88 protein-coding genes and 5 tRNA genes (1 of these 93 running past the window's edge) are annotated in these 104500 nt (G+C 65.9%); 53 read left to right on the top strand and 40 right to left on the bottom strand.

Going from position 1 to position 104500, the window contains the following annotated elements; genetic code table 11:
* The 28 genes from tuf (MLE27_RS03970) to MLE27_RS03835 all read right to left on the bottom strand — a co-directional run.
* Positions 1 to 1148, bottom strand: a 1148-nt coding sequence (gene tuf, locus MLE27_RS03970; protein WP_243310585.1) for an elongation factor Tu, incomplete at its 3' end; no start/stop codon positions are given.
* A gap of 9 nt (positions 1149 to 1157) precedes the next feature.
* A complete protein-coding gene (gene fusA / locus MLE27_RS03965) occupies positions 1158 to 3230 on the bottom strand; it encodes an elongation factor G (RefSeq protein ID WP_243310584.1) in 2073 nt (690 codons plus the stop codon).
* Positions 3231 to 3247: 17 nt separating this feature from the next.
* Complete coding sequence (gene rpsG, locus MLE27_RS03960; protein WP_243310583.1) at positions 3248 to 3718, bottom strand: 30S ribosomal protein S7; 471 nt, start codon at positions 3716 to 3718, stop codon at positions 3248 to 3250.
* A gap of 16 nt (positions 3719 to 3734) precedes the next feature.
* The gene (gene rpsL / locus MLE27_RS03955) at positions 3735 to 4106 is read right to left on the bottom strand and encodes a 30S ribosomal protein S12 (RefSeq protein ID WP_243310582.1); all 372 of its coding nucleotides are present in this window, start codon (positions 4104 to 4106) and stop codon (positions 3735 to 3737) included.
* A gap of 718 nt (positions 4107 to 4824) precedes the next feature.
* Complete coding sequence (rpoC, locus tag MLE27_RS03950; protein WP_243310581.1) at positions 4825 to 8973, bottom strand: DNA-directed RNA polymerase subunit beta'; 4149 nt, start codon at positions 8971 to 8973, stop codon at positions 4825 to 4827.
* Between the two features lie 50 nt (positions 8974 to 9023).
* Positions 9024 to 13124, bottom strand: a complete 4101-nt coding sequence (gene rpoB / locus MLE27_RS03945; RefSeq protein ID WP_243310580.1) for a DNA-directed RNA polymerase subunit beta — start codon at positions 13122 to 13124, stop codon at positions 9024 to 9026.
* A 221-nt stretch (positions 13125 to 13345) separates the two neighbouring features.
* Positions 13346 to 13735 carry a 50S ribosomal protein L7/L12 gene (rplL, locus tag MLE27_RS03940; protein WP_243310579.1) on the bottom strand — a complete coding sequence of 130 codons (390 nt, stop codon included), beginning with the start codon at positions 13733 to 13735 and terminating at the stop codon, positions 13346 to 13348.
* A gap of 27 nt (positions 13736 to 13762) precedes the next feature.
* Positions 13763 to 14287, bottom strand: coding sequence for a 50S ribosomal protein L10 (rplJ, locus tag MLE27_RS03935; RefSeq protein WP_243310578.1), 525 nt, complete (start codon positions 14285 to 14287; stop codon positions 13763 to 13765).
* A 117-nt stretch (positions 14288 to 14404) separates the two neighbouring features.
* Complete coding sequence (gene rplA / locus MLE27_RS03930) at positions 14405 to 15112, bottom strand: 50S ribosomal protein L1 (protein WP_243310577.1); 708 nt, start codon at positions 15110 to 15112, stop codon at positions 14405 to 14407.
* 14 nt (positions 15113 to 15126) lie between these two features.
* Entirely contained in the window at positions 15127 to 15552 is a 426-nt protein-coding gene (gene rplK, locus MLE27_RS03925; protein WP_243310576.1) for a 50S ribosomal protein L11, read from the bottom strand.
* 41 nt (positions 15553 to 15593) lie between these two features.
* Complete coding sequence (nusG, locus tag MLE27_RS03920) at positions 15594 to 16163, bottom strand: transcription termination/antitermination protein NusG (protein ID WP_243310575.1); 570 nt, start codon at positions 16161 to 16163, stop codon at positions 15594 to 15596.
* On the bottom strand, positions 16160 to 16417 hold the full coding sequence (secE, locus tag MLE27_RS03915; RefSeq protein WP_243310574.1) for a preprotein translocase subunit SecE: 258 nt from the start codon (positions 16415 to 16417) through the stop codon (positions 16160 to 16162). Before secE ends, nusG begins: the two co-directional genes overlap by 4 nt.
* An 18-nt stretch (positions 16418 to 16435) precedes the next feature.
* Positions 16436 to 16511: transfer RNA gene (locus MLE27_RS03910), tRNA-Trp, on the bottom strand.
* A gap of 9 nt (positions 16512 to 16520) precedes the next feature.
* On the bottom strand, positions 16521 to 16670 hold the full coding sequence (gene rpmG / locus MLE27_RS03905) for a 50S ribosomal protein L33 (RefSeq protein WP_173087255.1): 150 nt from the start codon (positions 16668 to 16670) through the stop codon (positions 16521 to 16523).
* A gap of 4 nt (positions 16671 to 16674) precedes the next feature.
* Positions 16675 to 17868 (bottom strand): elongation factor Tu, encoded by a 1194-nt coding sequence (tuf, locus tag MLE27_RS03900; RefSeq protein ID WP_243310573.1) that lies wholly within the window; start codon positions 17866 to 17868, stop codon positions 16675 to 16677.
* Between the two features lie 59 nt (positions 17869 to 17927).
* Positions 17928 to 18003, bottom strand: a tRNA-Thr gene (locus MLE27_RS03895).
* Positions 18004 to 18038: 35 nt separating this feature from the next.
* Positions 18039 to 18114, bottom strand: a tRNA-Gly gene (locus tag MLE27_RS03890).
* A 60-nt stretch (positions 18115 to 18174) separates the two neighbouring features.
* Positions 18175 to 18260, bottom strand: a tRNA-Tyr gene (locus tag MLE27_RS03885).
* 9 nt (positions 18261 to 18269) lie between these two features.
* Positions 18270 to 18345 (bottom strand) — tRNA-Thr (locus MLE27_RS03880).
* 252 nt (positions 18346 to 18597) lie between these two features.
* A complete protein-coding gene (locus MLE27_RS03875; RefSeq protein WP_243310572.1) occupies positions 18598 to 19233 on the bottom strand; it encodes a 4Fe-4S dicluster domain-containing protein in 636 nt (211 codons plus the stop codon).
* Positions 19230 to 21299, bottom strand: coding sequence for a molybdopterin-dependent oxidoreductase (locus tag MLE27_RS03870; RefSeq protein ID WP_243310571.1), 2070 nt, complete (start codon positions 21297 to 21299; stop codon positions 19230 to 19232). The genes MLE27_RS03875 and MLE27_RS03870 overlap by 4 nt, the downstream gene beginning before the upstream one ends.
* Positions 21300 to 21304: 5 nt before the next feature.
* The gene (locus MLE27_RS03865; RefSeq protein WP_243310570.1) at positions 21305 to 21937 is read right to left on the bottom strand and encodes a cytochrome c3 family protein; all 633 of its coding nucleotides are present in this window, start codon (positions 21935 to 21937) and stop codon (positions 21305 to 21307) included.
* Between the two features lie 5 nt (positions 21938 to 21942).
* Positions 21943 to 23385, bottom strand: coding sequence for a mannose-1-phosphate guanylyltransferase/mannose-6-phosphate isomerase (locus MLE27_RS03860; RefSeq protein WP_243310569.1), 1443 nt, complete (start codon positions 23383 to 23385; stop codon positions 21943 to 21945).
* Between the two features lie 27 nt (positions 23386 to 23412).
* The gene (gene rfbC / locus MLE27_RS03855; RefSeq protein ID WP_243310568.1) at positions 23413 to 23970 is read right to left on the bottom strand and encodes a dTDP-4-dehydrorhamnose 3,5-epimerase; all 558 of its coding nucleotides are present in this window, start codon (positions 23968 to 23970) and stop codon (positions 23413 to 23415) included.
* A 96-nt stretch (positions 23971 to 24066) separates the two neighbouring features.
* A complete protein-coding gene (gene lipA, locus MLE27_RS03850; RefSeq protein ID WP_243310567.1) occupies positions 24067 to 24969 on the bottom strand; it encodes a lipoyl synthase in 903 nt (300 codons plus the stop codon).
* Entirely contained in the window at positions 24929 to 25570 is a 642-nt protein-coding gene (gene lipB / locus MLE27_RS03845) for a lipoyl(octanoyl) transferase LipB (protein WP_243310566.1), read from the bottom strand. Before lipB ends, lipA begins: the two co-directional genes overlap by 41 nt.
* Positions 25570 to 27021, bottom strand: coding sequence for a small ribosomal subunit Rsm22 family protein (locus tag MLE27_RS03840; protein WP_243310565.1), 1452 nt, complete (start codon positions 27019 to 27021; stop codon positions 25570 to 25572). The genes lipB and MLE27_RS03840 overlap by 1 nt, the downstream gene beginning before the upstream one ends.
* Positions 27011 to 28558 carry an ASKHA domain-containing protein gene (locus tag MLE27_RS03835; protein WP_243310564.1) on the bottom strand — a complete coding sequence of 516 codons (1548 nt, stop codon included), beginning with the start codon at positions 28556 to 28558 and terminating at the stop codon, positions 27011 to 27013. The genes MLE27_RS03840 and MLE27_RS03835 overlap by 11 nt, the downstream gene beginning before the upstream one ends.
* 399 nt (positions 28559 to 28957) lie before the next feature.
* Between MLE27_RS03835 and MLE27_RS03830 the strand changes: the two genes are divergently transcribed.
* The 5 genes from MLE27_RS03830 to MLE27_RS03810 all read left to right on the top strand — a co-directional run bounded on the left by MLE27_RS03830 (position 28958) and on the right by MLE27_RS03810 (position 34760).
* Positions 28958 to 29599 (top strand): C40 family peptidase, encoded by a 642-nt coding sequence (locus MLE27_RS03830; RefSeq protein ID WP_243310563.1) that lies wholly within the window; start codon positions 28958 to 28960, stop codon positions 29597 to 29599.
* A 128-nt stretch (positions 29600 to 29727) separates the two neighbouring features.
* A complete protein-coding gene (locus MLE27_RS03825; RefSeq protein ID WP_243310562.1) occupies positions 29728 to 30846 on the top strand; it encodes a single stranded DNA-binding domain-containing protein in 1119 nt (372 codons plus the stop codon).
* Between the two features lie 15 nt (positions 30847 to 30861).
* On the top strand, positions 30862 to 32007 hold the full coding sequence (locus tag MLE27_RS03820) for a sensor histidine kinase (protein ID WP_243310561.1): 1146 nt from the start codon (positions 30862 to 30864) through the stop codon (positions 32005 to 32007).
* A gap of 66 nt (positions 32008 to 32073) precedes the next feature.
* Positions 32074 to 33636 (top strand): sialidase family protein, encoded by a 1563-nt coding sequence (locus tag MLE27_RS03815; protein WP_243310560.1) that lies wholly within the window; start codon positions 32074 to 32076, stop codon positions 33634 to 33636.
* Positions 33633 to 34760 (top strand): acyltransferase family protein, encoded by a 1128-nt coding sequence (locus MLE27_RS03810; RefSeq protein ID WP_243310559.1) that lies wholly within the window; start codon positions 33633 to 33635, stop codon positions 34758 to 34760. Before MLE27_RS03815 ends, MLE27_RS03810 begins: the two co-directional genes overlap by 4 nt.
* A gap of 87 nt (positions 34761 to 34847) precedes the next feature.
* Here MLE27_RS03810 and MLE27_RS03805 read toward each other — a convergent pair whose 3' ends face one another.
* A complete protein-coding gene (locus tag MLE27_RS03805) occupies positions 34848 to 35480 on the bottom strand; it encodes a YkgJ family cysteine cluster protein (RefSeq protein ID WP_243310558.1) in 633 nt (210 codons plus the stop codon).
* A gap of 613 nt (positions 35481 to 36093) precedes the next feature.
* On the opposite strand from MLE27_RS03805, the gene MLE27_RS03800 reads away from it, so the two are divergent.
* Complete coding sequence (locus MLE27_RS03800; RefSeq protein ID WP_243310557.1) at positions 36094 to 38274, top strand: glutamine synthetase III family protein; 2181 nt, start codon at positions 36094 to 36096, stop codon at positions 38272 to 38274.
* A gap of 656 nt (positions 38275 to 38930) precedes the next feature.
* On the opposite strand, the gene MLE27_RS03795 is transcribed toward MLE27_RS03800, so the two are convergent.
* Positions 38931 to 39374 (bottom strand): hypothetical protein, encoded by a 444-nt coding sequence (locus tag MLE27_RS03795; RefSeq protein WP_243310556.1) that lies wholly within the window; start codon positions 39372 to 39374, stop codon positions 38931 to 38933.
* A gap of 42 nt (positions 39375 to 39416) precedes the next feature.
* Complete coding sequence (locus tag MLE27_RS03790) at positions 39417 to 41483, bottom strand: thioredoxin domain-containing protein (protein ID WP_243310555.1); 2067 nt, start codon at positions 41481 to 41483, stop codon at positions 39417 to 39419.
* Positions 41484 to 41601: 118 nt separating this feature from the next.
* Between MLE27_RS03790 and MLE27_RS03785 the strand changes: the two genes are divergently transcribed.
* From MLE27_RS03785 to panB, 11 genes are all read left to right on the top strand, one after another.
* A complete protein-coding gene (locus tag MLE27_RS03785) occupies positions 41602 to 43626 on the top strand; it encodes a diguanylate cyclase domain-containing protein (RefSeq protein WP_243310554.1) in 2025 nt (674 codons plus the stop codon).
* A gap of 68 nt (positions 43627 to 43694) precedes the next feature.
* Positions 43695 to 44123 (top strand): LexA family protein, encoded by a 429-nt coding sequence (locus tag MLE27_RS03780; RefSeq protein WP_243310553.1) that lies wholly within the window; start codon positions 43695 to 43697, stop codon positions 44121 to 44123.
* Positions 44108 to 45367, top strand: a complete 1260-nt coding sequence (locus MLE27_RS03775; RefSeq protein ID WP_341482496.1) for a Y-family DNA polymerase — start codon at positions 44108 to 44110, stop codon at positions 45365 to 45367. Before MLE27_RS03780 ends, MLE27_RS03775 begins: the two co-directional genes overlap by 16 nt.
* A gap of 190 nt (positions 45368 to 45557) precedes the next feature.
* On the top strand, positions 45558 to 45998 hold the full coding sequence (locus tag MLE27_RS03770) for a nucleotidyltransferase substrate binding protein (protein WP_243310552.1): 441 nt from the start codon (positions 45558 to 45560) through the stop codon (positions 45996 to 45998).
* Entirely contained in the window at positions 45982 to 46287 is a 306-nt protein-coding gene (locus tag MLE27_RS03765; RefSeq protein WP_243310551.1) for a nucleotidyltransferase domain-containing protein, read from the top strand. The genes MLE27_RS03770 and MLE27_RS03765 overlap by 17 nt, the downstream gene beginning before the upstream one ends.
* A gap of 443 nt (positions 46288 to 46730) precedes the next feature.
* Positions 46731 to 48449 carry a biosynthetic-type acetolactate synthase large subunit gene (gene ilvB / locus MLE27_RS03760; protein WP_243310550.1) on the top strand — a complete coding sequence of 573 codons (1719 nt, stop codon included), beginning with the start codon at positions 46731 to 46733 and terminating at the stop codon, positions 48447 to 48449.
* 288 nt (positions 48450 to 48737) lie between these two features.
* Positions 48738 to 49664, top strand: coding sequence for a DUF362 domain-containing protein (locus MLE27_RS03755; protein ID WP_243310549.1), 927 nt, complete (start codon positions 48738 to 48740; stop codon positions 49662 to 49664).
* A 31-nt stretch (positions 49665 to 49695) separates the two neighbouring features.
* A complete protein-coding gene (gene hypF / locus MLE27_RS03750; protein WP_243310548.1) occupies positions 49696 to 52038 on the top strand; it encodes a carbamoyltransferase HypF in 2343 nt (780 codons plus the stop codon).
* Positions 52039 to 52515: 477 nt separating this feature from the next.
* Complete coding sequence (locus MLE27_RS03745; protein ID WP_243310547.1) at positions 52516 to 53193, top strand: LexA family transcriptional regulator; 678 nt, start codon at positions 52516 to 52518, stop codon at positions 53191 to 53193.
* Positions 53194 to 53403: 210 nt separating this feature from the next.
* Positions 53404 to 54045 carry a LexA family transcriptional regulator gene (locus MLE27_RS03740; RefSeq protein WP_243310546.1) on the top strand — a complete coding sequence of 214 codons (642 nt, stop codon included), beginning with the start codon at positions 53404 to 53406 and terminating at the stop codon, positions 54043 to 54045.
* A 266-nt stretch (positions 54046 to 54311) separates the two neighbouring features.
* Positions 54312 to 55163 carry a 3-methyl-2-oxobutanoate hydroxymethyltransferase gene (panB, locus tag MLE27_RS03735; protein ID WP_243310545.1) on the top strand — a complete coding sequence of 284 codons (852 nt, stop codon included), beginning with the start codon at positions 54312 to 54314 and terminating at the stop codon, positions 55161 to 55163.
* Here the strand turns inward: panB and MLE27_RS03730 are convergent.
* Positions 55143 to 55529, bottom strand: coding sequence for a TraR/DksA family transcriptional regulator (locus tag MLE27_RS03730; RefSeq protein WP_243310544.1), 387 nt, complete (start codon positions 55527 to 55529; stop codon positions 55143 to 55145). The genes panB and MLE27_RS03730 overlap by 21 nt on opposite strands.
* A 265-nt stretch (positions 55530 to 55794) precedes the next feature.
* Here MLE27_RS03730 and MLE27_RS03725 point away from each other — a divergent pair, with 265 nt between their 5' ends.
* Positions 55795 to 57123 (top strand): tetratricopeptide repeat protein, encoded by a 1329-nt coding sequence (locus tag MLE27_RS03725; protein WP_243310543.1) that lies wholly within the window; start codon positions 55795 to 55797, stop codon positions 57121 to 57123.
* 9 nt (positions 57124 to 57132) lie between these two features.
* Complete coding sequence (gene lgt / locus MLE27_RS03720; protein WP_243310542.1) at positions 57133 to 57933, top strand: prolipoprotein diacylglyceryl transferase; 801 nt, start codon at positions 57133 to 57135, stop codon at positions 57931 to 57933.
* Between the two features lie 83 nt (positions 57934 to 58016).
* On the opposite strand, the gene MLE27_RS03715 is transcribed toward lgt, so the two are convergent.
* From MLE27_RS03715 to MLE27_RS03705, 3 genes are read right to left on the bottom strand one after another with little or no spacing between them, the layout of a single operon-like run.
* Complete coding sequence (locus MLE27_RS03715; RefSeq protein WP_243310541.1) at positions 58017 to 58259, bottom strand: hypothetical protein; 243 nt, start codon at positions 58257 to 58259, stop codon at positions 58017 to 58019.
* Positions 58256 to 59047 carry a glutaminyl-peptide cyclotransferase gene (locus tag MLE27_RS03710; RefSeq protein ID WP_243310540.1) on the bottom strand — a complete coding sequence of 264 codons (792 nt, stop codon included), beginning with the start codon at positions 59045 to 59047 and terminating at the stop codon, positions 58256 to 58258. Before MLE27_RS03710 ends, MLE27_RS03715 begins: the two co-directional genes overlap by 4 nt.
* Positions 59044 to 59802: a hypothetical protein gene (locus MLE27_RS03705; RefSeq protein WP_243310539.1), complete on the bottom strand. Its 759-nt coding sequence runs from the start codon at positions 59800 to 59802 to the stop codon at positions 59044 to 59046. The genes MLE27_RS03710 and MLE27_RS03705 overlap by 4 nt, the downstream gene beginning before the upstream one ends.
* 257 nt (positions 59803 to 60059) lie before the next feature.
* Here MLE27_RS03705 and MLE27_RS03700 point away from each other — a divergent pair, with 257 nt between their 5' ends.
* The 3 genes from MLE27_RS03700 (at position 60060) to MLE27_RS03690 (ending at position 64098) form a co-directional block, all read left to right on the top strand.
* Entirely contained in the window at positions 60060 to 60623 is a 564-nt protein-coding gene (locus MLE27_RS03700) for a porin family protein (protein ID WP_243310538.1), read from the top strand.
* 163 nt (positions 60624 to 60786) lie between these two features.
* Complete coding sequence (locus tag MLE27_RS03695; protein ID WP_243310537.1) at positions 60787 to 62907, top strand: DEAD/DEAH box helicase; 2121 nt, start codon at positions 60787 to 60789, stop codon at positions 62905 to 62907.
* A 441-nt stretch (positions 62908 to 63348) separates the two neighbouring features.
* Positions 63349 to 64098 (top strand): L,D-transpeptidase family protein, encoded by a 750-nt coding sequence (locus MLE27_RS03690; protein ID WP_243310536.1) that lies wholly within the window; start codon positions 63349 to 63351, stop codon positions 64096 to 64098.
* A gap of 95 nt (positions 64099 to 64193) precedes the next feature.
* Here MLE27_RS03690 and MLE27_RS03685 read toward each other — a convergent pair whose 3' ends face one another.
* Positions 64194 to 66743, bottom strand: coding sequence for a hypothetical protein (locus tag MLE27_RS03685; RefSeq protein WP_243310535.1), 2550 nt, complete (start codon positions 66741 to 66743; stop codon positions 64194 to 64196).
* 4 nt (positions 66744 to 66747) lie between these two features.
* On the bottom strand, positions 66748 to 67818 hold the full coding sequence (locus MLE27_RS03680) for a hypothetical protein (protein ID WP_243310534.1): 1071 nt from the start codon (positions 67816 to 67818) through the stop codon (positions 66748 to 66750).
* 125 nt (positions 67819 to 67943) lie between these two features.
* On the opposite strand from MLE27_RS03680, the gene MLE27_RS03675 reads away from it, so the two are divergent.
* The 14 genes from MLE27_RS03675 to fliD all read left to right on the top strand — a co-directional run bounded on the left by MLE27_RS03675 (position 67944) and on the right by fliD (position 86430).
* Positions 67944 to 68741, top strand: a complete 798-nt coding sequence (locus MLE27_RS03675; RefSeq protein WP_243310533.1) for a type III pantothenate kinase — start codon at positions 67944 to 67946, stop codon at positions 68739 to 68741.
* A 37-nt stretch (positions 68742 to 68778) separates the two neighbouring features.
* On the top strand, positions 68779 to 70077 hold the full coding sequence (eno, locus tag MLE27_RS03670; RefSeq protein WP_243310532.1) for a phosphopyruvate hydratase: 1299 nt from the start codon (positions 68779 to 68781) through the stop codon (positions 70075 to 70077).
* Positions 70078 to 70242: 165 nt separating this feature from the next.
* Positions 70243 to 71340, top strand: a complete 1098-nt coding sequence (locus MLE27_RS03665; RefSeq protein ID WP_243310531.1) for an HD domain-containing phosphohydrolase — start codon at positions 70243 to 70245, stop codon at positions 71338 to 71340.
* Between the two features lie 175 nt (positions 71341 to 71515).
* Positions 71516 to 71764, top strand: coding sequence for a hypothetical protein (locus MLE27_RS03660; protein ID WP_243310530.1), 249 nt, complete (start codon positions 71516 to 71518; stop codon positions 71762 to 71764).
* 58 nt (positions 71765 to 71822) lie between these two features.
* The gene (locus tag MLE27_RS03655; RefSeq protein ID WP_243310529.1) at positions 71823 to 73088 is read left to right on the top strand and encodes an Nramp family divalent metal transporter; all 1266 of its coding nucleotides are present in this window, start codon (positions 71823 to 71825) and stop codon (positions 73086 to 73088) included.
* A 165-nt stretch (positions 73089 to 73253) separates the two neighbouring features.
* Entirely contained in the window at positions 73254 to 76007 is a 2754-nt protein-coding gene (gene uvrA / locus MLE27_RS03650) for an excinuclease ABC subunit UvrA (protein ID WP_243310528.1), read from the top strand.
* Positions 76008 to 76215: 208 nt separating this feature from the next.
* Positions 76216 to 76941 (top strand): tetratricopeptide repeat protein, encoded by a 726-nt coding sequence (locus tag MLE27_RS03645; protein WP_341482497.1) that lies wholly within the window; start codon positions 76216 to 76218, stop codon positions 76939 to 76941.
* 55 nt (positions 76942 to 76996) lie between these two features.
* Entirely contained in the window at positions 76997 to 77899 is a 903-nt protein-coding gene (locus MLE27_RS03640; protein WP_243310526.1) for a hypothetical protein, read from the top strand.
* 307 nt (positions 77900 to 78206) lie between these two features.
* A complete protein-coding gene (locus tag MLE27_RS03635) occupies positions 78207 to 78770 on the top strand; it encodes an RNA polymerase sigma factor (RefSeq protein ID WP_243310525.1) in 564 nt (187 codons plus the stop codon).
* A 45-nt stretch (positions 78771 to 78815) separates the two neighbouring features.
* Positions 78816 to 79490 carry a flagellar hook assembly protein FlgD gene (locus MLE27_RS03630; RefSeq protein ID WP_243310524.1) on the top strand — a complete coding sequence of 225 codons (675 nt, stop codon included), beginning with the start codon at positions 78816 to 78818 and terminating at the stop codon, positions 79488 to 79490.
* A 24-nt stretch (positions 79491 to 79514) separates the two neighbouring features.
* Entirely contained in the window at positions 79515 to 81086 is a 1572-nt protein-coding gene (locus tag MLE27_RS03625) for a flagellar hook protein FlgE (protein WP_243310523.1), read from the top strand.
* Between the two features lie 38 nt (positions 81087 to 81124).
* On the top strand, positions 81125 to 83203 hold the full coding sequence (gene flgK / locus MLE27_RS03620; RefSeq protein ID WP_243310522.1) for a flagellar hook-associated protein FlgK: 2079 nt from the start codon (positions 81125 to 81127) through the stop codon (positions 83201 to 83203).
* A gap of 11 nt (positions 83204 to 83214) precedes the next feature.
* Positions 83215 to 84708 (top strand): flagellar hook-associated protein FlgL, encoded by a 1494-nt coding sequence (gene flgL / locus MLE27_RS03615; RefSeq protein ID WP_243310521.1) that lies wholly within the window; start codon positions 83215 to 83217, stop codon positions 84706 to 84708.
* A 42-nt stretch (positions 84709 to 84750) separates the two neighbouring features.
* Entirely contained in the window at positions 84751 to 86430 is a 1680-nt protein-coding gene (gene fliD / locus MLE27_RS03610) for a flagellar filament capping protein FliD (RefSeq protein WP_243310520.1), read from the top strand.
* Positions 86431 to 86580: 150 nt separating this feature from the next.
* On the opposite strand, the gene MLE27_RS03605 is transcribed toward fliD, so the two are convergent.
* The 3 genes from MLE27_RS03605 to MLE27_RS03595 all read right to left on the bottom strand — a co-directional run bounded on the left by MLE27_RS03605 (position 86581) and on the right by MLE27_RS03595 (position 88180).
* Positions 86581 to 86877 (bottom strand): anti-sigma factor family protein, encoded by a 297-nt coding sequence (locus MLE27_RS03605; protein WP_243310519.1) that lies wholly within the window; start codon positions 86875 to 86877, stop codon positions 86581 to 86583.
* A 127-nt stretch (positions 86878 to 87004) separates the two neighbouring features.
* A complete protein-coding gene (locus tag MLE27_RS03600; protein ID WP_279355666.1) occupies positions 87005 to 87580 on the bottom strand; it encodes an RNA polymerase sigma factor in 576 nt (191 codons plus the stop codon).
* A gap of 339 nt (positions 87581 to 87919) precedes the next feature.
* Positions 87920 to 88180 (bottom strand): hypothetical protein, encoded by a 261-nt coding sequence (locus MLE27_RS03595; protein ID WP_243310517.1) that lies wholly within the window; start codon positions 88178 to 88180, stop codon positions 87920 to 87922.
* 184 nt (positions 88181 to 88364) lie between these two features.
* Here MLE27_RS03595 and MLE27_RS03590 point away from each other — a divergent pair, with 184 nt between their 5' ends.
* The 17 genes from MLE27_RS03590 to MLE27_RS03510 all read left to right on the top strand — a co-directional run.
* Positions 88365 to 88703, top strand: a complete 339-nt coding sequence (locus MLE27_RS03590) for a YbjQ family protein (protein ID WP_243310516.1) — start codon at positions 88365 to 88367, stop codon at positions 88701 to 88703.
* A 146-nt stretch (positions 88704 to 88849) separates the two neighbouring features.
* Entirely contained in the window at positions 88850 to 90136 is a 1287-nt protein-coding gene (locus MLE27_RS03585) for an EAL and HDOD domain-containing protein (protein ID WP_243310515.1), read from the top strand.
* Positions 90137 to 90529: 393 nt separating this feature from the next.
* Positions 90530 to 91435 (top strand): hypothetical protein, encoded by a 906-nt coding sequence (locus MLE27_RS03580; protein ID WP_243310514.1) that lies wholly within the window; start codon positions 90530 to 90532, stop codon positions 91433 to 91435.
* Positions 91422 to 92402, top strand: coding sequence for a DUF362 domain-containing protein (locus MLE27_RS03575; protein ID WP_243310513.1), 981 nt, complete (start codon positions 91422 to 91424; stop codon positions 92400 to 92402). The genes MLE27_RS03580 and MLE27_RS03575 overlap by 14 nt, the downstream gene beginning before the upstream one ends.
* A gap of 421 nt (positions 92403 to 92823) precedes the next feature.
* Positions 92824 to 92988 (top strand): Flp family type IVb pilin, encoded by a 165-nt coding sequence (locus MLE27_RS03570; RefSeq protein WP_243310512.1) that lies wholly within the window; start codon positions 92824 to 92826, stop codon positions 92986 to 92988.
* A gap of 203 nt (positions 92989 to 93191) precedes the next feature.
* Positions 93192 to 93689 carry an A24 family peptidase gene (locus tag MLE27_RS03565; protein ID WP_243310511.1) on the top strand — a complete coding sequence of 166 codons (498 nt, stop codon included), beginning with the start codon at positions 93192 to 93194 and terminating at the stop codon, positions 93687 to 93689.
* 54 nt (positions 93690 to 93743) lie between these two features.
* A complete protein-coding gene (gene cpaB / locus MLE27_RS03560) occupies positions 93744 to 94643 on the top strand; it encodes a Flp pilus assembly protein CpaB (RefSeq protein WP_243310510.1) in 900 nt (299 codons plus the stop codon).
* Positions 94644 to 94648: 5 nt separating this feature from the next.
* A complete protein-coding gene (locus MLE27_RS03555) occupies positions 94649 to 96190 on the top strand; it encodes a type II and III secretion system protein family protein (RefSeq protein WP_243310509.1) in 1542 nt (513 codons plus the stop codon).
* 4 nt (positions 96191 to 96194) lie between these two features.
* Positions 96195 to 96488, top strand: coding sequence for a hypothetical protein (locus tag MLE27_RS03550; RefSeq protein WP_243310508.1), 294 nt, complete (start codon positions 96195 to 96197; stop codon positions 96486 to 96488).
* 18 nt (positions 96489 to 96506) lie between these two features.
* Entirely contained in the window at positions 96507 to 96908 is a 402-nt protein-coding gene (locus MLE27_RS03545; RefSeq protein WP_243310507.1) for a TadE/TadG family type IV pilus assembly protein, read from the top strand.
* Positions 96905 to 97309 (top strand): TadE/TadG family type IV pilus assembly protein, encoded by a 405-nt coding sequence (locus tag MLE27_RS03540; RefSeq protein WP_243310506.1) that lies wholly within the window; start codon positions 96905 to 96907, stop codon positions 97307 to 97309. Before MLE27_RS03545 ends, MLE27_RS03540 begins: the two co-directional genes overlap by 4 nt.
* Positions 97310 to 97323: 14 nt before the next feature.
* Complete coding sequence (locus MLE27_RS03535) at positions 97324 to 98481, top strand: pilus assembly protein TadG-related protein (RefSeq protein WP_243310505.1); 1158 nt, start codon at positions 97324 to 97326, stop codon at positions 98479 to 98481.
* Between the two features lie 41 nt (positions 98482 to 98522).
* A complete protein-coding gene (locus MLE27_RS03530; RefSeq protein WP_423747963.1) occupies positions 98523 to 99881 on the top strand; it encodes a TadA family conjugal transfer-associated ATPase in 1359 nt (452 codons plus the stop codon).
* A 10-nt stretch (positions 99882 to 99891) separates the two neighbouring features.
* Positions 99892 to 100857: a type II secretion system F family protein gene (locus tag MLE27_RS03525; RefSeq protein WP_243310504.1), complete on the top strand. Its 966-nt coding sequence runs from the start codon at positions 99892 to 99894 to the stop codon at positions 100855 to 100857.
* Positions 100850 to 101806, top strand: coding sequence for a type II secretion system F family protein (locus MLE27_RS03520; RefSeq protein ID WP_243310503.1), 957 nt, complete (start codon positions 100850 to 100852; stop codon positions 101804 to 101806). The genes MLE27_RS03525 and MLE27_RS03520 overlap by 8 nt, the downstream gene beginning before the upstream one ends.
* A 10-nt stretch (positions 101807 to 101816) precedes the next feature.
* A complete protein-coding gene (locus tag MLE27_RS03515) occupies positions 101817 to 102962 on the top strand; it encodes a tetratricopeptide repeat protein (RefSeq protein WP_243310502.1) in 1146 nt (381 codons plus the stop codon).
* A gap of 122 nt (positions 102963 to 103084) precedes the next feature.
* On the top strand, positions 103085 to 104500 hold the 5' portion of the coding sequence (locus tag MLE27_RS03510; protein WP_243310501.1) for an ATP-binding protein. The gene runs 222 nt beyond the window's last position; 1416 of the gene's 1638 nt are visible here — the first part of the coding sequence; the start codon lies at positions 103085 to 103087; the stop codon falls past the right edge of the window.

Here is a 104500-nt window from a genome sequence, read left to right as displayed (position 1 = left end):
CCTTCGCGGATGGCGAAGCGCAGACCGGTCTCCATGGCGATGGGGGCGATGAGCTCGACGTTGAAAGTGGCGTTATCGCCAGGCATGACCATCTCCACGCCTTCGTTCAGGGTCACCACGCCGGTGACGTCCGTGGTGCGGAAGTAGAACTGCGGACGGTAGCCCGAGAAGAACGGGGTGTGGCGGCCGCCCTCTTCCTTGTTCAGGATGTAGACCTCGGCCTTGTACTTCTTGTGCGGGGTGATGGAGCCGGGCTTGGCCAGAACCTGGCCGCGCTCCACGTCCTCACGCTTGATGCCGCGCAGCAGCACGCCGACGTTGTCGCCGGCCTGGCCCTGGTCGAGCAGCTTGCGGAACATCTCGACGCCCGTGCAGGTGGTCTTCACGGTCTCCTTGATGCCGACGATGGCGACTTCCTCGCCGACCTTCACGGTGCCGCGCTCGACACGACCGGTCACGACGGTGCCGCGGCCGGAGATGGAGAACACGTCCTCGATGGGCATCAGGAAGGGCTTGTCGATGTCGCGCTGCGGCTCGGGGAAGTAGGAGTCGCAGGCGTCCAGAAGCTCGAAGATCGGGGCGGCGTCGGGGCTCTTGACGTCGTCGGTCTCCAGGGCCTTCAGGGCGGAGCCCTTGATCACCGGGATGTCGTCGCCGGGGAAGCCGTACTTGGTCAGCAGCTCGCGGACTTCCAGCTCCACCAGCTCCAGCAGTTCGGCGTCGTCCACCAGGTCGCACTTGTTCATGAACACCACCAGGTGGGGCACGCCGACCTGACGGGCGAGCAGGATGTGCTCACGGGTCTGGGGCATGGGGCCGTCGGTGGCGGCGACCACCAGGATCGCGCCGTCCATCTGGGCGGCGCCGGTGATCATGTTCTTGATGTAGTCGGCGTGGCCGGGGCAGTCCACGTGGGCGTAGTGACGGGTCGCGGTCTGATACTCAACGTGCGCCGTGGAGATCGTGATGCCGCGCTCCTTCTCTTCGGGAGCCTTGTCGATCTGGTCGAAGGCCACGTACTCGCCGAAGCCGCGCATGTGCGACAGCTTGGTGATGGCGGCGGTCAGCGTGGTCTTGCCGTGGTCGATATGACCGATGGTGCCGATGTTGACGTGCGGCTTATTGCGCTCGAATTTGGCCTTACCCATGGTGTCCCTCTATTTCTTCTTGATGATTTCTTCGGCCAGGCTGGCAGGAACCTGCTCGTAGTGGTCGAACTGCATGGTGAACGTGGCGCGGCCCTGGGTGCGCGAGCGCAGGTCCGTGGCGTAGCCGAACATGTTGGAGAGCGGCACGTGGGAGCGGATGACCTGCGACCCGGCACGCGCTTCGAGGTTCGACACGCGGCCGCGGCGGCCGTTGAGGTCGCCCATGACGTCGCCGAGGTGCTCCTCGGGGGTGACGACCTCCACGCTCATGATGGGCTCGAGCAGCACAGGCCCGGCGGCGCGGCAGGCTTCCTTGAAGGCCTGCGAACCGCAGATGTAGAACGCCTGTTCGGAGGAGTCCACTTCATGGTAGGAGCCGAAGGTCAGATTGATCTTGATGTCGACCACGGGGAAGCCAGCCAGCACGCCGGACTTCATGGCGTTCTGGATGCCCTTGTCCACCGCGGGGATGTATTCCTTGGGTATGACGCCGCCAACGATGGAGTTGACGAACTCGTATCCGCCGTCTTCCTTGGGACCAACCTCGAGGACAACATGCGCGTACTGGCCGCGGCCGCCGGTCTGCTTGACGTAGCGGTTTTCATGCTTGATCGACTTGGTGATGGTCTCGCGGTAGGCGACCTGGGGGGCGCCTACGTTGGCGTTCACGTTGAACTCGCGCATCAGGCGGTCGACGATGATCTCCAGGTGCAGCTCGCCCATGCCGGCGATGAGGGTCTGGTTGGTCTCCTCGTCGGTCTTCACGCGGAAGGAAGGATCTTCCTTGGCCAGCTTGACCAGGGCCTGGGACAGCGTGTCGCGGTCGGCCTTGGTCTTGGGCTCGATGGCCACCTCGATGACCGGCTCCGGGATGTTCAGCGACTCGAGCACGACGGGGTGCTTCTCTTCGCAGAGGGTCTCACCGGTGGAGGTCAGCTTCAGGCCGACGGCTGCGACGATATCGCCGGCGTACGCTTCCTTGATGTCCTCACGCTTGTTGGCGTGCATCTTCAGCAGGCGGCCGATGCGCTCCTTCTTGCCGGTGGCGGCGTTGAGCACGGTCATGCCGGACTCGATCTTGCCGGAGTAGATGCGCAGGAAGGTCAGGTGCCCGATGAAGGGGTCGCTCATCAGCTTGAAGGCCAGAGCGGCCAGCGGCTTGGTGATGTCGCAGGGGCACTCGATGCGCTCTTCCTCGTTGTCGGGGTTCATGCCGACAATGGCGGGGATGTCCGTCGGGCAGGGCAGGAAGTCCACCACGGCGTCGAGCAGGGGCTGCACGCCCTTGTTCTTGAAGGCGGAGCCGCACAGCACGGGCACGATGGAGAGGCCGATGGTGGCCTTGCGGATGCCGATGCGGATTTCCTCGGGGGTGAGCTCCTCGCCGCCGAGGTACTTCTCCATCAGGGTCTCGTCTTCCTCGGCGATGGCCTCGATCATCTCCAGGCGCAGGGCGTCGTACTCGTCCTTGAGTTCCGCGGGAACGTCAACGATGTTGTACTCCTTGCCCTTGGACAGGTCGTCGAAGATCAGGGCCTTGCCCAGGATCAGGTCGACGACGCCCTTGAACTCGTCTTCGCTGCCGATGGGAATCTGCAGCGGAACGGCCTTGGCGCCGAGGCGCTCGCGCACCATCTGCACGCAGCGGTCGAAGTTGGCCCCCACGCGGTCCATCTTGTTCACGAAGCACATGCGGGGAACGCGGTAGCGTTCGGCCTGCCGCCAGACCGTCTCGGTCTGGGGCTCCACGCCGGCGACAGCATCGAAAACCGCAACGGCGCCGTCGAGCACGCGAAGGGAACGCTCGACTTCGATGGTGAAGTCCACGTGGCCGGGGGTGTCGATGATGTTGATGCGGTGATCGCGCCAGAAGCAGGTGGTGGCGGCGGAAGTGATGGTGATTCCGCGCTCCTGCTCCTGAACCATCCAGTCCATGGTGGCCTGGCCGTCATGGACTTCGCCGATCTTGTGCGAGACGCCGGTGTAGAAAAGGATGCGCTCGGTAGTGGTCGTCTTGCCCGCGTCAATATGGGCCATGATGCCGATATTGCGCTGGCGCTCGGTGGGGACAATCTTGGACACGTCGGCAAACCTCTATTTTACCAGCGGTAATGGGCGAACGCCTTGTTGGCGTCGGCCATACGATGGGTGTCTTCGCGCTTCTTCACGGCGCCGCCGCGATTGTTGAAGGCGTCCATCAGCTCGCCGGACAGACGGGCGACCATGCCCTTCTCGCCGCGGGAGCGGGCGTTGTTGATCAGCCAGCGGATGGCCAGGGTGGTCTGGCGCTCGGGGCGCACTTCCATGGGAACCTGGTAGGTGGCGCCACCGACGCGGCGGGGCTTCACTTCCATGTGCGGCTTCACGTTGGCCAAGGCGCGCTCGAAGGCCTTCAGAGGCTCTTCCTGCGTCTTCTCGGCGAGCGTTTCGACAGCGGTGTAGAACACGGTTTCGGCCGTGGACTTCTTGCCGTCGAGCATCAGCCGGTTGATGAACTTCTTCATCAGGACGCTGCCGTAAATGGGATCCGGCAGGATGGAGCGCTTGGGAACGGGACCTTTGCGGGGCATTGTACGCTACCTCAACTTATTTGGGGCGCTTGGCGCCATACTTGGAGCGGCTCTGACGGCGGTCGGAAACACCGGCGGTGTCGAGGGTGCCGCGAACGATATGGTAACGAACGCCGGGAAGGTCCTTAACACGGCCGCCGCGGATCATCACCACAGAGTGTTCCTGAAGGTTGTGGCCTTCACCAGGAATGTAGCTGGTGACCTCGATGCCGTTGGTGAGGCGCACGCGTGCAACCTTGCGCAAGGCCGAGTTAGGCTTTTTGGGGGTGGTGGTGTACACGCGGGTGCACACACCGCGGCGCTGGGGGCAGGCCTGCAGCGCCGGGGTCTTCTTGCGCTTGGTCTGCTTCATCCGCTCTTTGCGGATAAGCTGGTTGATCGTGGGCATGACTGGCTCCGTTCAACGGTTAAATTGCGAAGGGCGCACGAGTAGACAAAAAACCCCGGTACTGTCAAGCAGTAATGCCGGGACACACGCTAGCTCGGGACCGCGCGAAGAGACCTGCTCCCCCGTTCAGCCGCTGGCAGCGAAAACCGTGCGATTCGCTAAGAACGTGACTTGATAGCAAGTCAGCACGTGGATGGCAAGCATTATAACCAACTTTTCGGGCTTGGCCAGACATAAATTCGGGCTGCGAACCCGTATTTTCGGCTATGGCCCGAATTCATTGGGCATCGAAATCCTAGAATGGCAGGCGTAGAATTTTCAGCCTCAAATATTCCGCAACGAAAACCATCTCGCGTCCTCCCCCTCCCCCGCTTCTGGCGGTCACCAATCCGCACGCTGAAACGTGGGCCTCAGTAGCCATGTCAGTTCCTGGCATCCCGGGCGTTCACCCAGGAAGAGGTGTTCATCCTTATAATATGATTCCGCACCTGCTTCTTGCCTGATCGCGAGCCATAGTGGGCCAACCTGCCATCCCACTGCTCTCTACGGTTCAGAATTCCCGTCGGGAAGGTCCCGGCGCACCCCATCCGAATCACAATCTACAAGCAGGGACTACGGACTGTCTGCATTGTCCCTGACCGCCCTGCCCTGCGGCAAAGCAAAAGGCCCCGTCCGGTTTCCCGGGCGGGGCCTTAATCAGCGTATCAGCGCGCCGAGGTTAGTCCACCAGGGTGTGGACTTCCTCGATCTCGTCCAGGAACTTGTCCGGGCGCTCGGGCTGGTCGGGCACGTCGATCTCGGTCTCCATGTAGCGGCGGTAGCCGGTACCGGCCGGGATGAGGCGACCGACGATGACGTTCTCCTTGAGGCCGCGCAGGTGGTCTTCCTTGCCCATGAGGGAGGCTTCGGTGAGCACCTTGGTGGTCTCCTGGAAGGAGGCCGCGGAGATGAAGGAGTCCGTGGTGAGGCTGGCCTGGGTGATGCCCAGAACCAGCGGCTCGGCCATGGCGGGCCGCATGCCCTCGCGGATCACGCGGTTGTTCTCCTCCATGAACTTGGCCTTGTCCACCTGCTCCCCGATGAGGAAGTTGGTCTCGCCCGAGTCGGTGATGGACACCTTCTTGAGCATCTGGCGGACGATTATCTCGATGTGCTTGTCGTTGATGTTAACGCCCTGGAACCGGTACACGTCCTGGATTTCTTCCACCAGGTAGCGGGCCAGGGTCTTCTCGCCCTTGATCTTGAGGATGTCGTGCAGCTCGGGATTGCCCTCGGTCAGGGCCTCGCCCGCCTCAACGAAGTCGCCTTCCTGGGCGGTGATGTGCTTGCCGCGCGGCACCAGGTATTCCTTGGCGTCGCCGGTCTCGGGGGTCACGATCACCTTGCGCTTGCCCTTGGTCTCGTTGCCGAAGGACACGATGCCGTCGATCTCGGAAACAACGGCCAGGTCCTTGGGTTTGCGCACCTCGAAGAGTTCGGCGACGCGGGGAAGACCGCCCACGATGTCCTTGGTCTTGGAGGATTCGCGGGGCTTGCGCGCCAGCACGTCGCCCGCCTTCACCTGCTCGCCGTCGCGGATCATGATGATCGCGCCCACGGGCAGCTGGAACACGGCCGCGCTGGTGGTGTTGGGCCGGATCTTGGGCAGCCCGTCCTCGCCAACGACAGTGATGGTGGGGCGGTAGGGGGTGGTGCGGTATTCGATGATGGTCTGGGTGGCCTTCTTGGTCGTGTCGTCCACCTTCTCCTGGTAGGTCTTGCCTTCCAGGATGTCGGTGAACTTGACGGTGCCTTCGACGTCGGTGACGAAAGGCTCGTTGAAGGGGTCCCACTCGGCCAGGATCTCGTCCTTCTTGACCATCTGCCCGTCGGTCACGGCCAGACGCGCGCCGGAAGGCAGCGAGTATTTCTCGCGCTCGCGGCCCTGGTCGTCCACGATGGACACCTGGCCGGACTTGCCCAGGACGATGGAGGCGCCGTCCTGGTTCTTGACCGACTTCAGGCGGTGCAGAACCACGCGGCCGTTGTTCTGGGCAGGGATGGAGGACTTTTCGATTTCACGCGCCGCGGTACCGCCGATGTGGAAGGTACGCATGGTCAGCTGGGTGCCGGGCTCGCCGATGGACTGCGCCGCGATGATGCCCACGGTCTCGCCCACGTTGACCAGGTGCCCGCGGGCCAGGTCGCGCCCGTAGCACATGGCGCACACGCCGTGGCCGGACTGGCAGGTCAGCGTGGAGCGGATGGTCAGGTTGGGCAGGCCCAGCTCCTCGATCTTCATGGCGACGGTCTCGTCCACGATGGTGTTGGCCGGAATGGCCACCTCATCGTTGGCGTCGAACACGTCGAACATGGTGGTGCGGCCCAGGGCGCGCTCCGCCAGGCGCTGCTTGATCTCGCCCGACTTCTCGTAGTGCTTGATCTCCAGGCCGTCCACGGTGCCGCAGTCCAGCTCGGTGATGATGACGTCCTGCACCACGTCGACGAGGCGGCGGGTCAGGTAGCCCGAGTTCGCGGTCTTGAGCGCGGTGTCGGCCAAGCCCTTACGAGCGCCGTGGGTGGAGATGAAGTACTGCGCCACCGAGAGGCCCTCGCGGAAGTTCGAGGTGATGGGCGTCTCGATGATTTCGCCGGAAGGCTTGGCCATCAGGCCGCGCATGCCCGCGAGCTGGCGCATCTGGTCGGGGTTACCGCGCGAACCGGAGTGCGTCATCATGAAGATGGCGTTGAAGGAGGTGTTGCGCTCCTGCTTGCCGGTCTTGGGGTCGGTCATCAGGTCCGTGGAGATGTCGCGCATCATTTCGGAGGCGACGTCGTTGGTGGCCTTGGTCCAGACGTCGACGACCTTGTTGTACTTCTCCGTGCGGGTGATGATGCCCTCGGCGTACTGGAGTTCGATCTCCTCCACTTCGCGGGTGGACTTGTCCAGGATCTCGGCCTTGCGCCGGGGGATGGTCAGGTCCTTCACGCCGATGGAGCAGCCGGCGCGGGTGGCGTACTCGTAGCCCAGGGCCTTGAGCTGGTCGCAGAGGATGACCGTCGCCTTGGTGCCGGCGATGCGGTAGACCTCGCCCACCAGGCGGGCGATGGTCTTCTTGTTCAGCACGCAGTTCACCAGCTCGAAGGGCACGCCCTCGGGCAGCAGCTCGCCGACCATGATGCGGCCGGGGCTGGTGAGCACCATCTCGCCGTCCATGCGCACCTTGACCCGGGCGTGCAGGTGCACGACGCCGGCGTGGTGCGCGGTGATGCACTCCATGGGGTTGGCGAAGAGCTTGCCCTCGCCCTCCTGGAAGGAGCGCTCCACGGTGAGGTAGTACAGGCCGAGCACGATGTCCTGCGAGGGCACGATGATCGGGTTGCCGTTGGCGGGCGAGAGGATGTTGTTGGTGCTCATCATCAGCACGCGGCACTCGATCTGCGCCTCCACCGAGAGGGGCACGTGCACGGCCATCTGGTCGCCGTCGAAGTCCGCGTTGTAGGCCGCGCAGACCAGGGGGTGCAGCTGGATGGCCTTGCCCTCGACCAGGGTCGGCTCGAAGGACTGGATGCCCAGGCGGTGCAGGGTCGGGGCGCGGTTGAGCATGATGGGGTACTCGCGCACCACATCCTCGAGGATGTCCCAGACCACCAGCTCTTCGCGCTCCACCATCTTCTTGGCGGTCTTGATGGTGGTGGCCAGGCCCCTCTCCTCCAGCTTGGCGTAGATGAAGGGCTTGAACAGCTCCAGCGCCATCTTCTTGGGCAGGCCGCACTGGTGCAGGCGCAGCTTGGGGCCCACCACGATGACGGAACGGCCGGAGTAGTCCACGCGCTTGCCCAGCAGGTTCTGGCGGAAGCGGCCCTGCTTGCCCTTGATCATGTCCGAGAGGGACTTGAGCGGGCGGCCGTTGGTGCCGGTGATGGCCCGGCCGCGGCGGCCGTTGTCGAACAGGGCGTCCACCGCTTCCTGAAGCATGCGCTTCTCGTTGCGGATGATGATGTCCGGCGCGCCCAGCTCCAACAGCCTCTTCAGGCGGTTGTTGCGGTTGATGACGCGGCGGTAGAGGTCGTTCAGGTCCGAGGTGGCGAAGCGGCCGCCGTCCAGGGGGACCAGGGGGCGCAGCTCGGGCGGGATGACCGGAATAACTTCCATGACCATCCACTCGGGCTTGTTGCCGCTCTCCAGGAAGGCCTCGACGATCTTGAGGCGCTTGATGATCTTCTTCTTCTTGGTCTGGGAGCGCGTGGTCAGGGACTCCTCGCGCAGCTCGGTCCGCAGCCTGGGCAGGTCGAGCTCCTCCAGGAAGGAGCGCACGACCTCGGCGCCCATGCCCACGGTCACGGCGTCCTCGCCATAATGGTCGATGATCTGGAGGTACTGGTCCTCCGAGATCACCTGCAGGCGGGTGAGGCTGGTCTCCTTGGGGTCGATGACCACGTAGGAGTCGAAGTAGAGCACCTTCTCAAGATCCACCATGGTCATGTCAAGCAGGGTGCCGATCTTGGAAGGCAGGGTCTTCAGGAACCATATATGGGCAACGGGCGCGGCCAGCTCAATGTGGCCCATGCGCTCGCGGCGTACCTTGGAGGCGATGACCTCCACGCCGCACTTCTCGCAGACGATGCCGCGATGCTTCATGCGCTTGTACTTGCCGCAGTTGCACTCGTAGTCCTTCACGGGGCCGAAGATCTTGGCGCAGAACAGGCCGTCGCGCTCCGGCTTGAAGGTCCTATAGTTGATGGTCTCGGGCTTCTTGACCTCGCCGAAGCTCCACTCGCGGATCTTCTCGGGCGAAGCTATGGAGATCTTGATGGCCTTCAGCGTCCGGCTGGAGAGCTGAGTGGCCGCCGTTCCCCGCATGCTGAACAGGTCGTCCAAGGACATGGTTACCCTCGTTTTGAGTTGTGGGTCGTCCCGTCTGTATCGTTACCGGACTAGCGCCGGGTGGCTTTAACCTTTTTCTCGTCCTGGATCAGGTCCACGTCAAGGCCGAGGCTCATCAGTTCCTTTACCAGAACGTTGAAGCTCTCGGGCAGGCCCGCTTCCAGGAAGTTGTCGCCCTTGACGATCTTCTCGTACATCTTCACGCGGCCGCCCACATCGTCGGACTTGACGGTGAGGAACTCCTGCAAGAGGTACGATGCGCCGTAGGCCTCCAGGGCCCAGACTTCCATTTCGCCGAGACGCTGGCCGCCGAACTGGGCCTTGCCGCCCAGGGGCTGCTGCGTCACCAGCGAGTATGGGCCGGTGGAGCGGGCGTGGATCTTCTCGTCGACCAGGTGGTGCAGCTTGAGCATGTACATGGCGCCCACGGTGACCGGACGGTGGAAGGCCTCGCCGGTGCGGCCGTCGTAGAGCACGGCCTTGCCGTCGTCGGGCAGTCCGGCCTTGCGCAGCCAGCCCCAGATCTCTTCCTCGGAGGCGCCGTCGAAGACCGGGGTCTTGCAGACGATGCCGTTCTTCAGCTTCTTGACAGCGGCGACGAATTCCTCGTCGTCCAGCTCGTCAACCAGCTTGATGGTGGCGGGCGTCTCGAACACGGCCTTGACCTGCTCGCGCAGATCCTTGGTGGCCATGCCCTGCTCCACCATGGAGGTGAGCTGGTGGCCCAGTTCCCTGGCGGCCCAGCCGAGGTGGGTCTCCATGATCTGGCCGATGTTCATACGAGAAGGCACGCCCAGGGGGTTCAGCACGATGTCCACCGGAGAGCCGTCCGCGAAGAAGGGCATGTCCTCGGCGGGCAGGATGCAGGAGACGACGCCCTTGTTGCCGTGGCGGCCGGCCATCTTGTCGCCCACCTGCAGCTTGCGCTTCACGGCGACGTAGACCTTGACCATCTTGATGACGCCCGGCGGCAGATCGTCGCCTTCGACGGCCTTCTCGCGCTTGGAGGCGTAGATGTCGCGCACGAACTGCACCTGGCGGTCGTAGGCCTCCAGGATGTCGGCGATGGACTCGTTGACCTCGCGAGAGGAGAAGAGACCGGCCATCTTCTTGACCGGCACGGTCTCGAAGATCTCCCACTTGATGGGGTGGTTGGCCTCGACCAGGACCTCGCCCTTCTTCTTGCCCATAAGCGTCTGGGCGATGGACTTGCCCTGGGACAGCTCCCAGATCTTCTTGCGGGTCTGCTCGCCGATGCCGGCGATGTGCAGCTGCTCCTTGATGTCGATCTTGGCGAGTTCAGCGTCCTCGATCTGCTTGGTGCGGTCGTCCTTGTCGCCGGAGCGGCGGTTGAACAGGCGCACGTCGATGACCGTGCCCTCGATGCCGGGCGGCACCTTGAGGGAGGTGTTCTTCACGTCGCGGGCCTTGTCGCCGAAGATGGCGCGCAGCAGCTTCTCTTCGGGGGTGAGCTGGGTTTCGCCCTTGGGGGTGATCTTGCCCACGAGGATGTCCTCGGGCTTCACCTTGGCGCCGATGCGGATGATGCCGCAGTCGTCGAGGTTCTTGAGCATCTCCTCGCCGACGTTGGGGATGTCCCGGGTGATCTCTTCGGGTCCGAGCTTGGTGTCTCGGGCGACGACCTCGAACTCCTCGATGTGCATGGAGGTGAAGACGTCTTCCTTCACCACGCGCTCGGAGATGAGGATGGAGTCCTCGAAGTTGTAGCCGCACCAGGGCATGAACGCGACCAGCAGGTTCTTGCCCAGGGCCAGTTCGCCGTCGCGGATGCCCGGGCCGTCGGCCAGCACGTCGCCCTTCTTCACCTTCTGGCCGACCAGCACGCGGGGCTGCTGGCCGAAGCAGGTGTTCTGGTTGGACTTGTGGAACTTGAGCAGCTCGTAGGCGCGCACGCCGCCGGTCTGAGGCGAGAAGCCGTTGTCGTAGCGCACGATCACGCGCTCGCCGTCGGCGTAGTGGATCAGTCCATCCTCCTCGGCCAGCAGGCACGAGCCGGAGTCCTGGGCCACGGCGCCCTCCATGCCGGTGCCGACCAGGGGCTGGTCGCAGCGGATGAGGGGCACGGCCTGGCGCTGCATGTTGGAGCCCATGAGCGCGCGGTTGGCGTCGTCGTGTTCCAGGAAGGGGATCAGCGCCGCCGAGACCGACACGATCTGGCTGGGCGAGATGTCCATCAGGGTGACCTGCTCGATGGGCACCGAGGTCAGGTCGCCGCGCACGCGGCCGGAGATGAACGGCGTCAGGAAGTCGTTGGTTTCGCTGAGCGGGGTGCTCGCGGCGGCTACGATCTCGTCGATCTCGCGGGTGGCGTCCATGTAGACCACCTCGTCGGTGACGTGGCCTTCCTTGACCACCCGGTAGGGGGTCTCGATGAAGCCGAAGTCGTTCACCTTGGAGTAGGTGGTCAGCGAGACGATCAGGCCGATGTTCGGGCCTTCAGGCGTCTCGATGGGGCAGATGCGGCCGTAGTGCGAGGTGTGCACGTCGCGCACCTCGAAGCCGGCGCGCTCGCGGGTCAGGCCGCCGGGGCCCAGGGCCGAGAGGCGGCGCTTGTGCGTCACTTCGGAGAGCGGGTTGGTCTGGTCCATGAACTGCGAGAGCTGGGAGGTTCCAAAGAACTCCTTGAGCACCGCGGCCACGGGCTTGGGGTTTATCAGGTCGTGCGGCATGAGCGTGGCGACTTCCTGCAGGCTCATGCGCTCCTTGATGGCCCTTTCCATGCGCACCAGGCCGATGCGGTACTGGTTCTCCACCAGCTCGCCCACAGGGCGGACCCGGCGGTTGCCCAGGTGGTCGATGTCGTCGGCGGGGCCGTGGGTGTCCTTCAGGAAGATCAGGTGCTTGATCGCCTTGAGGATGTCGTCGTTGGACAGGGTGCGGAAGTCCAGCGACTGGTCGATCTTCAGGCGCGAGTTCAGCTTGTAGCGGCCCACGGGCGACAGGTCGTAGTAGTCGGCGCTGCGGAACAGGTTCTCGAAGAAGTTCGCGGCGATCTCGGGGGTCGGGGGCGAGCTGGGGCGCAGGCGGCGGTAGATCTCGACCTGGGCGGCCTCGATGTCGGCGGTCTTGTCCTGCATGAGGGTGTCGCGCAGGGAGCTGGACACGTCGGCGCCGGCGGTGAACAGCGTGGGCACGGTGACCATGCCCTGCTCCGCGAAGCGCTCCAGCAGGGCGTCGTTGATCTCGTCGCCCGCCTCGGCGATGACCTCGCCGGTGTCCTTGCCGATGAAGTCCTGGGCCAGGAACAGGCCTTCCAGGGCGTTGGGCTGCACCTCGATGCGGTCGATGCCTGCCTCGAGCATGAGCCTCCAGGCGCGCTTGGTGATGGGCTTGTCCGCACCCACGATCACCTTGCCGTCGGGGCCCTTGACCTCGGCGAAGGATTTCTCCTTCCTGTAGAGCTCCTGGCGCACCTCGCGGAACACGCGGCTGCCTTCGATGAAATAGTTCTCGATGTCGTAGAAGTAGGACAGAATATCGGTCTTGGACATCCCCATGGCCTTCATGAGGATGGTCGCGGGCATCTTCCTGCGACGGTCGATGCGGACGTAGAGGATGTCCTTGTGGTCGAAGTCGAAGTCGAGCCAGGATCCGCGCATCGGGATGATGCGGCAGGAGTAGAGCACCTTGCGCGACGTGTGGGTCTTGCCGGAGTCGTGTTCGAATATGATGCCGGGGGAGCGCTGCAACTGGTTGACGATGACGCGCTCGGTCCCGTTGATGATGAAGGTGCCCTTCTCGGTCATCAGGGGGACGGTGCCGAAATAGATCACCTGCTCCTTGATGTCGCGGATGGTGCGGTTCTCGGTCTCCTCGTCCACGTCGTAGACGACCAGGCGGACCTTGATGCGCAGCGGCGCCTCCAGGGTCAGGCCCTTGGAGATGCACTCGGGCACGTCGTATTTGGGTTCGCCGATCTCGTAGTTGACGTACTCGAGGCTGGCGGTCTTGTTGAAGTCCTCAATTGGGAAGACGGAACGGAAAACGCCCTCGAGACCCGCGTCGGCGCGGGAAGCGGGGGGAATATCGCGCTGCAGGAACAGCTCGTAGGAATCAACCTGCAGGTTGAGAAGGTGAGGAATGGTGACGGAGTCGTCGACCTTGCCGAAACTCTTGATCAGCTGGGCCATTGTTCCCTCGAAGAGAAGTGGTGTTGATCCGCCGGATGTCGGCGGCCTTCACATTGGTTTCCCGGCGTGGGTGCCGGGCTGGCCTGGGCCTCGCCGCCCTATATGTCAACCCGCTGAAATCATTGATGATTTAGGGGAATACAAATGAAAGCGCAAAAGAGCGCACTCCCCCCTTTCGGGGGGTGCGCTCTTTTGGCGTCGATGCGATACCTTGCAACAAGTTATTTGACTTCGCAAGTAGCTCCAGCTTCTTCCAGCTGCTTCTTGGCGTCCTCGGCGTCAGCCTTGGACACGGCTTCCTTGATGGTGGAGGGCAGAGCGTCAACCTTGTCCTTGGCTTCCTTCAGGCCCAGGCCGGTCAGAGCGCGGACAACCTTGATGACGTTGATCTTGTTGGCGCCGGCGCCGGTCAGGATCACGTCGAACTCGGTCTTCTCCTCGACCTCGGCGGCGGCTTCACCACCACCCATGGCCATCATGGGCATAGCGGCCATGGGGGCAGCGGCGGAGACGCCGAACTTCTCTTCGAGCTCCTTGATGAACTCGGAAAGCTCAAGGACGGTCATATTGGCGATGAAGTCAACAACCTGCTCTTTGGTGATATCAGACATTTCGTCTCTCCTTAAATTCGCTTTGGCTTAAGCGGCTTCTTTTTTGTCTTTGAGGGCCGTGAGCACGTTGAGAATGCCACGCGGGACGTTGGCCAGCAGCGACACGAAGTTCGTGGGCACCGCGTTCATGGTTCCAAGCACCTGGGCAAGCAGCTGAGGCTTGCTGGGGAGCGTGGACAGCGCCTTGATGCCTTCCTCGTCGATCACCTTGCCTTGCAGGCAGGCGAAGCGGAGGCTGAACTTCTTGTTGGTCTTGGCATAGTCGACCAGGGCCTTGGCTGCCGCGACCGGGTCTTCATACCCGAAAGCGACGGCGCACTGCTCCTTGAATCGATCCTTGATGACGTCATGCGGGCTGCCAGTCAGCGCGATCCGGGCCAGGGTGTTCTTGACGACCTGGTAATCCACTCCCTGTTCGCGGAGCTTCATGCGCAGGATCGTCACCTCTTCCACCGTCAAGCCCTTGAAATCGGTGACCACGGCAATGCTCGCACGAGCGGCGCGATCCTTGAGTCTCTCAATGATCTCGGCTTTCTGCTCGCGGGTTTGCAAGGTCTGCCTCCTCCAGGGTTATAAGGTAGAAGTAAGCCAAAGCACATGTCTCGGCGGGATGATTAAGGGCACGGCCCACCCGCTTTCTTTGACTCACTTCAGAAAAAACGTTTCGGACTAGCCTTCCAGGAACTTCTTCACCGTGGTGGTGTCGATCTTGAAGCCGGGGCCCATGGTGGTGGCCACGGTCATGGCCTTCAGGTAGGTGCCCTTGGCTCCGCTGGGCTTCAGACGGATCACCGTGTCGATGAGCGTCTTGAAGTTCTCCACGATCTTCTCGGTGCCGAAGCTCTTCTTGCCCAGGGGGGCGTGGAGCACGCCGGCCTTGTCCACCTTGAAGTCGACGCGGCCAGCCTTGAGCTCGGTCACGGCTTCGGCCACGTTCATGGTGACGGTGCCCGTCTTGGCGTTGGGCATCAGGCCGCGGGGGCCGAGCAGACGGCCGATCTTGCCGACCAGGGCCATCATGTCCGGGGTGGCGACGGCCTTGTCGAAGTCGAGCATGCCGCCCTGGATCTGTTCGACCAGGTCTTCCGCGCCCACGATGTCGGCACCGGCGGCCTTGGCCTCGGCGGCCTTGTCGCCCTTGCAGAACACGGCCACGCGCACGGTCTTGCCCAGCCCGTGGGGCAGGGAGACGGCGCCGCGCACCATCTGGTCGGAATACTTGGGATCGACACCCAGGCACATAGCCACGTCGACGGTCTCGTCGAACTTGGCCGGGCCGGCCTCAAGGGCCATCTTCACGGCGTCGGCGATCTCGAAGCGCTGAGTGCGATCGATGCCTTCCACAGCTTTGCGGTACTTTTTTCCGTAATGGGGCATGGCGATATTCCTCTTTAGCTCACCACGTCCAGACCCATGCTGCGGGCCGTGCCCATGATGGTGTTCATGGCGGCGTCAAGGTCTTTGGCGGTCATGTCCTGCATTTTGAGCTTGGCGATCTCCTCGACCTGGGCCTTGCTCACCTTGCCGACCTTGTTCTTGTTGGGCTCACCGGACCCCTTCTCGATCTTGGCGGCCTTGAGCAGCAGAACCGAGGCCGGGGGGGTCTTGGTGATGAAGGTGAAGGAGCGGTCGGCATAGACGGTGATGACCACGGGGGTAATCATGCCCATCTGTTCCTGCGTCTTGGCGTTGAACGCCTTGCAGAACTCCATGATGTTCACGCCGTGCTGACCCAGGGCGGGGCCTACCGGGGGCGAGGGGTTGGCCTTGCCGGCAGGAATCTGCAACTTGATTTTGGCGACTTCCTTCTTAGCCATGGTAGTGTCGTCCTTTCATCAATCGGACCCGGAGGGTCCGCCTAGTTTTTGGTAACCTGTACGAAATCGAGCTCGACAGGGGTCTGACGGCCGAAAATCGAAACAGAGACCTTCAGCTTGCCCTTGTCGTAGTTCACGTCCTCGACCTGTGCGTTGAACCCGCCGAAGGGTCCGTCGATGACGCGAACCTCGTCCCCACGATCGAAGTTGAACTTCGGGCGGGGCTGCTCCTGCCTGCTTTCCATCAGGGAAAGCACGCGCTCGGCTTCGGAATCGCGCATGGGGGTCGGGCGGTTCTTGCCGCCGACGAACCCGGTCACCCTGGGAATTTCCTGCACGAGATGCCACGACTTGTCGTTCATGACCATCTTGACCATGACGTAGCCGGGGTAGAACTTCCGAGTGGAGGTCCTCTTTTCGCCCTTGACCAGCTCGATCACCTTCTCGGTCGGGACGACCACCTCTTCGATGAAGCCCTCGGCCTGGCCGGTGCGCATCATCTCGCGAATGGTCTGTTCCACACGGTGCTCGAAACCGGAGTAAGTGTGGACGATGAACCACCTGGCCTTGGCCTGGGCCTCCGGGAGAGGGGTGTCGATCGTATCCGTCATGACAGGACCGACTGCATCAGTTTGGAGAGCCCGAGGTCCACGACGCCCAGAAAGAGGGCCATCACGACCACAAGGATCAGCACGGCCACCGACGTGGTGACCGTCTCCCTGCGGGTGGGCCAAGTGACTTTCTTGATCTCCACCTTGGAGAGCTCGAAGAATTCCTTGAACTCCTCGAACTTGCCCTGGACCGACGAGGCGGCGGACTGCTCGGAGTCCGCCGCTTCCCCGGATTTAACCTTCTTCGTGGCCATTTGTGCCTACCAGAAATATGGCAGGGCAGGAGGGATTCGAACCCACAACCCACGGATTTGGAGTCCGTTGCTCTGCCGTTGGAGCTACTGCCCTGCGTTTCGACTATTTCGCTTCGCGGTGAACGGTGTGTTTCTTGTCCCAGGGACAGTACTTCTTCACCTCAAGGCGTCCAGTCGTGTTCTTCTTGTTCTTTTCAGTTGCGTAATTCTTGCGCTTGCACTCGGTGCACTGCAAGATGATGTTGAGCCGCATGGTGTTACTCCATGATCTCGGTCACGACGCCCGCGCCGACGGTGCGGCCGCCTTCGCGGATGGCGAAGCGCAGACCGGTCTCCATGGCGATGGGGGCGATGAGCTCGACGTTGAAAGTGGCGTTATCGCCAGGCATGACCATCTCCACGCCTTCGTTCAGGGTCACCACGCCGGTGACGTCCGTGGTGCGGAAGTAGAACTGCGGACGGTAGCCCGAGAAGAACGGGGTGTGGCGGCCGCCCTCTTCCTTGTTCAGGATGTAGACCTCGGCCTTGTACTTCTTGTGCGGGGTGATGGAGCCGGGCTTGGCCAGAACCTGGCCGCGCTCCACGTCCTCACGCTTGATGCCGCGCAGCAGCACGCCGACGTTGTCGCCGGCCTGGCCCTGGTCGAGCAGCTTGCGGAACATCTCGACGCCCGTGCAGGTGGTCTTCACGGTCTCCTTGATGCCGACGATGGCGACTTCCTCGCCGACCTTCACGGTGCCGCGCTCGACACGACCGGTCACGACGGTGCCGCGGCCGGAGATGGAGAACACGTCCTCGATGGGCATCAGGAAGGGCTTGTCGATGTCGCGCTGCGGCTCGGGGAAGTAGGAGTCGCAGGCGTCCAGAAGCTCGAAGATCGGGGCGGCGTCGGGGCTCTTGACGTCGTCGGTCTCCAGGGCCTTCAGGGCGGAGCCCTTGATCACCGGGATGTCGTCGCCGGGGAAGCCGTACTTGGTCAGCAGCTCGCGGACTTCCAGCTCCACCAGCTCCAGCAGTTCGGCGTCGTCCACCAGGTCGCACTTGTTCATGAACACCACCAGGTGGGGCACGCCGACCTGACGGGCGAGCAGGATGTGCTCACGGGTCTGGGGCATGGGGCCGTCGGTGGCGGCGACCACCAGGATCGCGCCGTCCATCTGGGCGGCGCCGGTGATCATGTTCTTGATGTAGTCGGCGTGGCCGGGGCAGTCCACGTGGGCGTAGTGACGGGTCGCGGTCTGATACTCAACGTGCGCCGTGGAGATCGTGATGCCGCGCTCCTTCTCTTCGGGAGCCTTGTCGATCTGGTCGAAGGCCACGTACTCGCCGAAGCCGCGCATGTGCGACAGCTTGGTGATGGCGGCGGTCAGCGTGGTCTTGCCGTGGTCGATATGACCGATGGTGCCGATGTTGACGTGCGGCTTATTGCGCTCGAATTTGGCCTTACCCATGGTAAATCCCCCTCAAGTGGTCGTTCTTAGTGTGGCTGCCGCCAGTTGATTTTGCTTTGTGGAGCCCACGACCGGATTCGAACCGGTGACCTCTTCCTTACCAAGGAAGTGCTCTGCCGACTGAGCTACGTGGGCCTATCTTTATGAAGCGAGGCCGGTGGGACGTGACGTGGAGCGGGAAACGGGACTCGAACCCGCAACCCTCAGCTTGGAAGGCTGATGCTCTAGCCATTGAGCTATTCCCGCGTCTAATCCGCAGTCCGATCGACGGTTTTGGCCGCCTCCTGCGCTCCTCAATAATATCTGTGGTGGTGGGGGGTGGATTTGAACCACCGAAGGCTGACGCCGACAGATTTACAGTCTGTTCCCTTTGGCCACTCGGGAACCCCACCATCTTCTTCTGGAGCTGGCGATGGGACTTGAACCCGCAACCTGCTGATTACAAATCAGCTGCTCTGCCAATTGAGCTACGCCAGCGCCAAGACGGCGAGGCTTAGCCCTTCTCCAGGCTTAACGCAAGGGCTTTTTGGCCCTCACGGGAAAATACCTTCCAATCTCAAAGAGCGGCGGCCTAACTGACAGAACCGGGAGAACTTGTCAAGCGGGCCGCATCATTTATTTTCTCGCCCGCTTAGGTAGCCCGTTCGGACCGCCAGCCGCAAGCGCGAGGAGGGATACTGCACTGCTTTCGCGGTTACGTCCAGAGAAAATACCAGCCCGATCGAAAATTCACTTCTCCCCGCGCAGCCAGCTCCGCCAGGAAACGTAGGCCACGCGAGGCTTCGCGCCCTTCTGCGGCAATATCACGAACATGTCCTCCCCCAGGCTGATGCCGGACACGTCCCCGAAGGTGATTGCTCCCGTGGGGCAGGCCTCGGCGCAGGCGGTGGTGTAGCCCTCCGGCCCGCGGGCGATCAGCCTGTGCACGCAGAAGGTGCATTTCTCCACCACGCCCTTGGGGCGCACGGCCGCAAAGGGCGTCACGGCCGCGTCCATGCCTTTGGGCCACACGGGCTCGCGCTCGTTGAAGCGCCGCACCCCGTAGGGGCAGGCCTTCACGCAGGAACGGCAACCGATGCACTGCGGCGTGGTCTGGCTGACGATGCCCCCCAGCGAGCTTACCCGAGTGGCCCCGGTGGGGCATACAGGCACGCAGGGCGGGTTCGCGCAGTGCATGCAGGGCCTGGGCAGGAAGGCCGCGTCGGAATCCGGAAAGGCCCGGCCGTTGGAGCGGCGCTCCAGGGTGATCCAGTCCATGCCCGAGCCGGGGGCGATGTTGTTCTCCACCCCGCAGGCGGCCATGCAGGCCCCGCAGCCGGTGCAGGCGTCGACGTCGATGACCATTCCCCAGACTGGCGCGCTCATGCCGGCTCCAGGGTCGCGCGGCAGGCGTCCCAACGCCGCGCCGCGCCGATTTCCGCAGGCCGCGAGTCCATGGCGGCGCGGATCGCGGGGAGCTGTTCCCGCGCGGGGGTCAGGACGGCGTGGCCGTCCATGACCGACTCGTCCAGCGCCACCCTCACCGCCGCGCTGCCGGAGTGCCCCTTGAGCGTGGCCCGAACGCCGTCGCGAAGGCGCAGGCTTTTGGCGGTGGCTGCGTTGAGCCGCACGGAGGGGATGGCACCACCCAGCCCGTCCTGGATTACTTGTTCAGGCGCGGGCCGGACCACCAGCGTCAGCGGACGCTCCAGGTCTGACGCCGCAGGCCCCGCGACCCCGGCCAACAACGCGGCTCCCAAGGTGTGCACGCCCTGCCGGATGCGCGGGCCGCACCACAGCCGCCCGGCCTGCAGTTCCCGCCAGAGGTCCGCTTCCGGGGCGGGCCTGCCCTCCCCGGCCAGCACCTTCCAGGGCTCCACGCCCCGGGCCACGAAGCCGCCCTCCCCTTCCAGCGCGAGGCTCAGGGCGCGCAGCCGGGCCTGGTGGGTGTGCCCCGCCGTTGGCAGGCCCAGGCGCGACGCCGCCTCCAGCAGCACGTCCGCCGGGTGGCGGCAGTCGCCCAAGGGCCGCAGCAGGGGCCGGGCCAGGCCCAGGCAGGCGAGGGCCAGGCCGTAGGGGGTGCGCACGTCCTCCTGCCGTTCCAGGGGCATGGCTGCTGGAAGCACCAGGTCGCACAGGGCGGCGGAGGCCGTGAGGCGGTCCGCGAAGCAGGCCTTGAATCCTATGCGGGACAGCGCTCTTGCGGTGAGTACGCCGTCCGGAAGCTCCGCCAGGGGATCGGCCTCCACCAGCAGCAGGGCCTTGGGCGCGGGCCGTTCCCCCTGGGCCACGGCGCGCAGGATGGACAGCAGGTCATCAACGGGGGCTGGCGTGCCGGGCGTCGCCGGGAGGCCCTCCACCAGGATGACGCCGCCGGGCCGGTTCAGCCGCCCGGCCAGGGCGTTGGCCGCGAGACCGGCCAGTATCGCGGCATCGTCCGCGCCGGAGCCGCTGGCCGACCCGGCGATGAGCACGCCGCCTTCCGCCAGGACACGGGCCGCGTTCTCCAGGGCCTCGGGCGGGAGCCCCGTGGCCGAACGCACCAGCTCGGGCGTGAAGCGCGTGCGTATCAATTGAAGGAATTCGGCAAGGTCGGAGGCCTCGCAGCGGGCCAGGCCCAGGGCGTCCAGGTGCCAGCACAGGCCCAGGGCCGCCGTGGCCTCACTCCCGGCGGCGAGGGGAATCCACGTGTCGCACAGCGCTGCCGAGGCCCCGCGCTCGGGGCCGAAATACATCGCCCTGCTCTTCGTCCCCCGCCCGCGCGCCGTGGCCCAGGCCCGGCGCAGGTGCGGCGAGGCGGGCATGGAGCCGAAGGCGTCCGCCCCCAGGAGCACCAGCCCGCGCGCGTTGTCCAGATCGTACCCCGGCGTTCCCGCCAGGCCCATGAGCGCGGCGGCCCGGGCGGCGGTGGCGGCCTCCGAAGGCATGGCCGCATGGACGGCCCCCAATTCGGCGCAAAGCGCGGCGGCCACGTCGCGCCCGCAGGACTTGCGGGCCGGCGTTACAATCAGGACTTCGCCCCGGGCCTCGCCGAAACGGGCGGCGAGCAGATCCAAAGCCTTGGACCAGGCCACGGGCTCCAGGCGACCCTCGGCGTTTCTGAGCAGGGGCACGCTCAACCGGCCCGGGCGGGCCAGGGCGCGCACCTGCTCCAGATCCTCCGGGGCCAGGCCGCAGCGGCCCAGGGGGTTTTCCGGATTGGCGCGCACCAGCATGGGCTTGCCGTTCGAGGTGAGCACGCGGATGCCCGTGCCGAAGGCTCCGGCCGCGCTGACGGTATCCACATGCTCCAGCGGCCCGGCGGGCGGATGCGGCAGGTCCGGCGGGGAGTGCTCCCGGCGCTCGAGCTGACGCAGGGCGTCCCAGGGGGCGGGGCTGGCGGCCGAGCCCACGGCGGCCCCGGCGGCCAGGGCGGCTGCGCACTTGAGGAATGTTCTGCGTTTCGACGCCATGGGGCCTACCGGTGGCAGAGCACGCAGTCCTGCCCGGCGCCGCTGGCCTGGTGGCAGGCGCGGCACCGCTGCATGGACATGGTCCAGTTGGTGTAGCCGGAGATCCTGTCGCGGCGCAGGGTCGGGTAGTCCTCGCGGGACATGTCCGGGTGGCAGATGGCGCAGGCCGCCTTCAAATGAGGCCCATGGGGGAAGCGCACATGGTCGGGCTGGGCGGCCAGCACGAGCCAGGGCACTTCCTTGCGTTTCTTCACATACTCGGTGACGAACTTGTCGGCTTCCTTGGCGTCGTCGGAGCGCCCGCCCGTGGGGTCCTGATGGCATCCAGCGCAGACCGCCACAGGGGGAAGGCCGCCGAAGGCCCCGCCAGGGGCGGTGAAGTGGCAGACGGCGCAGGGCACCTCCTGCCGGGCGTGGACCGAGTGGCTGAAGCGGATGGGCTGGGTGAACGTCTGGGTCGCGAGCCTGGGCCAGGCCAGCCAGCCGCCCCCCAGGCCCAGCGCGAGGCCCAGCGCGAGGCATCCGGCGACGAGCGCGCGGCCCGAAACGCGCGAGACGCCGTGGGCGGGCGTTCCCCTGCCCACGGCGTCCGAAGAATCCAGGCCCTCCCCCGCGGGAGCGCCCCCCTTGCGCTTCACTCCGATCAACTGGCCGGGCCGCTCTTGGCGTTGCGGCCGTAGACGTCCTCGAAGCGCACGATGTCGTCCTCTTCCAGGTAGGGGCCGGTCTGGATCTCGATGATCTCCACGGTGACCTTGCCGGGGTTGGAGAGCCTGTGCACGGTGGCCTTGGGGATGTCCACGGACTGGTTCTCGGTGAGCAGGGTCTCCTTCTCGCCCACCTGCACCAGGGCCGTGCCCGAGACCACCACCCAGTGTTCGGAGCGGTGGTGGTGCATCTGCAGGGAGAGCTTGCCCCCGGCGGGCACCTCGATGCGCTTGATCTTGTAGTGGGGGCCTTCCTCCAGCACGGTGTAACTGCCCCAGGGGCGGCGCACGGTGACGTGGGCGTTGATGAGCTCGCTGCCCTGCTTCTTGAGCGCGCCCACCACGTCCTTGACCTTCTGGGATTCGCTCTTGGGGCAGACCAGCGTGGCGTCGCGGGTCTGGACCACGATCATGTTTTCGAGGCCCACGCAGGCCAGCTTCCCCCCGCGCGAGATGAGCAGGCTGTCCTTGCAGTCCAGGGCCAGCACGTCGCCCTGCAGGGCGTTGCCGCATTGATCCTTGCCGCCCATGCGGTAGATGGCTTCCCAGTTGCCCAGGTCGTCCCAGCCGAAGGCGGCCTCGATCACGGCCTGGCTGTCCATCTTCTCCACCACCGCGTAGTCCACGGAGATGTCGGGGATGGAGTGGTAGCCGGAGCACAGCGGGGCCTCGGCGCGGCGCTCCCACCAGTCCCAGAATACGGGCTGGTGCGCGCGGACGGCCTCCAGGAAGGCCTCGGCCGAGAACACGAACATGCCGCTGTTCCAGTAGTATTCGCCGCTTTCCAGATAGAGCTTGGCGGTGGCCAGGTCGGGCTTCTCCACGAAGGAGCGCACGTCGAAGGCCCCGGAGGCCAGGGGCGCGCCCCGGCGGATGTAGCCGTAGCCGGTCTCGGGCTTGTCCGGCGCGATGCCGAAGGTCACCAGCCTGCCCTCGCGGGCCAGGGGCAGGGCCTTGCCCAGCGACTCCACCCAGCCGCCGTTGGAGTCCACCATGTGGTCCGAGGGGAACACGGCCACCAGGGCCTCGGGGTCGTCGGCCACGATGGCGTCCAGGGCCAGCAGGATGGCGGGCAGGGTGTTGCGCCCTACGGGCTCGGCCAGCACGCCCTTTTCCAGCGCGGGGTTGATCTCGCGCAGTTGGGAGCGCACCTCGAACACGTGCTCCTCATTGGTGACGACCCACACGCGGCGCGGGTCGAACACGTCCAGGGCGCGGTTCACCGTGCGCTTGAGCAGGCTTTCGCCGCCGTCCAGCGAGAGGAGTTGCTTGGGCAGCAGCGTGCGGGAGAGCGGCCAGAGGCGTGTGCCCGAGCCGCCCGCCAGGACCACGGCGTGGCAGTGCGCGAAAAGTTCGGAGGCTTCGGCGGGTTTTGTCATGGAGTGGGCTCTCGTGGGGTTGGAGGATCAGCCTTCGTAGACGAACGGGGACTCGAAGTCCTTGAAGAGGCCGAGCTTGGTGTCCTTGGGGGAGAGGATCGGGTCGGACACGCCCCAGTCGATGTTCAGGTCCGGGTCGCACCAGAGGATGCCGCTGTCGTTGGCCGGGGCATAGAGCTCGTCCACCTTGTAGAGGAACTCCACGTTCTCGGTGAGCGTCACGTAGCCGTGGGCGAAGCCCTTGGGCACGAAAAGCTGCAGGAAGTTGGACTCGGTAAGCTCGAAGGATTTCCATTGCCTGTAGGTGGGGGAGCCCTTGCGCAGGTCCACCACCACGTCCAGCACCTTGCCGCGCGTCACGCGCACCAGCTTGGTCTGGGCCTTGGGCGGGGTCTGGAAGTGCAGCCCGCGCAGCACGCCCCTGGAGCGCGAGAGGGCGTGGTTGTCCTGTATGAAGTCGCAGGCGATGCCCTGCGCGTCCAGATTGGCCTTGTTGTAGCTCTCCATGAAGAAGCCCCGCTCGTCCTGGAAGACTTTGGGGGCGTAGAGCCAGAGACCTGGAATGCCGGTGGCCTCGAAACCCACGGCGTTACCTCCTGATGATTCTGTGATCGAAACTGGGGCGGTATACCCCAATAGCCGCCCCCGGGCAACCGCGGGGCCGGGCGGAAAGCGCGGGAGTCAGCAGCCTTCCAGCAGGGCGCGCGCGTCGTGGCTGGAGCGCACCAGCGGGCCGCAGTACATGTGCGCGATGCCCAGGCTCCGGCCCAGCTCGGCCACTTCGGCGAACTCGTCGGGGTGCACGTAGCGCACCACGGGCAGGTTGCGCCGCGAGGGCCGCAGGTACTGCCCCACGGTGACCATGTCGCAGCCCACGCGGGCCAGGTCGGCCAGCACACGCTCGAGCTGCTCGCGGGTTTCGCCCAGGCCGAGCATGAGCCCGCTCTTGGTCTTCGCCCTTCCGGCGTGGGCCTTGGCCCTGGCAAGCAGCTCCAGGCTGCGGGAGTAGACCGCCCCGGCGCGCACCGTGGCGTAGAGCTCGGGCACGGTCTCCAAATTGTGGTTGAGCACTTCGGGGGCGGCCTCCAGCACGGCGTGCAGCGCGGCTTCGTCCCCCTGGAAGTCCGGGATGAGCACCTCGATGCTGGCTTCGGGCAATTCATTGCGTACGGCGCGGATGGTGGCGGCGAAGATCGCGGCCCCGCCGTCGGGCAGGTCGTCGCGGGTCACGGAGGTGACCACCACGTGCTTGAGCGAGAGCTTGGCTGCGGCCTGGGCCACGCGCCCGGGTTCATCCGGGTCAGCCGGGGCCGGGAGGCCCGGGGTGATGTTGCAGAAGGCGCAGCCGCGCGTGCAGACCCCGCCCAGAATCAGGAAGGTGGCCACGCCCTTGCCGAAGCACTCGAAGATGTTGGGGCAGCGGGCCTGCCTGCACACGGTATGCAGCTCCTGCCCGGCCACCACGGAGGCGGTCTGGGCGAAGGACCCGTCGCGCGGGAGGCTGACCTTGAGCCACTCGGGCAGGCGCGGCTGCCGCGCGGGGCTAGCCTCTGGCGAGGCGCAGGAAGGCTTGGACGAGCTCATGCTTGACGCTCCCGATGTCGGCCCGCTCGGCGGGCAGGCCCGCGCGTTCGAGCTCCAGGGCGGCGGAGGTCATCTCCACGCCGGGCAGGCCGCAGGCGGTTACTACATTGAAGAGGGAAATATCCGGCCCCACGTTCAGGGCCAGCCCGTGGTAGCTGACCCAGCGGCGCACGCCCACGCCCACGCTGGCGATCTTGCGCGGCCCGGTCCACACGCCGGGGCGGCCCTCGCTGCGCCCGGCGGAAATCCCCATGTCGGCCAGCACGTCGATGGCCGCCTGCTCCAGGTCCGCGAAGAAGCGTTTGAGCCCGCCAGGGCGGCCCGAGAGGCGCATGACGGGATAGATCACGGCCTGGCCCGGGAAGTGGCAGGTCACGCTGCCGCCCCGGCTGGCCTTGGCCACCTCCACGCCACGGGCGCGCAGCTGTTCGGGGGTCTCCAGCAGGAAGGCCTCGCCCCCGTGGCGGCCGAAGGTGACCACGGGCTTGTGCTCCAGCACGAAGATGCGCTCCTCGCCCCCGGCGAGCACCTCCTCCACGGCGGGCTCCTGCAGGGCCAGGGCCTCGCTGAAGCCTATGGTTCCCAGATCGACGACCCGCATCACTTGCCCCGGGGGCCTTTGGAGCCCTTGGGGCCACCAGGGCCAGCCCGTCTTGCACCAGCTTTGGCCGGACCGGATTTGGCCGGGCCACCTTTACCATAGCCCGCGTTGGCGGGGCCGGTCTTGGCGGGGCCGGATTTCCCCGGCGCGGGCCGCCCCGATCTGGGCGGGCGTCCGGGAACGCCTGCGCCGTGAGGCTTGCGATCACCCGTCTGGCCCTTGGGCTGCTGATCCGCTGCTTCGCGGGCAAGGCCGCCGGGCGCTTCAGGAGGCTGCTGCCCCTTGGCCTCACCGGGCGCGGCCGCGTCCAGCGGGCAGACCCAGGCCCCGGTCTTGGGGTCGCGCATGGGGGATTCGGGCAACTCGGCCTCCACCAGCGCGCCGGAGAGCAGACCGCGCGGGGGCTGGACGAAGGTCATCAGCCGGATGCCGTCCTCGGCGCAGGCGTAGATCCCCTGCCCGCCGGGCAGGGCGAAACGGTGGGACACCACCCGGGAGTTCGCATCCTTATACTCGGGCTGATCCCCGGACATGAGCAGGAAGGCCAGGCTGACCCTGTCCTTCTCCAGGTCGGCATAATCGGAGAGCCGCGCCAGCCAGGCCGGGATGCCCTCGGCCGGAAACGTGAAATGGCACCAGGAGCGCCAGCGCGGGGCCAGCATGGGGCAGGGCGCGTCGTGGGTGCAGGGTGCCTGGGGGTAGAGGCCCTCCTCCATGAGCGCCTCGCGCAGGCGGGCGAGCAGCCCGCCGCCCAGGCGGGTGCCCGGCTCCACCAGGAGCAGCCGCCCGTCCGCCGCCAGGCGTCCGGTCAGGGCCTCGGCCACGCGGTCCAGGGCGTCGCGGCCCTCCTCGCCCCGGCCACCGGCCAGCTCGTTCAGGGCGTTGAGCGCCGCGACCAGCTGGAAAGGCCCCTGGGGGGCCTTGTGCAGCGGCCCCTGCACCAGCTCGATGCTCCAGGCCTGCCCGGCCTCCCCGGCCAGCGCCTCGAACAGGGCCTTGCCGGCGCGCATGACGCTGCCGGTCTGGTCCAGGCAGACGAAGCGCAGCCTGCGCGTGCGCAGCTGCGGCCTGGCGATCCACAGGGCCTGCGCCAGGGTCAGCGGCCCGCAGCCCAGGTCCAGCACGGAGGAGCCCTCCGGCAGGTCCAGGGCCAGGCCGTGCAGCAGGCGCGACACCCGGTAGATGTTCCAGGGCAGGAAATAATAGAGGTAGGCCGAGAGGTTGGCCGGATTGGAAAGATAGTTGGCCTGCGGGCCGGGGCCGCGCTCCGCCGTGAGCGCCAGGGAGAGGCGCTTGACGTCCGCCGGGAGGCCCGCGCCGTGCTTGGTCTTGAGGGGGTGCGCCGTGTGCAGCACGCGGCGGTAGTCCTCCAGGGCGGCGGCCAGCTCGGGCGGGGCCTGGATGAAGAGGGGCCGCGCGCTGCGCAATCTGCCCTGTGTGTCAGCCTGCATGGGTGAACCTCATGGAACCGATGAAAGAATCCTGAAAACCGGGCCGGGCGGCCACGTCCACCAGCCGGGACCTGCGGGGCAGCTCCGCCAGCCAGGCCCGCACGTCCTCGCGGTCGGCGGCCAGGCAGGCCCCCTCCAGCGAGGTGTTGCCCACGGCCCTGACCTTGAGCGCGCCGCCAGGAGGCAGGAAGCCCAGGGCCTCCAGATCCCGCGGGGCGACATGCTCGCCGAGGGCTCCGGCCAGCAGCACGGACTTCAGGGCCGCGAAGCCGAGCCCGGCTTCCTTGAGAAGATAGCGCACCGCGACATTGAAAGCGGCCTTGACCTTGAGCAGCGCCTCCACGTCGGAGGCGTACAGGCTCGCTCCGCCCACATCCAGTTTCGGCTCGCCGCCCTCTTCCGCCAGACCGGCGAGAAAGCGCGCGGCCAGGGGCGAGGCGGTTTGGCGGTCGAAGCGGCCCTCCGGGGTCAGCGCGCCAGCGGCCAGCAGCCGGGCGGCCAGGCTCACGTAGCCCGTGCCGGAGACGCCGCGCGCCGCGCCGCCGCCCAGCACCTCGGGCGCGAGCCCGGCGGGCGTGGCCGAAAAGCGCACCGCCGCGTGCGGCCCGGCCAGCATTCCCTGGGCCATGCCCACGCCTTCCAGCGCGGGGCCCATAGGGACGCTGGCCAGCAGCACCTCGCCGCCGGGAAGCTCCAGGGCGAACTCGCCGTTGGTGCCCAGGTCGGCCAACAGATACGGGGGCTCCGGCCTGGCGTCCCCCAGAGCCGGGGAAAAGGCCAGCGCGGCCATCCCGGCGCTCACGTCGCCGCCCACGAAGGGCGCGAGGAGCGGCGGGATGTAGACCCGGGGCAGGCGCGCGTCAAGCTCGGCGTACTCCCCTCCCGGCCAATCCACCCTATAGGGCGCGGCCGCCAGGCCCGAGGCGTCCAGGCCCAGGGCCAGCATGGTCATGCAGGTGTTGCCCGCCAGGCAGATGCGCTTCGGCGTGCAGGGCAACCCGCGGACGATCTTTATTATGGATGCGGCGACCGCCTCGCGGAGGCGCTCTGCCCCGCCCGGCAGCGAGGCCAGCGAGAGCCTGGCCATCACTTCGGAACCGGCCCCGAGCTGCGGGTTGGGGAACTGCCCGCCCAAAACGCCGCCGGGGCCGTCGAAGCGCCAGTGCACCGAGGTGGTTCCCAGGTCCACGCCCAGCACGCCGTCGCAGGCGCTCGGCAGCTCGAAGCCATCCGCCGGGTTGGGCTCTTCCAGCGCAACCTCGACCACGCTGCCGGGCACGGGCGGGCGGAGACAGGCCAGCCGCCAACCCTCAAGGAGTCGCTCGCCGGGCAGGCGGCGGGTTTCCTCCGGCAGGGGCTCTGGCGCGCCCTCGGCGAAGCGCACCCGGCACAGCCCGCAGCGGCCAGCGCCGGAGCAAAGGGGCTTGCCCCTGTAAGCCCCGGCCGCGAAGAGCGCCTGGGCCAGGCTGAAACCGGGCTGGATGTCCCGGGTCACATGCTTCAGGCCTGTTCCGGGCAGGATGGCGAAGGTTTTCATGGGGCTCGAGAATGCTTGCGGCGGGGTCCGAGCGCAAGCGTTTTTCGGTTGGGTCAAATTCTGAGCTTATATCACCTTTTCGGCCGCTCGCAATGGGTGTTTGTATGTGATTAGCGGCACTTGTCCTAAATATGTTAAAAATCGACGAAAACCCTGGACATTTTTTTTGGCCGCGACTAAAAAACAAACCAAGGATTCGCTCAAAAGCGGGGTCATGGGCTCATCAGGTGTTGCGCAGCCCTACCCGCCAGGCGCCCCACCTCCCGAGCATGTGTTCCCCTGGGCGCCAAATTAAGCATCTAACGCATCAAAGCCGAAGCCATCAGAGCCACTCCGGGTTCCGCCCGGTTCTCGAACACTGTTAGCAACGGCCAGAAAAAAGAGGAGACGAGGAAAGAGATGCCCCGCACCACACCCCTTGCCCCCTGGATGAGCGTACGCACCTTGCTTGTGTTCGCCATCCTGCTCACCACCACCGCCTGCGGATCGAAACAGTACTCCACCAAACAAGTCCTCGCCGACGAAACGAACTCCACCGAATCCATCGCCGCCAGCTTCGAACCAGCCTCTCCCTTCCTGCGCATGGGCGGCAACCAGTTCTGCACCCTCCCGGTGCCCAGCGTCGTCGCGGGGACCAAGAACCCGTTCGATCTCGTGAGCATGAGCGGCTCCACCACCAACCAGCGCCTGCTGGCCCTGGCCTTCAGCCAGATCGGCACGCTCTACCGCCCCGGCGGCACCGAGCCCTCCACCGGGTTCGACTGCTCCGGCTTCACCACCTGGGTGTACAGCAAACTCGGGGTGAACCTGCCCCGCAGCTCCCGCGAGCAGTTCCAGGAAGGAAAAGTGATCGCCAAGAGCCAGCTGCGCAAAGGCGACCTGGTCTTCTTCGGCAACAAACACCGCATCACCCACGTCGGCATCTACCTCGAAGACAACAAGTTCATCCACAGCTCCAGCTCCGGAGACACCGTCAAGATTTCCAGCCTGGACGAACCCACCTGGGAGCGCAAATACACCGGCGCCCGACGGGTATTCTAGGCACTTGGGCGGCACTGCCGCCCGGCTGGCCGGCACTCGGGGGCGAAAGCGCAGGCTTTCGCCCCTTTTCATTTGGCCCGGATTCGTCTATACTTATTTGAAATCCAGTTGCCGTGAGGGTTCGGCGCATGGCCAGCCCCAAAAAAATAAAGCCGAAAAACACCATCAAGACAGCGCTCACCTTCCTGGCCGGGCTCGCCCTGCCTGTCTCCCTCGTGGTGGGCTGGCACGTTGCCTACGGCCAGCAGGACGCCACGGACAAGCCGCGCCAGACCTCCACCGGGAGCGCGCAGCGCGTGCCCCAGCCCTATCAGCCCGGCAGCCCCCTGCCGCCATTGCCGCACGCGTCATCGCAGCAGCAGGCCCGCCCCGCGCCCCAGGCCCCGGCGAAGCAACCGGTGAACACCGCATCCCTGGAGCAGGCCCCGGCCGTTCCCGCCGGCGACGAACTGGACGACATGCGTAAGATTTTCTCCAGCACCGTGCAGCAGCCCAACATGGAGCGCATGGACCGCTACATCAAGGGCTGGAAGAACGCCCCCAAGGTGCAGCAGGCCCTGGAGGACCGCCGCAACAGGCTGGCCCGCTTGGACAAGCGCTTCCTCGACTTCGTGCGGGAGGATGTGGCCGCCCAGATGAAGCAGCGCGACCTCGCATTCGAACGGTCGCAATATTTCGTATACGCCGACCGCAACCCCAAGACCCAGTTCGTCCTGGTTGGTTTCTACGACGCGGACGCCAGGCGCGTCGAATTTCTCGGGGCGGACCTCATGTCCTCCGGGAACCTGGAAAAGGGCGGGGACTACTACGTCACCCCCACGGGCGTGTTCGAGAACCTTGTGGACAACTTCGGCTACAGGGCGCTGGGCACCCCCAACCAGGAGGGCTGGCGCGGCCTGGGCGCCAAGGACAGCCGCGTCTGGGACTTCGGCGACCAGAAGAGCGTGAAGAAATACAAGGGCGGTAACACAGTGAGCCAAATGCGCCTGCTGATGCACTCCACCGACCCGGACAAGGGCGAGCCCAGGCTCGGCCGCACTGACTCCAAGGGCTGCGTGCGCATCTCCCACACGCTCAACCACTTCCTGGACACCTACGCCATCCTGGACCTCAACTACGAGCATTGGGCCAAGACCAAGCCCGAATCCTGGCTGCTCAAGAAGGACCGCCGCCCCGTCTCCTATCCAGGCAAATACCTGATCATCGGGGATTCGACCTCCTATTTCACGGCCCAGGCCAATCCCTAGGGAGCCCGGCCCGCCATGACAGATCCGATGCTGGCTCAGAAGCCCCCTCCCGGACGCGTGCTCTGCATCGACGACGACTCCTCCATCCGCGAGAGCATCGAAGCCTACCTCTCCGATGTGGGCTACCTCGTGGAGACCGCCACCGATGGCGCCAAAGGCCTCCAGGCCCTTGAACACGGCCCGTTCGACGCCGTCCTGCTCGACCTCTCCATGCCCGGAGTCAGCGGCCTCGAAGTGCTGGACCTGACCACGCGGTCCCACCCCTCCCTGCCCGTGGTCGTCATCTCGGGCACCGGCAACATCCACGACGTCATCGCCGCCCTGCGCCTGGGCGCGTGGGACTTCCTCACCAAGCCCATCGAGGATCTGGATCTGCTGCACTACGTGCTGCGCCGCTGCATGGAGCGCTCCCGCCTGCTCCAGGAGAACGAGCGCTACCGCCTGCGCCTGGAATCACTGGTGGAGGCGCGCACACTGGCCCTCTCCGAGGAGGTGCGCGAGCGCCGCCTGGCCGAGGAGGCCCTTCTCAAGTCGCTGCACGAGAAGGAGGTGCTCCTCAAGGAGGTGCACCACCGGGTCAAGAACAACCTCCAGGTGGTCTCCAGCCTGCTCTCCCTCCAGGCCCTGCGCCACGACGACCCCCGGCTCAACGAATGCCTTCTGGACAGCCAGACCAGGGTCCGGGCCATGGCCCTGGTCCACGAGAAGCTCTACAATTCCGACGACCTGAGCCGGGTGGACCTGGCCAGCTACCTGGAGCGCCTGGCCCTGTTCCTGTTGCAGACCTACAGCCGCACCGGCCTGACCATCACGCCGGACATCGCCTGCGACCCGGTATCCCTGCCTGTGGACACGGCCATCCCCTGCGGGCTCATCCTCAACGAGCTGATCTCCAACTGCCTCAAGCACGCCTTCAACGGCCGCGAGCAGGGCGTCATCACCCTGCGCCTGACCCGCGACGGGGAGACGATCCACCTGCGGGTCGAGGACGACGGCAATGGCCTGCCCCAGGGCTTCGAGCTCTCGCGGGTGGACACCCTGGGCCTGCAGCTCGTGTTCAACCTGACCCAGCAGCTCAAGGCCGACCTCCAGGTGGATGAACTCGGCCCGGGCACCTCCTTCCGGCTGAACTTCCGCCACCCCGAGCCCGCCGAGGCCTGAGCCCTCCTTCCAGAAAGCTTTGACATCCTCCTTGTTTGCGTGCACAGCCCAGAGCTGGGAGGCTCCATGCCCAGCATCGCAAACGACCCCGCCCGCCATGTGACCATCGACCGGCGGCCCGGACAGTACCTCTGTTTCCCCGACGTATGCCTCACGGACGCGGGCACCCTGGTCTGTGTCTACCGCCAGGGGGACCAGCACGTGGCCACCCGTTTCGACCTGCTCAACTGCACCAGCCACGACCTGGGCCGAACCTGGACCAAGCCCCGCTTCCTGGTGCCCGGGGTGGGCCACTGCCCGCGCATGACCAGGCTGCCGGGCGGCAAGCTGATGATAATCGACGACCAGTCCCAGAGCACTTTCGTGAGCATGGACGACGGGGCCATCTTTTTGCGCCAGTCCTGCGCGGGGAGCTACATCCCCATACCGGACCGAGTGCTGCCCCTGCGCCCGGACCTCTTCCTGACCACCGGACACACCCACCAGGGCGAGTCGGCCCCCCCGAAGATCCGCCAGGCCCCCTCCATGCAGATGGTCTACGCCTCGCGTAACCAGGGCGGGGCGTGGCAGCCGTACTCCGTCATGGTCTTCGACCCCAACCTCGTGCTCTGCGAGGCCTCCATGATCCGCCTGGAGGACGGCAGGCTCCTGGCCATCCTGCGCGAGAACTCCTTCGTGCACGAGCCCATGTACATCTGCCTGAGCGACGACGAGGGCGTCTCCTGGACGCCGCCCCGGCCCACGCCGCTCATCGGGCACCGGCCCTGCATCGGGCTCACGCCCTCCGGGCGGCTGCTGGTCACCTACCGCAACGTGGCCCCGGACGGCGGCACAGCGGCCTGGATGGGCACCCTGGACGAGTTGGACACGGATTACGCCGTGCACGGCCTGCACCCGGACCCGGCCAACCCGCGCCTGACCCCGCAGGGCCTGCTGGTGGAGAACGAGGCCGGGCGCGAGGCCTGCCTGCGCTACTGCCTGCGGCCCCTGACCGACCCGGAGCGCGCCCGGGCCACGCTCTCGGCGGAAGTTCTGGTGGAGTCGGCGCAGCAGAACGCCTGCGCCCTCTATTTCTGCGGCTGGTGGCGGCTCACGCCGGAAGCCCTGCTGCCCCCGGCCGAGGGCGCCGCGCCCATCGCCCTGGAGCGCGGCAAGCCCGTGCGCCTGACCCTGCGCCACACCCCGGGCGAGGTCCGGGCGGAGGTCAACGGCGAGCACGCCGGAACCTACCCCGTGGATTCGCGCCGCGCCGAGGCCAGGCCAATCCTTGCCGGCAACGCCAACACCCGCGAACACAACGGGGGGCGGCATTTCTGGCGCAGCCTGTCCCTGAGCGTCACGGAACCGCGTTACGAGCGGGATTACAGCTGGAGTTGGGAGCACACCCAGGGCCACCCCGACGCCTGGGCCCGGGCCAGGGTGCTGGAGATGGCCAACGACCGCGAGGCCAACTTCGGCGACTACGGCTATTCGGGCTGGGCCGCGCTGCCCGACGGGCGCTATTTCTGCGCCTACCACCACGCGGCCAGCGCCGAGCCCGGGTATGAGCCGGGCCGCAGCTGCCACATCCGCGGGACATGGCTGGAGGACTCCGATTTCACCCCCCAACCGCCGAGAGAGGGACCATGAGCAGTGAAGCACCCGCCAAACGCAAGACCCTGGGCCAGATCGAGGTCATGCGCGCCCTGGCCGTGACAGGCATCTTCCTTTACCACCTCTGGTCCGACGTGCCCAAGGCGGGCACCGAGAACCCCTTCGGCCCCTGGTTCGGGGCGCTGCTGAGCCAGGGCTGGATGGGCGTGATCCTGTTCAACATCGTCACGGGCTTCGTGCTCACCCTGCCCTTCGCGGGCCCGGCCGCGCGGCCCATGCCCTCCTACTTCCAGTTCATGCGCCACCGTCTGCTGCGCATCTGCCCCAACTACTACATCGGGCTGGTGTTCTGGACGCTGGTGGCCGTCATCGCGGGCAAGGGCGGCGCCGCCCTGCTGAGCTCCTTCGTGCAGCACGCCCTGTTCGTGCACACGCTGAACCCGGCGGTGTTCTTCGACATCGTGCCCGCCTACTGGTGGATGGGCCTGCTGGCGCAGTTCTACCTGGCCTACCCGCTTCTCTGGAAGCTCTTCACGAAATTCGGCCCCAGGAAGGCGGCCCTGCTGCTCTGCGGCGGCTGCTGGGGCCTGTGGGCCGTGCTGGAGGTGCTGGCCAAGCTGATGCCCGGCTCCACCTTCGCCATGTGCAACTACCTGTTCTACTTCAACCTGCCCTACCGCCTGGGCGAGTTCGCCCTGGGCATGTACCTCTGCGCCCTCTGGCGCGACCCCGTGGCCAACCCCGTGCTTTCGCAGGGCCTGAGCGTGGGCGAGGCCTTCAAGTGCAAGCGCCGCCTGGCCGTGGCCGGCTTTGCGCTGCTGGTGGGCTGGGGCTGCCTGGTGGGCATCCCCGGGCCGGTGCTGCTGGTGACGCACCTCTACTGGCTGGCGGTGGTGTTCTGCGGCGGGGCGGCGATCTTCTTCATGGACAGCATGGACAGGCTGGGCGTGTGGAAGCCGGTGAGCGTCTACGCGGGGCTCTCCTACAGCATCTACCTGATGCACCAGCCCATCCTGGCCTACGCCTCGGAGTGGGTGCGGCCGCAGATGGAGCCCTTCTCGGCGTTCATTTTCCTGACGGGCGTGTGCGGGCTGGCCTCCGTGCTGGTGGCCATGGTCACGGACAAGGCCGTGGCCCGCATCAACGAAAAGATCGGCTAAAACATCGCCCCTGGAGACCATGGTCTCCAGGGGCGAATTTCGTTCTGTCATGCGGGGATGCGTTGCCCCCGAATCAGCGGCTTCGCTCTATGCTGCTTGGGCGGCCTTGAGCGCCGCCTGCGAGGCCGCCGCGTCCATGGCGGCCAGGAACTCGCCGGCGTCGCGCACGCGCAGGGACGCCGCAGGGCGCGTGGCCTCGAACACCTGCGCCTCCAGGGCCAGGGGGTCCTGCAGGTCGGGCTCGATGCCCAGGTGCGGCAGCAGCAGGGCGTAGCCCTTGAGGGCGTGGCGGCGAAGGATGGTGAGCATGTCCCCCCGGCGGGTGCGGGACGGGTCCTCCCCGGGGGCGCAGGCCCTCCCGAAGACCACGAGCTGGCGGCAGGACAGGAAGCGCATGGGGTACACCGAGCAGATCCCCTCGTGCAGGAAGGGGCAGCCCTGCCCCCCGCCCTCGGCCAGCCTGGCCAGCACGGCCTTGCTGCCGGGCGGGTTGGCCCCTGTCAGGTGCCAGACGGCTCCGGCCAGCTCCAGGTCCGTGGCGCGGTGCACGGGGCTTTCGCAGCAGGCGCTGCAACGCTTCCTGCATGCGGGCTCGCAGCCGCGCAGCAGCGACTCCTGGCGCAGGCTCAGGCGCACCCCTGCCTCCAGCATGGCCTGGGCCTTGATGAGGCTGCCCATCCAGGAAAACGTCAAGGCCTTGGCGGTTGTTCCGCAACCCATTGTGATTCCTCCTGTTCCCGTTCAAGAAAACGGGCTCGCGACGGAGTTCAAGCAATCTTCGTTCCAGATTGAGGCGCGGAGGAGAGGCCAACCCGCCGAAAGCGCGACATTTTTGAAACACTCCGTCAATGAGGAAAACCCGCCTCAAAGGCTCCAGGTAGGGGCCTGAAACCGGAGGAACGAAATTTGGGCGCTTCAGGCCGTAGCGGCCCAACAGGCAGCCCGTAAGCCCTTCGGAGCCCTTCCGGAGCGGCATTTCACCCCCGCAGACCCCTCCCGAGACCCTCCGCACCCACTTTTTGTTACGATAAAAGCCACGATTCTCATTTTGTCACCTTTACATCGCCCATGGTTTATTTTACATTATTGAAAATGAAGCGGGAAGGCATGCCGCCGAAAACCGGAAAAGCCCAAGGAACAGGAAGGATTCCACTTCCCGCGGGCACCGAAGCAGACGCCCAGCCTGCCGCCGGAGTTTCAGGAAGCTTTGCGCCCGCAGGCCGCACACGGCTCACAGAGCCGCGCCGGCCGAGCGGGCAGACCGTCCCGGCCCATGCTGGCCTGCCCGGTCACCCAACCGTGTCAATCGCCTTTTAAAAATGGAGAGCACCCTATGAGTGGAATCCAGGCACGTTTGAACGCCATCTCGGCGATCATCAACTACAAACCGGCTCATGATCCTCTCAACTTCCATGAGACCAAGCCCACCGACATTTTCGGTTCCAACGTCTTCAACGACAAGGTGATGAAGGAGCGCCTGCCCAAGGCCGTCTACAAGTCCCTGAAGAAGACCATCACCTACGGCGAGAAGCTGGACGCCTCCGTGGCCGACATCGTGGCCAGCGCCATGAAGGATTGGGCCATCGAGAAGGGCGCCACCCACTTCACCCACGTTTTCTACCCGCTGACCGGCCTCACCGCCGAGAAGCACGACGCCTTCCTGGTGCCCGAGGGCGACGGCGGCGCCATGGCCGAGTTCTCCGGCAAGATGCTCATCCAGGGCGAGCCCGACGCCTCCAGCTTCCCCTCCGGCGGCCTGCGCGCCACCTTCGAAGCCCGCGGCTACACCGCCTGGGACGTGACCAGCCCCGCCTACATCCTGGAGAACCCCAACGGCACCTTCCTGTGCATCCCCACCGCGTTCGTCTCCTGGACCGGCGAGGCCCTGGACAAGAAGACCCCGCTGCTGCGCTCGCTGCAGGCCCTGGACAAGCAGGCCCGCCGCGTGCTGAAGCTCTTCGGCGTCAACAGCAAGCTGCCCGTCGGCTCCTACGCCGGCCCCGAGCAGGAATACTTCCTGATCGACCGCAACTTCGTGTTCTCCCGCCCCGACCTGCTCATCGCCGGCCGCTCCCTGTTCGGCGCTCCGTCCGCCAAGGGCCAGGAGTTCGAGGACCAGTACTTCGGCGTGATCCCCCGCCGCGTGCTCTCCTTCATGATGGAAGTCGAGCGCGAGCTCTTCAAGCTGGGCGTTCCGGTCAAGACCCGCCACAACGAAGTGGCCCCCAGCCAGTTCGAAATCGCCCCCATCTACGAATCCGGCAACCTGGCCACCGACCACAACCAGCTGGTCATGACCACCCTGCGCACCGTGGCCAAACGCTACGGCATGATCTGCCTGCTGCACGAGAAGCCCTTCGCGGGCATCAACGGCTCCGGCAAGCACCTCAACTACTCCCTGGGCAACGCCGAGCTGGGCAGCCTCTTCGATCCGGGCGACACCCCGCACTCCAACGCCCAGTTCCTGGTGTTCTGCGCCGCCGCCATCCGCGCCCTGCACAAGCACGGCGCCCTGCTGCGCGCCACCGTGGCTTCCGCCTCCAACGACCATCGCCTGGGCGCCAACGAGGCCCCGCCGGCCATCATGAGCGCCTACCTTGGCGAGCAGCTGACCGACGTGTTCGAGCAGATCAAGAAGGGCGAAGTGAAGGGCTCCAAGTCCAAGGGCGTCATGCACATCGGCGTGGACACCCTGCCCCCGCTGCCCATGGATCCGGGCGACCGCAACCGCACCAGCCCCTTCGCCTTCACCGGCAACCGCTTCGAGTTCCGCGCCGTGGGCTCCTCCCACTCCATCGCCGGCGCCCAGGTGGCCCTGAACACCATCATGGCCGAGTCCCTGGACTACATCGCCACTGAGCTCGAGAAGCTGGGCAAGGTCAACAAGACCCAGTTCAACGAGGGCGTCCAGAAGCTGCTGCAGAAGATCATGGTCGAGAACGACGCCGTCATCTTCAACGGCAACGGCTACTCCGACGAATGGCACAAGGAAGCGGCCAAGCGCGGCCTGCCCAACCTGAAGACCACCCCCGACGCCCTGCCGGTGCTCACCTCCAAGGAGACCATCGCCCTCTTCACCAAGTACGGCGTGCTCACCGAGGCGGAGCTGAAGTCCCGCCAGGAGATCTACCTCGAGCAGTACGTGAAGACCATCCTGACCGAAGCCAACCTGGTCATCCGCATGGCGCGCACCGTGATCCTCCCGGCCGCCATCCGCTACCAGGGGCAGCTGGCCGAAACCTGCGCCAGCCTCAAGGCCATCGGCCACGACTTCAAGATGGCCTCTCTGGACGACGTGACCGCCAAGCTGCGCGGCATGCAGGCCGAGATCGACAAGCTGGAGAAGCTGGTGGCCCACGAGGGCGGCGACACCCTGGCCCACGCCAAGTTCATGTGCGACAAGGTGATGCCCGCCATGCTGGCCGTGCGCGGCTACGCCGACTCCCTGGAAGCCGTGGTGGCCGACGACCTGTGGCCCCTGCCCTCCTACCAGGAGATGCTGTTCATCCGCTAAGGCCCGCGCCTGGCGGTCCGCAGCGACCGGACGAGACAAGGCCGCTCCCGCAAGGGGGCGGCCTTTTTGTTTTTTGGTACTAGCTTCTACGAAGAAGCAATCAGTGAAGATGAGGTTCCCGTCTAGCCACCAAAAATCCCAGGTAGGCCTTAGACAAGGGACTCATGAGGACATAGACCACTGGTGAAGGAAGCCACGAGGCAGACGCTACGACATTGCTTAGGGATTATCGATGCACCGGATAGATGCACTCGCATTCGCTCGTAGGCGCTCTCATCCTCTTGGAGAGGACAGGTGGTAGTAGTTGAGGAGGGACTGCCGCTATACTAGCGATTGAAGTTCGCTGATAGCATCGCGTATCTCTCTATCCGTTGGTTGCGAGATATCGCGTTTCAAGTAGATGAGCAGAGGGCAGACAAGAGATAGTCCGTCAAAATACATTATGATTCGCAAACCGCCCCGTTTTCCGATTTTATATGCCTTGAGACCGAGGCGATCCTTCCATAGCATCCTATGACGCTGGATTTGTTCACCCTTGGGAGCATCGGTTTCTAAACAAGAGAGATACTCTATTAACTCAGGCTTGAAAGCCGGATATTTGGAAAGAAGTTCCTTCGCCTGGCGTTCAAAGGAAGGTGCTAGTTTGACAGCAAAAGTCATTGAAACAGAGAAGACTGCCGCCAATCTTTGAGATGACCCGCTGCGGCCTTGGCCGCATTTTCCAGGTCGTCAAGCGCTTTGCGCTGAAGTGGGCTAGCGAGCATTTGAATGTCTTCGGCCAAATCTTCCCAAGCGTCAGCAGCTTTGAATGCCTTCGATTTGACGAACCCAAAATACCAGGGCAACGCCCCGTAAATACGCCTTAACTTGGCGGCGTTCTCAGCCGAAACACTTGCATTGCTTAACAGAAACCCAGGGTTCTCAGGTAAGTTGCATGAGGCCAAGCACTCTCTCAACTCTAAAGCAATTTCGAGACTATCATTGGCCAAGGCAACAATTTCCGCCCCGAAGGCGATAGATTTCCTCAGCCCCAATCTCTCCAGCCTTCTTCCAAGAGATCGTGGCTCATGGACTATTTCATCAAAAGTGATCGTGCTCATGGCTATCTCCAACATCTAAAATAGTAGCCTGAACAAGTTTCGTCAATACACTCCCCCCCGCAGCAGCCTGAGCATGGCTTCCGGGTCCGTGACGGCGGGCTGACAGACCCCGCTCACGCAAACGTAGGCCGTGGGTTTGCCGTCCTTGGGCGTCATCATGGCGGTGTACGGGGCCAACTCCCCGAGCCCGTGCTCCGGCCGCTCCAGCACGAGAGTGTCCGGCAGGTGAGCCGAGCGCAGGGCTTTCCGGAAGGGGTCCAAGCTCTCGGGCGTGGGGCCGGTGAGCACAACGTCGGCGCTGCGGCCCAGGGCCGAATCCAGGGCGCAGAGCAGCATGGTGTAGCCCGAGACGTAGACGCGCAGGGAAGGCCCGGCCGCCCGGACGGTGCGGGCGGCCTGTTCGGCCAGCTCGTGCCTGCCGCACAGGCGGGAGAGCCGCGTGAGCACCAGCATGGCCGCCGAGTTGCCCGAGGGCAGGGCCGCGTCCACGAAATCCTTGTGGCGCACCAGCAGCTCCTCGGCGTCGGAGGCGGTGAGGAAGAAGCCGCCGTTCTCCTTGTCCTCGAAATCGCGGACCATGATCCCGGCCAGTTCCAGAGCGGCCTCCAGCCAGACCGGGTCGCCCGTGGCCTGGTGCAGTTCGGTCAGCCCCCAGATCAGGAAGGCGTAGTCGTCCAGGGTGGCGGCGATGGCGGCGTCGCCGTCGCGGTAGCGGTGCAGCAGCCTGCCCTCGGGGGTGCGCAGCCGGGCCAGGATGAAGTCCGCCGCGCGGGAGGCGGCCTCCAGCGCCCCGCCGTCCCCCAGGATGCGCCCGGCCTGGGCCAGGGCGGCGATCATCAGGCCGTTCCAGTCCGTGAGCACCTTGTCGTCCTTGTGGGGGTGCACGCGCTGCTCCCGCTGGGCGAACAGGATCTCGCGGATGGCCTCCAGGCGGCGCTCCTCCTCGGGGCCGGGCCACTCGCTCAGGTGCGGGATGTTGTGCCCGGTGAGCTCGCCCGTGGCCTCCTCGGCGAAGTTGCCCTCGGGGCGCAGGTTCATCAGCCGGATGAACAGGGCCGCATCCTCCGGGGACAGCAGCTCCCGGATCTCGACCACGCTCCAGACGTAGAACTTGCCCTCCTCGCCTTCGCTGTCGGCGTCCTCGGCGCTGTAGAAGGCCCCTTCGGGGCTGGTCATGTCGCTCAACACGTAGCGGATAACCTCCCGGGCGGTGCGCTCCATGAGCGGCTCGCCCGAGGCCTGGTACGCCTCGGCGCAGGCCATGAGCATCATGGCCTGGTCGTAGAGCATCTTCTCGAAGTGGGGCAGCAGCCAGTGGGCGTCGGTGGAGTAGCGGTGGAAGCCCAGGCCCACCTGGTCGAACACGCCGCCCAGGCGCATGGCCTCCACGGTGCGCAGCACCATGCCCAGGGCGGCCCGGTCGGCCTTGCGGGCGTGGCGGCGCAGCAGCAGGAGCAGCTGATGGGGCGCTGGGAACTTGGGGGCATCGCCGAAGCCGCCGTTCTTCTGGTCGAAGCGCTGGGCCAGCTGGTCGAAGGCGGCGTCCAGCAGCGTGGAGTCCGGTTCCGCCAGCGCGCCCTGCCCCTCGGGCTTCTCCTCGCCCAGGCGCAGCAGGGCCTGGTGCACGTTGCCCGCTGCCCGCTCCACCTCCTCCGGCCGGTTGTTCCAGACGTTGGCCAGGGCGGGCAGAAGCTCCATCATGCCCATGCGCCCGAAGCGCGAGACCTTGGGGATGAACGTGGCCGCGAAGAAGGGCCGCCCCTGATGGTCCACGAACACGGAGAGCGGCCACCCCCCCGCGCCGGTCATCATCTGGCAGGCTTTCATGTACACGGCGTCCAGGTCGGGACGCTCCTCGCGGTCGATCTTGACTGGCACGGCCACGCTGTTGAGCAAGGCCGCCACGTCTTCGTCCTCGAAGCTCTCTCGCTCCATCACGTGGCACCAGTGGCAGGTGGAGTAGCCGATGGAGAGAAACAGCGGCTTGTTCTCCGCCCTGGCCCTGGCGAAGGCCGCCTGCCCCCAGGGCTGCCAGTCCACGGGGTTGTGGGCGTGCTGGAGCAGGTAGGGGCTTTTTTCGTTGATGAGCGCGTTGGCGGGGCGGGACATGGAGCCTCCTTGCGTGGTGGGCGGCTGGGGCTGGAACGCCGTGACGCCTAGAGAAAAATACGGGCTTCCCTCCGTGGAAATCCGGCCGGAAACCGCGTAGCATGCATCCCGAAACACCATGAAGCTGCATTCAAAGGCCACACTTCTTCTTTCGGGACTTGTTCTGGCGGTCATCGCCGGGACGAGCCTCTTTCTGCTAAATTACCAAAAGGCGGCCTTGAGGCAAGTGGTCTTCGACGGGCTGGTGGCGGAAGCCGACGGCGTGGCCAACGACATCCGCAAATACATGGAGAGCAGCATCCGCGACACGGAGGCCATCGCCGCCAACCTGCCCCTGGACGCCCTGGCGGCCTCCGACGTCGAAAGGCTCCGCGCCTACCTGCGGCTGCAGTTCCGGCTGTTCCCCCAGTTCGAGAACGGGCTGTTCCTGCTCAACCCGGCGGGCATCTTCCTCACGGACTACCCCGCGCACCCCGAGCTCGCAGGCGAGAGCTTCGCCTACCGCGAATACTACCAGGGCGCCATGAGCAGCGGCCGCGCGGTGCTGAGCCCGCCCTACCTCTCCGCGCGGACGGGCCTCCCCGTCATGACCGTGGCCGCCCCGATATTCGGCCCGGGCGGCAAGATGCTGGGCCTGGTCTGCGCTTCGCTGAACCTCTTCTCCCCCCACGCGCTGAGCGAGGGCGGGCGCAGGATGAGCAAGGGCGGCTACGTCTACGTGGTCAGCGCTTCCGGCCAGTTCCTGATGCATCCGGAGCGCGGCAGGATATTCACCTCCCTGAGCCACGGGCAGAACCTCTTCCTGGACAAGGCGCTCCAAGGCTTCGAGGGCGTGGGGGAGACGGTCAACAGCAAGGGCGTGGAGATGCTCATCGCCTCACGCAAGGTGCCGGAGCTGGGCTGGCACGTGCTGGCCCAGGTGGGCACCAAGGAGGCCTTCGCCAACCTCGACGAGGCCCTGCTCGCCGTGGGCGTCTTCTTCGTGGCCGTGCTGGCCCTGGTGATTCCTGCGGGGCTGCTGGCCATGCGCCGCATCGCCCGCCCCCTCGAAGCCCTGGAGGCCGCCGCCCAGATCATCAGCCAGGATCTGCAGAAACCCGGCGGCGCGCTCACCCGGCCCTTCGCCTCCAGCGCCCTGGACGCCCTGCGCAAGATGCGCTCCAACGACGAGATCGGCAAGCTGGCCCGGGCCTTCTTCCAGCTCTCGGTGCGCCTCAAGCAGACCCTGGCCTCCCTGCGCAGCGCCGCGGAGGACTGGGAGCGCACCTTCAACTCCGTGCAGGAGGCGCTCCTGGTGCTCGACGCCAACGGCCGCGTTCTGCGCGTCAACCGCGTCGCCGAGGACCTCTTCCGGCTCCCCCTGCGCGACATCGTCTCCAAGCCCTGGCAGGAGGTCCTCGCGGGCGGCGGCGCCGTCCCGGAGGGATGGCCCGGCATGGAGATCCTGCGTGACTCCGGGCGCATCCGCCTGACCACCGCCCTGCCCAGGCAGCAGGGCCTCTATGAGCTCAACTTCAGCCCCGTGGCCGGGCGGCGCGGCGGCAGGGGCTACCTGCTGGTCATCACCGACGTGACGGAAAAGACCCGCAGCGAGGAGCGCATCCGCGAGCTGGCCTTCCACGACGGGCTCACCGGCCTGCCCAACCGTCTGCTGCTGGCCGACCGCCTGGAGCAGGCCATCGCCACCTCGGAACGCAACCAGACCAAGGTGGGCGTGCTCTTCCTAGACCTGGACGAGTTCAAGCGCGTCAACGACACCCACGGCCACGTGGCCGGCGACGATCTGCTGCGCCGCATGGCCCGCCGCCTGGGCGGGTGCCTGCGCGCCAACGACACCCTGGCCCGCTACGCCGGCGACGAGTTCGTGGCCGTGCTCATCGACCTGGTCCGTCCGGACGAGGCCGCGGCCATCGCCACGCGCATGCTGGAGGCGGCCGCCGAACCCTTCGACATCGGCGGAACCACGGTCCGCGTGGGCGCGAGCATCGGCATCGCCATTTCCCCCCAGGACGGCGCCACCGCCAACCAGCTGCTCAACCACGCCGACACCGCCATGTACCGGGCCAAGGGCCGCGGCAAGAACAACTTCTGGTTCGCCGACGCCACCACCTCCACTTTCGCCGACGACCACCCCGAACAGTAGGCGGCCCGCCGCCGAGCAATGTGCGTTCAGACTTGCCATTTGTGTATCGCAAGACTATACACATCGTCATGCAAGGACATACGCCCCTTCCGCTGCCCCTGGCCACGGCCCCGGCCGGGTTCCCCTCGCCTGCCGAGGACTACCTGGACCAGCGCCTGGACCTGAACGAGCACCTGGTCCGCAACCCGGCCTCCACCTACTTCATCCGCGTCCAGGGGGACTCCATGCGCGGCGCGGGCATCGCCTCGGGCGACCTGCTGGTGGTGGACCGCTCCGTGGAGCCCAGGCCCGGCCATGTGGTGGTGGCCGCCGTGCACGGCGAACTCACGGTGAAGCGCCTCAAGCGCCTGGGCGGCCTGCTGGTGCTGGCCCCCGAAAACCCTGACTTCGCCCCCATCCCCCTGAACGAGGAGAACGCCGTGGAGATCTGGGGCGTGGCCACCCACGTCATCCACCGCCTTACGGGCGGAGGAGGCGCGCCGTGCTCTTCGCGCTGATGGACTGCAACAACTTCTACGCCTCCTGCGAGCGCGCCTTCAACCCGGCCCTGGCCCGGCGGCCCGTGGTGGTGCTCTCCAACAACGACGGCTGCGTCATCGCCCGCTCCCAGGAAGCCAAGGACCTGGGCATCCGCATGGGCGAGCCGGAGTTCAAGTGCCGGGAGCGCTGCGCCCGGGCCGGGGTGGCGGTGTTCTCCTCCAACTACACCCTCTACGGCGACATGTCCGCCCGGGTGATGGCCACCGCCGGGGCGCTCGCCCCGCGCATGGAGGTCTACTCCATCGACGAAGCCTTCCTGGAGTTGGACGGCCTGCCCGGCGGCCCCGAACCCCACGCCCGGATGATCCGCGAGCGCGTGCGGCGCGACACGGGCATCCCGGTCTCCATCGGGGTGGCCCCCACCAAGACCCTGGCCAAGGCCGCCAACCGCCTGGCCAAGAAGGATCCCTCCATGCGCGGAGTGCTCGTCCTGCCCGAGGGCGAGGCCCGGCGGGAGCTGCTGGCCCGCCTGGACGTGGAGGACGTCTGGGGGATAGGCCCGCGCCACGGCCGCCGCCTGCGCGAGCGCGGGGTGCGCACCGCCCTGGACTTCATGGCCCTGCCCCGCGAGTTCGTGCGCAAGGCCATGACCGTGGGCGGCCTGCACACCTGGCTGGAGCTGCACGGCACCCCCTGCCTGCCCCTGGAGCTGGCCCCCAAGCCCAAGCAGAGCATCATCTCCTCGCGCTCCTTCGGGCGGCCCGTCACCAGCCTGGAGCACCTGCGCGAGGCCCTGGGGCAGTACATCTCCCGCGCGGCCGAGAAGCTGCGCGCCCAGAAGAGCCGCGCCGCCTCCATCCTGGTCTTCGTGCAGACCAACACCTTCATCGAGGGAGAGCCCCAGTACAGCGCCTCCCAGAGCCAGGCCCTGGACCCGCCCACCGACGACACCCCGCGCCTGATCGCCCAGGGCGCGGCCGTGCTGGAGCGCATCTTCCGCCCTGGCTTCCGCTACAAGAAGGCCGGGGTCATGCTCTGCGGCATCGAGCCCGCGCAGGGCGCTCAGCTCTCCCTGCTGCACGCGCCGGACGAACGCGGCGGCAGGCTCATGGCCGCCCTGGATACGATCAACGCCCGCTGGGGCCGCGACACGCTGTTCCCGGCGGCCTGCGGCGTGGAGCGCACCTGGCGGATGCGCCAGGGGAGGCGCTCGCCCCGCTACACCACCGTCTGGGAGGAGCTGCCCGTGGCCAGGGCGTGAGGAGAATCTTGCCTGCTCTTGTAAACCATTGTGCGGCAGGGTATCTGGAAATGGTTGTGGGGAGTTAATTGCGGCTTCAACCCTGATTTGTTGATCACCCCACAGGAAAACATTGCAGCGCTGAATGCGGAAGTTGCGGAATCCTTGAGTTCTCTCCGCACACTTCACGCCGGGGCCACGGAGATTAGTCATGTCGGAAGATATCCGTTGGAAACAGCGATTTGACAACTATCTGAAGGCGCTTCAGACTCTTTCCGACGCTGCAAAGCTGGCCGGGGAGCGAGATCTCACGACGTTGGAAGAACAGGGAGTTATCCAGTCATTCGAGTTCACGCATGAACTGGCGTGGAACGTCTTGAAGGATTATCTTGAGTATCAAGGCGTCAGAGACGTCGTAGGTTCACGAGGTGCCGTCCGAGAGGCGTTCAGGAATGGCCTGATTGAAGATGGCGAAACGTGGATGACGATGATCAGGGATAGGAATCTCTCGTCCCACACCTACGACCAGGAGACAGCCCAAGAGATTGTCGGCAGAATCCTGGAGGAACACCACCCTGCCTTTCTAAAGATGGCCAAGAGATTCAGTGTCCTCTATGATCACTCGGGGATGGATGATGTTGTTCGGACTTAGCGAGCAGACGATCGAGAAAATCAGATCGGTTTTCGCAAAGCACCCCAATGTCGAGAAAGTGGTGCTGTATGGATCGCGTGCCAAAGGGACCTACAAGCCGGGTTCGGATATCGACCTAGCCCTTTATGGCGAGGGTATCCCCCAGAAGGAAAAGGATCGGATACTCGACGAACTCGATGAGCTTGACCTGCCGTACGTCATCGATCTTTCGGTGTTTAGCCAACTAGCCCATGCACAATTGCGCGATCACATTGAACGTGTGGGTGTCGTGCTTTATCCCATCACATAGGTGGGTGATTCACGGTCGGCCTCGCAGAAGATCTTCACCATCTGCTCTTCTGAAAGTTATAAGCATGGCTCCTTTTTCGTCGCCAGTAGCCACCTTCTCACGTTCAGTGGGCCGAAAAATACCGGGCAGGTCAGCGCCCCGCCCGGAGCAGGCCCGCCAGGAGACTACAACAAGACATAATCCCGCGATTCCAATCTTGACAGCCCGCCGCACCGGGCGTAGCAATCACCGAAAGGTAATCGAAATGAAACGCATCGCCGCCACCGTTCTATCCCTCGTAGTAGTACGCATGACCAAGTGTCAGGCCGCTACTCGCGTGTGTTGATAGGACTGTAAACCCGATCTTCAACCCCCGCCGGTGTGGCCACCGGCGGGGGTTTTCCATTTCAAGGCCGGAGTCCTCCCCCGCCGTCCACACGGACGACAACCCAGGGAGGTCAGCCATGAGCATCACCGGCGCCCGCTACATCATCGAATTCCTCAAACGCCAGGGCGTGCGCGTGGTCGCGGGCATACCCGGCGGCTCCATCCTGCCCATCTACGACGCCCTGGCCGAAACCAAGGGCATCCGCCACGTGCTGGCCCGCCACGAGCAGGGCGCGGCCTTCATGGCCCAGGGCATGGCCCGCCTCACCGGCAGGCCCGGCGTGTGTTTCGCCACCTCCGGCCCAGGGGCCACCAACCTGGTCACCGCCATCGCCGACGCCCGGCGCGACGGCGTGCCCATCGTCTGCATCACCGGGCAGGTGCCCCTGCCCATGATCGGCACCGACGCCTTCCAGGAGGTGGACATCGTGGCCATCACCGCCTCCATCACCAAGCTGAGCCGTCGCGTGGACAGCGCGGCCGAGCTTCCCGAGGCCCTGGCCGAGGCCTTCGCCGTGGCCGCCTCCGGCCGTCCCGGCCCCGTGCTCCTGGACATCCCCAAGGATGTGCAGTGCCAGCCCGTGCCCGCCCAAGGCATGCCCGCACAGGCCCCCCGCGACGAGCGCCTTCCCGCCGCCTCCGGCTGGGACATCTCCCGCGCGGCCGCCATGATAAACGCGGCCAAGCGCCCGGTGCTGCTGCTCGGCGGCGGCGCGGTGCGCGCCGGGGCGCAGGCCCTGCGCCTGGCCGTGAAGGCCGCCATCCCGGCCACCAGCACGCTCATGGGCCTGGGGGCCATCCCGGCCGGGCACCCGCTGGATCTGGGCATGCACGGCATGCACGGCCACCCCTGCGCCAACATCGCCCTGCACGAGTGCGACCTGCTCATCGCCGTGGGCAACCGCTTCGACGACCGCGCCACAGGCGACCCCGCGACCTTCTGCCCAGAGGCGCGCATCATCCACGTGAACATGGACGCCTCCGAGCTCGGGCGCATCAAGCCCGCCGACCTGGGCATCGCCGCCGACGCCGGGCAGTTCCTCGAAGCCCTGGCCGACCTGGCGGAGCCGCGCGAGCGCCGGGGCTGGTTGGCGCGCATCCGCGGGCTCAAGGAGCACGCCCCCCACCTGGAGCACGACGCCGAGCGCACCCACGCCCGAGCCGTGATCGCGGCCGTGGCCGAACGCATGGAGGAGGGCGCGGTGGTGGTCACCGACGTGGGCCAGCACCAGATGTTCGTGGCCCAGAGCTTCCCCTTCAAGGCCCCCGGCCGCTGGCTGACTTCCGGCGGGCTCGGCGTGATGGGCTTTGGCCTGCCCGCCGCCATCGGGGCGGCCCTGGCCGACCCCTCCGCACAGGTGGTCTGCTTCAGCGGCGACGGCAGCCTGAAGATGAACATCCAGGAGCTTTGCACCCTCGCCGAGACCGGGGCCAACGTGAAGATCGTGGTGCTCGACAACCAGTGCCTCGGCCTGGTGGCCCAGCAGCAGCGGCTGTTCTACAACCGCCGCAGCGCCTCGCGCTACGCCGCGGGCACGGACTTCTCCGCCCTGGCCCGGGCCTTCGGCGTGCGCGGCATCGACCTGGACGCCCAGGACGACCCCCAGGCCGCACTTGACGACGCCCTGGCCAGCCGCGGCCCCTGCCTGATCCACGTGCGCGTGGACCCGGCGGCCATGGTCTTCCCCATGGTGCCCCCGGGCGCGGCCAACACCCAAATGCTGCACGGGCACGAGCCCAGGGCCCAGGCCACGCCCGTGGAGCGCGACATGCCCGAGGCGGTGAACATGGCCTAAGCGGCACCACCGGCATCCCATACGGGATTCCAAAGGGAGGAACTCCCTTTGGCCGCCGGAGGCCCTCCGGCTTGTTTAGGCTTCAGCCCTGGCCCCCGCCGCGCCGAACTGTCCGGTGTATTTGAAGAACATCGGCCAGTTCGGCGCGGCGAAGGCCAGGACCGAAGCCGGTGCGGTTCACCACGTCCGATATGAGGCAAACGTGCAAGACTTCCTCCGGCGGCAAGGCCTCTCCCGGCGGCTCCGGCCTTCTTGGCTTGGGGCGGGTTTGCGGCTATGTGGGCGGCCATGACGCAGCGAGTATACCTTGAGGCCCGGCGGGATTACGCCTCCCCCGGGCTGGACGAGGCCGTGGGCCGCCTGCTGGAGGGCGCGGGCTGCCGCCCGGCCCACGGCGCGAAAGTGCTGGTGAAGCCCAACCTGGTGGCCCCCTCCAACACGGCCCTCTCCTGCACCACGCCCGCCGTGGTGCGCGCCGCCTGCCTCTACCTGGCGGACCACGGGGCCAGGGTTGTGGTGGGCGACTCCCCGGCCTTCGGCACCGCGCGCATCGTGGCCCGAGCCTCTGGGCTGGACCAGGCCCTCAAGGGTACGGGCGCGCGCCTGGCGAACCTCGGCCAAACCCGCAAGCTGCCCCTGAGCCTGGGCGGCTGCGTGGGCGTCTCGGCCCAGGCCCTGGACGCGGAGCTGATCGTCAACCTGCCCCGCTTCAAGGTGCACGACCAGATGTTCTGCACCCTGGCCGTGAAGAACTTCTTCGGCGCGGTCACCGGGTTCCGCAAGGCCTGGGCGCACCAGGTGCACGGCGAGAAGGGCAACCGCTTCGAGAGCATGATCCTGGACGTGTGCCTGGCCATGCCCCCCTCGGTGAGCCTGGTGGACGGCGTGGTGGCCATGCACGTCTCCGGCCCGGCCAAGGGCAAGCCCTACCCCCTGGGCCTGCTGGGCGCGGCAGCCAATCCCGTGGCCCTGGACGCGGCGCTCCTTTCGGTGCTGGGCCTGCCGCCGGACGCCAGCCCCCTGGGCCGCGAGGCCATGCGCCGGGCCCTGCCCGGTTCCCGGCTGGAAGATCTTGATTTCCCCGCCCTGTGCCCCGGTGATTTCATCGCAACGGGCTTCGAAGTGCCCCGCTGCCCGGCCCCGGTGGCCTTCCAGCCCTCGCGCTTCGTCAAAGGCCGCCTGAAAAGCCTGTGCACGCGCCTGCGCGGCGGCTGATCCGCCCGCTGGAGTTGCGCAAGCCTTCTGGATGTCTTATTTCCAGGCGGTGAACAACCAGACCGTCAAGCGCAACAGGCATGTGGTGGTCGGCCGAGTGCAGGGGGTGGGCTTCCGCCCCTTCGTGTACCGGCTGGCCCTGGAGCGCGGCCTCGTCGGCTTCGTCCTCAACTCCCCCGAAGGCGTGGTCATCGAGGTGCAGGGACCTCCCGCAGAGCTCGATGGCTTTACCCACGATCTGCTGCACAAGCTGCCGCCGCTGGCCATGATCGTGGAGCACTCCGTGGCCGAGGCCCCCGTGGTGCCCGGCGAGCAGGCCTTCCGCATCGAGCGCAGCAGCGCCGGAGAGGGGCACCACGTGCTGGTCAGCCCGGACGTGGCCACCTGCGAGGACTGTCTGGCCGATATGTCCGACCCGGCCAACCGCCGCCACAACTACGCTTTCACCAACTGCACCAACTGCGGGCCGCGCTACACCATCACCCGCAGCCTCCCCTACGACCGGGCCACCACCTCCATGGCCTGCTTCCCGCTCTGCCCCGAGTGCGCCAAGGAATACGAGGACCCGCTGGACCGCCGCTTCCACGCCCAGCCCAACGCCTGCCCGGTGTGCGGCCCCCTGATCTGGCTGGCCGACCGCAAGGGCAAGCGCCAGGCCGAGGGCCACGCCGCCATCGAGAAGGCGGCCAAGGCCCTGGCCAAGGGCAGGATCCTGGCCATGAAGGGCCTGGGCGGCTTCCACCTGTCCGTGGACGCCTGCGACCCGGCCGCCGTGGCCCTGTTGCGCGCCCGCAAGCACCGCCCGGGCAAGCCCCTGGCCGTCATGGTCCCCGATCTGGACGACTTGCGCGCCCTGGCATCCCCCTCGCCCGAGGAATGCGAGCTGCTGCTCTCCAAAGAGCGGCCCATCGTGCTGGTGCCCATCCGCCGCGACGGGCCGCTCGCGCCGGACGTCTCCCCGGATACCGACCTGCTGGGGGCCATGCTTCCCTACACCCCGCAGCACCACCTGCTGCTGCGGGCCTTCCGCAAGGTCACGGGCAAGCCCGCCGCCCTGGTGATGACCAGCGGCAACATGAGCTCCGAGCCCATTTCCCTCGGTAACCGCGAGGCCCTTTCCCGCCTCAAGGCCATAGCGGACGTCTTCCTGCTCCATAACCGCGACATTCTGGTGCGCACCGACGACTCCGTGCTGCGCCTGCTGCCGGCGGCGCAAGGCGGCTTCGAGCGCCAGTTCCTGCGCCGGGCGCGCGGGTTCACGCCCTCGCCGGTGTTCCTGCCGCGCAAGGGGCCAAGCGTGCTGGGCGTGGGGCCGGAGCTCAAGAACACCATCTGCCTGACCAAGGAGAACCAGGCCTTCGTCAGCCAGCACATCGGGGACATGCACAACATGGAGACGGCGGCCTTCCACAAGGAGGTCATCGCCCATCTGGAGTCCATCCTGCAGGTCAAGCCCGAGGCGGTGGTGGCCGACCTGCACCCCGACTACCTCTCAACGCGCTACGCCCTGGAGGAGAGCGGCCTGCCCGTGCTCAGGCTCCAGCACCACTTCGCCCACGTGTTCGCGGCCCTGGCCGAACACCGCCTGGAGGAGCCCGTGCTGGGCATCGCCCTGGACGGCTCGGGCTACGGCGGGGACGGCACCATCTGGGGCGGCGAATTTCTCTACGTCGACCCGTTGAACATGGTCATGGAGCGCGTGGGCCGCTTCCAGCAGGTGCCCCTGCCGGGCGGCGAGGCGGCGATCCGGCAGCCCTGGCGCATGGCGGCGGCCTACATGGACGCCCTGGGCCTCGCGCCGGACCCTGCCGCGCACCCCTGGCTGAGGGGACGCGAGCAGGCCCTGGCCACGCTGCGGGCCATGATAGCCAAAGGCGTCAACAGCCCGCTCACCAGCAGCTGCGGCAGGCTGTTCGACGCCGTGGCCGGACTCATGGGCCTGTGCCAGGAGATCAGCTACGAAGGGCAGGCGGCCATCCGGCTGGAGCACGCGCAGGACATGGCCGAGAGCAGGCCCTACCCTTGCGGCTTCCTTGAGGGTGGGGAAATGCTCGAACTGGGGACGCTGGAACTTTTCGGCAAGGCGGCGGAGGATTTCGTCCGCGGCGAGAGCTCAGGCGTTATCAGCAGACGCTTCCATCTGGGTCTGGCGCATGGCCTGGCCGCCATGGCCGAGGTGTTAAGCAAACGGACTGATGCCCGAAAAGTGGTTATCAGCGGCGGTGTATTCTGCAATGCCTCCTTGACTGTAGCCTTATCCAGGCTACTATTACATGTAGGCGTAAAATGCGTGGCCATGAATCAGACACACCCCGGGGACGGGTGTATTTCACTGGGCCAAGCGTACTTCGGCAGCCTGCTTGTACAAAAATAAAATACACGACCCGAACGGTCGGCTTTCGACTCACCAAAGAGGATAGTGGCGTTAACAATATTTTAAAAACTTTACACTTTGTTCATCCTGTCTGTATGTTGTCATGACACCGCCCTGAGCCTTGTTCTTAAATAGTATTTGTAAACAGCTGGTTCCGTAATAACTGCGCAAAACCCTCCATCCAAATGGAGGGAAACCCTCCATTTTATGCTTGCGCTTTTCCGAAGGCCATATATATGTGCTTGTACACTACGGTGCACCCCACACGTAAGCCGCCACAAGCGGTCAGCGTCTGGTGATCTTCTGCACCAGCCCTTGGCGGTTCCGTTCGGCCACCCTCGCCTCCCGCCCGGGGCAGCGGCAGCAGCCTACGTAATGATGTACCCTATCAACTCTCACGGAAGTGTTGCGGCGGCGGGGTATCCATCATGGGATCAACAGCGTGCTCCTTGCTTTGAGGGAGCTTAGAGGTGAAACATGTACAACGCATTCGACGAAGCCCTGGAAAGAATCAAGCGCGCCACCGGCGCCCGCACCCAGGTCGACCTGGCGGCGATTCTCGGCATCCGTCAGTCCAGCATCTCCGACGCCAAGCGGCGTCAATCCATCCCTGCCGACTGGCTGCTCAAGCTCTACCGCAGCCACGGCCTCAACCCCGACTGGATCACCTCCGGCGAAGCGCCCCAGGTGCTGCGTGAAGGCATGGCCCTGCCCGTGGGCCTCATGGAGCCCGGCACCAGCTACGGCTCCGACAAGCCCAAGTCACGCGCGGTCACGGTCAGTTCCATGACCGGCATCATCGCCGAGGACGGCTCCCTGCAGGAGAAGCCCATCGAGATGATCGCCATCCCCGAGGCCTTCATCTGCCCGGGCCAGACCATCTTCAAGATGGAGCACCAGAACATGGAGCCCATCGTGCGCCGCGGCGCCTACATCGGCGTCAACAAGGACCAGCGGCAGCTCCGCTCCGGCGAAATCTTCGCCGTGTCCGTGCCCAACGAGGGCTTCGTGGTGCGCCGCCTGTTCAACGACTTCGAGAACAACAGGGTCATCCTGCGCAGCGAGAACCCCACCTACAAGGATCAGTCGCTCAAGGCCGAAGACATCGTCGGCAACATCATCGGCCGCGTCTGGTGGGTGCTGCAGGAACTCTAGGCCGCTCCCCACTCTACGGATGTGAAAAGCCGCCCCTCGGGGCGGTTTTTTTTGTTCCCATGTCACAAATAAATATCTGATAGTCGCACTCGAACCTGTAATATCGCACCTGAGACCACACGTATTCAAACTTCTACTTGCAGGAATGAATATATGATGCTATTTTTCAAATCGTAAATTCGTATATAGATTGGCATAAGGAGTCGGCGTATGCCCCAGCACCCCCAACTTTCCGGACAGGGCAGGAAGAACGGAGCCGTTCAGGCCCCTAGCGAGTTCACACTCGGGTTCGAGCGAATCGTCCAGGCCCTTGGCCTGGCCTCACAGAGTGATTTGGCCATCACGCTGGACATCAGGCAGTCGAGCATCTCCGACGCCAAGAGGCGCGGCGTCATCCCGGGGGAATGGGCCCTCAAGCTCTACCGGAACTTCGGCCTCAACCCCCGCTGGGTGTACGACGGCCTGCCCCCCGTCTTCCTCACCAAACCCTCGCCCTCCGGGCCTGAAGATGCCGGCTGGGACCAGCCCGCAGCGGAATCCTCCTTTCTGCTGCGCTACCAACCGGAGTCTCTCCTGGCCATGCGCGTGGAGGATGCGTCCATGGAGCCCTTGATCCATCGCGACGCCTACGTCGGGGTGAACACCAGGGACAAGACCCCGGTCGATGGAGGGCTCTTCGGCCTGATGCTGCCCATGGAGGGGTTCTGCGTGCGCAGGCTGCGCCAGGAAAACCGCAAGCCGCTCGTGCTGGTCACGGCGGACAACGCATCCATCAAGGCGCAGCACCTCGCCACGGACGCTCTGGCCGGGGCCATGCTCGGCAGGGTGGTCTGGGTGATGCACCGCCCCTGAGGCACGGCAGGCGGGCCCAACGGCCCCGCACCTCCCGCCCGTTCTTGGGTTCGCGCCCGCGGCGCACTCACCCCCTCATCCCCGTCGCCCGCCCAGAACACGTCTCCGTCCGCAGCATCTCTTCCGCGAGCCGCATCCGAGGCCCGGCATGGCCTGAAACGGCACTGTGCCCGGCCAGAGGTGCCCCATCCGGGCATGCGCCCTGGCCGGGAGAGACAAACCGGCGTGTTTGGGCTATGACGGGAGGCGAAACAAGGGGAGGATCAATGCAGCAGAAGAGACTCACCGCGCCGGACATCGCCGCGTGCAAGGGCAACCGTCGGCTCGTGGTCATCACGGCATACGACGCCGGGCAGGCCGCCCTGGCCGAAGCCGCGGGCGCGGACATCCTGCTCGTGGGCGATTCCCTGGGCATGGTCGTGCTGGGCCAGGAGGACACCATCAGCGTCACCATGGAGCAGATGCTCCATCACGCCTCGGCGGTGACCCGTGGTTCCGGCAAGGCCCTCGTGGTGGCGGACATGCCCTTCCTCTCCTACCAGGCCTCGGTGGAGGATGCGGTGCGCAACGCCGGCCTGCTGATGAAGCAGGCTCGTGTCCAGGCGGTGAAGGTGGAGGGCGGCCTCGAGATATGCCCGCAGGTGCGGGCCATGGTCCAGGCGGGGATACCCGTAATGGGCCACCTGGGGCTCACCCCGCAGCATGTTGCCGCCCTGGGCGGCTTCAAGGTGCAGGCGCGCACCGCCATCGCCGCCAAGCGCCTCTTGCGGGACGCCATGGCCCTGGCCGAAGCCGGTTGCTTCGCCATGGTGCTGGAATGCCTGCCCTCCCAGGTGGCGCAGCTCGTCACCCGGGAAGTGCCCGTCCCCACCATCGGCATCGGCGCGGGCGCCTCGTGCGACGGGCAGGTTCTGGTGTTCCACGACCTGCTCGGCCTCTACGAGGGCTTCCGCCCCAAGTTCGTCAAGCGCTACGCCGAGCTGGGGCGGCTCGCCCGCGAAGCCCTGGCCGAATTCGCCCAGGAGGTCCGCTCGGGGAGCTTCCCCGGCCCGGAGCACGCCTTCGAGATGGCCCCGGAAGAGCTGGTCCTGCTGCTCTCAAGCCTCGAAGAAGCCTGAGGCCATACCGGCGCGGGCGCGGGCCTGGTCCTCGCGGCGGCCCTGGCAGTGCACGCAGAGCGTGGCCATGGGCTGCGCCTTGAGGCGTGCCGGGGCGATATCCTCGTCGCACTCCTCGCAGATTCCGTATTCACCCGCTTCGAGGCGGGCCAGGGCCTCATGGATGCCCGCCAGGGTCTGGCGGTCGCGCTCGCGCATGAGCAGGGCGAAGTTGCGCCCGGACTCCATGGTGGCGCGGTCGGCCAGGTCGGGGGGGAGCACTTCCTCCCCGATGAGGTCGTCCATGCTGTCGCGCATCTTGTTCAGGGTGTGCTGCATCATCGCGGTAAGGGTTGCGGAAAACGTCTGAAGCTGCTCTGCGTCCATGTGGCGCTCCTGGCGTCTGGATTCGGATGCCCGGGCCGGGTCCGGCCCTTTCGTCTTTGTGCCTGATGCCCTGGCAGCGTTGAATCCGTGTCTCGGTGCTGTGACAATTGCGTTTCGCCGCTCAGGCTCCCTTTTTCGGCATCAGGAGTCGCTTGCCTTTTCCGGGCCACTCATTAAGATATCATCGCCGCACGCCGCTAGCACAGGGCGAAAGCCCCCCATAGCGATACATATCGGCATGATACATTGTCTCGCGGAGGATTTGATGAAGCCGAAAGTGTACGATGAGGACGTCCGGGAATTCATCCTCGACCAGAGGGGCGTATTCCTGGTGCTGTCCCACGATCCACACTTCAACAAGAATTTGCGCAGCACCCTGCTGCGGCATCTGCATATCAAGGACGACTGCGTTCACAACGTCACCACCCAGGAGCAGCTCTACAAGGAACTCCGACTTCTCGTCGGCCAGGGCCGGAAGGTGGTCTTCTTCGTCGAACGCGAAATCAACGGCAAATACTGCCACGACCTCGTCCAGTTCCTGAAGAACCAATACCCTGACGTGCTCATCATCATCCTCACGGGCGAGGTCGCCCGCGAGATACTGATCTACATGCACGAGATCGGGGCCAACAACGTCATCACCAAACCCATCTCCCCGGATATGCTCATCGAGAAGGTGGCCTTCACCGTGAAGCCGCGCGGGCAGATCGGCGAACTGATCGACCTGGGCAAGAAGCTCAACGAGAACGGCAAGCACTCCGAGGCCGAGTCCGTGGCCCGCAAGATCCTGGAGCTCAAGCCGGGCAGCCCGGCGGCCCTGCTGGTGCTGGGCGACAGCTTCAAGGGCCGCGAGATGATGGACCAGGCCCTGACGGCCTACACAGAGGCCTCCAAGAACGGGAAGCTGTTCCTCGACCCCATCAAGAAGATCGCGGAGCTGCACAAGGTCACCGGCAACGTCCGGGAGGAGACCAAGTTCCTCGAACGGCTGGACAGGCTCTCCCCCCTCAACGTGGACCGCAAGATCTCCATCGGCGACAACTACATGAACCTGGGCGAGCGGGAAAAGGCCGTGGAGATCTTCGACGACGCCATCAAGCTCGCCACCAGGGAGGCCATGGCCCAGGTGGGGCGCGTCACCAGGACCATCGCGGAGCACTGCATCTCAAACGCTCCGGAAATCTCCGAGAAATACCTGCGCCAGTCCATCGAAGCCAAGAAGGGCATCCTGGACAAGTCCGACATCGAGACCTTCAACCGCCTCGGCATCACCCTGCGCAAGCAGGGCAAGTGGGACCAGGCCATCGAGGAATACCGCAGGGCCCTCAAGATCTCGCCCAACGACGCCGGGCTCTACTACAACATGGCCATGGCCTACAGCGAAGGCCGCGAATTCCAGGACGCCTTCAACTACCTGGACAAGGCCCTTCGCACCAACCCCGACCTGTGGACCGCGGGCGAAACCGTCTGCTTCAACATCGCCACCGTGTACCTGCGCGCCGCGCGCAAGGAGCTCGCCGTGGAGTTTCTGCACAAGGCCCTGGAGCTCAACCCGGGGTTCGAGCGCGCCAAGAACCTGCTGCGCGAGATATAGACCCCCTCCATGATAAAACACCCCGACTTCGATCCCGTGGCCATCGGCCTCGGGCCTCTGCAGGTGCGCTGGTACGGCCTGATGTACCTGGCCGGGTTCGTCACCGGATGGCTGCTGGGCAGGCGGCGCGCCGCCCGCCCCGGCTCGGGCTGGACCCCGGCCATGGTGGACGACTTCATCACCTGGTGCGTGCTGGGCCTGGTGCTGGGCGCGCGCCTCGGCTACGTGGTCTTCTACGACCTGGGCGTCTACCTCTCCGACCCGCTGGCCATCTTCCAGATCTGGAACGGCGGCATGAGCTTCCACGGCGGCATGATCGGGCTGTGCGTGGTGGTCTGGATCTTCGCGCGCAAGCACGGCAAGACCTTCCTGGAGATAGGCGACTTCCTGTGCCCCCTGGCCCCGCCGGGCCTGTTCTTCGGGCGCATCGGCAACTTCATCAACGGCGAGCTCTGGGGCGGCCCCACCGGCATGCCCTGGGGCGTGCTCTTCCCGGACCCGCGCGCGGGCGGCGTGCCGCGCCACCCCTCCCAGTTGTACGAGGCCGGGCTTGAGGGCCTCACGCTCTTCCTCATCCTCTGGTTCTACTCGGCCAAGCCGCGCCCCAGGGGGCACGTCACGGGCATGTTCCTGGCATTCTACGGCCTGTTCCGCTTCCTGGTGGAGCTCATCCGGGAGCCCGACCCCCAGCTGGGCTACCTGGCCTGGGGCTGGCTGACCATGGGCCAGCTGCTCTCCCTGCCCATGGTCCTTGTGGGCGCGGCGCTGCTGCTGCGCGGCAGGTCCGCCTCCTCGAAGCCCGACGCCTAGCCTGTTCGGCGCCGTAAAACAAAAAGCCCCCCGCGCACCAGGCGCGGGGGGCTTCTTCGTTCATGCGGGGCGGCGGAGGCCTGCTACTCCTTCTGCAAGGGGATCAGGGCGAACTCGCCGCAGACGTCCTCGGCCAGGGTCTCCGGCCAGAGGGCGATATAGGTCTTGCCGCGCACGGCCTCCACGTTGTCGACCTTGGGCCTGGGCGCGTGGCGTTTGCAGAAGCCCCACTCGCCCTTGAGCATCTCCTCCGGCGGGCAGTAGCGGTGCTCGTAGGGGATGGGGCCTTTCCAGTAGCGGCAGTGCTTGCATTTGGCTTTTCTCATGGTTTCGGCAGCCCCTCCAGGGACAAGACATAGATGCTCGGCCACAGCTTCCCGGTTACGAACAGCCTGCGGGTCGCCGGATCCCAGGCGATTCCGTTGAGGTCCGACTCGTCGGGCAGGCCCTGGGTCCTGGCGCGCAACTGGGCGCAGTCGATCCAGGCGGCCACTTTCCCGGTGGCCGGTGAAACGACTGCTATGCGATCATCATGCCAGACGTTTGCGAGTATCCAGCCATCCACCCACTCCAACTCGTTGAGCTCTGTCACGGGCTTCTGGCCGTCCGCCACGCGCAGGGTGCGCACCGGCTTCATGCTGGCGGGGTCGCGCCAGGTCAGGGTGTCGCTTCCGTCGCTGGTCAGCAGGCCGAAGGGGGTGGCGGCAGCGCCCCAGCCCTGGGTGTCCAGGGGCAGCTCGGCCTTGGGCTGGAAGCTGGCCGCGTCGTAGACGTAGGCCTTGCCCGTGGTCCAGGTCAGCTGGATGAGGTCCGCGCCAACAAGGGCCAGGCCTTCGCCGAAGTCCTTGGCGGGCAGGTCGCGCTTCTGCACCACGCGCCCGGTGGCGGGCTCCACCTTGCGCAGGCTGGAGCGTCCGTTGAGCCCCGTGCTCTCGTAGAAGTAGCCCTGGCTGAAGACCAGGCCCTGGGTGAAGGCCTGGGGGTCGTGCGGCAGCACGGCCGTGACGCTGTACGTCAAATTTCCGGCGGAACAGGGCGCGGCAAGCAGCGCCAGGGCCAGCAGGACCGGCAGGGAAAGCCGCACGGCCCTGAACATCGCGTGGAACTTCTTCATCCTTGCACCACCACGTTGCGGTCCTGCTTGAAGGGGTTCTGCCGGACCTGCAGGGAATAGATGTAGGGGTAGCTGCGCTTGAGGTGCTCCATGTAGGCCAACCATTGCACCACCAGCAGGTTGAAGGCCCGGCGCATGTCGCCCTTGAGGTGCTCCACGTCGGCCGGGGGCAGGCCCTCCAGCCCCGGGCGCGCGGCCAGCTCTTCGGTGAGGTGGCACAGGGCCCAGAGCAGGTCCGTGAAGCTGTCGTGCTCCAGCAGGTTGGGGTTCTGCAGCAGCCCCAGCACGAACTGGCGCTTCTCCAGCAGGAAAAGCTTGAGCTCCTCCATCCTGGTTTCGTCGTGGTCCAGCCTGCAACTGTTGCCCCGGGCGAAGGCCAGGGCCTCCTGGTACTGCTCGTGCCCCCAGTGCATGTCCACGGCGAAGCGTGCGCGCGCCTCGTCCAGGTCGCCGCAGAATTCGTTGATGCGCCGGATGGCCTCGCCGCCCACCTCGCTGAAGAAGGCCCCAATGACCATGTTCAGCTTGTGGAACTTGGCCGCGCGCTCGCGCTCGCCCAGCACGTTCTCCACGATCAGGGTGACCACCAGAACCTGCACCGGCACGAAGCAGAGGTCCAGCGCCCAGTAGAAGCCCAGGTTGTAGCCGTCGCGAAAGATCAGCATGTGCACGAGCGGCAGCGCCAGGGCGAACCCCGCCGTGACCAGGGCCACGGACTGCTTCCAGCTCAGGTTTGACAACAATTTCTTGAACATCGAAGCCCCCGTTCGCCCCCGGGCCCGTCCGGCCTTCCGGGGCGTGGCGAATCTACGCAAAGCCGCCGCGCTTGACCACCCCCCTGCGGGGTTCGCCCCATCAGGCAGCGATGCGGCCCGGCGCAACCTTACAGTTGCGTAAGCATGTTACAGATGGGCCCCAAAGCATTTCCCCCAGTGCGCGCACCCTTTGACAACACTTCCGGGAGGGTGTTATTGTTGGACGGTCTGTTGCTTTCAACAGAAGGAGGAAAACCATGAGAACCACATTGAAAACCATGTCGATCCTGGCCCTTATGGCCGCGTTCGGGCTCTGCGCCGCCCTGGCGAACGCGGGCACCACTGCTGGAACCGTCTACCTGGAGCCCAAGGTGGGCATTTACGCCAACTCCAACAAGAATATCAGCTCCATGTTCTCCTACGGCGCGGAAGCTGGATATTTCTTTGTGGATGGCTTTGCCCTGGGCCTTGAGGGTCTCGGGTATTCCGTAACGCAGAAGCGTTATCCCTACAGCGGGGCGACCACCTACGAGAACGTCGGCGCATTCAGCCCCATCGCATGGGCGCGCTACCACTTCATCTCCGACGAGAAGATCTCCGTGTTCGCCGGGATCGGCCTGGGCGGCTTCTTCTCCAACGTGAACATCCCGCGCAACGGCTTCACCTCCAACATGACCGAGGCGGCCGAGATCGGCTTCAACGTGTACCTGGTCAACGCGCTGTCCATGCAGGTGGCCGGCCGCTACCAGCACATCGGCGAGTTCACCGACAAGGGCTCCGACAACTGGGGCGGCAACCTGGCGCTCAAGTACGGGTTCTAACAGCCCTTCGCCTGATTCCGTCATCACTTCCGGCCGCGGCCCCTTGGCGCGGCCGGTTCCTTTTGGCCTCCCGCCGCGGTTGCATAGAAACGCTGTCAATTGCTCCGCGTTCCTGTTAGAGAATGGCGCGCGCCTTGCGCGACATCCCAAAACGACACCATCTATGGACAACACCAAAGACTCCCAGACCACTCCCCCTGAGTTCGAGACCCTCGTCGAGCCCGAAGCCTCCCTGCCCGAAATGGCCCTGGAGGAACTGCCGGAGCCCCTGCGCGAGGCCATGGGCCGCGCTGGCTGGACCGCGCTCATGCCCGTGCAGTCCAAGTCGCTGCCGTATCTGCTCACCGGGCAGGACCTCATGGTCCAGTCGCGTACCGGCAGCGGCAAGACCGGGGCCTTCCTGCTGCCGATCTTTCACCTGCTCGACGTGGAGCAGCCCCAGACCCAGGCCCTGATCCTCTGCCCCACCCGCGAACTGGCGGGCCAGGTGGCCGCCGACGCCGAGACCCTGTTCGCGGGCACCGGCCTGAAGATCGCCTCGGTCTACGGCGGCGTTGGCTACGGCGCGCAGACCGACGCCCTGCGCGCGGGCGCGCACCTGGTGGTCGGCACCCCCGGCCGCATCCTGGACCACCTGCTGCGCCGCAACCTCACCGTGGACGGCATCCGCGTGCTCGTGTTCGACGAGGCCGACAGGATGCTCTCCATCGGCTTCTACCCCGACATGAAGGAGATCAAGCGCTACCTGCCCAAGCGGCGCGTCTCCACCTTCCTCTTCTCGGCCACCTACCCGCCGCACGTGCTGCGCCTGGCCGAAGAGTTCATGGACCACCCGAATTTCCTCTCGCTCTCCTCCACCCAGGTGCACGTTGCCAACATCCTGCACCAGTACGTGGAGTCACCCGGCATGGATAAGGACCGCTGCCTGGTCCGCCTGCTGGAGATCGAGAACCCGGTCTCGGCCATCATCTTCTCCAACACCAAGGCCAACGTGCACTACATCACCGAGGTGCTCAAAGGCTTCGGCTACGACGCCGAGGAGCTCTCGGCGGACCTCTCCCAGGCCAAGCGCGAGGAGGTCATGGGCAGGCTGCGCAAGGGCAACCTGCGCTTCCTGGTGGCCACCGACGTGGCCGCGCGCGGCATCGACATCCCCGATCTCTCCCACGTCTTCCAGTACGAACCCCCGGAGGACCCCGAGTCCTACGTGCACCGCGCCGGGCGCACCGGCCGCGCCGGAGCCTCCGGCACGGCCATCACCCTGGTGAACATCATGGAGGAGTTGGGCCTGGGCCGCATCGGCCAGCGCTTCGGCATCGACCTGGTCAAGCGCCCCGCCCCCACGGACGACGACGTCTCCGCCGTGGTCTCCGCCAGGATGACCGCCCTCCTGGAGGCAGAACTGCGCGCCCTGCCCCCCCTCAAGCAGGTGCGCCTGAAGCGCTTCCTGCCCCTGGCGCAGGAGCTCGGCTCCTCCGAGGACGTGTCCCTCCTGGCCATGCTCCTGGACGAGCGCTACCAGGCCACCCTGCACGCCGTGCCCGAGCAGCCCGAAGGCGCCGCCTCCACGGCCCGGCGCGGCGACAAGGCCGCCCCGCGCCGCGAAGAGCGTCCCCGCAGGGAGGAGCGTCCCCGCCGCGAAGACCGCCCCCGCCGCGAGGACCAGCCGCGCAGCGAAGACCGCCAGCGCGGTGAGGAAAAACCCCGGCGCGAGCGCAAGCCCGAAGCTCCGGCCCAGCCCAAGGCCGAGCCCCAGGCCCAGGCCGCTGCCGCTCCCGCTCCCGCCGATTTCACCACGATGGAGGACTTCTCCACGGAGTGGGCTGGCGACGTCGAAGCCGTGACGGCCGTCCCCGCCGCCGCTCCCGCCGGCGAAGAGGGCGAGGTGCGCAAGAAGAGGCGCCGCCGCCGCCGCTCCCGCAAGAAGCCCGGCTCGGGCGAGGCCGCCATGGCCGCCGGGGAGTCGGCCCAGGACGAATCAGCCGAGGTCTATGAGGACTTCGAGCCCGCGCCCGCCGCCGAGGCCGCCGCTCCCGCCGAGGAGGCCGCCCCCGCCGGCGAGGCCAAGCCCAAGTCCAGGTCGCGCTCGCGTTCGCGCTCGCGCGGCAAAGGAAAATCCGGGGAGGCCAAGGCGACTGAAGCCAAGTCCGGCGAGGCAGCCGAGGCCAAGCCCGAAGGCGCGCCTGCCGAAAAGCCCGCCAAAAAGAAGGCTGAGAAGAAGGCCGTGCCCACCTTCGAGTTCGACTCCACCTACGGAGACGGCAAGGGCATCGACTGGGATTAGAAGCAGCCGCAAGACAAACGCATCGAGACCGGCCGGGGGAACCCGGCCGTTTTTTTGTTGGAGCGTTGGGAAAGGCGAGAGGGAGGGAAGATGCCTCCGGCGGGCAAAGGGAGTTCCTCCCTTTGCAATCCCGTTCCGCTTCGCGTTCATTCCGCCTGCGTGGGCGGTCTCAAGCGAATTCTTTGGAAGGCAAGGAGCGGGAAACACCTCCGGGCGCGAGGCGGTTATCTACAATAGTTGCCGCGCTGGTCCGGGGTGCGGCTCCGGCCTCTTTGTCCGCCGCCGCGGGGGCGGATATCTTCAAATATATCTGTCCGCGCGGCGGCGGACAGGGAGGCCGGGGCCGGTACAACCACAACATTCCGCATTCGAAACGAGGCAGGGCAGGTGGCGCACTGAGAGGCCCTTGACGGGCACCCCCGAGGGCTGCATCCTCGCCCCATGAAACACTTCCCGCTCATGGCCGCGCTGTTGCTCGCCGCCGTACTCCTGACTGTCATCCCAGCGTCCGCCGCCGCGCTGGAAGAAGCCCTGGCCGCCTCCAGGCAGCTTGTGGTGGTCACCAGCGATTGCTGGAGCTGCACCGGCGCCAGCCTGAGCCTCCACAGCCGCGATGCGGGCGGCTCATGGCACCAGGACGGCCCGTCCGTTCCGGTCATGCTCGGCCCCAAGGGCCTGGGTTGGGGGATCGGCCTGCACGAGACCCCGGCGGACGGCCCGCGCAAGCGGGAGGGCGACGGACGCGCCCCGGCGGGCGTGTTCAGGCTGGGGCCGGTTTTCGGCTACGACAAGGCCCCGCCGACGGGCCTGCGCATGCCCTACGTCCAGGCCACCGGGACGCTGGAGTGCGTGGACGACGCCGCCTCGCCGCAGTACAATGTCCTCTTGGACGCTTCGGCGGCCCCCTCGCGCGCGTGGAACAGCTCCGAACTCATGCGCCGCAAGGACGACCTGTACGCCCTGGGCCTGGTGGTGGCCCACAACCCCGCCCCTGCCGCGCCCGGAGCGGGCTCCTGCATCTTCCTGCACATCTGGCGCGCCCCCGGGGCCACGACCTCCGGCTGCACCGCCATGGACCGCGCCGACATGGAGCGCGTGGCCGCCTGGCTGGACCCGGCCCTCTCCCCCCTGCTGGTCCAGTTGCCCCGCGAGGAGTACGCGCGCTTCGCCGCCAATCTGAAGCTTCCCTGACCTTTCGGCTCGATCACACTGCGCGGCTGCACAAAAACAAACGGCCGGGAAGAGGCATGCCTCTTCCCGGCCGTTGGCGTTGGCGTGAGCAGCGCTCAGTCCAGGCCCATGCCCGGGTGGTGCGCCGGGGCGTCCATGTCCATGGTGTGGCAGACCTTGCAGGTCTTGGGCGAACCGAGGGCGTTGGTGTTCTTCTGGTACTGCATGGGCTGGAGCACGTCGCGTATCTTTCCGTAGGGGTTCCGCGCCGGATAGGCCGCGTGCGCCGAGCTGTGGCAGCCGGAGCAGGCCATGGCGCCCATCTCGTCGCGGGAGTTCTTGAACAGGGCCGCGCGGTCCTTGCTCCAGGTGCCGTAGGCCTGCATGCCCTGCGGCGGGCCGTAGTCCACGTGGCAGGTCAGGCAGCGGGGCTCCTGCGCCCAGGGTTCGCGCGGCACGGGCTGGGCGTCGCGGGGCGTTATCAGGCCCATGAGCTTGCCCGCGGCCGGAGCGCCCAGGGCCTTCTCCCGCGTCAGCAGGGAGAGGGCGTGGTCCTCCAGCGCGCCGTGGCAGTTGGTGCAGTCCAGCCCGGCCTCCTGATGCGGGTCGCGGAAGGCGCGGGTGGCCCCGGTGGGGCTGGTGGGGTGGCAGGCGTCGCAGGCCTTGGCCCCCTGCCCGGCCAGATAAACCGCGTGCAGCCCGTGGATGGACGCGGAGAGGCTCATGGTCCTGCCGGGGCCGCCGGGATTCGCGCCCGTGCCGGGCTGGGCGGCGGGCTGGCCACTGGGCTGGCCATTGGCCTGGATGGCGTCGCGGTGGCAGGAGCGGCACTCCAGCGTGCCGGACTGCTTGGAAAGGCGCGTGCCCGAGAGCCTGTCGTGCGCGGCCAGAACGTCTCGCCCGGTGGGGGGGGCTATGCCCGCCACGCCGCGCTTCCACGGGCCTCCATGGCAGTTGCGGCAGCCCAGCTCCGTGGAGACGGGCAGCACCACTCTGGTGCTGGCCAGCAGCTTGCCCGATTCGTCGTAGGCGTTGACCTCGGCCACCGGATAGGGCTGGAACCCGCCGGACTTGGGATAGGGCGACACCGGGATAAGCTCGGCCCGGAAGGCGTTGCCCTGGGGCTGGAGGCTGCCCGCCTGGCCGTCGGCCACGGTGTAGGTCATGGTGACGCCCTTGGTGACGGCTTCGGGGGCTATGTCGCGCCGGATCAGCTGCGCGGTGAGCCCCTGCGTGCCGACGCCCAGGGTCCACTGCCCGTCGGCGTCGGAGAGCAGGTTGATGCCCCGGTCCGGCGCGGCGGTGAGCACGTAGGGGGTGTCGTCGGTGAACACGGGCACCGCGTCGACAGCCTGCGGGAACTTGGGGGCCTCCTCCTTGCGGGGGCCGTGAAGCCCCTCGGTGAGCCAGGCGGCCAGGGCGGTTTTCTCCTGCGGGGTGCCCAGGAAAGGCGGCATGTAGGTGCCGATCTTGCCCATGCCGGTCAGCAGGGCCTCCATGCCGAAGGCGGAGTACTTGGCGCTGCGGGGCAGCATGTCCAGCATGGGGCCGCCCAGGCTGTGGCAACTGGAGCACTCCAGGTAGTAGAGTTCGCGGCCGGCCTCCATGCGGTTTTCGTCCGTGACCTGCTTGACCTTGCTCCACTTGGCGGAAGCCAGCGCGCCCTTGGCGTTGAGCTCCCCGGCGCGGGCCACGGGGATGCCGTTCGAGTACATGTAGCCGGTGATGAGGTACGGCCTGCGCGCGGCCTCGCGCATGTACTCGAAGGAGGCCAGCACGCAGAAGGAGGCCAGCATGGTCGCGATGGCCACGGGGCGGGCCACCTCGCGGGAGACGCCGCCCGCCAGCATCGCGCCGCCCGCCACCACGAAGGGCGAGGCCCACCAGAAAGCCTTCATGCCCGAGGCGACCTCGGGGGAGAGGCCCAGCGCCAGGGTCTGCTGCTCCGGCGAGAGCACGGCGATGTGCCACCAGCCCGCCGCGGCCAGCGCCGGCAGGGGCAGGATGGTCCACACCGCGCAGAAGCGGGAGAGCCGCTTGCGCTCGGTTTCGTCCTCGACGCCCTGGGCGGTTATCAGGCCGAACACGCCCGCGACAAGGGCCGCGAAAGCGGCGCGGAACACCAGCCCGGGCACAAAGGTCGGGTTGAAGAAGCCGTCCCAGAAGCGCTGGGTGGCCAGCCACTCCCCGGGGGTCAGCATGTAGGAGATGAAGCCCTGCACCACCGTGAGCGAGCCGAAGGCGAAGGCGAAATAGAGCCAGGCCAGGATGAGCCGCCGGGTGGAGCGCTCCGCCTCGAAGGAGCTCATGTACACCAGCAGGGTGACGATCTCGGCCAGGAAGAATGTCCACTCCGTGGCCCAGCCGAACACGAAGGAGTGGATGAGCGTCGAGGTGGCCCCGGGCGCGCCGATGGCGATCACCACCCAGATGCCCACGCCCGTGAGCCCGCCCACCACCATGGTGAACACCAGGAAGAACTTGGCGTAGCGGCGGAGGTAGTCCTTGAGGGTGCCCAGGCCCAGGCGCTGCACCCGGGTCTCCATCACGGCTATGAACAGGCCGCCGCCCACGGCGAAATGCGCGATGAACACGTGGATCGTGGCCACCAGGGCGATGAGCAGGCCGCCGCCCCACCAGTTCCAATGCAGAATGGGATAGTCCATGGAGCTACGCCCCCTTCCTGTCGGGAACTGGCCGCGCCGCGGCCCACCAGACCACCGCCAGGGATATGCCCATGCACCCCAGGAACATGGCCACCGTGGTGGGTTCGGGCCGCACGGGCATGGCGGCCTCGTTGAGGTGGGGCGAAAGCTGGATCATGCGCAGAACCTCGCGCAGGGGCACCATGAAGCCGACGGTGGCAACCGCCCCGCAGGCGGCCGGGATGGCCTTGCCGCGCAGCCCGAAGGCCACGGCCGCGCCGGCCGAGGCCACGCCGCCCAGCAGCAGCCCGGTGCCCAGGGCGTGGCCGCCCATGAAAGCGAGCATGGCCTCGCGCGGCAGGCTGATGAGCCACCACAGGCCCACGGCGGCCGTTGCCAGCGCGCCGTGGCTGAACCAGCGCATGCCCTCGGCCTGCAGCGCGGCCCCGTGCGGGTCGCCCCGGCGGGAGCGGCCGCGCCCCACCATGGCCAGGCACAACCCGCCCATGGAGACTGAAGCCAACACGAAGTGCAGCCAGCGCGGAACGAAGGTGCGGTCGGCGAAGGCGGTCATGGTGCCGGTGGCGTTCTGGAAGAAGCCGCTCCAGAAATCCGGCCGCTGCAGGAGCAGCGCGTTGTTGACCTGCACCAGGGAGGCGTAGAGCATGAGCAGCGCCATGGCCCCCCAGGCCAGCGTTCCGCGCGGGCCGGAGCGCCCGTGGGGCGTGTGGCCCAGGGCGTACTTCTGGCGGTAGGCCAGGCCGTAGGCCGCCATCACCGCCAGCACCAGCCCCACCCAGTAGACCCCCATGAGCATGAAGCCCACGTAGAGGAACTGACCGTAGAGCGCCTGGAGGAAGAGAAACGGGGCGACGCCCACGTTCACGGTCAGGGCCGTGAGGGTGGGCACCAGCGAGGCCTGGCGCGCCACCCCCTCGGACTGGCGCAGGGAGCGCGCGAAGCCGAGCAGGGTCAGGCCGAGCATGGCGTTCATGAGCAGCAGGTGCACCGCGAAGGTGGCGTCCAGCAGCAGACGCAAGAGCCACGGCGCGGCGGGCAGGGCGTCCGCCGGCGGTATCAGCGAGGTAGGATCCATAAGAGCCCCTTATTGCGAGTAAACGGCGCCAATACCCACGGCTATCACCTTTTCAAGAACGCGAAAATAGTCTACCTGAGGTCGGATACGACCCATCGACACACCCGGCTCGCCCGGAGACCCACATGGCCCTGCTCCTCTTCGACATCGGCAACACAAACATCAAGATAGGACTCTACCGCAAGGAGTCCGGACTCTCGTCCTACGTGCTGCCCACGCCGCGCTCCAGCACGGCCGACCAGCTCGGGCTGGACCTGGCCGCGCTGCTGGCCCGCGAGGCCCTGGCCCCCGAAAGCCTGGAGGCCATCCTGGCCATCAGCGTGGTTCCCCCCGTGAACCCCATGCTGCGCCAGGCCTGCAACCGCTTCATCGGCAGGCCCCTGCATTTCGTGCCGGAAGACATCCCCGTGCCCCTGGCCAACCTGTACGAGCGCCCCGAACAGGTGGGCGCGGACAGGCTGGTGGCCGCCTACGCGGCCCGCCGCGTGGCCAGCACCCACTGCGTGGTCTCGGTGGATTTCGGCACCGCCACCACCTTCGACGTGGTGCGCGGCCAGAGCTACCTGGGCGGGCTCATCTGCCCGGGGGTGCTCTCCTCGGCGCGGGCCCTGGCCCAGGACACGGCCAAGCTGCCCCAGATCGACCTGGAGCCGGAGTCGCTCAAGCTGACCATCGGCCGCTCCACCGTGGAGAGCCTGAACCAGGGGCTGCTCTTCGGGTTCGCCTCCCTGGTGGAGGGCATCCTGGACCGCCTGGAGAACCACCTGGGCGAACCCGTCACCGTGATCTCAACGGGCGGCTTCGCCCCGCAATTGGCACGCGTCTGCCCCGCCATCGCCAACGTCAGGCCGGAACTTCTTCTCGACGGGCTGCGTCTCGTGTATGAGGAGGTGGCGGCTCCCGCCGCCCGCCGGAGAACCTGAAAAACATCGGAAAACGATCCCACAAGGAGAATCGAACATGAGCACTATCGCCGCTGTCTGGGCGCGGGAAATTCTGGACTCCCGCGGCAACCCCACCGTGGAGGTCGAAGTCACCCTGGATTCCGGCGCCGTGGGCCGCGCCGCCGTGCCCTCGGGAGCCTCCACCGGCACCCGCGAGGCCGTCGAACTGCGCGACGGCGAAGACGGCCGTTACGGCGGCAAGGGCGTGACCCGCGCCGTGGAGAACGTGCAGGGCGAGATCGCCGAGGCCGTGGTCGGCATGGAGGCCCTGCGCCAGACCGCCCTGGACAACCTGCTCATCGAGCTCGACGGCACCGACAACAAGGGCCGCCTGGGCGCCAACGCCATCCTGGGCGTCTCCATGGCCACTGCCCGCGCCGCGGCCAACTTCCTGGGCCTGCCCCTGTACAACTACCTGGGCGGCGTGAACTCCAAGGTGCTGCCCGTGCCCCTGATGAACATCATCAACGGCGGCGCGCACGCCCCCAACAACCTGGACATCCAGGAGTTCATGATCGTGCCCGTGGGCGCCGACACCTTCGCCGACGCCCTGCGCATGGGCGCCGAGACCTTCCACTCCCTGAAGAAGATCCTCGCCAAGGACGGCCACCTCACCGCCGTGGGCGACGAGGGCGGCTTCGCCCCCAACATGAAGTCCCACGAGGAGGCCTTCGAGTACATCCTCAAGGCCATCGAGGCCGCCGGCTACCGCCCCGGCCCGGACATCGCCCTGGCCATCGACGCCGCCGCCTCCGAGTTCTACAAGGACGGCAAGTACGCCTTCTCGGGCGAGAACCGCGTGTTCACCTCCACCGAGATGATCGACTACTACCTGGGCCTGACCAAGAAGTACCCCATCATCTCCATCGAGGACGGCCTGGCCGAGGGCGACTGGGACGGCTGGCGCGAGCTCACCGACAAGCTGGGCGACACCACCCAGCTGGTGGGCGACGACATCTTCGTCACCAACCCGGACATCCTGGCCGACGGCATCAACGAGGGCATCGCCAACTCCATCCTGATCAAGCTCAACCAGATCGGCACCGTCACCGAGACCCTGGACGCCATCGAGATGGCCAAGCAGGCCGCCTACACCACGGTGATCTCGCACCGCTCCGGCGAAACCGAGGACGCCTTCATCGCCGACCTGGCCGTGGCCGTGAACTCCGGCCAGATCAAGACCGGCTCCCTGTGCCGCTCCGACAGGCTGGCCAAGTACAACCAGCTGCTGCGCATCGAGGAGGAGCTGGAGGACGAGGCCCTGTACTACGGCCCTGTCATGGCCGCCCAGTGGTTCCCCGAAGACGAGGAATAAGCCCCCGCATACCGCACCGGGGAGGCACTTGGGCCTCCCCGGCTTTTTTTTCAGACTCCCCCTCCGCCCCGCTTCGCCTTTCCGCCGTCACCGGACGCACAGCCGACATTGCCATCCGCAACGCGATGGCATAGGATTTCCAGATTCATTTCCACGGGATGTTTCATGGACAACGACCCCTTCCAGGGCAGGCGCATCCTCGTCGCCGACGACGAGACCGTGAACCTCAGGGTTCTCGGGAGCTTTCTGCGCGAGTTCGGCTGCGTCCCCGTCCTGGCGGACAGCGGCAGGAAGGCCCTGGAGCTGATGGACTCCGACGTGGACCTGGTGCTGCTGGACGTGCTCATGCCCGGCATGGACGGCTTCGAGGTGGCCCGCAACATCAAGGCCGTCAAGGAGTGGGGCTCCGTGCCCCTGGTCATGGTCACCGCCCTCACCAGCCGGGACGACAGGCTCAAGGCCCTGGAGTCCGGCGCCAACGACTTCATCGCCAAACCCATCGACAAGACCGAGCTGCGTGTGCGCATGGCCTCCATGCTGCGCATGAAGCGCTCCCAGGACCAGCTCATCAGCTACCAGGCCAGGCTCGAAGAGATGGTCGACGTCCGCACCCAGGCCCTGACCCTTGCCGTGGACAACCTGCGCGAGATGCAGAACACCCTCCAGGCGTCCCACCTGGAGACCATCCTGCGCCTGGCCTCCGCCGCCGAATACAAGGACGAGCACACCGCCAGCCACATCAAGCGCATGAGCGGCTACTCCGCGCGCCTGGCCGAGCTGGCCGGCCTCCCCCCGCACGTGGTGGAGCTCATCCGCCAGGCGAGCCCCATGCACGACGTAGGCAAGATGGGCGTGCCCGACTCCATCCTGCTCAAGCCCGGCAAGCTCACCCCGGAGGAATGGACGGTGATGAAGAACCACACCGTGTTCGGGCGCAACATCCTGGAAGGATCCCATTCGGAGCTGCTCCAGGTGGCCGAGGTGATCGCCTTTTCGCACCACGAGCGCTGGGACGGCACGGGCTACCCCATGAACCTCGCCGGGGAGGGCATCCCCCTGCCCGGGCGCATCTGCGCCGTGTCCGACGTGTTCGACGCCCTGACCACCGCCCGCCCCTACAAGGAGGCCTACACCAACGAGCAGGCGCTCGCGATCATGCGCCGCTCCCAGGTGGAGGGCACCCACTTCGATCCGGGAATCTTTGCACTTTTTCTGGACAATCTTGAGGACTTTCTGGATATTCAACGGAAATTCCAGGACTGAGCCCTGCCTCGAGCCATCCGGCGCGGCGGGCCCTCCTGGCTCGCGCCCCGCTCCGCTCCCCCTTCCGGGAACACACGCTGCCTGGGCGCGCCTGTCCCGGGCGTTGTGCCCGGGCCGAATCGCAACCCCGCCCGAGGCCTTTGGAGCCCGGGCGCAAGCAAGAGGAGGGATTCAGATGGCCAAGGAGAATGTCCGCAAGGTGATGGGTGTCACAGCGGCGGTTTTCGCCCAGATGGGCGTCATATCCCGCGAGGAGGCCCTGGAGCTCAGCGGCATGGAGCCCGCAGCCTTCGACGAGGCCATGAGCAAGGCCACCAAAGCCGCCGACGAGGTCCGCCCGGGGCACCCCGAGAAAGAGCCCAGCTTCTACGACGTCGTCTCCAAGGCGGCGGAAGAATACCTGGACGCCATAAACAAGAAGTAGCCGGCCGCAAACAACGGGAAAGCGCCACGGGGCGCTTTCCCTTTCTTCGGGAATCCTCATGTTCACCAAGGTACTGGCCGATCTCCGGGCGCGGCACAAGCCGCGCTTCATGGCCCTGGAGATATGGAAATACATCGGCCCGGGCCTGCTGGTCACAGTCGGCTTCATCGACCCCGGCAACTGGGCCTCCAACGTGGCCGCTGGCGCCGGGTTCGGCTACAAGCTGCTGTGGATGGTCACGCTCTCCACGGTGATGCTCATCGTCCTGCAGCACAACGCCGCGCACCTGGGCATAGCCACCGGGCTGTGCCTCTCGGAGGGCGCGTCGCGCCACCTGCCGCCCTGGGCCTCGCGCCCGCTGCTGGGCTCGGCGGTGCTGGCCTCGGTCTCCACGGCCCTGGCCGAACTGTTGGGCGGGGCCATCGCCCTGCGCATGATCTTCGGCCTGCCGCTGTGGCTGGGCGGGCTCATGGTGCTGGCCCTGGTGAGCTGGATGCTGTTCGCCAACTCCTACAAGCGCCTCGAACGGGTCATCATCGGCTTCGTCTCGCTCATCGGGCTCTCCTTCGTGTTCGAGCTGGCCATGGTGGAAGTGGACTGGCTGCGCGCCGCCGCCGGATGGGTGGTGCCCAGCTTCCCCGAGGGTTCCATCCCGGTCATCATGAGCGTGCTGGGCGCGGTGGTCATGCCGCACAACCTGTTCCTGCACTCCGAAGTGATCCAGAGCCGGCAGTGGAACCTGGACAACGACGAGGTGATCCACCATCAGCTCAAGTACGAGTTCATGGACACGCTGGTCTCCATGATCGTGGGCTGGGCCATCAACTCGGCCATGATCCTGCTGGCGGCCTCGGCCTTCCACAGCTCCGGCGCGCAGGTCACGGAGCTGGAGCAGGCCCAGAGCCTGCTGGTGCCCCTGGTGGGCGGCGCGTCCGCCATCGTGTTCGCGCTGGCGCTGCTGCTGGCGGGCGTGGCCTCCTCGGTGACGGCGGGCATGGCGGGCGGCGCGATCTTCGCGGGCATCTTCAACGAGCCCTACAACATCCGCGACGTGCACACCAAGGTGGGCGTGGGTATCACCCTGTTCGCGGCCTACCTGCTCATCCTGGCGATCCCCAACCCGTTCCAGGGGCTCATCGTCTCCCAGATCGTGCTCTCCATCCAGTTGCCGTTCACGGTGCTCCTGCAGCTCTACCTGACCAGTTCCAAGAAGGTCATGGGCAAATGGGCCAACGACCGCTCCACCACGGTGCTGCTGGCCGCCGTCGCCGCGGTGGTCATCGCGCTGAACGTGCTGCTGCTGGTGGACATTCTGGGGGGCTGAACGCGGGCGGCGCAGCCCGCCCACCGGGTTCCAGGCGGATACGGCGGGCACTTGGCGGGCACCTGGCGGCCTCTTCGAACGCCCCGCGAAGCATCTCGGCCGCGCTTGCTTTTTTCCCCTTAGGCATTATCTGCCTCTCTTCCAGTCTCACCTCCCGGAGCCTCAATGAGCGACAACCGAGTCATCCATATCGAGGGCGCGCGCCAGCACAACCTCAAGAACGTCTCCCTGGACATCCCCCGCGACAAGATGGTCGTGGTCTGCGGGCCTTCGGGCTCGGGCAAGTCCACCCTGGCCTTCGACATCGTCTACGCCGAGGGCCAGCGCCGCTACGTTGAGTCGCTCTCGGCCTACGCCCGGCAGTTCCTGCCCCAGATGGACAAGCCCCAGGTGGACAAGATCGAGGGGCTCTCCCCGGCCATCTCCCTGGAGCAGCAGTCCGCCACGCGCAACCCGCGCTCCACCGTGGGCACGGTCACCGAAATCTACGACTTCCTGCGCGTGTTCTTCGCCCGCCTGGGCAAGCCGCACTGCCCCAGTTGCGGGCTGCCCATCGCGGCCCAGACCACCGACCAGATCGTGGACGACATCCTGGCCCTGCCCGAGGGGGCCAAGTTCATGGTGCTGGCCCCCCTGGCCGAGCACCAGAAGGGCTCCCAGGCCGAGCGGCTGAAAAAGCTCAAGGCCCAGGGCTTCGCGCGCGTGCGCGTCAACGGGGAGGTGCTGGGCCTGGACCCCCTGCCCGAGCTGGACAAGAACAAGCGCCACACCGTGGAGCTGGTGGTGGACCGGCTGGTATCCAAACCGGACATCCGCAAGCGCCTGGCCGACTCGGTGGAACTGGCCTTGTCCCAGGGGTCTGAACGGCTCATCGTGCACGAGATGGAGCACTCGCGGGACCGCTTCTTCTCCACCACCTCGGTCTGCCCCACCTGCAAGATCAGCGTGCCGCCGCCCACGCCGCAGCTGTTCTCCTTCAACAGCCCGCAGGGGGCCTGCCCGGTGTGCGCGGGCATCGGCAGCGTGGAATATTTCGAGCCCGACCTGCTGGCCCCCAACAAGGGCCTCTCGCTGGCGCAGGGGGCCATCCTGCCCTGGAAGCACGAGCGCCTCTTCGCCCGCCAGCGCGACATGCTCTCCGGGCTGGGCCAGCGCCACGGCTTCACGCTCACCACCCCGCTCAAGGATTTCTCCCGCCAGGCCTGGGAGGCTCTGTTCCTGGGCGACGAGGCTATCGGCTGGAAGGGTGTGGTGAACATGATGGAGCTGGGCCAGGCCATGGGCTCCATCTGGCGCGACGAGCTCTCCCGCTTCCGCCAGAGCCGCCCCTGCCCGGCCTGCAACGGCGCTCGCCTCAAACCAGAGGCCCTGGCCGTGCGCGTGGACGACCAGAACATCTTCGGCTTCTGCTCCATGCCCATCGAGCGCGCCCTGGCCTGGCTCACGGCCCGCAGCTTCGCCGGGGCCCAGGCCGTGATCGCCGAGCCCCTGCTCAAGGAGCTGGGGCACCGGCTGCGCTTCCTCTCCGGCGTGGGGCTTGATTACCTGAGCCTGGGCCGCAACATGTCCACGCTCTCCGGCGGCGAGGCCCAGCGCATCCGCCTTGCCGGGCAATTGGGTTCCGGCCTGGTGGGCGTGACCTACGTGCTGGACGAGCCGAGCATCGGCCTGCACCCCCGCGACAACGAACGCCTGCTGGGCACCCTGCGCATGCTCAAGGAGCGCGGCAACACCGTGCTGGTGGTGGAGCACGACGAGGCCACCATCCAGAGCGCGGACCACGTCATCGAGCTGGGGCCGGGCTCCGGGATGCTCGGCGGCGAAATCGTGTTCCAGGGCGACGTGAAGAGCCTGCTGGGGTCCGAGTCGCTCACCGGGCGCTACCTGCGCGGCGACCTCTCCATCCCCCGGCCGGAGAAGCGGCGCGAGCACCAGGGCTACCTCGAGGTGCGCGGCGCGCGCACCAACAACCTGCGCGGCCTGGACGTGCGCTTCCCCCTGGGCTGCCTGACCTGCGTCACCGGCCCCTCCGGCTCGGGCAAGAGCTCCCTGGTGGTGGACACCCTCTACAAGCACATGGCGCTCTCGCGCGGCATCAAGGTGGACCTGCCCGGGCTCATCGACGGCATCGAAGGGCAGGAGCGCATCGAGAAGATCGTCTCCATCGACCAGACCCCCATCGGCCGCACCCCGCGCTCCAACCCGGCCACCTACACCAAGATCTTCGACGAGATCCGCACCATCTTCGCCTCCACCTCGGACGCCAAGAAGCGCGGCTACAAGCCGGGCCGCTTCAGTTTCAACGTGCGCGGCGGGCGCTGCGAGGCCTGCCAGGGCGACGGCGTCATCACCGTGGAGATGCACTTCCTGCCCGACATCCACGTGACCTGCGAGGTCTGCGGCGGCAAGCGCTACAACCGCGAGACCCTGGAGGTGCGCCACAAGGGCCTGAACATCGCCGAAGTCCTGGACCTGCCCGTTTCCGACGCCAGGCGGCTCTTCGAGAACTACCCGCCCCTGGCTCGTCGCCTGGAGATTCTGGAGCAGGTGGGGCTCGAATACATCCGGCTTGGCCAGCCCGCCACCACGCTCTCCGGCGGCGAGGCCCAACGCATCAAGATCTCGCGGGAGCTGGGCAAGCGCAGCCTGCCCGGCACGCTCTACATCCTGGACGAACCCACCACCGGCCTGCACATGCACGAGGTGGGCAAGCTCATCCAGGTGCTCAACCAGTTGGTGGAGCGCGGGGCCACGGTGGTGGTCATCGAGCACAACACCGAGGTCATCATGGCCTCGGACCACGTGATCGACCTGGGCCCCGGCGGCGGCGAGTACGGCGGGCAGGTGGTCTCCAGCGGCACGCCCGAGGCCATCATGGCGGACCCGAATTCCATCACCGGGCGCTTTCTGGTGCCCTGATTCGGCAGTACGGGCACCCCGCATTCATACCGGACCGACGCAGTCTGCATTCCGCAAACTGGATGCCGCCCGATGCATGCGGCTGGACACGCGATGCGTCCTGCAATAGGATGACTCCAGTTCAGGCGGCGTACGCACCCGGCGAGACCATTGCATCCCAGCCCTGCCTCCGGTGAGTTTCATGAGTGATTTTCCTGTTATTCTCGGCGTGTTTTCCTTGCAAAAAGTCGAAGATGTCGGCACCGGCTCGACCCAGCACAGGCACGAGCAGGTCACCTACTGGTACGCCCGCCAGCTTGACCCCGCCCAGGTGGAGACGCAGCCGCTCAACACCTACCACGTGCCCTCCGGCATCAAGAAGGCCATGAACCTCGACCTGTTCATGCGCACCCACACCCCGGAGCCGCGCTACTACGAAACCAACACCGTGCCCGCCCTGAGGACCCTCAAGGCCAAGATCGACCAGGGGGAGAAGTTCTTCTCCATGGGCCTGCTCGACGACGCGGAGCGCTCCTTCCTCAAGGCCCTGATGGTCGACGAGATGAGCGTGCCCGCCAACTATGGCCTGGGCGACGTCTACACAGAGCAGGGCGAGTTCGCGAAGCTGCACAAGGTGCTCTCCGTGCTCATGGGGCTCGACGAGGCCTTCACCGTGGAATACCGCCAGAAGCTCAACAGCTTCGGGGTCAACCTGCGCAAGAAGGGCCTGCTGGACGAATCCATCCAGTTCTTCAACAGGGCCCTGGAAATCCGCGACGACGACGAGCACATCTACTTCAACCTGGCCCGCGTGCATTTCGACAAGGGCGACATGCAGCAGTGCATCGGCGTGCTGAGCAAGGCCACTGAGCTCAATCCCGGATTCGCCGAGGCCCACAAGTTCATCCGCTACTGCGAAAAGATGGCCCCGGCCCAGGGCGCAGCGACCGCATGACGGGCGCCATGCCCGCGCCCCGGCCGGCAGCGGCCGCGCCCCATGGAGGCCGTCCTTGACCCCGGCCTCTGCTTCCGCCCGCGCGCCGGCCAGCACACCTTGCCCCCCACCCGGCAGCCTTTGGGCCGGATTCCCGGCCCTGCTGGCATGCCTGTGGTTCGCCCTCGCCGCCCCGGCCCAGGCCCAAACGAGCCAAACGTCCACTCTGGAAGACCAACTCTTCGCCCCCTTCGACGCCCTCTACGCCGCGGCCGTGCCCCAGGCCCAGGCCGACCTGCTGCACGTGCAGACGCCCCCCTCCGCCGCCGCCGTCTGGGACATCGACGCCTCCAACCCCAACCTGGTCTGGAGCGGCGAACCAGGCAAGAGCCAGGTGCTGGTGGCCACCTTCACCAAGGCCGCCTATTACACCGGCTACAAATCCGGCCAGACCATCCCGGCCGCAGTGGACCTCTGGGTCACGCCCGCGCCCCAGATGTACCAGGATGTGCGCGCCGAGGCCCCGGAGCTGGCGTCGGCCAACGGCAAGCTGGCCGCCTCCATGTATCTGGGCCTGCCCGCCCGCAACGCCAACGACACTGTGCTGACCTTCTGGGCCTCGCCCTCGTCCATGCTGCGCCCGGCCATAGACCCTGCCATCGATTCCCACCAGGCCGAGGCGGCCTTCCCCCTCACCCTGCAGACGGTGGCCAACGTGGCCGCCGTGCCCCTGCCCCAGAGCGCGCCCGCCCCTGGTTTCGGGACCGCGCCGGACTACCCCGTGTGGTTCGCCCAGCGCGAGGGCGCCATCTTCAACCCCTCGATCTCCGGCGGCCCCTACCCCTGGACGGGCCTGGGCTACACCTACGACTGGAACCCCGCCGCCGCCGACACCGTGGGCGGCAGCGAGTTCATCGTGGTCAAGGGCAGCCCCATCACCATCAAGGACATCGCCCCGGCCAGCCGCTACTTCAACTGACGCCCTCCCCCGCCGGGCGGCCCCCCCGCACGGCGTATCCGCCTCCCGCTTCCCCTCCGTCATCTCCGCCCCGCCTGACAGCCGGACACGAAACCGCCTCCCCCACGCCAAAAAATTCACCCATCATTTCAGTATAGTGGAAATACTTTACCCCTCGGCCTCAACTTTCTGAAAATTCTTGCATCCCCCCGTGGATGTTTCGCATCCCCCCGTCCGTATATCCATGCAAAGGGACACGGATAAGCGCCAGACCTCCGCTGCGCGGAGCCCATGGGCGCACGCATCCCGCATCACGGGAGGTGACGGCATGCAACAGGTCATCGAGGACTTCGCGAAAGAGCTGCTCGGCAAGATATACATGGTGGACGCGCCCACGGCCCAGTCCTGCTGGAACATGATCGAGCGCGTCGCCAGCTTCGTTCTGGAGAAGCACACGGGCAGATGCGAGCACGAAGACGTCAAGCGCGTGAAGCGCATCATCCTGGACCGCATGATCCAGGACGCCCAGAACCCCCGCTACCTCGAACAGAACGAAAGCTGCTCCGTGCAGACCTGCATGGTGGTCATGGCCCGGGAGTGCGCACTGGCTTACGTGCGCCACGCCCACTACGCCCAGTCCACCCTGGCCGAGATCTTCCGCTGCATGGATGTGGACGTCACCGGGGCCGAGGACCACCTGAGCGGCCTGGACCAGCTTTTCTCCCCCTCCCAGAAGTGCGTGCTGCGCCTGATCTACGGCGAGGGCTGCTCCGTGCCCCAGGCCGCCGGGATGCTCGGCGTCTCCTCCCAGGAGGTGCGCACCCTCCAGTGGCAGGCCATGGAGCTGCTCCAGCACGAGTGGCTGGCCCTGAAACGTTGCGGCGCCTGCTGAACCCGCCGCCGACAAGCGACCACGCAACACACGGGAGATCACGCCATGAGCATCGACACCACCTCGTACCTGAACAGCATCGGCACCAGCTCCAGCTCCAGTTCGTCTTCATCGTCCATCGACAAGGACGCATTCCTGCAGATCCTCGTCGCCCAGCTGAAGAACCAGAGCTACGACAGCTCCATGGATACGGACCAGATGGTCAGCCAGCTGACCCAGTATTCCATGCTGGAGCAGCTGACCAACATGAACACCTCGCTCACCTCCATGCTTTCGGCCATGAACACGCAGTCCGCCACCAGCGCGGCGGCCTACATCGGCAAGTCCGTGAGCGCCGTGGGCTCCAGCCTCCAGGTGTCGGACGGCACGGCCAGCACCTCGTCCTACACGCTCTCCTCCAGCCTCACGGACCTCACCGCCTACCTCTACGACAGCGACGGCAGCGTGGTGCGCAAGGTCAGCCTGGGGGACAAAAGCGCGGGCACCTACAGCTTCCAGTGGGACGGCAAGGACTCCAGCGGGGCCACCGTGGCGGACGGCACCTACTCCCTGGCCGTGGCCGGGAAGAACTCCTCGGGCGAGACGGTCACCGCCAGCACGGTGGTTTCGGGCGTGGTCAGCGGGGTCAGCGTCACAAGCGGCACGGTGATGCTCACCCTGACGGACGGGCGCGAAGTCAGCCTCGCCAACATCCAGAGCGTCGCCAACACGGACGCCTAACCGGAACCGCCAGGAGCCAACGCCATGTCCTCCCTCATGTCCGCCATGTACACCGGCATCTCCGGCCTGAGCATCCACAGCCAGGCCATGTCCGTCATCGGCAACAACCTGGCCAACACGAGCACCATGGGCTTCAAGCGCACCAGCGTGCAATTCGAGGACTTCTTCTATTCCAACGTGACCACCGGCGGCACCTTCGGGCAGGTGGGCATGGGCGCCAACATCGCCAGCCTCTACGGCGACTTCTCCCAGGGCTCCTTCCAGGACACCAGCTCCTCCACGGACATGGCCATCAGCGGCAACGGCTTCTTCATGGTGCACAACCCCAACTCGGAGAACCTCTACTACACCCGCGCGGGCAACTTCACCTTCGACAAGAACGGCTACCTGGTGGACCCCAACGGCTACATCTGCCAGGGCTGGAAGGCCTACACGGACAGCGCCACGGGCAAGGTCTCCAACATCGGCTCCCTGAGCGACATCAAGCTGACCAGCTACCAGCTGGCCCCTTCGGCCAGCACCAAGCTGCGCATGGTCACCAACCTCAACGCCGAGGCCGAGGAGAAGACCAACGACGCCACCGACCCCTTCTTCGCCATGTTCAAGAGCTGGGCGGGGCAGTCGGACACGCCCCTGGGCGACTCCAGCTACGCCTACCAGAGCACGCTCAAGATCTACGACCAGGCGGGCACCTCCCACGATGTGACCATCTACTTCGACAAGGCCAGCAACGCCTCCGGCAAGGACGTCTGGGAATACGTGGTGGCCTGCGACCCCACGGAAGACGGCCGCACCATCAACGGGGTCAAGGTCAGCACCACCTCCTCGGCGGGCATCCTGATGACGGGCACCCTCTCCTTCGATCCGTCGGGCTCCATCTCCAGCATGAGCGCCTTCACCCTGAGCTCCAACGCCACGGGCGACTTCAAGGACCTCTCCAACTGGGTGCCGGCCAGCTTCTCCACCGACGGCTACCCCCTGCTCACGGCCAACTTCGCCCAGGCCTCCAACGCCAGCACCACCAGCGCGGCCAACGCCGTGAACGTCAAGCTGGACCTGGGCATCCACAGCACGGCCACCAACGGTGGCTGGAGCGGCGGCGTGGCCAACGCCTCCCTGGTGGGCACGGACCCGGACAACCTGCCCGGCATGGTCAGCGCCAAAGCCGACGACACCACGACCACCAACTTCTCCAGCGCCTTCAGCATCGCCGACGAATCCCAGGACGGCTACGCCTCCGGGTTCCTGCAGAGCGTGAGCGTTGACTCCGACGGGGTGGTCTCGGGCAAGTATTCCAACAACCAGACCAAGAACCTGTTCGTGGTGGGCCTGGCGGACTTCACCAACCTCCAGGGCCTGCGGCGCGAGGGGGGCAACCTCTACAGCAAGACCCTGGACTCGGGGGAGCCGCGCATCGGCACGGCCAACACGGCGGGCATGGGCAGCATCGCCTCGGGCAAGCTGGAGCAGTCCAACGTGGATACCGCCACGGAGATGGTGAACATGATCAGCTACCAGCGCGGCTTCCAGGCCAACAGCAAGGTCATCAGCACCGTGGACAGCATGCTCCAGGAACTCATCCAGCTCAAAAGGTAGCGCGGTTTCGCACCCCCAGGCGGACGAGGAGGCACCCCATGCTGAACAACCTGCTGAACATCGGCCAGACGGCCCTCTCCAACTTCCAGGTGGCGCTCAACGTCACCGGCGGCAACATCGCCAACTCCTCCACCGAGGGGTACGCCCGGCGCACCGTGACCATGCAGGAGGACACGGTCTCGCGCTCGGGGCTGGGCACCGGGGCCTCCATCCAGAGCATCGTGCGGGCTCTCGACAAGTTCCTGCAGCGCCGCACTCTGGAGCAGACCGCCCAGACCTCCTACTGCGAGACCATCGCCACCAACCTCGCCCAGGTGGAGTCCCTGTTCAACGACTCCTCCGGGGACAGCGGCATCACCACCACCCTGAACACCTTCATGACCTCGCTGTCGGACCTCTCGGCCTCGGCCTCCAACAGCGCGGCCCGCAACCAGGTCATCACCGACGCCCAGAGCCTCAGCGAGCAGCTCAACTCCATCCAGGACAGCCTGGCCACCCAGGTGGCCTCCGTGAACGACTCCATCGCCAGCCAGGTGGACACGGTCAACGGCCTGCTCGAGCAGATCGCGGGCATCAACAAGGTCATCGGCGGCACGGACCAGGCCAGCGGCCTGCAGGACCAGCGCGACCTGCTGATAAGCCAGCTCTCCGGCTATCTGGACGTGAACGTCATCACCCGCGACGACGGGCAGGTGCGGGTGCTCACCGCCGAGGGCCAGAACCTGGTGGACGGCTCCGAGACGTATTCGCTCCAGGTGGGCGCGCCCAGGGCCAGCGCGGCCCTGACCGGTGATTCCGCCTTCGACGGCAAGCTCTACTTCGAGGGCTCGTCCAGCAACGAGCTCACGGTGCGCATGGTCAGCGCCGGGGACTGCTCCGGCGGGTCCACGGCCGCCACCTACAACGTCTCGCTGGATGGAGGGAAAACCTGGGTCACCAACGAGGACGGCTCGGTGCGCAACTTCACCGCCGGGGACTCCGCGCACAAGGAGACCGTGGACGGCGTGTCCCTCTGGTTCGGCACGGCAACCAGCGCGGACACCGCCCCGTCCACCAGCCTGAGCGCGGGCGACGGCTTCGACGTGATGCCCAAGACCGGGCTGTACTGGATCACGGCCACGGGCGGAAAGGTCAACGTCACCCCGCTCACGGGCAACGACAACGCCAACAGGCTCTCCGGGGGCTCCCTGGCCGGGCTCTTCGCCCTGCGCGACCAGTACATCGGCGGCTACCAGGACTCGCTGGACGCCTTCTCCGAGAGCCTGATCTGGAACGCCAACCGCGCCCACAGCCAAGGCGCGGGCCTGACCACCATGAGCGAGGCCCAGGGCGAATACGCCGTGAAGGACGCCTCCGTCCCCCTCAGCCAGAGCGGCTTGTACTGGGCGGACAAGCTCGCCAGCGGCAACGTCTCCATCGCGCTCTACGACTCCTCCACGGGGGAGAACATCTCGGTCTCGGGCCTGGATTTCAGCTCCGTCACGCCCGGAACCGCGACCTTCGACCCCGCCGTGCACTCCCTGGACGACGTGGCCGCCGCCATCAACGCCAGCTACTCCGGGCAGCTCTCCGCCAGCGTGCAGAACGGCCAGCTTTCGATTCAGGCCGCCGACGGCGTGGGCTTCCAGTTCGCGGAGGACAGCTCCGGGCTGCTGGCGGGGCTCGGCATCAACACCCTGTTCTCCGGCACGGACGCGGCCAGCATCGCGGTGAACTCCGTGGTGGCCGACGACCCCAACCGCCTCTGCGCCGGGCACGTCAACGGCGGGGGCGAGGTCAACAGCGGGGACAACACCACGGCCCTGGCCCTGGCCGCGCTGGCCTCCGACAGCGTGGGCTTCACCCAGGCCAAGGGCTCGACCAGCGGCACCCTCCAGGACTTCATGACTGCCCTGGCCTCCAGGACCGGCTCGGACACGGATGCCATGTCCACACGGTACACCTACGCCCAGACCCTCTCTGACGACCTGACCACCCAGCGCGAGTCCGTCTCCGGGGTCAGCCTGGATGAGGAGCTGACCAGGGTGATGCAGTACCAGCAGGCCTACAAGGCCGCGGCCAAGCTCATCACCACCGCCAGCGAGATGTTCGAGACCGTGCTCGGGCTGGTGCAGTAGGAGGCCCCGCCATGCGCATCTCTCAAAACATGATCTATTCCGGCGCGATGCGGCACATGAACGCCGCCCTGGGCAAGCTGACCGAGGCCAGCGAGCAGAACGCCTCTCAGCTGCGCATCAACCGCCCCTCGGACGACCCCGTGGGCTACGCCCAGGCCCGCAAGCTGGATTCCATCATCTCCAACCTGAGCCAGTATTCCGACAACGTGGACACCGCCAGGAGCTGGCTCCAGCAGGCCGACTCCACCCTGCTGGAGGCCAGCACCGTGATGACCAGCATCAAGGAGCTGGCCACCCAGGCCTCCACCGGCACGGTCACGGCCGAGAACCGGCAGGAGATCGCCACCCAGGTGCGCCAGCTCTACCAGGAGCTGCTCTCGCTCTCCAACACATCGGTCTCCGGCAACAGCCTGTTCGCCGGGCAGAAGACCTCCTCCGACGCCTTCAAGAGCGTGCTCGGGGCCACCGTGCAGGACGACAACCTCACCAGCGCGGACGTGCTCTCCGTGACCGGGCAGAGCGACACAAGCCTGCTGGTGCAGTTCACCCAGAGCGGCACCGTGGGCGGTTCGGCGGACCTGGGCTTCCGCTACTCCTCGGACGGCGGCTCCACCTGGGCCACGGGCACCCTGGCCGCGGGCTCCGACACCTTGAGCCTGGGCGGCTGCGCCGTGACCATGCGGAGCGGGGCGGCGGTCACCGGGGACGCCGACGGCGGCGGCACCGCGCTGATCCTCAGGCCCTCGGCCCTGTACCTGGGGGACGACCAGGACGGCTGCGCGGTGCGCTCCTACGGCGGTTCGCCGGTGACGGCCACGGCGCAGGGCTCGTTCCCGGGCAACGTGGCCGTGCGCATCGACGCGACCGCCTCCATTCCGGGGGCGGTGTCCTACTCCTACAGCCTGGACGGCGGGCGCAACTGGGCCACCGGCAACACGGCCAGCGGGGCCAGGCTGCCCGTGCCCGGCGGCTACCTGGAGCTGGCCTCCAACGGGGGCACGGCGCTGAGTGCCGGGAGCCAGTTCACCATCGTGCCCGACACGGCGGACATCAACGTGCAGATCTCGCCCACGGCCCAGGTTGCCATCAACAGCGTGGGCAAGGACGTGTTCGGCGGCCTGTACCGGGCCGTGGGGGCCAGCAACGCGGGCGTGGCCTTCTCGAGCCAGCCGGACCAGAACGTCTTCGAGACCGTGGGCGAACTCATCGGCTACCTGGAGACCAACAACGCGGACGGCATCGGCGACTCCCTGGACAAGCTGAGCACAGCCCAGGCCCACCTGGAGACCTGCGCCGCCGACGTGGGCGCGCGGGAGAACCGGCTGGACTTCGCCGACAACACCCTCTCCGTGCTCAAGGACAACACCACCTCGCAGCTCTCCTCCGTGGAGGACGCGGACCTCTCGCAACTGCTCCTGGACCTCTCCAAGTACCAGTACGCTTACGAGTCCGTGCTGTCCTCCTCCTCCAAGATCATGGGCATGAGCCTGCTGGACTACATGTGATGGACACCACCAACTCCTACCGGCCGTTCATGGAGGCGTGAGATGGCTATCGGCGACGCCACTTCCGGCACCAGCACCTCTGGGGCCATCTATTTCTCGGGGCTCGGCAACGGGACGGACTTCAGCTCCATGATCTCGAGCCTCGTGCAGGTGGAGCAGAGCCGCGTGAGCACCTACCAGACCTGGCAACAGACCTGGGAGGACAAGAAGACCGCCTTCACGGAGCTCAACACGCAGATGCTCACCCTGCGCACGGCGCTCAAGAAGATCGACACCATCGACGAGTTCCTGGCCAAGACCGCGAGCTCCACCGACACCGACGCCCTGACCGCCACGGCCGACGGCGAGGCCGAGAACGGCACCTACAGCTTCAGCGTGGCCCAGCTGGCCAAGAACAAGATGATGGTCACCACCCAGGGCTATTCCGCGCTGACGGACACGGTGAACTCCACGGGCGCGGCCGCCAAGATGGTCTACACCTACGCCGGGACCACCATCTCCAACGCCATACCGGCCGGGGCCACCCTGCGCGACGTGGTCAACACCATCAACGCCACGTCCTCCACCACCGGGGTGCGGGCCTCCACCATCTACGACGGCAGCAACTACTACCTGCAGCTGCGCGGGCTGGACACCGGGGCGGCCAACAGCCTGGTCATCTCCGGGGCCACCACCCTCACGGGCTTCACGGCCTCCGATTTCCAGACCACCCAGGAGAACCAGGACGCCAAGCTCAAGATCAACGGCTGGCCCCTCTCCAACGCCTACATCTGCCGCGCCACCAACACGATAAGCGACGTGGTCACCGGGCTCACGCTCTCGCTCAAGTCCTCGGGGGCGGGCACCATCACGGTCTCCACCGACACGGACAGCGTGGTCAGCACCGTGAGCGACTTCGTCACCCAGGTGAACAAGGTGAAGGCCATGCTCCAGGAACTGACCAAGTACGACTCCACCACCAAGCAGGCCGCCATCCTCAACGGCAACTACGGCCTGCAGATGATCGACTCCATGCTCAAGAACATCACGGCCTCGCCGGGGACCGGCTTCGACGCCAAGCGGGACACCTACATCTCGCTCTCCACCCTGGGCCTGAGCACCGACGCCACCGAAGGCTCCGACACCTTCGGCCAGCTCCAACTGGACGAGGACGTGCTGAGCGACGTGCTGGCCTCCAACGCCGACGCGGTGGCCAGGATATTCTCCGCCCAATTCGACGGCGACACCAACAGCGGCGACGTGAGCTACACCTCCTACATCGAGGGCATCACCAAGCCGGGCACGTACAGCGTCAGCTACACGGTCAGCGGCGGCAAGATCGTCTCGGCCTCCATCGGCGGGCACCCGGCCAGCTTCTCCTCCAACTCCGGCGTCATCACCGGCGGAGCGGGCTACGACACCTCCGGCCTGGTGCTCACCGTGGGCAACCTGGCGGACGGCAGCTACAGCCACACCGTCAACCTGCGCCAGGGCAAGGTGGGCGAGCTGGTGGACGAACTGGCGGACCTGACCGACTCGGAAACGGGGCCGCTGGCCGTGCTGCTGGACAACTACAGCACCATTTCTGACAACATCCAAAAGAAGATCGACGACGAAAACAAGCGCATCAACACCATGGCCACCCACCTCAAGGAGAAGTTCGCCCGGCTGGATTCGCTGCTCGGCACGTATTCATCGATCAAGACCACGCTTGAATCCGAAATCGCCAAGCTCGACGACTGACGGGCCTGGGGGCTCCGCGATGCGGGGAGGCTGGCGCGCGAGCCCAGCGGGACGGATGGGATGGAACTGGCCGGATGGTGCGTACCGGAGAAAGCGAACCGGATGGTGCGAACCGGATGGTGCGGGCCGGATGGAATGGAACCGGCGGAGCTACCCTTCCACCAGCTTCTTGGCCCGCTCCGCCGCCTGGCGGGCCTCGTCGGCATGAGCCTCCGCGTCGGCCTCCAGATGGCCCAGAATCTCGCGCAGCTCTGCAACGGCCCTGGAGCACCTGCGGCAGCCGGAGAGGTGCTCCTCCAGGCGCGCGCGATCTTCGGCGGGCATCATCCCGTCCAGGTAGGAGGCCAGGGCGAGCTCGTCCGGGCAGCCGCCGGAAGCCTGGCCGGAAGCCTGGGTGGAGGCCCCACCCTCCGTCTGGGCGGCCGTGGGATCGTCTTGCGTGGACATGCTGCTCCCGGGCGCGGGGTGCGCTTGGCTATCGATACGTTGTGGCTCAATAGCCCGCACACATGCGGCGGTCAAGAAGGGCAGGATGGCGCGCCCGGTCCGGAGGAATGGAGAGGGAGGGGGAAGCTCAGGCGCTGCGCGGGGGAGCGTAGTGCTCGCGCAGCCTGGACAGGGCCTGGTGCTTCAGGCTGCGCACCGTCTGGGCCTGCACCTTCAGGATGCCCGCGATCTCGGCCACGTCCAGGTCGTCGTCGAAGAGCATGCGCAGGATCTGCCGCTGGCGCTCCGAGAGCAGGCCGGGGGGCAGGTCCAGCCTGCCGCCGAAGGCCGCGTCCCGGGGCGAGGCGGAGGCGGGGATGGTGTCGTCGAGTTCCACGGCGTCGCGGTGGCGCTCCTGGCGGCGCAACGCATCCACAGCGGTGGAGCGGGCCACGACGGTCAGCCAGGTGGGCAGGGAGGCGCGGGCGGGGTCGAAGCTGCGCAGCAGCCGGAAGTCGTCCTTCAGCAGGCGCACGAACACGTCCTGCACCACGTCGCGGGCGTCCTCCACGGCCATGTGCGGGCAGCGGGTTCGTAACGTCCTGAGGGCGGCACCCAACAACAGGCCGGAAAAATTTTCCACAAAGCGGTCCCAGGCGGCTTTCCGGCCTGACACCACGCTGGCGACATCGATCGCTTCGGTGGGGCTGCACGCTCGGGACATTTCGCAACACCTTTGAATTGTTTTGTTTTCACCAAGCTCCCTGGAAGCCGCCCTCCCAGGGATCACGCGGAAAATATTTCCCCGTAAATACAATGCATATCCCGCGCCAACCGGAGATGTCCCCTGCCCGGCACAAGCGGGCTCCAGGCCGAACCCTTCCAGCAGATTAGAGATGCCTGGGGGGGAGTTGGTTTCAAGAAATAGCAAACCCGCGCGGATTTCGGAGAAAACATCGACATTCTGGGGTGTTGCCAAAATTCGCTGAGGCGGCGCGCCGGGCGGGGGCCAGGTCGCGGCAATCGCCCCGCTCCCGCCCGGCAGCCAATGCCCATTTCGGCCTCAATGGGCGTGGTCGTGCGGCTCGCCGGAGAGATCGTGCTGGTGGTCGTGCCGACCGTGCTCCCCGGCGTGGTCGTGATCGTGGACCTGATCCCCGTGGCTGTGCTCATGGGGGTGAGCGTGAGCGTGCCCGTGTTCATGGCTGTGGGTGTGCGCGTGCTTGTGCGTGTGCTTGCCGATGCCCGGGTGTTCGTGCTCGTGCTCATGCTCGTGGCAGTGGGCGTGCGCGTGCTCGTGGCTGTGCTCGTGGTCTCCTTTCATGGGTCACCTCCGTATGCCCACACCTACGCCGTGGGGCGCAAAAGTAAAGCGTGTCCGCCGGGAAACCTTGGCGCTCGACTCCCGCGCGGGGCCGGGGTACATCCGCCGGGCGCGGCGTTGCCGCTTTCGGGCATCCCCGCCCCACGCCCGCGCCAGCCGGAAGGACGGCATACAGGAGCCGGAGATGAAAAACGCGTTCGTGACCACCGCCTTCGGTTTCGAAGGCTACCGTGTGGCGGAGAGCCTCGGGGTCGTGCGGGGCATCACCGTGCGCTCCCGGAGCATCATCGGCAACGTGGTGGCCATGTTCGAGGCGATTATCGGCGGAAGGATATCCATGTATACGGAGCTGTGCGAGCGATCGCGCCTGGAGGCCTACGACCTCATGCGCACCCACGCCATGGAGTTGGGCGCCAACGCCGTCATCGGCATGCGCTACGACGCCAACGAGGTGGCGGCGGGCATCACGGAAGTGCTTTGCTACGGCACCGCGGTGCGCATCGAGAAGATCGGGCAGCCTTGAGGGCCAGGCGGACGTGCGGCGGGTCGGGAATCTCTTTCCGACCCGACCAGTGGGGTTGGTTTGCGCCCGTTATTTCCTTGCCTGGTCCGACTCACCCCTGGTATCTGTTGCCCGGCATAGCCTATGCCGATTCAAGGAACTGATGTATGCTCATAGTCGCGAACGAAGTATCCGACCCCATCTGTGTCGCACGCCAGCCGATCTACGACGCGGACGGCAACGTCTTCGGCTACGAGCTCCTCTTCCGCCACCACGTCGGGGCGACCAGCTATTTCAACAAGGACGCCAACCTGGCCACCCAGAAGGTGATCGCGGACGGTTTCCTGCTCGCCCACACGGGGCCTTTCCATAACACGTCGCGCTTCTTCATCAATTTCACCGAACAACTGCTCATGGAGGATTTCGCCTACGCCCTGCCGCCGAAGAAGACCGTGGTGGAGATCCTTGAGCGCATCGAACCCACGGAAAAGGTGCTGGCGAAATGCAGGGAGCTGAAAAGCCAGGGCTACACCCTGGCCATAGACGACTACGTGGGCGATTCCAGGCTTGCGGCCTACATGGACGTGGTGGACATCATCAAGTTCGACGTGCTGGGGAAGTCCAACCAGGAAATCTACGAAATGGCCCGGCCGTTCCTGCGCAGGAAAATCACCATGCTGGCCGAGAAGGTGGAAAGCGCCGAGGTGATGGAGTACGCCAAGTCGCTGGGGTTCAAACTGTTCCAGGGGTTTTATTTTTCCCGCCCGGAGATGATCTCCGGCAAGAAGATGTCCTCCAACGAGAGCTCACGCATCCGCATCCTGTCCGAAATATGCAACGACGACATCAACTTCGACAGGATCACCTGCATCATCAGCAGCGACGTATCGCTCACGTACCGCCTGCTGCGCTATCTCAATTCCGCGACATTCGGCTACAACGTCAAGATAGGGTCCATCGAGCGCGCCGCAACGGTGCTCGGCACCAAGAAGCTCAGAAAATGGCTCGCCGCGGCCATCCTCTCCGACACCAAGCAGTCCAACAAGGCCGTGGAGGCCTCCTGGCTGGCCGTGCAGCGCGCGTTCTTCCTCCAGATACTGTCCAACAGGATCCATCTGAACTTGACGGCGGACGAGCTCTTCCTCGCGGGCCTGTTCTCCAAGATAGACTCCATCTTCGACATGCCCATCGACACGATCCTCGCGGAGCTGCCCCTGGCCGGCAACGTCAAGCGCGCCATCCTGGATGCGGGCAACCCCTGCCGCAACATCCTCGAATTCCTGGACCACATCGACGACGGCGACTGGGATGCGACCGAGAAGGCCGCCTCCACCCTGAGCCTCAACGTCAAGCACGTCGGGGACGCCTACCTCGAAGCCATCCGCCACTCCTCCGAACTCATGAGCGAGACGCCCGTCTGCCAGCCGGACGACGGCAACGTCGTGCTGTTCTGAGCCCCACGGCAGGACGCTGCTACGGAGCGGCTTGCCGGTCAGCCTTGCCCTCCGGGCTGCCTGCAGGCGCCGCACCCGGACCGGCCCCGCCAGCGCCTGAGCCACTCGGGCCGCAGGCCGCTGCTTTGCCCCACGCCTCTCGTTCCCGTGTTCTCCACCCAGCACCCAGAGCATCGCGCCTCGAGCACCACCGCCCCTCACGGCGGAGCGGGTGCCAATCTGCCCCCTTCTGGAACAGCGTGTCTCCGGCCCTCATCCCTGACTTCCTGATCCATGAACACTCTTATGGGTGAAACCCGTATATTGCCATGCGGGGAGTTCTGCTAACTTCCTATTCAGTAATATACGGACAACAGTCCATTCCGCCTCCTCGGGGCGGGAACGGGAAGACGCATGCCGGAACTGGACGCACTCACAACAGCCATCAAGGCGCGGTCCCTGCCTGATGGAGGGTTCGCCCTGTCCGGCGACACGGGGTTCCGGGTGGACGCCACCGCCTGGGCCGTAGCGGCCCTGCGCACGGCCGAACCCGGCGCGCCCTCCCTGCCGCCCGCCCGGGCCAGGCTCGCCTCCTGCCAGACCGCCCAGGGAGCGGTGCCCTTCCTGCCCGACACCCCCGACGCCATCTGGCCCACCCCGCTGGCCATGTTCGCCTGGCTCGGCGCACCGGGCTTCGAGGGGAACCTGCGCTCCGCGCAAACGTACCTGCTGCAAACGAACGGCGCGCATTGGCCGCGCAAGCCCGACTCCCCGATCAGCCATGACCCGGCCCTGAGGGGCTGGCCCTGGACGCTCAAGACGCACTCCTGGATCGAGCCCACGGCGCTGGCCATCCTGGCGCTGGCCGCAGCCGGAAGCGGCGGCCATCCCCGTGTGGAGGAAGGCCGCCGGATGATCCTGGACCGCCAGTTGCCCGCCGGGGGCTGGAACTACGGCAACGTCATGGTCTACGGGCAGGAGCTGCTCCCCAACCCGGAATGCGCGGGGCAGGCCCTGGCGGCGCTGGCGGGGAGCTGTCCCCCGGCCGAAGTCTCGAACAGCCTCGACTGGCTGGAGCGGCAGACGCCCGGCCTGCGGACTCCCTTCGCGCTCTCCTGGGCTGTGCTCGGGCTCAGCGCCTGGGGCAGGCGGCCGGACGACGCATCAGGGCTCATCGCCCGCTGCCTGGAGATGCAGGAGCAGCTCGGCCCCTTCGAGACCTGGCACCTGGCCTTGCTTCTGCTGGCCGCACGGGCGGAGGGCGGCCTGGCGAAGCATCTGGCAGCCGAAAACCCGGAGGTCGCACATGGAGCGGCGTGAGTTCATCAAGGCCGCAGCGGCCGGAGCCGCCGTCGCCGCCGGGGCGATCGCCTTCATGGGGCGCGAATCCCACGCGGAGACGCCGGTGTTCATCGGCAAGGCCGCAAGCTACCAGGCCGACATCGCCGGAATCCTCAAAAGGGCCCTGGCGGAGCTGCGCTTCGACCCGGCGCGCATCGCCGGGAAGACCGTCCTGCTCAAGCCCAACCTGGTCGAGCCGCACCTGGGCGCGGGCCACATCAACACCCACCCGGCGGTGGTCGCCGCAGCGGCCGAGGTTTTCCTGTCGCTGGGGGCCGGGCGGGTCATGGTCGCGGAGGCGGCGGGCCACCGCCGCGACACCCAGGAGGTGCTGGAGCTGTCGGAGCTGGGCAACGCCCTGCGCGAGGACCGCATCCCCTTCCAGGATTTCAACGCCTGCGCCATTTCCGCCGTGCAGAACGCCAGCGGCCTGACCTCGCTCAAGAAGCTCTTCCTGCCCTCCCCGCTGCTGGCCGCCGACCTGATCGTCTCGGTGGCCAAGATGAAGACCCACCACTGGGCCGGGGTGACGCTCTCCATGAAGAACCTCTTCGGCGTCATGCCCGGCACGGTCTACGGCTGGCCCAAGAACGTGCTCCACTTGGAGGGCATCCCGCAGTCCATCGTGGACATCTTCGCCACGGTGAAGCCCCACCTGGCGATTGTGGACGGCATCGTGGGCATGGAGGGCGACGGCCCCATCATGGGCACGCCCAAGCAGGCCGGGGTGATCGTCGTGGGGGAGAGCCCTGTCAGCGTGGACGCCACCTGCGCCCGGATCATGGGCGCGGACCCGTGGAAGATACCCTACCTGAAGCTGGCCAAGCGTTACGGGCCGCTGTCGGAAGCCTACATCCCCCAGCGGGGCGAGACGCTGCGCGACACGTACATGACGTTCGCCTTCCTTGATTTCATTGAAGCGCAGCGCGTCCGGGCGGACGGATGACTCCGGCAGGAGCCGGGCGGGGCGACGAGGCCGCGCTTGACTCCGCTTCAGGCCCGGAGCCTTAAACCCTCATGAACTTGGGGCGTTACGGCATGACGACCGCTCCGCTGGATGGAGCGCCGATGCCGACTCATTACATGTCAAATTTGGCATAATGTTGTTCCGATACATGTCGCGCCTGTCGGCCTGGGCTCCACCCTCACCGGGAATACCAATAAGAGCTTTAATTTCAGCATGTTATCTGCAAAAACTCCTAAGTTCTCGAACCTACGCACAAACTTCAATCTAGAGAAATTCTTACTCCGAATGGGGGAATCCCTACCTGTACATCCTCACGAATACACGTAGATACATTGTACTCGGAGCTTGTGTTTCAGCTCTGAAAACAAATCATGCCCATTCAGGGCGGGAGGTTTGCATCATGCTGGAACTGCTCAAGCGTTTTGTGAAGGAAGAGGATGGCGCGAGTGCCGTTGAATACGGCCTGCTCGTGGCTCTGATCGCTGCGGTGATCGTGACTGTTGTGAAGACACTCGGAACTCAGATCAACACTGCTTTTGAAACTGTTTCTGGCAAGCTGCCCTAGGCTTAGGGCAAGAGAGTAACACATTATAAGCAGGAAATCACAGAAGTGCAACACAATGCGGCGTGCCTGACACTCCTGCGGTTGCGTCAGGCATGCTGCATTATTCTACAAAGCCACATCGCACACAATTGCGCTACGAAAACCATAAATTATACTTCGGTATAACAAAGTAGCTCACTGCATCTGGATTAATTATGTCAAGCATGTTCGCAACCGAAACACCTATTTCCGTCGTTCTCGCTGCGACAGTGGTTCTTGCGGCAATTTTCGATATCAAATTCCGCCGCATCCCCAACGCGCTCACCGCCTCGGGGGCCATCGCCATGCTGGGCCTCAACTATGCTTTCGGTTCGCTGGACGGCCTCATTGCATCGTTGCTCGGGCTCGTGTGCGCCTTCGCCGCGCACTTCCTGCTTTTCGTCTGGGGCGCGTTGGGTGCGGGAGACGTGAAGCTGCTCTGCGTTGTGGGCGCGGCCCTGGGCGCGGGGGCTTTGCTCACGGTCTGGATCTTCGTGGCTCTGGCGGGCGGGGTCCAGTCCGGGTTGATCGTGCTCAGGGCCTATCTGGCCACGAGCGACGCGGAGCCGACGGGCACGCTGCTCGGCGGGCGCAAGGCCTGCTACGCAATAGCCATCGCGGCGGGCACGCTGGGCACGCTGGCCTGGCGCGCCATGGGGCACGAGTACATCAGCCTGTTTTAAGGCGCCGGGCGCGTATCGGCCGCAGGCCGCAACACTAACCAAACGGGACGTGACATGAACCGAGGACGCATCCTGCTCAACGCCACGATTGCCTTGGTCGTGTCCCTCGCGGCCGGGTTCCTCGTCCTGCTCTGGATGCAGAACAGGGCGGCCAAGATCCATACGGCCGAAGCCCCGCCGCAGAAGCCCATGGCGGACATCGTTGTCTCCGGGGCGGACCTGCCCCGGGGCGCCAAGCTGGAGACCTCCAACCTCAAGATGGCCCCCTACTTCGCCGATGCGGTCCCCCAGGGCAGCTTCACCGACCTCAAGGACCTGGAGGGCCGCGTGGTCATGGTCCCCCTGGGCGGCAACGAGCCCGTCACCTCCACGAAGCTCTTCCCGCCGGGGACGACCGGCGGCCTGGAAGCCATGGTAAGCCCGGGCATGCGCGCCGTGGCGGTTAAGGGCAACAAGGTGATGGGTATGGGCGGGCTCATCCTGCCCGGCTCACGGGTGGACGTGCTCATGACCGTCGACGCCCCGCCGGGCACCGAGACCGCCGAAGGCAAGACCGAGGGCAGGCAGGACAACAAGGTCACCAAGGTGGTCCTTGAAAATGTCAAGGTGCTCGCCACGGGCGCGGAAGCCGAGAAGAAGGTCTCGGCCAAGGGCCAGCCCGAAGAGGCATCCTACGACCACTACACCCTGGAAGTGTCCCCGGAGGACGGCGAGAAGCTGGCCCTGGCAGGGCATCAGGGCCAACTGAATTTCGCCCTGCGCAACCCCCTGGACAAGGCCGTGGTCAACACCCTGGGCGCCGACGTGAAGACGAACCTCGCCTCGTTCAGGGAGAGCAAGGAAAACAGGGAACCTGGCGTGAAGGCTGAACGGCTGGTCGAGACCATCCGCGGGACCACCGTGGAGAAGCTGACCGTGGACGGCACCACCACCACCCTCAAGAAAAAGCAGTGAACCACATGCAGCGCACACACAGCAGATTCCTCATGTTGGCGGCCTTTCTGTTCATCGCCGGGCTGGGCGTCTGCCCCGAGCTTTACGGCGCAGAGGCCAAGGGCCTGGGGGCGCACCGCATCCGCGTTACCACGGGCAAGTCGACCATCGTCCGCTGCCCGGCGGAGATCGCGCGCGTCTCCGTGGCCGACCCCAACGTGGCCGACTACGTGCTGATACCCCCCAACCAGCTCTATGTGGCGGCCAAGGCCACGGGTGTGACCACCCTGACCCTGTGGGACGCCAACAACCAGGTGCGGGGGCTCTACGACGTGGAGGTCAGCCCGGACATCCAGCGTCTGAAGATGCTCATCGCGGAAGTGCTGCCGGACGAACCCGGCATCGAGGTGCGCTCGGCCAACGACGCTATCGCCCTCTCCGGCACCGTCAAGAACGAGCTGAACGTGCAGCGGGTCATGACCATAGCCCAGGCCCACGGCAAGGTGCTCAACCTCATGCAGGTGGGCGGCGTGCAGCAGGTCATGCTGGAAGTCCGCGTGGCCGAAATGCAGCGCGCGCTGATCAAGCGCCTGGGCATCAACATCAACGCCCTCTCCCAGGGCGACTTCATCTACACCTTCCTGGGGGCACTCACCAACCTGCCCGCGCTGGCGAACGTCATCTCGAACACCGGGACCCCGGTGAACGACCCCACACGGTTCTTCGGCAACGTCCCGCTGACCATCGACCAGAAGGTCCAGGGCATCTTCAACGTCAACACCACCATCAACAACCGGCCCGTGACCTGGACCGGCTTCATCGACATCCTCAAGGACAACGGCCTGGCCAAAATTCTGGCCGAACCCACCCTGGTCTGCCTCAACGGGCAGACGGCGGACTTCCTGGCAGGCGGCGAGATCCCCGTGCCCATCCCCCAGGCCCTGGGTACCGTGACCATCGAGTGGAAGAAGTTCGGCGTGGAGTTGAGCTTCACCCCGCACGTGCTCAGCGGCGACAAGATCAGCATGAAGGTTCAGCCCTCCGTCTCCGACCTGGACTACACCCGCAGCATCCAGATCGGCGCATTTCAAATCCCCTCCATCCTCAAGCGGAGCACCTCCACCGTGGTCGAGCTGGGCGACGGCCAGAGCTTCGCCATCGCGGGCATGCTGCGCGAGGACGCCAGGGACGCCTCCAAGAAGTTCCCGGCCCTGGGCGACGTGCCGGTGCTGGGCGGGCTCTTCAAGAGCTCGGAGTACCAGAAGAACCAGACCGAGCTGGTCATCGTTGTCACCCCGAGGCTGGCCAAGCCGGTGGACGCCAAGAACATAAAGCTCCCCACGGACCACTTTCCCAAGGAGCCCGACGACCTGGAGTTCTACCTGGGCATCGACAAGAACAAGCTCAAGAAGAACCCCCAGCCCGCCCAGAACGGGCCGGTGGGCGTCACCAAGGATTCCCTGGAAGGCGAATTCGGCCAGTCGGTCGCCCCTCCGCCCTCGTATTCGCCGGCCTCCACCCCGAGCGGCACCGGCACGACCACCAACACAACGAAACAGGGGGGCTGATGCCATGAAAGTTGCGATAGCCGTGCTCTCGATAGTGCTGGCCTCGGCCCTGCTCTGCGCCTGCGCCGATTCCGACCGCTACGCCGAATGGAAATGCGGCGAGAGCGTCAGGGCCACCATGGACGCGCAGCGGCTCAACCCCGAAGCCGGAGGCGACAAGCCCGTGACCGGTATGGACGGCGTCGCTGCCATGCAGGCCATCAAGCGCTACGAGAAGCGCGGCGAGGAAAAGAAGTCCCAAGGCGTGCTGGAAAACATGGTCGATCTGTACGGGGGGGCCAAGCAGGATTCAAAGTGAGCCCCCGGGTGCTGGCTTATGAAGACACTTGAAGCAAAACGGAAGGGCATGGGCGGCGCAACCATAGTGGAGTTCGCCCTGATGCTGCTGCCGATGCTGCTGCTCCTTCTGGGGTGCATGGAATTCGGCAGGTACTTCTGGGCGCAGCACGTGCTGAGCTCCGCTGCCGCCGAGGGCGCCCGCATGGCCATCCTGAGCGACGTCACCGACGCCGAAGTGGGCGCCACCATCGAGCAGGTCGTCAGCAACGGCGGGATCAGCGCCACGCCGACGTACTCCATCTCTGACAGAAGCGCAGGGGTGGCAATCACCGTCACGGTGAGCGTGCCCTATCAGGTGATCGCCCTGGGCGGCTTTGTTCCGGCCATGCTGGGCATCACACAGGTCTCAGGCGCATCGGTCATGGTGGGGCAGCCATGAACGCGCCCAACCACACCCGCGCCCGGGAGAGGGGCACCGCCACCATCGAGTTCGTGCTGGCGGCCCTGTTCATTCTCGGCCCGCTGACGGCGATGATCATCGACTTCGGCCAGGTGCTCAACGTGCACAACATCATCACCCGCGCCGCCGAGGAGGGAGCCCTGGCCGCCGGGAACTCCAAGGCCCCCGATCCGGTGGTCGCCACGGTGCTCGTCAGCGCCGGGCTCGACCCGGCACTGCGCACCACGGCCGTCACCGCCGGGTCCATCACCGGGCTCCAGGGGTCGCTGGTTTCGGTGACCGTTTCCTACAACCTATCCGGATTGCAGTTCTTCCCGTGGCCGAATTTCATGCCGTCTCTCACCACCGCTTCGGCGACAGCCACGGTCCGGCACCTTTAAGGAGGGCAGACCCCATGAAGGATTCCCGGAAGTTCCCAAGACAGGGCGGCTCTGTTGCAGTGGTCGTAGCCATCTCTCTGGTCGTTCTCGCCGGCTTCGGCGCGTTCGCCGTCGATCTGGGCTACCTCAAATGGAAGCGCGGCCAGATGCAGGCGGCCGCGGACGCCGGGGCCCTTGCGGGCGCGGCGGCCCTTCTGTCCTTCGGCAGCAACACGACCAAAATTGCCGCTGAGGCAGTCGCCTACGGCCAGGCCAACGTCCTGACCACGGACAAACCCGGCATGGCCGTGCGCGACCAGGACGTGACAGTCAACACCGTCGGGAACGGCTTCGTCGAGGTGACCGCCGGGCTCACGGGCGACAGGGGCAATCCGGTCGCCCTCTTCCTCGGGCCGGTGCTTGGCAAGAACCTCGCCGACGTATCCGCCACGGCCCGGGCGGCGCTGTATTGCGTCACCAATTCGCGCTGCCTCAAGCCATGGGTGGTTCCCACCAAGTTCACTTGGAACGACGCAGCCGACTCAGTGAAGCAATACAAAAACAACGGCTTGCTTGACACCAAGAGCGCCCCGGAGATGGCCTCCATACAGGTTCAGGGTTATTCCGCGTCTGATGTCGGCACTCAGATCGTCCTAAAATATGGAGACAGCAAGGACACCATCGCCCCTGGGGTGTACAACCCAATTGATTTTCCTCCTGTCAACAAGGGCAACCCCATCCCCGGCGGCGCGGAATACAGAACAAACATCTCGGGGTGCTTGGGCTCCAGCAACACCGACGTGGCGGTCGGCGACACTCTTCAAATGGAACCCGGCAACATGACCGGCCCAACAAAACAAGGCATCGAGGATCTCATCAAAGCGGACCCGAGTGCGAAATGGGACACATCCACGCAGTCCATCGTCGGAGTTGATAGCAAATACGGGCCAGACCCACTGAACAGCCCCAGGGTGGGCATGATAGCCTTCTATGACCCTCGGGAATCTCCTAGTTCGGGTCGCGACAGCGTCAAGGTCTATCAATTGGGCGCGGTGTTCATCGAAGGCATGGACGGCAAGGGCGACGTGACGGCACGGTTCATCAAGGCCATGGCCTCCTCCCCTGCACCTGATCCTGCGGGCACCTGCGGCACGTTGTACGGCGTGGGCCTTATCAGGGATTCGAGCCGCTAGGCCCGCAAACGAAAGGAAAAACAGGAAGAGCGTACAAGCACATGGCCTTCATCAACAACCATGCCCCTTCACCCTCCCCCGGGGGGATGCCGCCCCGCCCGGAATCCTTGAAGAACGCGGAGACGTATCACGACGTCAAGATGCGCCTGCATGACAGGCTGATCGAGCTCATGGACCTCACGCGCCTTGAATCCATGCCGCCTGAAGTGTTCAGGACGGAGGTGGCCAAGCTCTCCGAGAAGCTGCTGAACGACGAGTTCAAGGACGTGCCCCTGAACCAGGGCGAGCGGGAGCGCCTCGTCAGGGAAATCCACGACGAGATGCGGGGCCACGGGCCGTTGGAGCCCTTCCTGAACGACCCCACCGTCAACGACATACTCGTCAACACCTTCGACCGCATCTACGTGGAGCGCAACGGCAAGCTGGAACTCACCGAAGCCCGCTTCAAGGACAACTCGCACCTCAAGAAGATCATCGACCGCATCGTGAACAGGGTGGGCCGGCGCGTCGACGAGACCACCCCCATGGTGGACGCCCGCCTGCCGGACGGCTCGCGCGTCAACGTCATCATCCCTCCGCTGTCCCTCGACGGGCCGGTGCTCTCCATCCGCAAATTCTCCAAGGACCCGCTGGAGCTCTCCGACCTTATCAGGTTCAAGTCCATTCCAATGGAGCTGGGCGACATCCTCCAGAACATCGTTCGGGGCAGGCTGAACATCCTCATCTCCGGCGGCACGGGCAGCGGCAAAACCACCCTGCTCAACTGCCTCTCGCGCTTCATCCCCAATGACGAGCGCATCGTCACCATCGAGGACGCGGCGGAGCTGCAGCTCAAGCAGGAACACGTGGTTCGGCTCGAAACCCGGCCCGCCAACCTGGAGGGAAAGGGCGAAGTCGCCCAGCGCGACCTGGTCAGGAACTCGCTGCGCATGCGCCCGGACAGGATCATCGTCGGCGAGGTGCGCGGCTCGGAAGCCCTCGACATGCTCCAGGCCATGAACACCGGCCACGACGGCTCCCTGGCGACCATACACGCCAACACGCCCCGCGACGCGCTGATGCGCCTGGAGACCATGATGTACATGGCGGGCTTCAACATGACCTCCTCTTCGCTGAAACGCTACATCAGCTCCGCCATCGACGTGGTGGTGCAGATCGCCCGCCTCTCGGACGGCAGCCGCAAGATGATAAGCTTCCAGGAGATCACCGGCATGGAGGGGGAGGTCATCACCATGCAGGAAATCTTCGCCTTCGAGCAACTCGGCCTCGCGCCGGACGGCAAGGTGCGCGGCAGGTACGTCAGCAGGGGCATCAGGCCGCGCTTCTCAGAGCGGATCGAGGCCAAGGGGATCAAGCTCCCTGGCAACCTCTTCGTCCAGCGCACCATGCTCGACATATAGGGACCGAACCATGCCGACGTGGATTTTACTCTTGGTACTCGTGGGCTGCCTGGCCCTGGGGTATTTTGTCTTCCAGATCGCCGCCGCGCTGCAGGACAAGGAAAGGGAGGCATTGCGCGCCCGGCTCGATGCGTTCAACGCGGCGGACGCTTCCCAAAGCGCGGAAAACTTCCTGAAGAACGACCAGGTCAAGCACAGCTGGTGGGTAAAGCTGCTCCTCTTCCGGGAAGGCTGGGCCGAGAAACTCTGGAAGATGATGCGCCAGGCCAAGGTCGACATGTCGCTCGGCACGTTCATTCTTCTTTCCCTGGCGCTGAGCGCGTTTGGGCTCCTGTTGGCCAGCGTGCTCGGGTGGGGCCACCTGGCCCAGGCGGGCGTCGCGCTCGCGTTGCTGTTCGCGCCGGCCTGGTGGGTGCGCAGGAAGGCGGCCAAAAGGGCGGCGCGCTTCGAGGACCAGTTCCCCGAAGCGCTCGATCTGATAGGGCGCTCCCTCAAGGCGGGCCACACCTTTACCAGCGGCATGACCATGGTGGCGCAGGAATTCGCCGACCCCATCCGCGAGGAATTCCGGCAGACCATCGAGGAGATAAACTACGGCGGCCATCTCCATGACGCCCTGGACAACCTGGCGGAAAGGGTCGACACGCCGGACCTGCTGTTCTTCGTGGCCTCGGTGAAGATACAGAGCGAAACCGGCGGCAAGCTGACCGAGATCATGGAGTCCATCTCATACCTGATCCGGGAAAGGATGAAGCTCAAGGGCAAGGTCGCGGCGCTTTCCGCAGAAGGAAGATACTCGGGCTACGTCATGTTCCTGCTTCCGCCACTGATGCTGGTTGTGCTCATGCTCCTGAACCCGAAATACATGTCCGTCATGTTCGACACGGAGATCGGCCATTACATGCTGTACACTGCAGGGGCGATGCTGCTGGCAGGAATGGTGGCCATAAGCAGGATGGTGAACATCCGTGTTTAACGAAATTCACCCCACTGAGCTGATGTTCGCGACCGGGGCGTTCCTTCTGGTCATGGTCTCCTTCATCATGCTCTACTACGCGTCCCACAAGAACAAGCAACAGCGTGCGCTGAATTCAAGGCTGCACAGGCACACGCAAATCGACAACGAACTGCATATTCTCGATTCGTCCCAGGTTTCGGCGGCGCAGCTCGTTGCGCACACCATCAGCAGGGTCGGGACCTCGCTCAAGCTCATTGACGAGGAAACGGGCTCCGAAATCGACCTCAAGCTGATACGGGCCGGGTTCAGAAAAGCGAGCGCGCGGCCCACCTTCATTGGCTGCAGGCTGGGGCTGTTTGGCATCGGCCTCCTTCTCGCCTTTCTCGCGCACTCCGCGTTCCCGATCCCGGGCAAGCTGCACTTTCTGATACTGCTGTATCTTGTGCCGGCTGCTCTCGGGTACTATCTCCCGGTTTTGGCGCTGGACTACCTCGCCAAACGGCGCCAGACGAACATACTGCACTCGTTGCCCGACGCTTTGGACATGCTGGTCGTCTGCGTCGAGTCCGGGATGGGCCTTGACCAGGCAATATACAAGATCAGCCAGGAGCTGCACGTCGGGCATCCTGAGTTGAGCGACGAGTTCAAGCAGATGAACCTTGAGCTGCAGGCGGGCAAGGCGAGAGCCGATGCGCTGAAAAGGCTCTCCGGAAGGATCGGTTTGCTCGAAGTGAACAACCTCGCCACGCTGATAATCCAGTCGGACATCTTCGGCACGAGCATGGCCCAGTCCCTGAGGACCTATTCCGACAGCATGCGCACACAACGTTTCCAGCGCGCTGAAGAAATAGCCATGAAACTCCCTGTGAAGCTTCTGTTTCCACTGGTCCTGTTCATCCTGCCGCCATTGTTCATCATCATAATGGGGCCTGCAGTCGTGCAAATTTCCAGAATTTTCGGGAAGTAAGGTTGTACTCATGACGAAAATCGACAACGCCGGCGTGTGGCGCCTGGGCAGCAACATCCCGTTCCTCGCGCTCCTGGTCGTCTTGATCGCGATGCCTGGATGTTCAAAGTTCCAGCGGAAGATGGACTCCGACAAAGCCAAGGCGGAACAGAGCAGGCAGGCTGCCTCTCAACTGGTGACCCAGGCCGAAGCGGCGCTGGCCGCCGGCCAGTTGAACGCGGCCATCGAGCTTTTGGACCAGGCGGCAAAGTCCGGATACCCCAAGGACGCCGCGGAGCTGCGCAAGGGCAAAGCCTATCTGTCGGCTGGAGCCTACGCCAATGCGGCCAAGAGCTTCGAGGAGGTTCTGCGCATCGCCCCGGACAATCAGGAGGCCGCCGTGCTCAGCGGCTATTCCTCCTTCCTGGCGGGTGATTACGCGGCCGCGGAAACGCGGCTGGCCGCGCTGATAGCCAAAGACCAGGGCAACGGATACGCCCGGTACCTTCTTGGCGCCACCTACAACAAGACCGGCAAGGCCAACCTGGCCGTGAAGGAATTCCAGGCGGTCATAGCCCAGACCGGCGGCAACCAGAACATACTCAACAATCTTGGGATCTCGTACTTCATCCTCGGGCAGTACGACAACGCCAAGGACTCGTTCATTCGCTCCCTGAGTTTTGGCCATTCCAAACGCACCTTGAACAACCTCGCTCTGACGTATTGCCGGATGAAGCGTTTCGACGACGCCTACAAGGCCTTCAAGGCCAGCGGCGGCGAAGCATTCGCGCTCAACAACACGGGATGCTGCTTCATCGACGTGGGGGATCAGCAGAAGGCCATGGAGATGTTCAACAAGGCCCTCAACGCAAGCCCAACGATCTACAAGCCTGCCCACGACAATATCATCCGTTACGGGGGCCAGCAGGAATCCGCGTCCGTCAAACCCATGCAGATGCCCACCGAGGAACCAGCCCCCGCCGCGCCCCCCCAGGCAGCCGGGGCCATCGCCCCCACCGCGACTCCCCAGGCGGCAGGGCCCGCCGCCCCCGCCGCGCCCCCCCAGGCGGCAGGGCCCACCGGCCCCGCCGCGCAAAGCGCGGCCCCGTCCATGAACGCAGGAGCGCCGGCGACCCCTTCTCCGCCGAGAACGCCTGTGCCGCTGACGGGGCAATGACACGAGGACAGGTGAAAAATGCCCGGTAAAGCTTTGTGCACCACTACAGGACGGAGTTATCCAGAACATGCGCCGCTGGCGCTTGAAGGCGAATCGCGCATTGCCGCCCGCACCTTCCCATCATGAACGAGACCATGAACACTGAAGCACGACAGAAAGATGCCCCGGGGGAAGATGAACCGCTGGGGTACGTTACCGCGGTGTCAAGCTCATCCATCATCGGCTTGTTCACCCAACGGGATGAGGGCGCCACCCCAGCGCACATTCAAATCGGCAATATCGTAAAGATCACTACTGACGACTCTGTTGTCTACGGCATGATTGCCGATTGCCACACCCTCGAGCCGGAGCACTGCGGACAACCCCGCGCCAGCTACCAGTTCCGGATCGAATTGTTCGGCGAAACGGCTCTGTCCGCCACGGAGAACCTGCGTTTCAAGCGCGGCATATCCAGGTATCCCACATTCGGGCAGACGATCCACGTCGTATCGCGAGCCGACCTGGATGAGATCTACGGCATGCCTTTCCGCCGGTCGGTTGAGATAGGCAAGCTGCACCAGAACAAGACCATCCCGATCAATGTCGATGTCGACGAGCTGATCGGCAAGCATTTCGCCATCCTCGGCTCCACCGGGGCCGGGAAGTCATGCTCCCTCGTGGTGGTGCTGCAAGCCATTCTGAACAGGTATCCCCACGGGCATGTCATCCTGATCGATCCGCATGATGAATACAAAAGCGCGTTCCAGGATAAATCCGAATACATCGACGTCAGTTCGATCTCACTGCCGTACTGGCTCTTGAATTTCGAAGAAATCACGCGCGTGCTCTGCCATGGCGATTCGTCTCAGGTCGACCTGCAATCCCAGATCCTGTTCAGCTGCATCACGGCCGCCAAGCTGGAATATTTCGGTTCAGACATCCGCCCGGTGAACATAACTGTCGACACCCCGACCCCCTACCGGTTGAGCCGCGTCCAGGAGCTGATCAACGAGGAGATGGGGAGGCTGGACAAGCCCGGCAGCTCCCTGCCCTACCTGGCCATTCTCGCCCGCATCGAGCAGCTCAAGAGCGACAAACGGTTCGACTTCATGTTCTCGGACTTCATCGTGCATGACAACTTCGCGGAAATATTGGCGCGCATCCTGCGCATCCCCTCCAACGGCAAGCCCATCACCATACTGAACCTCGCGGGCGCTCCGGGTGAAATCGTCAACGTGCTCATATCCCTCATGGCCCGGATCATATTCGACTTCGCCGTCTGGAGCGGCGGCGCGAAAACCCCGCCTGTCCTGCTGGTCTGCGAGGAGGCGCATCGCTACGTTTCGAAAGACGAGGAGTCATCCATGCTGCCGGCAGGGCGGGCCATCGCCCGCATCGCGCAGGAGGGCAGAAAGTACGGCATCGGCCTCGGCATCGTCACCCAGCGCCCGGCCGACATCTCCCAGCGCATCATCTCGCAGTGCAACACCCTGTTCTGTCTGCGGCTGACCACCTCGGCGGACCAGGATTTCGTCAACACGGCGCTCCCGGAAAACGGC

This window comes from Fundidesulfovibrio agrisoli, assembly GCF_022808715.1.
GTDB classification, from domain to species: domain Bacteria; phylum Desulfobacterota; class Desulfovibrionia; order Desulfovibrionales; family Desulfovibrionaceae; genus Fundidesulfovibrio; species Fundidesulfovibrio agrisoli.
Note: the sequence above shows the minus strand (reverse complement) of the source record. Positions and strands in the feature narration are given on the sequence as shown.

Excerpts from the sequence above, each read along its gene's own strand:
- MLE27_RS03535 (WP_243310505.1), top strand. The coding sequence starts at position 97,324 with ATGAAGGATTCCCGGAAGTTCCCAAGACAGGGCGGCTCTGTTGCAGTG.
- MLE27_RS03730 (WP_243310544.1), bottom strand. The coding sequence starts at position 55,529 with ATGGACGCAGAGCAGCTTCAGACGTTTTCCGCAACCCTTACCGCGATG.
- MLE27_RS03725 (WP_243310543.1), top strand. The coding sequence starts at position 55,795 with ATGAAGCCGAAAGTGTACGATGAGGACGTCCGGGAATTCATCCTCGAC.
- MLE27_RS03585 (WP_243310515.1), top strand. The coding sequence starts at position 88,850 with ATGCTCATAGTCGCGAACGAAGTATCCGACCCCATCTGTGTCGCACGC.
- MLE27_RS03700 (WP_243310538.1), top strand. The coding sequence starts at position 60,060 with ATGAGAACCACATTGAAAACCATGTCGATCCTGGCCCTTATGGCCGCG.
- MLE27_RS03805 (WP_243310558.1), bottom strand. The coding sequence starts at position 35,480 with ATGGGTTGCGGAACAACCGCCAAGGCCTTGACGTTTTCCTGGATGGGC.
- rpsG (WP_243310583.1), bottom strand. The coding sequence starts at position 3,718 with ATGCCCCGCAAAGGTCCCGTTCCCAAGCGCTCCATCCTGCCGGATCCC.
- MLE27_RS03655 (WP_243310529.1), top strand. The coding sequence starts at position 71,823 with ATGTTCACCAAGGTACTGGCCGATCTCCGGGCGCGGCACAAGCCGCGC.
- lgt (WP_243310542.1), top strand. The coding sequence starts at position 57,133 with ATGATAAAACACCCCGACTTCGATCCCGTGGCCATCGGCCTCGGGCCT.
- hypF (WP_243310548.1), top strand. The coding sequence starts at position 49,696 with ATGTCTTATTTCCAGGCGGTGAACAACCAGACCGTCAAGCGCAACAGG.
- lipA (WP_243310567.1), bottom strand. The coding sequence starts at position 24,969 with ATGAGCTCGTCCAAGCCTTCCTGCGCCTCGCCAGAGGCTAGCCCCGCG.
- rplK (WP_243310576.1), bottom strand. The coding sequence starts at position 15,552 with ATGGCTAAGAAGGAAGTCGCCAAAATCAAGTTGCAGATTCCTGCCGGC.
- MLE27_RS03785 (WP_243310554.1), top strand. The coding sequence starts at position 41,602 with ATGAAGCTGCATTCAAAGGCCACACTTCTTCTTTCGGGACTTGTTCTG.
- MLE27_RS03570 (WP_243310512.1), top strand. The coding sequence starts at position 92,824 with ATGCTGGAACTGCTCAAGCGTTTTGTGAAGGAAGAGGATGGCGCGAGT.
- MLE27_RS03710 (WP_243310540.1), bottom strand. The coding sequence starts at position 59,047 with ATGAAGAAGTTCCACGCGATGTTCAGGGCCGTGCGGCTTTCCCTGCCG.
- MLE27_RS03840 (WP_243310565.1), bottom strand. The coding sequence starts at position 27,021 with ATGCAGGCTGACACACAGGGCAGATTGCGCAGCGCGCGGCCCCTCTTC.
- MLE27_RS03810 (WP_243310559.1), top strand. The coding sequence starts at position 33,633 with ATGAGCAGTGAAGCACCCGCCAAACGCAAGACCCTGGGCCAGATCGAG.
- MLE27_RS03830 (WP_243310563.1), top strand. The coding sequence starts at position 28,958 with ATGCCCCGCACCACACCCCTTGCCCCCTGGATGAGCGTACGCACCTTG.
- eno (WP_243310532.1), top strand. The coding sequence starts at position 68,779 with ATGAGCACTATCGCCGCTGTCTGGGCGCGGGAAATTCTGGACTCCCGC.
- MLE27_RS03695 (WP_243310537.1), top strand. The coding sequence starts at position 60,787 with ATGGACAACACCAAAGACTCCCAGACCACTCCCCCTGAGTTCGAGACC.
- MLE27_RS03705 (WP_243310539.1), bottom strand. The coding sequence starts at position 59,802 with ATGTTCAAGAAATTGTTGTCAAACCTGAGCTGGAAGCAGTCCGTGGCC.
- MLE27_RS03690 (WP_243310536.1), top strand. The coding sequence starts at position 63,349 with ATGAAACACTTCCCGCTCATGGCCGCGCTGTTGCTCGCCGCCGTACTC.
- lipB (WP_243310566.1), bottom strand. The coding sequence starts at position 25,570 with ATGCGGGTCGTCGATCTGGGAACCATAGGCTTCAGCGAGGCCCTGGCC.
- MLE27_RS03790 (WP_243310555.1), bottom strand. The coding sequence starts at position 41,483 with ATGTCCCGCCCCGCCAACGCGCTCATCAACGAAAAAAGCCCCTACCTG.
- MLE27_RS03875 (WP_243310572.1), bottom strand. The coding sequence starts at position 19,233 with ATGAGCGCGCCAGTCTGGGGAATGGTCATCGACGTCGACGCCTGCACC.
- panB (WP_243310545.1), top strand. The coding sequence starts at position 54,312 with ATGCAGCAGAAGAGACTCACCGCGCCGGACATCGCCGCGTGCAAGGGC.
- rpmG (WP_173087255.1), bottom strand. The coding sequence starts at position 16,670 with ATGCGGCTCAACATCATCTTGCAGTGCACCGAGTGCAAGCGCAAGAAT.
- MLE27_RS03740 (WP_243310546.1), top strand. The coding sequence starts at position 53,404 with ATGCCCCAGCACCCCCAACTTTCCGGACAGGGCAGGAAGAACGGAGCC.
- MLE27_RS03530 (WP_423747963.1), top strand. The coding sequence starts at position 98,523 with ATGGCCTTCATCAACAACCATGCCCCTTCACCCTCCCCCGGGGGGATG.
- ilvB (WP_243310550.1), top strand. The coding sequence starts at position 46,731 with ATGAGCATCACCGGCGCCCGCTACATCATCGAATTCCTCAAACGCCAG.
- cpaB (WP_243310510.1), top strand. The coding sequence starts at position 93,744 with ATGAACCGAGGACGCATCCTGCTCAACGCCACGATTGCCTTGGTCGTG.
- MLE27_RS03860 (WP_243310569.1), bottom strand. The coding sequence starts at position 23,385 with ATGACAAAACCCGCCGAAGCCTCCGAACTTTTCGCGCACTGCCACGCC.
- MLE27_RS03745 (WP_243310547.1), top strand. The coding sequence starts at position 52,516 with ATGTACAACGCATTCGACGAAGCCCTGGAAAGAATCAAGCGCGCCACC.
- MLE27_RS03800 (WP_243310557.1), top strand. The coding sequence starts at position 36,094 with ATGAGTGGAATCCAGGCACGTTTGAACGCCATCTCGGCGATCATCAAC.
- nusG (WP_243310575.1), bottom strand. The coding sequence starts at position 16,163 with ATGACGGATACGATCGACACCCCTCTCCCGGAGGCCCAGGCCAAGGCC.
- MLE27_RS03820 (WP_243310561.1), top strand. The coding sequence starts at position 30,862 with ATGACAGATCCGATGCTGGCTCAGAAGCCCCCTCCCGGACGCGTGCTC.
- MLE27_RS03665 (WP_243310531.1), top strand. The coding sequence starts at position 70,243 with ATGGACAACGACCCCTTCCAGGGCAGGCGCATCCTCGTCGCCGACGAC.
- MLE27_RS03595 (WP_243310517.1), bottom strand. The coding sequence starts at position 88,180 with ATGAAAGGAGACCACGAGCACAGCCACGAGCACGCGCACGCCCACTGC.
- MLE27_RS03625 (WP_243310523.1), top strand. The coding sequence starts at position 79,515 with ATGTCCTCCCTCATGTCCGCCATGTACACCGGCATCTCCGGCCTGAGC.
- MLE27_RS03605 (WP_243310519.1), bottom strand. The coding sequence starts at position 86,877 with ATGTCCACGCAAGACGATCCCACGGCCGCCCAGACGGAGGGTGGGGCC.
- MLE27_RS03515 (WP_243310502.1), top strand. The coding sequence starts at position 101,817 with ATGACGAAAATCGACAACGCCGGCGTGTGGCGCCTGGGCAGCAACATC.
- rpoC (WP_243310581.1), bottom strand. The coding sequence starts at position 8,973 with ATGTCCTTGGACGACCTGTTCAGCATGCGGGGAACGGCGGCCACTCAG.
- tuf (WP_243310573.1), bottom strand. The coding sequence starts at position 17,868 with ATGGGTAAGGCCAAATTCGAGCGCAATAAGCCGCACGTCAACATCGGC.
- rpsL (WP_243310582.1), bottom strand. The coding sequence starts at position 4,106 with ATGCCCACGATCAACCAGCTTATCCGCAAAGAGCGGATGAAGCAGACC.
- MLE27_RS03755 (WP_243310549.1), top strand. The coding sequence starts at position 48,738 with ATGACGCAGCGAGTATACCTTGAGGCCCGGCGGGATTACGCCTCCCCC.
- rplL (WP_243310579.1), bottom strand. The coding sequence starts at position 13,735 with ATGTCTGATATCACCAAAGAGCAGGTTGTTGACTTCATCGCCAATATG.
- MLE27_RS03685 (WP_243310535.1), bottom strand. The coding sequence starts at position 66,743 with ATGGACTATCCCATTCTGCATTGGAACTGGTGGGGCGGCGGCCTGCTC.
- MLE27_RS03575 (WP_243310513.1), top strand. The coding sequence starts at position 91,422 with ATGGAGCGGCGTGAGTTCATCAAGGCCGCAGCGGCCGGAGCCGCCGTC.
- MLE27_RS03555 (WP_243310509.1), top strand. The coding sequence starts at position 94,649 with ATGCAGCGCACACACAGCAGATTCCTCATGTTGGCGGCCTTTCTGTTC.
- MLE27_RS03870 (WP_243310571.1), bottom strand. The coding sequence starts at position 21,299 with ATGGCGTCGAAACGCAGAACATTCCTCAAGTGCGCAGCCGCCCTGGCC.
- MLE27_RS03525 (WP_243310504.1), top strand. The coding sequence starts at position 99,892 with ATGCCGACGTGGATTTTACTCTTGGTACTCGTGGGCTGCCTGGCCCTG.
- MLE27_RS03540 (WP_243310506.1), top strand. The coding sequence starts at position 96,905 with ATGAACGCGCCCAACCACACCCGCGCCCGGGAGAGGGGCACCGCCACC.
- MLE27_RS03815 (WP_243310560.1), top strand. The coding sequence starts at position 32,074 with ATGCCCAGCATCGCAAACGACCCCGCCCGCCATGTGACCATCGACCGG.
- uvrA (WP_243310528.1), top strand. The coding sequence starts at position 73,254 with ATGAGCGACAACCGAGTCATCCATATCGAGGGCGCGCGCCAGCACAAC.
- MLE27_RS03630 (WP_243310524.1), top strand. The coding sequence starts at position 78,816 with ATGAGCATCGACACCACCTCGTACCTGAACAGCATCGGCACCAGCTCC.
- MLE27_RS03635 (WP_243310525.1), top strand. The coding sequence starts at position 78,207 with ATGCAACAGGTCATCGAGGACTTCGCGAAAGAGCTGCTCGGCAAGATA.
- MLE27_RS03680 (WP_243310534.1), bottom strand. The coding sequence starts at position 67,818 with ATGGATCCTACCTCGCTGATACCGCCGGCGGACGCCCTGCCCGCCGCG.
- secE (WP_243310574.1), bottom strand. The coding sequence starts at position 16,417 with ATGGCCACGAAGAAGGTTAAATCCGGGGAAGCGGCGGACTCCGAGCAG.
- MLE27_RS03550 (WP_243310508.1), top strand. The coding sequence starts at position 96,195 with ATGAAAGTTGCGATAGCCGTGCTCTCGATAGTGCTGGCCTCGGCCCTG.
- MLE27_RS03580 (WP_243310514.1), top strand. The coding sequence starts at position 90,530 with ATGCCGGAACTGGACGCACTCACAACAGCCATCAAGGCGCGGTCCCTG.
- flgL (WP_243310521.1), top strand. The coding sequence starts at position 83,215 with ATGCGCATCTCTCAAAACATGATCTATTCCGGCGCGATGCGGCACATG.
- MLE27_RS03600 (WP_279355666.1), bottom strand. The coding sequence starts at position 87,580 with ATGTCCCGAGCGTGCAGCCCCACCGAAGCGATCGATGTCGCCAGCGTG.
- MLE27_RS03715 (WP_243310541.1), bottom strand. The coding sequence starts at position 58,259 with ATGAGAAAAGCCAAATGCAAGCACTGCCGCTACTGGAAAGGCCCCATC.
- MLE27_RS03765 (WP_243310551.1), top strand. The coding sequence starts at position 45,982 with ATGTTGTTCGGACTTAGCGAGCAGACGATCGAGAAAATCAGATCGGTT.
- MLE27_RS03565 (WP_243310511.1), top strand. The coding sequence starts at position 93,192 with ATGTTCGCAACCGAAACACCTATTTCCGTCGTTCTCGCTGCGACAGTG.
- MLE27_RS03795 (WP_243310556.1), bottom strand. The coding sequence starts at position 39,374 with ATGAGCACGATCACTTTTGATGAAATAGTCCATGAGCCACGATCTCTT.
- rpoB (WP_243310580.1), bottom strand. The coding sequence starts at position 13,124 with ATGGCCCAGCTGATCAAGAGTTTCGGCAAGGTCGACGACTCCGTCACC.
- MLE27_RS03675 (WP_243310533.1), top strand. The coding sequence starts at position 67,944 with ATGGCCCTGCTCCTCTTCGACATCGGCAACACAAACATCAAGATAGGA.
- MLE27_RS03660 (WP_243310530.1), top strand. The coding sequence starts at position 71,516 with ATGGCCAAGGAGAATGTCCGCAAGGTGATGGGTGTCACAGCGGCGGTT.
- MLE27_RS03770 (WP_243310552.1), top strand. The coding sequence starts at position 45,558 with ATGTCGGAAGATATCCGTTGGAAACAGCGATTTGACAACTATCTGAAG.
- MLE27_RS03825 (WP_243310562.1), top strand. The coding sequence starts at position 29,728 with ATGGCCAGCCCCAAAAAAATAAAGCCGAAAAACACCATCAAGACAGCG.
- MLE27_RS03835 (WP_243310564.1), bottom strand. The coding sequence starts at position 28,558 with ATGAAAACCTTCGCCATCCTGCCCGGAACAGGCCTGAAGCATGTGACC.
- MLE27_RS03780 (WP_243310553.1), top strand. The coding sequence starts at position 43,695 with ATGCAAGGACATACGCCCCTTCCGCTGCCCCTGGCCACGGCCCCGGCC.
- MLE27_RS03545 (WP_243310507.1), top strand. The coding sequence starts at position 96,507 with ATGAAGACACTTGAAGCAAAACGGAAGGGCATGGGCGGCGCAACCATA.
- fliD (WP_243310520.1), top strand. The coding sequence starts at position 84,751 with ATGGCTATCGGCGACGCCACTTCCGGCACCAGCACCTCTGGGGCCATC.
- rplA (WP_243310577.1), bottom strand. The coding sequence starts at position 15,112 with ATGCCCCATTACGGAAAAAAGTACCGCAAAGCTGTGGAAGGCATCGAT.
- MLE27_RS03590 (WP_243310516.1), top strand. The coding sequence starts at position 88,365 with ATGAAAAACGCGTTCGTGACCACCGCCTTCGGTTTCGAAGGCTACCGT.
- flgK (WP_243310522.1), top strand. The coding sequence starts at position 81,125 with ATGCTGAACAACCTGCTGAACATCGGCCAGACGGCCCTCTCCAACTTC.